The sequence below is a fragment of the Agrilactobacillus composti DSM 18527 = JCM 14202 genome, assembly GCF_001436375.1.
Taxonomy (GTDB): domain Bacteria; phylum Bacillota; class Bacilli; order Lactobacillales; family Lactobacillaceae; genus Agrilactobacillus; species Agrilactobacillus composti.
Genome location: NZ_AZGA01000002.1, coordinates 57,672 through 173,014, shown reverse-complemented (window position 1 = coordinate 173,014; position 115,343 = coordinate 57,672). Strand labels below are relative to the sequence as shown.

Annotated in this window: 102 protein-coding genes, 1 pseudogene and 2 riboswitches (2 of these 105 cut by a window edge); of the genes and pseudogenes, 89 read left to right on the top strand and 14 right to left on the bottom strand. The window is 42.3% G+C overall.

The annotated features are described in order from the left end of the window. On the top strand, positions 1-1,337 hold the 3' portion of the coding sequence (locus FC83_RS01115; RefSeq protein ID WP_035451592.1) for a glutamate synthase subunit beta. Its footprint begins 103 nt before the window's first position; the window shows 1,337 of its 1,440 coding nt (coding positions 104-1,440); its start codon lies off the left edge, out of view; the stop codon is at positions 1,335-1,337. Here FC83_RS01115 and FC83_RS01110 read toward each other — a convergent pair. From FC83_RS01110 to FC83_RS01100, 3 genes are all read right to left on the bottom strand, one after another. Continuing rightward, on the bottom strand, positions 1,334-2,278 hold the full coding sequence (locus FC83_RS01110) for a diacylglycerol/lipid kinase family protein (protein WP_035451594.1): 945 nt from the start codon (positions 2,276-2,278) through the stop codon (positions 1,334-1,336). The genes FC83_RS01115 and FC83_RS01110 overlap by 4 nt on opposite strands. A 103-nt stretch (positions 2,279-2,381) precedes the next feature. Next, positions 2,382-4,067 carry a ribonuclease J1 gene (rnjA, locus tag FC83_RS01105; protein WP_035451597.1) on the bottom strand — a complete coding sequence of 562 codons (1,686 nt, stop codon included), beginning with the start codon at positions 4,065-4,067 and terminating at the stop codon, positions 2,382-2,384. Beyond that, entirely contained in the window at positions 4,064-4,285 is a 222-nt protein-coding gene (locus tag FC83_RS01100; protein WP_035451598.1) for a DNA-directed RNA polymerase subunit epsilon, read from the bottom strand. Before FC83_RS01100 ends, rnjA begins: the two co-directional genes overlap by 4 nt. Before the next feature lie 283 nt (positions 4,286-4,568). On the opposite strand from FC83_RS01100, the gene FC83_RS01095 reads away from it, so the two are divergent. From FC83_RS01095 to FC83_RS01085, 3 genes are read left to right on the top strand one after another with little or no spacing between them, the layout of a single operon-like run. After that, on the top strand, positions 4,569-5,096 hold the full coding sequence (locus tag FC83_RS01095; protein ID WP_057002277.1) for a hypothetical protein: 528 nt from the start codon (positions 4,569-4,571) through the stop codon (positions 5,094-5,096). A 26-nt stretch (positions 5,097-5,122) separates the two neighbouring features. Further along, positions 5,123-6,847, top strand: coding sequence for an ABC transporter ATP-binding protein (locus FC83_RS01090; RefSeq protein ID WP_035451599.1), 1,725 nt, complete (start codon positions 5,123-5,125; stop codon positions 6,845-6,847). Next, the gene (locus tag FC83_RS01085) at positions 6,844-8,613 is read left to right on the top strand and encodes an ABC transporter ATP-binding protein (protein WP_057002276.1); all 1,770 of its coding nucleotides are present in this window, start codon (positions 6,844-6,846) and stop codon (positions 8,611-8,613) included. The genes FC83_RS01090 and FC83_RS01085 overlap by 4 nt, the downstream gene beginning before the upstream one ends. 69 nt (positions 8,614-8,682) lie before the next feature. On the opposite strand, the gene def is transcribed toward FC83_RS01085, so the two are convergent. Next, the gene (def, locus tag FC83_RS01080; RefSeq protein ID WP_057002275.1) at positions 8,683-9,246 is read right to left on the bottom strand and encodes a peptide deformylase; all 564 of its coding nucleotides are present in this window, start codon (positions 9,244-9,246) and stop codon (positions 8,683-8,685) included. Positions 9,247-9,429: 183 nt separating this feature from the next. Next, positions 9,430-9,592, top strand: a riboswitch (M-box (ykoK) riboswitch). A 232-nt stretch (positions 9,593-9,824) separates the two neighbouring features. Between def and FC83_RS01075 the strand changes: the two genes are divergently transcribed. The 19 genes from FC83_RS01075 (at position 9,825) to holA (ending at position 31,850) form a co-directional block, all read left to right on the top strand. Next, entirely contained in the window at positions 9,825-10,727 is a 903-nt protein-coding gene (locus FC83_RS01075; protein WP_035451600.1) for a cation-transporting P-type ATPase, read from the top strand. A gap of 309 nt (positions 10,728-11,036) precedes the next feature. Further along, positions 11,037-12,152: a pyruvate dehydrogenase (acetyl-transferring) E1 component subunit alpha gene (gene pdhA / locus FC83_RS01070; protein WP_035451601.1), complete on the top strand. Its 1,116-nt coding sequence runs from the start codon at positions 11,037-11,039 to the stop codon at positions 12,150-12,152. Position 12,153: 1 nt separating this feature from the next. Then, a complete protein-coding gene (locus FC83_RS01065; RefSeq protein WP_035451602.1) occupies positions 12,154-13,131 on the top strand; it encodes an alpha-ketoacid dehydrogenase subunit beta in 978 nt (325 codons plus the stop codon). Between the two features lie 27 nt (positions 13,132-13,158). Continuing rightward, positions 13,159-14,832 (top strand): dihydrolipoyllysine-residue acetyltransferase, encoded by a 1,674-nt coding sequence (locus FC83_RS01060; protein WP_035451604.1) that lies wholly within the window; start codon positions 13,159-13,161, stop codon positions 14,830-14,832. Between the two features lie 7 nt (positions 14,833-14,839). After that, entirely contained in the window at positions 14,840-16,246 is a 1,407-nt protein-coding gene (gene lpdA, locus FC83_RS01055; RefSeq protein ID WP_057002274.1) for a dihydrolipoyl dehydrogenase, read from the top strand. A 138-nt stretch (positions 16,247-16,384) separates the two neighbouring features. Continuing rightward, positions 16,385-16,666 (top strand): UPF0223 family protein, encoded by a 282-nt coding sequence (locus FC83_RS01050; RefSeq protein ID WP_035451607.1) that lies wholly within the window; start codon positions 16,385-16,387, stop codon positions 16,664-16,666. Then, positions 16,666-17,451 (top strand): inositol monophosphatase family protein, encoded by a 786-nt coding sequence (locus tag FC83_RS01045; RefSeq protein WP_035451609.1) that lies wholly within the window; start codon positions 16,666-16,668, stop codon positions 17,449-17,451. Before FC83_RS01050 ends, FC83_RS01045 begins: the two co-directional genes overlap by 1 nt. Positions 17,452-17,647: 196 nt before the next feature. Beyond that, positions 17,648-19,492 carry a translational GTPase TypA gene (gene typA, locus FC83_RS01040; protein WP_035451611.1) on the top strand — a complete coding sequence of 615 codons (1,845 nt, stop codon included), beginning with the start codon at positions 17,648-17,650 and terminating at the stop codon, positions 19,490-19,492. Positions 19,493-19,759: 267 nt separating this feature from the next. Then, positions 19,760-20,056, top strand: a complete 297-nt coding sequence (locus FC83_RS01035; RefSeq protein ID WP_035451613.1) for a DUF1507 family protein — start codon at positions 19,760-19,762, stop codon at positions 20,054-20,056. Positions 20,057-20,063: 7 nt separating this feature from the next. Then, positions 20,064-21,251, top strand: coding sequence for an FtsW/RodA/SpoVE family cell cycle protein (locus FC83_RS01030; protein WP_235184225.1), 1,188 nt, complete (start codon positions 20,064-20,066; stop codon positions 21,249-21,251). 118 nt (positions 21,252-21,369) lie between these two features. Next, the gene (locus FC83_RS01025) at positions 21,370-24,813 is read left to right on the top strand and encodes a pyruvate carboxylase (protein ID WP_057002273.1); all 3,444 of its coding nucleotides are present in this window, start codon (positions 21,370-21,372) and stop codon (positions 24,811-24,813) included. Between the two features lie 36 nt (positions 24,814-24,849). Further along, a complete protein-coding gene (locus tag FC83_RS01020) occupies positions 24,850-25,272 on the top strand; it encodes a YlbF/YmcA family competence regulator (protein ID WP_035451615.1) in 423 nt (140 codons plus the stop codon). A gap of 4 nt (positions 25,273-25,276) precedes the next feature. Beyond that, positions 25,277-25,624 (top strand): YlbG family protein, encoded by a 348-nt coding sequence (locus FC83_RS01015; RefSeq protein ID WP_035451618.1) that lies wholly within the window; start codon positions 25,277-25,279, stop codon positions 25,622-25,624. Next, complete coding sequence (rsmD, locus tag FC83_RS01010; RefSeq protein WP_035451620.1) at positions 25,605-26,156, top strand: 16S rRNA (guanine(966)-N(2))-methyltransferase RsmD; 552 nt, start codon at positions 25,605-25,607, stop codon at positions 26,154-26,156. The genes FC83_RS01015 and rsmD overlap by 20 nt, the downstream gene beginning before the upstream one ends. A 17-nt stretch (positions 26,157-26,173) precedes the next feature. After that, entirely contained in the window at positions 26,174-26,668 is a 495-nt protein-coding gene (gene coaD, locus FC83_RS01005) for a pantetheine-phosphate adenylyltransferase (RefSeq protein ID WP_035451621.1), read from the top strand. A gap of 5 nt (positions 26,669-26,673) precedes the next feature. Further along, positions 26,674-27,738, top strand: coding sequence for a SepM family pheromone-processing serine protease (locus FC83_RS01000; RefSeq protein ID WP_035451623.1), 1,065 nt, complete (start codon positions 26,674-26,676; stop codon positions 27,736-27,738). Positions 27,739-27,795: 57 nt separating this feature from the next. Then, positions 27,796-28,476, top strand: a complete 681-nt coding sequence (locus FC83_RS00995; protein ID WP_052004515.1) for a ComEA family DNA-binding protein — start codon at positions 27,796-27,798, stop codon at positions 28,474-28,476. Further along, positions 28,477-30,750 carry a DNA internalization-related competence protein ComEC/Rec2 gene (locus FC83_RS00990; RefSeq protein WP_057002272.1) on the top strand — a complete coding sequence of 758 codons (2,274 nt, stop codon included), beginning with the start codon at positions 28,477-28,479 and terminating at the stop codon, positions 30,748-30,750. It begins immediately after the preceding gene. Positions 30,751-30,800: 50 nt separating this feature from the next. After that, entirely contained in the window at positions 30,801-31,850 is a 1,050-nt protein-coding gene (gene holA, locus FC83_RS00985; protein WP_236700798.1) for a DNA polymerase III subunit delta, read from the top strand. A gap of 112 nt (positions 31,851-31,962) precedes the next feature. On the opposite strand, the gene rpsT is transcribed toward holA, so the two are convergent. Then, complete coding sequence (gene rpsT, locus FC83_RS00980; RefSeq protein WP_035451631.1) at positions 31,963-32,214, bottom strand: 30S ribosomal protein S20; 252 nt, start codon at positions 32,212-32,214, stop codon at positions 31,963-31,965. A 259-nt stretch (positions 32,215-32,473) separates the two neighbouring features. Between rpsT and rpsO the strand changes: the two genes are divergently transcribed. The 10 genes and pseudogenes from rpsO (at position 32,474) to yihA (ending at position 43,176) form a co-directional block, all read left to right on the top strand. After that, positions 32,474-32,743, top strand: a complete 270-nt coding sequence (rpsO, locus tag FC83_RS00975) for a 30S ribosomal protein S15 (protein ID WP_035451633.1) — start codon at positions 32,474-32,476, stop codon at positions 32,741-32,743. Positions 32,744-32,800: 57 nt separating this feature from the next. Further along, positions 32,801-34,129: an exosome complex component gene (locus FC83_RS00970; protein WP_081763012.1), complete on the top strand. Its 1,329-nt coding sequence runs from the start codon at positions 32,801-32,803 to the stop codon at positions 34,127-34,129. A 176-nt stretch (positions 34,130-34,305) separates the two neighbouring features. Further along, positions 34,306-34,440, top strand: a pseudogene (locus FC83_RS16820) (aspartate-semialdehyde dehydrogenase); the annotation flags it as partial. 150 nt (positions 34,441-34,590) lie between these two features. Further along, entirely contained in the window at positions 34,591-35,469 is an 879-nt protein-coding gene (dapA, locus tag FC83_RS00965) for a 4-hydroxy-tetrahydrodipicolinate synthase (protein WP_235184226.1), read from the top strand. Between the two features lie 15 nt (positions 35,470-35,484). Next, positions 35,485-37,200, top strand: coding sequence for a ribonuclease J (locus tag FC83_RS00960; RefSeq protein WP_035451640.1), 1,716 nt, complete (start codon positions 35,485-35,487; stop codon positions 37,198-37,200). A gap of 50 nt (positions 37,201-37,250) precedes the next feature. Beyond that, positions 37,251-38,183, top strand: a complete 933-nt coding sequence (locus FC83_RS00955) for a hypothetical protein (protein WP_057002271.1) — start codon at positions 37,251-37,253, stop codon at positions 38,181-38,183. Between the two features lie 183 nt (positions 38,184-38,366). After that, a complete protein-coding gene (gene tuf / locus FC83_RS00950; RefSeq protein WP_057002270.1) occupies positions 38,367-39,557 on the top strand; it encodes an elongation factor Tu in 1,191 nt (396 codons plus the stop codon). Positions 39,558-39,761: 204 nt separating this feature from the next. Further along, positions 39,762-41,045 carry a trigger factor gene (tig, locus tag FC83_RS00945; RefSeq protein ID WP_035451644.1) on the top strand — a complete coding sequence of 428 codons (1,284 nt, stop codon included), beginning with the start codon at positions 39,762-39,764 and terminating at the stop codon, positions 41,043-41,045. Between the two features lie 162 nt (positions 41,046-41,207). Further along, entirely contained in the window at positions 41,208-42,458 is a 1,251-nt protein-coding gene (clpX, locus tag FC83_RS00940) for an ATP-dependent Clp protease ATP-binding subunit ClpX (protein WP_035451646.1), read from the top strand. A gap of 106 nt (positions 42,459-42,564) precedes the next feature. Beyond that, positions 42,565-43,176: a ribosome biogenesis GTP-binding protein YihA/YsxC gene (gene yihA, locus FC83_RS00935; RefSeq protein WP_057002269.1), complete on the top strand. Its 612-nt coding sequence runs from the start codon at positions 42,565-42,567 to the stop codon at positions 43,174-43,176. 59 nt (positions 43,177-43,235) lie between these two features. Here yihA and FC83_RS17290 read toward each other — a convergent pair whose 3' ends face one another. Further along, positions 43,236-43,379 carry a hypothetical protein gene (locus FC83_RS17290; protein WP_169790834.1) on the bottom strand — a complete coding sequence of 48 codons (144 nt, stop codon included), beginning with the start codon at positions 43,377-43,379 and terminating at the stop codon, positions 43,236-43,238. Positions 43,380-43,548: 169 nt separating this feature from the next. On the opposite strand from FC83_RS17290, the gene FC83_RS00930 reads away from it, so the two are divergent. From FC83_RS00930 to FC83_RS00915, 4 genes are all read left to right on the top strand, one after another. Then, positions 43,549-45,018: an ABC transporter substrate-binding protein/permease gene (locus FC83_RS00930; protein ID WP_035451648.1), complete on the top strand. Its 1,470-nt coding sequence runs from the start codon at positions 43,549-43,551 to the stop codon at positions 45,016-45,018. Then, on the top strand, positions 45,011-45,751 hold the full coding sequence (locus FC83_RS00925) for an amino acid ABC transporter ATP-binding protein (protein WP_035451650.1): 741 nt from the start codon (positions 45,011-45,013) through the stop codon (positions 45,749-45,751). The genes FC83_RS00930 and FC83_RS00925 overlap by 8 nt, the downstream gene beginning before the upstream one ends. Before the next feature lie 118 nt (positions 45,752-45,869). Beyond that, positions 45,870-47,684: an excinuclease ABC subunit UvrC gene (gene uvrC, locus FC83_RS00920; RefSeq protein WP_035451651.1), complete on the top strand. Its 1,815-nt coding sequence runs from the start codon at positions 45,870-45,872 to the stop codon at positions 47,682-47,684. Positions 47,685-47,892: 208 nt separating this feature from the next. Then, positions 47,893-48,630, top strand: a complete 738-nt coding sequence (locus FC83_RS00915) for a gamma-glutamyl-gamma-aminobutyrate hydrolase family protein (RefSeq protein ID WP_035451652.1) — start codon at positions 47,893-47,895, stop codon at positions 48,628-48,630. A 55-nt stretch (positions 48,631-48,685) separates the two neighbouring features. On the opposite strand, the gene FC83_RS00910 is transcribed toward FC83_RS00915, so the two are convergent. Genes FC83_RS00910 through FC83_RS00900 form a run of 3 tightly spaced genes read right to left on the bottom strand, consistent with a single transcriptional unit; the run spans position 48,686 to position 52,349 of the window. After that, entirely contained in the window at positions 48,686-50,665 is a 1,980-nt protein-coding gene (locus FC83_RS00910; protein WP_057002268.1) for a PTS fructose transporter subunit IIABC, read from the bottom strand. Positions 50,666-50,682: 17 nt separating this feature from the next. Continuing rightward, positions 50,683-51,597, bottom strand: a complete 915-nt coding sequence (pfkB, locus tag FC83_RS00905) for a 1-phosphofructokinase (protein ID WP_035451653.1) — start codon at positions 51,595-51,597, stop codon at positions 50,683-50,685. After that, positions 51,594-52,349 (bottom strand): DeoR/GlpR family DNA-binding transcription regulator, encoded by a 756-nt coding sequence (locus FC83_RS00900; protein WP_035451656.1) that lies wholly within the window; start codon positions 52,347-52,349, stop codon positions 51,594-51,596. The genes pfkB and FC83_RS00900 overlap by 4 nt, the downstream gene beginning before the upstream one ends. Before the next feature lie 192 nt (positions 52,350-52,541). Between FC83_RS00900 and obgE the strand changes: the two genes are divergently transcribed. From obgE to FC83_RS00860, 8 genes are all read left to right on the top strand, one after another. Next, positions 52,542-53,831: a GTPase ObgE gene (gene obgE / locus FC83_RS00895; RefSeq protein ID WP_035451657.1), complete on the top strand. Its 1,290-nt coding sequence runs from the start codon at positions 52,542-52,544 to the stop codon at positions 53,829-53,831. Positions 53,832-53,875: 44 nt separating this feature from the next. Beyond that, positions 53,876-55,852, top strand: a complete 1,977-nt coding sequence (locus FC83_RS00890; RefSeq protein ID WP_035451659.1) for an acyltransferase family protein — start codon at positions 53,876-53,878, stop codon at positions 55,850-55,852. Between the two features lie 108 nt (positions 55,853-55,960). Then, entirely contained in the window at positions 55,961-56,926 is a 966-nt protein-coding gene (rnz, locus tag FC83_RS00885) for a ribonuclease Z (RefSeq protein ID WP_035451663.1), read from the top strand. Further along, positions 56,895-57,701 carry an SDR family NAD(P)-dependent oxidoreductase gene (locus FC83_RS00880; RefSeq protein ID WP_052004517.1) on the top strand — a complete coding sequence of 269 codons (807 nt, stop codon included), beginning with the start codon at positions 56,895-56,897 and terminating at the stop codon, positions 57,699-57,701. Before rnz ends, FC83_RS00880 begins: the two co-directional genes overlap by 32 nt. 64 nt (positions 57,702-57,765) lie before the next feature. Then, positions 57,766-58,176: a LapA family protein gene (locus FC83_RS00875; protein ID WP_081763014.1), complete on the top strand. Its 411-nt coding sequence runs from the start codon at positions 57,766-57,768 to the stop codon at positions 58,174-58,176. Positions 58,177-58,268: 92 nt separating this feature from the next. Beyond that, a complete protein-coding gene (gene clpB, locus FC83_RS00870) occupies positions 58,269-60,881 on the top strand; it encodes an ATP-dependent chaperone ClpB (protein ID WP_035451666.1) in 2,613 nt (870 codons plus the stop codon). 134 nt (positions 60,882-61,015) lie between these two features. Continuing rightward, complete coding sequence (rpmF, locus tag FC83_RS00865) at positions 61,016-61,201, top strand: 50S ribosomal protein L32 (RefSeq protein WP_035451667.1); 186 nt, start codon at positions 61,016-61,018, stop codon at positions 61,199-61,201. A gap of 84 nt (positions 61,202-61,285) precedes the next feature. Next, the gene (locus FC83_RS00860; RefSeq protein ID WP_057002267.1) at positions 61,286-62,008 is read left to right on the top strand and encodes a hypothetical protein; all 723 of its coding nucleotides are present in this window, start codon (positions 61,286-61,288) and stop codon (positions 62,006-62,008) included. A 12-nt stretch (positions 62,009-62,020) separates the two neighbouring features. Here FC83_RS00860 and FC83_RS00855 read toward each other — a convergent pair whose 3' ends face one another. Next, positions 62,021-63,019, bottom strand: a complete 999-nt coding sequence (locus FC83_RS00855; RefSeq protein ID WP_057002266.1) for a GntR family transcriptional regulator — start codon at positions 63,017-63,019, stop codon at positions 62,021-62,023. 112 nt (positions 63,020-63,131) lie between these two features. Further along, positions 63,132-63,317 carry a DUF2929 family protein gene (locus FC83_RS00850; RefSeq protein WP_035451675.1) on the bottom strand — a complete coding sequence of 62 codons (186 nt, stop codon included), beginning with the start codon at positions 63,315-63,317 and terminating at the stop codon, positions 63,132-63,134. 119 nt (positions 63,318-63,436) lie between these two features. On the opposite strand from FC83_RS00850, the gene dnaE reads away from it, so the two are divergent. The 12 genes from dnaE to FC83_RS00790 all read left to right on the top strand — a co-directional run bounded on the left by dnaE (position 63,437) and on the right by FC83_RS00790 (position 76,192). Next, positions 63,437-66,769, top strand: a complete 3,333-nt coding sequence (dnaE, locus tag FC83_RS00845) for a DNA polymerase III subunit alpha (protein WP_035451676.1) — start codon at positions 63,437-63,439, stop codon at positions 66,767-66,769. Positions 66,770-66,908: 139 nt separating this feature from the next. Then, entirely contained in the window at positions 66,909-67,868 is a 960-nt protein-coding gene (gene pfkA / locus FC83_RS00840) for a 6-phosphofructokinase (protein ID WP_035451677.1), read from the top strand. 75 nt (positions 67,869-67,943) lie between these two features. Then, positions 67,944-69,713 carry a pyruvate kinase gene (gene pyk, locus FC83_RS00835; protein WP_035451679.1) on the top strand — a complete coding sequence of 590 codons (1,770 nt, stop codon included), beginning with the start codon at positions 67,944-67,946 and terminating at the stop codon, positions 69,711-69,713. A 182-nt stretch (positions 69,714-69,895) separates the two neighbouring features. After that, on the top strand, positions 69,896-70,357 hold the full coding sequence (locus tag FC83_RS00830) for a DUF441 domain-containing protein (RefSeq protein ID WP_035451754.1): 462 nt from the start codon (positions 69,896-69,898) through the stop codon (positions 70,355-70,357). Between the two features lie 41 nt (positions 70,358-70,398). After that, positions 70,399-71,265: a CvfB family protein gene (locus tag FC83_RS00825; RefSeq protein ID WP_035451681.1), complete on the top strand. Its 867-nt coding sequence runs from the start codon at positions 70,399-70,401 to the stop codon at positions 71,263-71,265. Between the two features lie 79 nt (positions 71,266-71,344). Beyond that, on the top strand, positions 71,345-71,809 hold the full coding sequence (locus FC83_RS00820; RefSeq protein WP_035451682.1) for a Fur family transcriptional regulator: 465 nt from the start codon (positions 71,345-71,347) through the stop codon (positions 71,807-71,809). 17 nt (positions 71,810-71,826) lie between these two features. Next, the gene (xerD, locus tag FC83_RS00815) at positions 71,827-72,717 is read left to right on the top strand and encodes a site-specific tyrosine recombinase XerD (protein ID WP_035451684.1); all 891 of its coding nucleotides are present in this window, start codon (positions 71,827-71,829) and stop codon (positions 72,715-72,717) included. 63 nt (positions 72,718-72,780) lie between these two features. Continuing rightward, on the top strand, positions 72,781-73,152 hold the full coding sequence (locus FC83_RS00810; RefSeq protein WP_035451685.1) for a RibT protein: 372 nt from the start codon (positions 72,781-72,783) through the stop codon (positions 73,150-73,152). A 3-nt stretch (positions 73,153-73,155) separates the two neighbouring features. After that, positions 73,156-73,902 (top strand): segregation and condensation protein A, encoded by a 747-nt coding sequence (locus FC83_RS00805; protein WP_057002265.1) that lies wholly within the window; start codon positions 73,156-73,158, stop codon positions 73,900-73,902. 2 nt (positions 73,903-73,904) lie between these two features. Further along, entirely contained in the window at positions 73,905-74,528 is a 624-nt protein-coding gene (scpB, locus tag FC83_RS00800) for an SMC-Scp complex subunit ScpB (RefSeq protein WP_035451687.1), read from the top strand. Further along, entirely contained in the window at positions 74,525-75,271 is a 747-nt protein-coding gene (locus FC83_RS00795) for a pseudouridine synthase (protein WP_035451688.1), read from the top strand. Before scpB ends, FC83_RS00795 begins: the two co-directional genes overlap by 4 nt. 103 nt (positions 75,272-75,374) lie before the next feature. Further along, positions 75,375-75,495, top strand: a riboswitch (FMN riboswitch). 121 nt (positions 75,496-75,616) lie between these two features. Then, positions 75,617-76,192: an ECF transporter S component gene (locus tag FC83_RS00790; RefSeq protein WP_057002264.1), complete on the top strand. Its 576-nt coding sequence runs from the start codon at positions 75,617-75,619 to the stop codon at positions 76,190-76,192. Positions 76,193-76,276: 84 nt separating this feature from the next. On the opposite strand, the gene FC83_RS00785 is transcribed toward FC83_RS00790, so the two are convergent. Further along, positions 76,277-76,495, bottom strand: a complete 219-nt coding sequence (locus FC83_RS00785; RefSeq protein ID WP_035451690.1) for a ferredoxin — start codon at positions 76,493-76,495, stop codon at positions 76,277-76,279. Between the two features lie 39 nt (positions 76,496-76,534). Here FC83_RS00785 and FC83_RS00780 point away from each other — a divergent pair, with 39 nt between their 5' ends. The 14 genes from FC83_RS00780 to FC83_RS00715 all read left to right on the top strand — a co-directional run bounded on the left by FC83_RS00780 (position 76,535) and on the right by FC83_RS00715 (position 91,322). After that, a complete protein-coding gene (locus FC83_RS00780; RefSeq protein ID WP_057002263.1) occupies positions 76,535-77,518 on the top strand; it encodes a helix-turn-helix domain-containing protein in 984 nt (327 codons plus the stop codon). Beyond that, a complete protein-coding gene (locus tag FC83_RS00775; RefSeq protein ID WP_057002262.1) occupies positions 77,502-78,962 on the top strand; it encodes a RecQ family ATP-dependent DNA helicase in 1,461 nt (486 codons plus the stop codon). The genes FC83_RS00780 and FC83_RS00775 overlap by 17 nt, the downstream gene beginning before the upstream one ends. A 65-nt stretch (positions 78,963-79,027) precedes the next feature. After that, positions 79,028-79,903, top strand: a complete 876-nt coding sequence (locus tag FC83_RS00770; RefSeq protein WP_035451693.1) for a LysM peptidoglycan-binding domain-containing protein — start codon at positions 79,028-79,030, stop codon at positions 79,901-79,903. A 44-nt stretch (positions 79,904-79,947) separates the two neighbouring features. Continuing rightward, positions 79,948-80,613, top strand: coding sequence for a (d)CMP kinase (gene cmk, locus FC83_RS00765; RefSeq protein ID WP_035451694.1), 666 nt, complete (start codon positions 79,948-79,950; stop codon positions 80,611-80,613). Between the two features lie 86 nt (positions 80,614-80,699). Further along, positions 80,700-81,956, top strand: coding sequence for a 30S ribosomal protein S1 (gene rpsA, locus FC83_RS00760; RefSeq protein WP_035451695.1), 1,257 nt, complete (start codon positions 80,700-80,702; stop codon positions 81,954-81,956). Positions 81,957-82,088: 132 nt separating this feature from the next. Next, on the top strand, positions 82,089-83,399 hold the full coding sequence (gene der / locus FC83_RS00755; RefSeq protein ID WP_035451697.1) for a ribosome biogenesis GTPase Der: 1,311 nt from the start codon (positions 82,089-82,091) through the stop codon (positions 83,397-83,399). Between the two features lie 219 nt (positions 83,400-83,618). Beyond that, positions 83,619-83,894 (top strand): HU family DNA-binding protein, encoded by a 276-nt coding sequence (locus FC83_RS00750; protein WP_035451699.1) that lies wholly within the window; start codon positions 83,619-83,621, stop codon positions 83,892-83,894. A gap of 101 nt (positions 83,895-83,995) precedes the next feature. Next, positions 83,996-85,264, top strand: a complete 1,269-nt coding sequence (locus FC83_RS00745; protein WP_035451700.1) for a tetratricopeptide repeat protein — start codon at positions 83,996-83,998, stop codon at positions 85,262-85,264. A 21-nt stretch (positions 85,265-85,285) separates the two neighbouring features. Beyond that, positions 85,286-86,089 carry a 4-hydroxy-tetrahydrodipicolinate reductase gene (gene dapB / locus FC83_RS00740; protein ID WP_035451702.1) on the top strand — a complete coding sequence of 268 codons (804 nt, stop codon included), beginning with the start codon at positions 85,286-85,288 and terminating at the stop codon, positions 86,087-86,089. Next, positions 86,086-87,288, top strand: coding sequence for a CCA tRNA nucleotidyltransferase (locus FC83_RS00735; protein ID WP_057002261.1), 1,203 nt, complete (start codon positions 86,086-86,088; stop codon positions 87,286-87,288). The genes dapB and FC83_RS00735 overlap by 4 nt, the downstream gene beginning before the upstream one ends. Positions 87,289-87,357: 69 nt before the next feature. Then, positions 87,358-87,816 carry a hypothetical protein gene (locus FC83_RS00730; RefSeq protein ID WP_035451704.1) on the top strand — a complete coding sequence of 153 codons (459 nt, stop codon included), beginning with the start codon at positions 87,358-87,360 and terminating at the stop codon, positions 87,814-87,816. Positions 87,817-87,961: 145 nt separating this feature from the next. Then, positions 87,962-89,857: an ABC-F family ATP-binding cassette domain-containing protein gene (locus FC83_RS00725; RefSeq protein WP_035451706.1), complete on the top strand. Its 1,896-nt coding sequence runs from the start codon at positions 87,962-87,964 to the stop codon at positions 89,855-89,857. 15 nt (positions 89,858-89,872) lie between these two features. After that, entirely contained in the window at positions 89,873-90,823 is a 951-nt protein-coding gene (locus tag FC83_RS00720; RefSeq protein WP_035451707.1) for a thymidylate synthase, read from the top strand. Between the two features lie 10 nt (positions 90,824-90,833). Continuing rightward, positions 90,834-91,322 carry a dihydrofolate reductase gene (locus FC83_RS00715; RefSeq protein WP_035451709.1) on the top strand — a complete coding sequence of 163 codons (489 nt, stop codon included), beginning with the start codon at positions 90,834-90,836 and terminating at the stop codon, positions 91,320-91,322. 57 nt (positions 91,323-91,379) lie between these two features. On the opposite strand, the gene trhA is transcribed toward FC83_RS00715, so the two are convergent. Continuing rightward, a complete protein-coding gene (gene trhA, locus FC83_RS00710; RefSeq protein ID WP_057002260.1) occupies positions 91,380-92,042 on the bottom strand; it encodes a PAQR family membrane homeostasis protein TrhA in 663 nt (220 codons plus the stop codon). 169 nt (positions 92,043-92,211) lie between these two features. On the opposite strand from trhA, the gene FC83_RS00705 reads away from it, so the two are divergent. The 14 genes from FC83_RS00705 (at position 92,212) to FC83_RS00640 (ending at position 106,436) form a co-directional block, all read left to right on the top strand. Beyond that, entirely contained in the window at positions 92,212-93,054 is an 843-nt protein-coding gene (locus tag FC83_RS00705; protein WP_035451711.1) for a DegV family protein, read from the top strand. Between the two features lie 22 nt (positions 93,055-93,076). Beyond that, positions 93,077-93,988: a GDSL-type esterase/lipase family protein gene (locus tag FC83_RS00700; RefSeq protein WP_081763016.1), complete on the top strand. Its 912-nt coding sequence runs from the start codon at positions 93,077-93,079 to the stop codon at positions 93,986-93,988. Positions 93,989-94,001: 13 nt separating this feature from the next. Next, positions 94,002-94,613, top strand: coding sequence for a YpmS family protein (locus FC83_RS00695; protein WP_052004523.1), 612 nt, complete (start codon positions 94,002-94,004; stop codon positions 94,611-94,613). Between the two features lie 12 nt (positions 94,614-94,625). Then, on the top strand, positions 94,626-94,850 hold the full coding sequence (locus tag FC83_RS00690; protein ID WP_035451713.1) for a YozE family protein: 225 nt from the start codon (positions 94,626-94,628) through the stop codon (positions 94,848-94,850). Positions 94,851-94,871: 21 nt separating this feature from the next. After that, complete coding sequence (locus FC83_RS00685) at positions 94,872-96,341, top strand: S41 family peptidase (protein ID WP_057002259.1); 1,470 nt, start codon at positions 94,872-94,874, stop codon at positions 96,339-96,341. A 9-nt stretch (positions 96,342-96,350) separates the two neighbouring features. After that, entirely contained in the window at positions 96,351-97,205 is an 855-nt protein-coding gene (ylqF, locus tag FC83_RS00680; protein ID WP_057002258.1) for a ribosome biogenesis GTPase YlqF, read from the top strand. Between the two features lie 4 nt (positions 97,206-97,209). Beyond that, entirely contained in the window at positions 97,210-97,965 is a 756-nt protein-coding gene (locus tag FC83_RS00675) for a ribonuclease HII (RefSeq protein WP_035451762.1), read from the top strand. Positions 97,966-98,036: 71 nt separating this feature from the next. Beyond that, the gene (gene dprA, locus FC83_RS00670; protein WP_035451715.1) at positions 98,037-98,897 is read left to right on the top strand and encodes a DNA-processing protein DprA; all 861 of its coding nucleotides are present in this window, start codon (positions 98,037-98,039) and stop codon (positions 98,895-98,897) included. A gap of 109 nt (positions 98,898-99,006) precedes the next feature. Continuing rightward, positions 99,007-101,085 (top strand): type I DNA topoisomerase, encoded by a 2,079-nt coding sequence (gene topA, locus FC83_RS00665; RefSeq protein WP_057002257.1) that lies wholly within the window; start codon positions 99,007-99,009, stop codon positions 101,083-101,085. A gap of 142 nt (positions 101,086-101,227) precedes the next feature. Next, positions 101,228-102,559 carry an FADH(2)-oxidizing methylenetetrahydrofolate--tRNA-(uracil(54)-C(5))-methyltransferase TrmFO gene (trmFO, locus tag FC83_RS00660; RefSeq protein WP_035451717.1) on the top strand — a complete coding sequence of 444 codons (1,332 nt, stop codon included), beginning with the start codon at positions 101,228-101,230 and terminating at the stop codon, positions 102,557-102,559. Positions 102,560-102,631: 72 nt separating this feature from the next. Next, positions 102,632-103,531 (top strand): tyrosine recombinase XerC, encoded by a 900-nt coding sequence (xerC, locus tag FC83_RS00655; protein ID WP_201782532.1) that lies wholly within the window; start codon positions 102,632-102,634, stop codon positions 103,529-103,531. A gap of 53 nt (positions 103,532-103,584) precedes the next feature. Continuing rightward, positions 103,585-104,118, top strand: coding sequence for an ATP-dependent protease subunit HslV (hslV, locus tag FC83_RS00650; RefSeq protein ID WP_035451719.1), 534 nt, complete (start codon positions 103,585-103,587; stop codon positions 104,116-104,118). A gap of 14 nt (positions 104,119-104,132) precedes the next feature. Continuing rightward, a complete protein-coding gene (gene hslU, locus FC83_RS00645) occupies positions 104,133-105,530 on the top strand; it encodes an ATP-dependent protease ATPase subunit HslU (RefSeq protein ID WP_152537700.1) in 1,398 nt (465 codons plus the stop codon). Between the two features lie 21 nt (positions 105,531-105,551). Further along, the gene (locus tag FC83_RS00640) at positions 105,552-106,436 is read left to right on the top strand and encodes an aldose 1-epimerase family protein (RefSeq protein WP_035451722.1); all 885 of its coding nucleotides are present in this window, start codon (positions 105,552-105,554) and stop codon (positions 106,434-106,436) included. Between the two features lie 117 nt (positions 106,437-106,553). Here the strand turns inward: FC83_RS00640 and plsY are convergent, their stop codons facing one another. After that, positions 106,554-107,165: a glycerol-3-phosphate 1-O-acyltransferase PlsY gene (gene plsY / locus FC83_RS00635; protein ID WP_057002255.1), complete on the bottom strand. Its 612-nt coding sequence runs from the start codon at positions 107,163-107,165 to the stop codon at positions 106,554-106,556. 142 nt (positions 107,166-107,307) lie between these two features. Between plsY and parE the strand changes: the two genes are divergently transcribed. The 4 genes from parE to pflA all read left to right on the top strand — a co-directional run. Beyond that, positions 107,308-109,323: a DNA topoisomerase IV subunit B gene (gene parE, locus FC83_RS00630; RefSeq protein WP_057002254.1), complete on the top strand. Its 2,016-nt coding sequence runs from the start codon at positions 107,308-107,310 to the stop codon at positions 109,321-109,323. A 9-nt stretch (positions 109,324-109,332) separates the two neighbouring features. Further along, positions 109,333-111,840, top strand: a complete 2,508-nt coding sequence (parC, locus tag FC83_RS00625) for a DNA topoisomerase IV subunit A (RefSeq protein ID WP_081763018.1) — start codon at positions 109,333-109,335, stop codon at positions 111,838-111,840. A gap of 358 nt (positions 111,841-112,198) precedes the next feature. Continuing rightward, on the top strand, positions 112,199-114,457 hold the full coding sequence (gene pflB, locus FC83_RS00620; protein WP_035451724.1) for a formate C-acetyltransferase: 2,259 nt from the start codon (positions 112,199-112,201) through the stop codon (positions 114,455-114,457). Positions 114,458-114,568: 111 nt separating this feature from the next. Beyond that, on the top strand, positions 114,569-115,343 hold the 5' portion of the coding sequence (gene pflA, locus FC83_RS00615; RefSeq protein WP_035451726.1) for a pyruvate formate-lyase-activating protein. 14 nt of this gene lie beyond the right edge of the window; the window shows 775 of its 789 coding nt (coding positions 1-775); it begins with the start codon at positions 114,569-114,571; the stop codon falls past the right edge of the window.

Here is a 115,343-nt window from a genome sequence, read left to right as displayed (position 1 = left end):
GTGAAGCTGAGCGGCGTAAGCAAGCAGCGCGCTGTATGAATTGTGGCGTACCCCATTGCCACCATGGCATTTTCTACGGTGGTGGCCGTGCGGTAGGGGGCTGTCCCAATGATAATTTGATTCCGGAATGGCAGGATTTGGTTTATCGCAACGAAGACAAAATGGCTTTTGATCGCCTAACCTTAACCAACCCCCTACCAGATTTCACCGGTTTAGTATGCCCAGCGCCTTGTGAATTGAGCTGTAATGAAGCGTTGCATGGTCAAGGTATCACAATTCGCAATAATGAGCATTTCATTATTGAACAAGGTTTTAAGTTTAATTGGGTCAAGACCCAAGGCACACCATTTGCCCGTAATCAGTATAAAGTAGCCGTTGTGGGCAGTGGCCCGGCCGGTTTGGCGGCGGCTTGGCGCTTGAATCAGTTAGGTTATCAAGTTACGGTCTTTGAAAAAGCCGATCGACCTGGGGGTTTGTGTATGTATGGCATCCCCAACATGAAACTGCCAAAGGAAATTGTGGCCCGCCGTGTGGCCGTCATGCAAGCCGTTGGCATTGATTTCAAAGTGAATACTGAAGTTGGGGTAGACATTAGCCAGGATGTCTTAAAACGCCAATTTGACCGGATCGTTGTTTGTATCGGTGCGGGTACCCCCCGGGATCTTGTGGCTGAAGGCCGGGAGACTGAAGGTGTCACTTTTGCGGTGGACTTTTTGACGCAGACGACCAAGCGGGTCTTAAAACAAGGCCCTAAAGCCAACGACGTGTTAGCTGGTAAAAGTGTCTTGGTATTAGGCGGTGGCGACACCGGCAATGACTGTGTAGCGTCGGCTATTCGCCAAGGGGCTACTAAAATCAAGCAACTGGAAATCACACCAGAACCCCCGACAAAGCGTCCTGATGGCAATCCTTGGCCAGAGTATCCAGCCACCAAGCGGGTGGGTTATGGCCAAGAAGAAGCAGCTGAACTCTTTAGTGAACCTTTAACCGACTACGAAAAAACCGTTACTGCTGTCCACGGCCAAAATGGCCAGCTTAAGTCAGTAACGATTCAAAAGGTGAAGAATTTTAAACCCATTGCTGGGACTGAAGAGAACTTAGATGTAGATTTGGTACTGTTAGCCATGGGCTTCACCGGACCTCAAAAGGCCATTTTTGAAGCGCTGGGTATTGAAAAAGTCTATGATGATTATCGGACTAATGATGAACAGATCTATGTGGCCGGTGATGCAAGAAGAGGCCCTTCTTTAGTGATCTGGGCTATTCGCGAAGGCCGCTTAGCAGCCCAACGAGTTGCCCAATCATTAGAAAAAATTGAAAAACGTCAAACCGTTTAAAACCAGAAAGGATATTGGGTTAAGCTGATTTTATAATCAAACTGTTGAAACCCTAATTCTTCACCATCGATTTGACCATATTCTTGACGATCCGTCTTTAAATGAAAGGATGCACTTTGAAAATAGTGCACCCTTTCATTTTTTAGATGGGAGCCATCAGTTAGCATCTTATAAAATAAGGGGACTAGCTTTGCAAAGGACATTTTTTCAACTAAAATCAAATCTATTAAATGATTGGTGACATTGGCATTGGGTAAAATGGGGACGCCACCACCAAAATAAGGTTCATTACCAAAGGTCACCAAAAAGATATTGTCAAAGGCATAGGTCTTATTATTTTGACGAAAGGTAATGTTAAAAGTCTTTTGTTGGCGATAGGCTTTTAAGAGGTTGGCTAAATAAGACATGGAGCCCATTTTAAGGTGGCTCAAGAAGGCCTTGGCCTTAGAACGATTCGTCAAAAAAACTGTCCGAGCGTCAATGCCAATGCCTAAATTATTAATGAAAATACTGGTTTTAGCCTGGGGGTCAGTCATGACCCCCACGTCTAATTCCCGAGCTTGACGGGTGTTTTCAATAAGCTTCATATTTTCAATGGGATCTTTGACTAAATTGACCCCGCGGCTAAAGTCATTGCCGGTCCCACTGGGGATATAGCCAATAGGAATCGGGCTAGGTGTATATTTATTTTCTAACAGACCCTTAATGACTTGATGCAGGGTGCCATCACCACCAATGACTAAAACAATGTGCTGATAGGCATCTTTTAGAGGTTTGATTTTTTGTGCTAGCAAAGTGGCATGTTTTGGATATTGGGTTTTTTCCAAGTGAAAGGCACTGCCCTTGGCGGTTAAATAGGCAATAATGCGTTGGGTGGTTTTTTTACCTTGAAAGGACCCAGCCGTCTCATTTGCAATGACGTGAAAGTAGTATGGCACCATAATATCTCCTCGATTATCCCAATTTTACGGAAAACTAAGGAGGCTGGACAAAATTTGTCGTCAGCCTCCTTTAGTGTTCCAAGCGTATAAAGTAAATAGCTATTTAGTTTGCAGAAATCAACATCGGTAAAATCATCGGATGCCGTTCAGTTTGGTCGAACAGGTAATCCTGCAAGCCATCCACAATGGCATCTCGAACTTTAGCTTCATTGACATGATCAGTTTGTTTGAAGGTATTCCGAATGACTCTAAAGATACGGCGCTGGGATTCTTTAATTAAGGGACCGGATTCACGCATGTAAACAAAACCACGGGAAAGCAAGTCCGGCCCAGCTAAGATTTCACCAGTCTTATAATTAATGGTTGCCACTACGACAACTAGACCTTCTTCAGATAAAATTTTACGGTCATTTAAAACAACACTGCCAATATCCCCGACCCCACTACCGTCGACATAAACATCACCAGCAGGGAAGTGGCCAGCCCGGCGCGCACTGTCATTGGTGAGGGCTAAAACGTCACCGTTTTCCATAATGAAGATATTATCTTTGGGCACGCCACAAGCTTCAGCTAATTCAGAGTGGATCCGTTGCATCCGGTATTCACCATGGACGGGCATAAAGAACTTAGGTTTCATTAAGCGCAGCATTAATTTCTGCTCTTCTTGACCACCGTGTCCGGAAGTATGGATGTTGTTAACTTTACCATGAATGACTTCCGCACCAGCTTCAGACAACAAGTTGATGGTGTGGTTGACAGAAGTTGTATTGCCAGGAATTGGGTTACTGGAGAAAATAACAGTATCCCCGGGTTGAATCGTGATTTGGCGATGGGTCCCAGCGGCAATCCGGCTTAGGGCAGCCATAGGTTCACCTTGAGAACCAGTACATAAAATCATGACTTTATCAGCGGGTGTACTATTTAACGTATTAGCATCAATTAACGCATCGTCTGGAATATTTAAATAGCCCAGTTCACGCCCATTTACAATGGCTGTTTCCATACTCCGACCAAAGACCGCAATTTTACGACCGTGCGCCATAGCTGCATCGGCAGCCTGAGCAATCCGAGAAATATTTGAGGCGAAAGTTGCGAAGATAATGCGACCCTCGATGCCTTCAAAGATATGGCGGATAGAACGACCCACAAAGCGTTCAGATTTGGTGAAATTGGGAATTTCGGCATTGGTACTATCAGACATCAATAGCAAAACACCTTTTTGACCTAAAGCAGCCATACGTTGCAAATTGGGGGCAGGTTGATCACCCACTGGCGTTAAGTCAAACTTAAAATCCCCGGTTTCCACGATAACGCCTTGCGGTGTCTCAACCGCTACACCTAACGTATCAGGAATGGAGTGGGTTGTGCGAAAGAAACTAACTTTGGTTTTTCTAAACTTGAGTACAGTATCCTCGTTGATCTCATGAAGTTCCGTGGTCTTTAAAAGGCCGTGTTCCTCCAACTTACCCTTGATCAAAGCCAAGGCTAAAGGACCGGCATAAACGGGGATATTAGGAACTTGTTTTAGCAGATATGGAATACCACCAATGTGGTCTTCGTGGCCGTGGGTAATGACCAAAGCCTTAATTTTTTGGGCATTTTGTGCCAGATAAGAATAATCAGAGATGACGTAATCAATGCCTAGAAGTTCATCTTCTGGGAATTTGATACCGGCATCAATGACGATGATCTCATCTTGAAATTGGACGGCATACATATTTTTACCAATTTCACCAAGTCCACCCACAGCAAATACAGCTGTTTCATTATTTTTAACTTTTAACTTCATTTATTAGTGAACTCCGTGAGTTTATAATCGGGTTCATTTTGTTCATATTCTAAGAATTTGCCGGATAATTCTTGAATGAATTCGATGTTATAATCCGTATTTTTTTCAACTAAAGCCCGGGCATCCACGATGTTATCTGCTTCAATATAAATGGATTGTGTCGTTTCCCGTCTTGGTGCTAAATGTTTGTCTGCTTGATATAAAACTTTAAAAATCATGTATCAATACTCCTTTTGTAATGTGACAATAAATTATGTCAGAAAAATTAGTTTTTAATTTGAGAATACCCATTAAAACGCTAGGTGAGTTAAGGCTAACGCTACGCCTAGGCATGCGATTAACAGCTATTCCTGCCGATCCCGCTGTTGAATAAACAACAATTATGCTTAATATATCATATTTATAAATTAAAGTACATTTTTAATGTATGCAAGACAGTGGTTATTCTGCTATCATGTGTGATGGAATGTTTTTTTAGATATCCATTAAGGAGTGCGTCAAATGACTACATTTCTAATTGCATTATTGAGCGTTGTGCTCATTGTGTTTATATATTACATTGTGAAACGAGTGCGTCGCAACTCAGCACTGAAGATTCTCTTAAGACATAGTCAAAAAATAACTGACAAAATGTTTGTCGCTACCTTAGAAGCCCAGGCGACTACGTATCAACAAATTTTCAATTTTAAAGCTGACCTGACCTCTGATCCAGTTCAAAAAATCTGGGGTCGTGGCATCATGGTCTTTGAATATAAAATGCAAATTAAAGATCCGGCCGAACATGATGTGGCTTTTTTTAATGCAGCTTTTTTTCAAAAGTTTGAAGCAGAACTCAATGAACAAGCAGCTGACAATGGCATTATTTCGGCAATGCCTAAGTATACACCCTTTATTATTAGCGATTATTGGGTACTAGACGGTTTTTTTCATGTGGACGTGGCCTTTATGACTAACAAACCAACGATTGAATATGTGAAAGATATGCGCAAAGCAGATTTGGAAAAACTGCAGACGCATGGGACGGATTAATGAATATGATAGATGGAGTGGATTGAATGCAGTTAATGCTAAAATATGCGTTAAAGTACAAGGGTTTAATTTTATTGAATTTTATCTGCGTATTGGGTTTTGCACTAATTGAATTGGGCCTACCAACAATTTTGGGATTAATGATTGATAAGGGAATCAACAAAAATAGCTTTAATGCTGTTTACCATTTTGGTGGGTTAATGTTTTTGATCATCCTAATTGGGATGGTGGGGTTAATCGGCTTGGCCTTCACTGGCGCACGGCTGACGAACTTCATTGTACGGGATATTCGCAATGACCTATTTAACGCAGCTTTGAAGTTCTCCCAAAAAGAGTATAAACAAATTGGGGGTGCGTCATTAATTACGCGGACCACCAATGATGCTTTTCAAGTGATGACTTTTTTACAGATGGTTTTCAGAACAGGTTTTATGACACCGATCATGTTTGTGATCTCAGCGATTATGATTGTCCGCACCAACGCGTTTTTGTCTATTTTTGTATTTATGGCCATTCCGATTTTGTTCTTAGGTATCATGGTGATTGCCCATTACTCCGAACCAATGTCAGAAAAACAACAGGCTAATCTGGACAAAATCAATCAAAATATGCGGGAGAATTTGTCTGGTATTCGGGTGATTCGAGCTTTTGTTCGGGAAAAGTTTCAACAAGCCCGTTTTTCAAAGGTCAATCAGGCTTATATGAAGAGTTCTACCAATTTATATACTTTAATGGCCGTGGCCCAACCGGCATTTTCTTTTATCTTCAATATTGTATTTGCGCTTATTTTGTGGCAAGGGGCCGTCGCTATTAATGGCGGTAGTTTGGCTATTGGTAGTTTAATTGCTTTTGTGGAATATATTTTTCACGTGCTTTTTTCTTTCATGATGTTTTCCAGCGTCTTCATGCTCTATCCTAGAGCCGCAGTTTCGGCACGACGGATTCAAGAAGTGTTAGATACTAAAAGTGAAATCGAACTTGCTGCTAAACCTGTGGTACAAAAGGTCAGTGGTAAAGTAGTTTTTGACCAGGTGACATTTTCTTATGGGGATGCAGAAGAACCAGTTATTCGGGATATTAATCTGACCATTGCCCCAGGTAAAACCAACGCCTTTATCGGCAGTACCGGCAGTGGCAAGTCGACTTTGATTCAATTGATCCCTAGATTTTATGATGCTACCAGTGGCCAGGTGTGGATCGACGACGTGCCCATTCAGCAATTTGATTTGGCTGATTTACGGACGCAGATTGGCTTCATTTCTCAAAAAGCCATGCTTTTCAATGGGACGATTCGGGAGAATTTACAGTACGGTGCGCCAGATGCTAGTGATGCCCAATTATGGGACGCCTTAGATATTGCTCAGGCCAAGCAGTTTGTGGCAGAGATGCCGCAACAACTAGACACGCTTTTAACAGAAGGGGGCAATAATTTATCAGGGGGACAAAAGCAGCGGCTTTCCATCGCCCGAGCCATCGTTCGTCGACCGGCCATCTACATTTTTGATGATAGTTTTTCAGCGCTAGATTATAAAACTGACTTGGCTCTGCGAACTAAGATATCTGAACGTTTACAAGGCAGCACGATTATTATTGTGGCCCAGCGAATTGGGACCATTAAAGGGGCCGATTCAATTGTGGTTTTAGATCAAGGTACTGTTGTGGGCCAAGGCACCCACGAAACCTTGTTGGCGCAAAATAAGGTCTATCAAGATATTGCCTATTCACAATTGTCAAAGGAGGAATTAGCATGAACGAAATGTTACGTTCCTTAAGACAACTACACCCATTTTTAAAACCCAATCGCCGTAATTTATTTTTATCCCTATTGAGTACGGTACTTTCGGTTATTTTTAATGCTTTGTGGCCAGTGACCATGGGTTTGATTGTCACCGAAATTACCCGGGCGTTGACCCAGCATCGGGCCGTGAACTTTAACTACGTTTTACAAGTGATTGGTGTTATTTTAATTTTTGCCTTAGGTTACCAAGTGTCGTTGTTTTTCTCGCAATACCTCATGACCCTGACTGTTCAGCGCTCCATGGCGGGTATGCGGCATGCCTTGGATAAAAAAATAAATATGCTGCCAGTAAATTATTTTGATAAACATCAACTGGGAAATTTATTATCCCGATTCACAAATGATGTGGATGCCATTACGAATGCCTTACAACAAGGACTGATTCAAGCTGTCAATTCAGTTTCTGGGATTACTGTGGCGGTGATCATGATGTTTACCATTAATTGGCTGATGGCCTTGATTGCCCTTTGGATGATTCCGGCCACCTTATTGGTGTCTAAAGTGATCCTCAAAAAATCCCAACCATATTTTGATGGGCAACAAAATACATTAGGACAATTAAACGCCACAGTTCAAGAAAATTTTACTGGGTTTACTGAAGTGCAAGCCTATGGCCATGAGCAAAAAACCATGGCAGCCTTTCATGAGGTCAATCAAAACTTGACGCAGTATGGGTTTAAAGCAGCCTTTATTTCTGGTATTTTGATGCCATTGGTTTCGGCAATTGCCTATATAACCTATGCCGTCATGGCGACGATCGGGGGCATTTTCGTATTACGTGGCGTCATTCCAATTGGGAACCTCCAAGCCTTTATTCAGTATATCTGGCAGGTCAACCAGCCATTAGCTTCCTTAACCCAGATTTCAAGTATCTTACAAGCAGGTCAAGCGGCCACCAAGCGGGTCATGGAAGTTTTAAATGAACCTAATGAAACTCAAACTGGTATTCAACAGCATTTGCCAAAACCAGTCCGAGGTAAAATTGAATTTAAAAACGTTTCTTTTAGCTATCAAGCTGACAAACCTTTGATCAAAAATTTAACCTTTACGGCTACGCCCGGCAGTACTGTAGCCATCGTAGGGCCCACCGGGGCTGGTAAGACTACTTTGATAAATTTATTGTTGCGTTTTTATGAGATCAATGCCGGCGAAATTTTACTAGATGGTGTTGACACCAAACAAGTTGCCCGGCAAGAATTGCGTTCAGAATTTGGGATGGTCTTACAAGATACCTGGTTGTATAAGGACACAATTGCCAATAATATTCGTTTTGGAAAATTAAAAGCCAGTGATTATGAGGTCGTCGATGCGGCTAAAACAGCTAATATTGACTATTACGTGCACACCTTGCCTAAGGGGTATCAGACCATGATTTCTTCAGAAGCTGATAATGTTTCCCAAGGGCAAAAGCAGCTTATGACCATTGCCCGAGCAATTATTGCTGATCCAGCCATCATGATTTTAGATGAAGCTACTAGTTCTGTTGATACACGGCTGGAACAAATGTTACAACAGGCTATGGATAAAATCATGGCTGGTCGTACCAGTTTTGTGATTGCCCATCGACTGTCAACAATTCGCAATGCTGATTTGATTTTGGTCATGCAACACGGCGAAATTATTGAGCAGGGCAATCACGTTCAGCTGATGGCAAAAAATGGTTTTTACGCCCAACTTTACAATAGTCAATTTGAAGATGCCGACGCTATAGAAAGTTAGGATTAAAAAAGGCCCTTAGCGCTGTAATATCACGCTAAGGGCCTTTTTTGTCAGGTCATTTCTAAAAAACTATTCGATTACAACGGTATTGTCTTTGAGTTTAAATGGATTTTCCTTGTTAATGTGGTCATAAAATAAAATACCATTGAGATGATCAATTTCGTGTTGGCAAACAATTGCGGGATAGTCTTTAAGCTTTAAGCGGATGGTATTGCCAGCCATATCTTGACAACGAATCGTGATGCGGTCATGTCTGGGCACGTAACCGCGGATATCCTTGTCTACAGATAGACAGCCTTCGCCTTCGGCTAGCGCGGCATCTTTGACAGATTGGACAATGATTAAAGGATTAATTAAAACCGTCTTTAAAACTGGTTTGGGATCATCTGGATTATCCGTCGGTACCAATACGGCAGCCATTTGTTTGGAAACACCGACCTGAGGGGCCGCTAAACCAACACCGGCACGTAGCTGATGTTTTTCGGCGATTTTGGGGTCTTGACTGTTGACTAGGTAAGCCATCATATCAGCAGCTAATTGACGATCTTCAGCGCTTAGTGGAAATTCAACTTTTTTGGCAACTTGGCGCAATACTGGATCGCCATCTCGTACAATATCCTTCATTAATATCAAAATAGTTCCCTCCGTTATTTCAATTCGAATAAAATGTTACCACAACAAATGCTTCATTAAAAGCATCATCGCCATTAGGTATGAAAAAATCTGGCAGATGGTTGACAAACACTAGAAGAACACGTATATTTGTTTACATATGCTGCTCAGGCGCGTATACTTGATTATGAACTAAAAAAGATAAATATGTCCCGTTAGGTGAGGCTCCTATATGAAAATACGCTGTTGCTCAGAAACATCGAGAGATGCCAACGAGTCAACTGGAATTGCCCATGAAGGCTCTTTCTAATACAGCTGATATCATTCTACGTCATATAGTGCTAAAACTAAACGATTGGGATTTCTCGTGGACACCCCAATTGTTTGTGGTGTCTTTTTCTTTTTTAAAAGTTATTAAATTTAAACAACAAAGAGAGGTGAGTGTAAAATGCAAAACGATTCTAAACCTGGAGCGACGGATATAGGTGATCAGCAGAAGAAGTCTGGCGTTTTACCCACCTCTTTGCAAATGTAAATATTAATGTAAATATGTGGTTGAACAAAAACTTCTTCTGTATCAAACAGAGGAGGGTAGTACAATGTTCAAAAGCTTATTTGTGATGACAAATTACAATTTTTCCACAGCTAAAGCTTTACGTGTGCAAATGACACAGGCAAGTGGCTTATCCGTTAGTGAAGTTAGACAACGTGCTGAGAAATTTGGCCGCAATGAATTTACATCGCTGCAACCACAAGCTATTTTGCAACAAGTCTTAGCTGATTTAAAGACTGCCACTGCCTTAGGTTTATTGGCATTAAGCAGTTTATTATGGGCAGACCACGTGATTTTGCCCGCCATGACCGTACTGAGCGTATTAGTGAGCCTATTAAGTTTTCAAGTCGTTCACATGATGCGTTTTAATCGAATTGTTAAAAAGATTCAAACCATTACGCAAACTGAATTTTTGGTTATTCGCAGTGGGTTAAGCCGCCGAATTACCGGGGCACAATTAGTACCTGGAGATATTATCTTGTTAGCAACTGGTGATTATCTGCCAGCAAATGTGAGCTTTTTTGAGGATAGTGATATCCAATTGAATGCCACTACGGCAACTATTGGGACGCAAGTGATTTCAGGTGAAGGTTTTGCAGTGGTTATGGCCACTGGCAAGGACTTAATTGCAACACCAAGTTTTGCTGTGCTAAAGGTACAAAAGATGCAAGCTATTTTAAATCTGGCAGCAAGTGCTTTGGTAAAGGTCCAACAATTCTTCAAGGGCTTTAAACAAACTAAATCCACACAGACAACTACAGCAACAACAACAGTTAGTCCAGAAATTATGATTCAAAACTTAACAGCTGGTTCAGCCAATCAATATGGCGATCAAGTTGACAGCTCTGATTTTCGACAGCAGACGTCAATCGTTTTAACTTACGAATCGTCCCTCGATGGCCCGGCGTTAACCTCAACCGATCAGCCCGCGCTGCTTGCAGCAGCCTAATAGTAAATTTAATGTTCAAGAATACCATGTTACAGAGAGAATCTGTTGGTGGTATTCTTTTTTTGCGTTAAAATAGATATGCAGATAGATACAGTTTAAGATAAAATTTATTGACTCGCTATAACAGCTAGCATCCGGTTAGCAACTAGTTATATAATTCACGAATACCAAGACAAAAAATAATTCAAAAATAGATTAAATCGCTTGCAAAAGCGCTTGCATAATGATAATTTTAACTTGTAGGGATAAATAGTAATACAGTTTTCTCGACGGTATTGCTACAGATAAAAAGAAGGGAACTGAATATCTATGGCAAATAAAAAAAACTCGAAGTTGCTGGATTTTGAAGCGCTCATCAAAGATGAAGACAAAGACTTCAAAATGGTGCAAATCCTCAACGAAAAAGGTGAGATTGTTGACCCAGATCACCTACCAGATCTTTCTGATGATCAATTAGTTGAATTGATGTCTAAAATGGTCTGGGCTAGAGTCTTAGATCAACGTTCTACGGCTTTGAATCGGCAAGGAAGATTGGGCTTTTATGCGCCGACGGCCGGACACGAAGCTAGCCAAATGGCTAGTGTTTACGCAATGGATAAAGGGGATTTTATTTTACCTCGTTATCGGGATGTACCTGAATTAATTCAACACGGATTACCAATATATAAAGCCTTTTTATGGTCACGGGGCCATGTTGAAGGCAATCACTACCCAGATGATCTCCGAGCTTTACCACCACAAATTATCATCGGCGCGCAATATGTTCAAGCTGCGGGCGTTGCTTTAGGTTTAAAGATCAAAGGTAACAAGAATGTGGCGTTTGCTTATACGGGCGATGGTGGGACGTCACAGGGGGACTTTTACGAAGGCATGAATTTTGCCGGTCATTTTGATGCCCCTGCAATTTTCATTGTTGAAAATAACGAATTTGCAATTTCTGTGCCAAGATCACAACAAACAGTGGCTAAAACATTGGCTCAAAAAGCAGTTGCTGTGGGTATTCCTGGGGTTCAAGTCGATGGGATGGATCCATTAGCAGTTTATGAAGTCTGCAAAGAAGCTAGAGATTGGGCTTTAGCTGGCAATGGACCCGTGTTAATTGAAACAATGACTTATCGTTATGGCCCGCATACATTATCAGGGGACGATCCAAAACGGTATCGTTCGGCAGAGCTAGACGAATTATGGCATCAAAGAGATCCTATTAATCGCTTCAGGACTTACCTACAAGGCAAGGGTTTGTGGAGCGATGAACAAGAAGAAAAACTAACAGAAAAATACAAGGCTGAAATCAAGGATGCAGTTGATCAGGCAGATAAAGCTGAAAAGCAAACTGTCAGTGAATTCTTGACCAACACTTATGAAGTACAACCCCAAAATATCAAGGAACAATTAAATATTTACCGTCAAAAGGAGTCGAACTAATATGGCAAAAAAAACGATGATTCAGGCAATTACTGCTGCGTTGGGCCAAGCCATTGAACAAGACGACAAAGTACTTGTCTTTGGTGAAGATGTGGGTAAAAATGGTGGTGTTTTCCGGGCCACTGAAGGTCTTCAAGAAAAGTACGGCGAAGACAAAGTATTTGATACACCTTTAGCAGAATCAGGTATTGGCGGTTTGGCTATTGGCCTGGCTTTAGAAGGGTTGCGGCCCGTTCCTGAAATTCAATTCTTTGGCTTTATTTTTGAAACCATGGACTCAATTGGCGGCCAAATGTCACGCATGCGTTATCGGATGGACAATACCCGTTCTATGCCGATTACGATTCGTTCACCTTTTGGTGGCGGGGTTCACACGCCAGAAATGCACTCAGATAACTTTGAAGGCTTAATTGCGCAATTTCCAGGTATTCGCGTGGTCATTCCTAGCAATCCTTATGACGCTAAGGGCTTGTTATTGTCTTCCATCAAGAGCAACGATCCGGTATTGTTCTTGGAACATATGAAACTGTATCGTTCCTTTAGAGAAGAAGTGCCAGATGAAGCCTATGAAGTGCCTCTAGATCAATGCGGCATCAGTCGGGTTGGTAAAGACGTGACGATTGTCACCTATGGGGCCATGGTTCGTGAGAGCTTAAAGGCCGCTGACAATTTGGCAAAAGAAAATATTGATGCTGAAGTCATTGATTTACGAACGATTTCTCCAATTGATTACGAAACAATTTTAGCTTCAGTGAAGAAAACAAGTCGGGTTGTGGTTGTTCAAGAAGCACAACGACAAGCTGGCGTGGGCAATAATGTTGTTTCTGAAATTTCGCAAAGAGCGATTTTATCTCTGGAAGCCCCAATTGGTTTTGTGGCTGCCCCAGATACACCATTCCCATTTGGCCAAGCCGAAAATGATTGGTTACCAAATGCCAGTGATATTGAAGCTAAAGTAAAAGAAGCTATGAGCTACTAATTTTTGGATATAGAAAGGAAGAAAACTATGGCCTATCAATTCAAACTACCCGAACTAGGTGAAGGTATCGTTGAAGGTGAAATCGTCAAGTGGCATGTTAAAGTTGGTGATACCATCAATGAAGACGATACTTTACTGGAGGTGCAAAACGACAAATCAGTTGAGGAAATTCCCTCACCAGTTACTGGGAAGGTACTCAATATCATGGCTAATGAAGGCGACACTGTGGAAGTCGGTCAGCCTTTGATCGAAATTGATGCACCAGGCGCTGCTGGTAATGATACCCCAGCGGCAACACCGGCGGCTGCAGCACCGACAGCGGCGCCCGCTGCTACCCCAGCACCCACTGCTTCAAGTTCCGCCGACAAAGTTTATCAGTTTAAACTGCCAGAACTTGGTGAAGGTATTGTGGAAGGTGAAATCGTCAAGTGGCACGTTAAAGTTGGCGACACCATCAATGAAGATGACACTTTGTTAGAAGTTCAAAATGATAAGTCCGTTGAAGAAATTCCTTCACCAGTGACTGGTAAAGTTACTAACATTGTAGCCAATGAAGGGGATACGGTGGAAGTTGGCCAAGTTTTAGTTGAAATTGATGCCCCTGGCCATAATGATGCCACACCCGTGGGTGCCGGTAGCAGTGCACCCGCTGCCACCCCAGCCAATGCACCTGAACCACAAGTTCAAAATGCGGCCAGCGGTCCTGCTGCAGTAACGCCAAATAATGTGGTTGCCATCAGTGATCCTAACCGGGAAGTTTTAGCCATGCCATCTGTGCGGCAATATGCCAGAGAACATGACGTGGATATTTCACAAGTCCCAGCTACTGGGAATCATAATCGGATCACCAAACAAGATGTGGATAACTTTATTGCCGGTGGCACCAGTGCGCCTGCTGTTGCGCCAGCTAGTACAGCTGCACCGGCCAGTGCACCTACAGCTACTGCAGCCCCAGCTGCGGCCGAGACACCTAAAGCTTACACATCCACCGAACCTGATCGTGAAGTTCGTGAAAAGATGTCACCAACACGGCGGGCTATTGCTAAGGCAATGACCACCAGTAAGCATACGGCACCACATGTGACAATCTTTGATGACGTCGAAGTTTCTAAGTTGATGGCCCATCGTAAGAAATACAAGACGGTTGCTGCTGATCGGGGCATTCATTTGACCTTCTTAGCTTATGTCGTCAAGGCTTTAGTTGTTACAGTCAAGGATTATCCTGATTTGAATGCGTCAATTGATGACGTCGCCCAAGAAATCGTGCATAAGAATTACTTCAATATCGGGATTGCTACCAATACACCACACGGCCTATATGTGCCAAATATCAAAGATGCGGATAAGAAGAGTATTTTTGAAATTGCCAAGGAAATTTCTGAAAATGCTGAATTAGCTAAAGACAATAAACTCAAACCACAATCCATGCGCTCTGGCACGATTACTATCAGTAACATTGGTTCTATTGGCGGTGGTTGGTTCACCCCAGTTATCAATTACCCTGAAGTTGCGATCCTTGGCTTTGGCCGTATCGCCAAAGAACCCTATGTGACAACTGATGGCCAAATTGCTGTGGGTGCTATGATGAAATTGTCATTATCTTTTGATCATCGTTTGATTGACGGCGCTTATGCCCAAGAAGCAATGAATGAATTAAAGAAATTATTAGCGGATCCTGAATTATTGTTGATGGAAGGATGAGGATTAAATGGTAGTTGGAGATTTCGCAATTGACTTAGATACAGTTGTCATCGGTTCTGGACCTGGGGGTTACGTTGCTGCAATTCATGCCGCTGAGTTAGGTCAAAAAGTAACAGTCATTGAAAGAGAATTTGTTGGCGGGGTTTGTTTAAACGTGGGTTGTATTCCTTCAAAGGCCTTGATTAATGCCGGCCACCGTTTACAATATGCCAGTGATGCCTCAACTTTTGGCATTACGACTCAAAAACCATCAATTGACTGGGCTAAAACCCAAGACTGGAAAGAAAATAAAGTGGTACACCGCTTAACTTCAGGTGTAGCGATGCTCTTTAAAAAGCATAAAATTGACCTGATTATGGGGGATGCTTTTTTAAAGGATAGTCATAGTTTCCGAGTTATTCAAAAAGACAGTGCGCAAACTTATACATTTAAGAACTTAATTATTGCTACCGGCAGTCGCCCCATTGAGATTCCTGGTTTTAAATTTGAAGGCCGGGTAGTAGATTCCACGGGTGGTTTAAATTTACCAGAAATTCCTAAAGAATTGGTGGTTATTGGTGGTGGCTACATTGGTTCTGAATTAGCTGGTGCGTATACTAATTTAGGGGCACATGTGACTATCTTAGAAGGGACACCGTCAATTTTGCCAAACTTTGATAAGGACATGGTTGCCTTGGTCTTGAACAACTTCAAACAAAAGGGGACCGATGTGATCACCAATGCCATGGCTAAAGAAGCGGTTCAAACTGATAAAGATGTCACGGTTAAATATGAAGTCGATGGCAAGTCCCAAAGCATTAAAGCGGATTATGTCATGGTCACTGTGGGACGGCGCCCTAACACCAATGACATGGGCTTAGAACAAGCGGGTATTAAAACCAGTGAACGGGGCTTGATCGAAGTCGATAACCAAGGCCGGACTAACGTTTCAAACATTTATGCTATTGGCGATATTGTAGCTGGTGCGGCTTTAGCCCACAAAGCTTCTTATGAAGGCAAGATTGCCGCTGAGGCAATTTCTGGTAAGAAGTCGGCCGTGGATTACAAAGCAATGCCAGGTGTATGTTATTGTGACCCAGAGTTAGCTTCCACCGGGTTAACTTTAACCGAAGCTAAGGACAAGGGATATGATGCGAAAGCTTCTAAATTCCCATTTGCTGCCAATGGACGGGCCATTTCTTTGGATGAGACGGAAGGTTTTGTGAAACTGATCTCTGATAAAAAAGATGGTACTTTACTTGGTGGGCAAGTAGCTGGCCCTGGTGCCAGTGATTTGATTTCAGAATTAACGGTTGCTGTTGAAGCCGGGATGAATATTGAAGATTTAGCATTAACTATTCACCCACATCCAACTTTAGGTGAAGCAATTATGGATGCAGCTGACGTTGCTGAAGGCTTCCCAACCAATATTTAAGCAGTATTTTCAGAGCAGTCACTTCCTGGGAATGAAAATTTCAGAAAGTGGGTGCTCTATTTTTGTGGGATGTTGTATAATAAACACTAACTGATTTTTTCGGCAGTCAGGTTTTACGAATTGGAGCGTGTTTTTTTAATGGAGAACTATACGTACCCGTTGGATACAGACTGGTCCACCGCTGAAATTGTGCAGGTGGTTGATTTCTATAATGCCGTCGAGCAAGCTTTTGAAAAAGGTATCAATAAAGCGGCTTTGCTAGATAAATATCAGGTCTTTAAGAAAATTGTACCCAGCAAGATGCAAGAAAAACAACTAGATAAACAATTTAACACGGTATCTGGTTATTCGATTTATCAAGCTATACAGGCGGCCCGGGCGACAACTGGAACCCAGGTCCATATTAAGGAGGGGCAATAGTGTCTGAATCTATCAATATTTGGCAGTTAGCCAGTGAAATCAAATTTTGGATTGCGGCTGCGGCTGAAAATGTGAAAGCACATCTGCATGACGATTTGCAAGTTGAAACCAAATCTAATCGTAATGATTTAGTAACGAATGTGGATAAACTCACTGAAAAACATCTCGTCGGTGAGATTCGCCGGGCCTATCCCAAAGCAAGAATTGTGGGAGAAGAAGGTTTTGGTGATCAAGTCGATGACTTAGCTGGCTTGGTATTTTTTGTGGATCCCATTGATGGAACGATGAATTTCGTCAAGGAAAAAGAAAACTTTGCCATTATGATTGGGGCTTACTTAGATGGCATTGGTCTCGTAGGTGTGATTATGGACGTTGTGGCGGGCAACATTTTTTGGGGCGGGCCAGAACTTGGGGTTTATAAAAATGAATTGGCTTTACCAAAACCTCAAAATCTCAATCTGGCAGATGGCCTATTGGGTGTCTCAGGGCCACTGTTACGCAAAGATGTACGCCATATGGCCACAGCTGTCGGCCAAAGCTCAGGGGCACGGATCATCGGCAGTGCCGGCATTGAATTTACAAAAGTGTTGCAAGGTATTGAAAATGGCTACGTTTCTCATCTAATGCCCTGGGATTTTGCTGCGGGTAAAGTTATGGCGGAAACACTGGGCCTATTGGTGACAGATATTGACGGCAACCCCCTAAGTATGTTATCATCTAAAATTGTGCTAATTGGAACGGAACGGACGCATGCACAAATTGTTGCTTTGCAACAACAGGATTAAAACGAATGTGCTTTCATTACTGTAAGCGTGGTATTTACGCTTTTTTTGAATGTAAAGCAATTGATCATACGTGAAGATTCGCAAATCGCTAATTATTGAGTTTGATAATATATTAAATTATCAAGCGACTGTTTAGCCCGTTTCGTTAGGGATCAGTCTAATATTCTGGCTAAACATGAAAGGAAGTTACGCAATTTTGAAAACAAGAGACGATATTCGTAATATTGCTATTATTGCCCACGTCGACCACGGTAAAACTACCCTTGTCAATGAATTATTGAAACAATCAGATACTTTGGATGAACATATCCAACTACAAGATCGAGCTATGGACTCTAATGCCATTGAAAAAGAGCGTGGTATTACGATTTTGTCTAAGAATACGGCCGTTGATTATAACAATACTAAAATCAATATCTTGGATACCCCAGGACATGCGGATTTTGGTGGCGAAGTAGAACGTATCATGAAAATGGTTGATGGGGTCTTATTAGTCGTCGACGCTTATGAAGGGACAATGCCGCAAACACGGTTTGTATTGAAAAAGGCCTTGGAACAACATTTAACACCAATCGTCGTTATCAATAAAATCGACCGTGAAGGTGCCCGTCCAGCTGAAGTCGTTGATGAAGTCTTGGAATTATTCATTGAATTAGGGGCTGATGATGAACAATTGGAATTCCCAGTTGTTTATGCCAGTGCTATGAATGGGACATCTAGTATGGATGATGATCCAGCTACCCAAAAACATACCATGAAACCAATTTTTGACACGATTTTAAATACAATTCCTGCGCCAATTGACAACAGTGATGAACCTTTACAATTTCAAGTTGCCATGTTGGATTATAACGACTATGTTGGTCGTATTGGGATTGGCCGTATTTTCCGGGGCAAGATCAAACTTGGGGATAACGTCTCTGTTTTGAAATTAGATGGCTCCAGCAAGAATTTCCGTGTCACTAAGATCTTTGGTTTCTTTGGTTTGAAAAAAATTGAAGTCGAGGAAGCTAAGGCTGGGGATTTGATCGCTGTTTCTGGTATGGAAGATATCTTCGTTGGGGAAACGGTCACACCAGTTGACCATCCTGATGCTTTACCTATTTTGCGGATCGATGAACCGACATTACAAATGACCTTTTTAGCAAATGATTCACCTTTTGCTGGTAAGGAAGGTAAATTTGTCACAGCACGTAAATTGGAAGATCGTTTGAAGAGTCAATTGCAAACCGATGTTTCTTTGCGGGTAGAAGATACAGACAAACCAAGTGCATGGGTTGTTTCTGGTCGTGGTGAATTACATTTATCTATCTTAGTCGAAGAAATGCGGCGTGAAGGTTTCGAATTACAACTTTCCCGGCCAGAGGTTATTTATCGCGAAAAAGATGGCGTGTTAAGCGAACCTTTTGAAGCGGTTCAAATCGATACACCTGATGAATATGTTGGTTCCGTGATTGATGCCATGTCCCAACGCAAAGGCGAAATGCAAAATATGGAAAGCACTGGTAATGGTCAAACACGGTTGAACTTCTTAGCACCATCAAGAGGCTTGATTGGCTATTCTAATGAATTCTTATCCCAAACTGGTGGCTATGGTATCATGAACCATACCTTTGAAAAATATGCACCAGTCATTAAAAATTGGACACCTGGTCGCCATACTGGTGCCTTGGTTTCCATTAATGCTGGCAATGCCACAACTTATAGCTTGCAATCTGTCGAAGATCGTGGTGTCTTATTTATTGGGGCGCAAACTGAAGTCTATGAGGGCATGATCGTGGGTCAAAGTAGTCGGGAACAAGATATTGCTGTCAACGTCACAAAGGGTAAAAACTTAACTAATACGCGGGCATCTGGTAAAGACCACGCTGCTGCGATTAGAACACCAAAGCATTTGTCACTTGAAGAATCTATTGAATTCTTGAATGACGATGAGCTTTGTGAAGTAACCCCTGAAAGTGTTCGTTTACGTAAGAAAATCTTAAATACTGGTGAACGGACAAAAGCAGCTAAGAAGCGTAAAATTGCTGCCAAAAAATAATTTAGTTTTATAACGAATTTGCACGCATCACAGCTTGTTATTTGGTTTATAATCAAATAACAAGCTTTTTTTTTGCGAAACGGTCGCAAATCAAGACCGCACCTAACTTGGATAGACCTGGCTTATAGCAACGGATTTGACAGATGACATGTGAATCTGTATGCTAAGTGGTAACTTTTTACGATTTATTGGTAAATATTGCCTAATTTTTTGTGAAAATGATATAATAACGTATATTGAAGAAGTTTATAATTTGGAGGATATCCAATGGAAAATCTAAAAGCACAAACTGGTCTGGCCATTCTTAAAGCTGACGGTGATAAGATTCGCCAAGATCTTTTAGGACAATTCGATGATCTTTGTTTAATGCAATGTCCAATCATCGAAGAAATTATTGATACACAGATGCTCGTTTATTCCAATAAAGTTGATTTTGCGAAACGTTGCGGCTTGATTTCTAATCAAGTTGCCCAAGAATTGGTAAACGATCTTGGCTTAGAGATTGAAGCGCTGTATCAGGCAATTACCAAAAAACAAGCCGCTCATTCTAAGCAAAGGGACTGAAACTGTTGTGCAGATCTTTCGAAATATTCGACGTAAGCTGCCTTATTTAGACTATTACATCATTATTCCCACGTTATTGCTGATTGCAATTGGGATTGTAATGGTTTATTCGGCGAGTTCCGATATTTTAGCTGTTAATCATCTGGATCCTACCACCTATTTGCGTCGACAAATATTTTGGGCAATTGGTGGTTTGTTCATTATGCTCATTTGTACCTTTGGAAATATGGGTTTTTTGCGCAATGCCAAAGTTATGCTCTGGATTATTGGCATCACTTTAGTATTGCTATTTTATCTCATTATTTTACAAAAGGTACATCCTGCTGCCGCTGTCAATGGGGCAGTGGCTTGGATCAATTTAGGGCCGATCAATATTCAGCCTACAGAAATTGCCAAAGTGACCATTATTTTATATTTGGCATTTATCTTTGATAAACGTGGGCCAAACTTGGTGAAGGGTCAAATTATTCATAATTTGGTAGGCCCAGTGGCTTTAGTTGGCTTCATCACGTTACTGGTACTATTACAGCCCGATACTGGTGGCGCGTCAATCTTGGCTTTAATTGTCAGCATTATGATTTTTTCAGCGGGCATTCCCATTGGTTGGGGTCTATCTTTTATAGTGGGTATTGGCAGCTTGATTCCGTTAGCCATTAATTTTTTGAAGAAGTTTCCTATTAATTTTTTAGAACATAGTTACCAGTATCAGCGTATTTTATCCTTCTTGTATCCTTTCCAACGGGAACGGACTGGTGGCAGTCAATTGGTGAACTCTTATATCGCCATTAATAACGGCGGTTGGCTGGGGCGGGGCATTGGCAATAGTATCCAAAAAAAGGGTTATTTGCCAGTGCCTTACACAGATTTTATTTTAGCGGTTTTGTCTGAGGAATTGGGCGTGATTGGTGTTGTATGTGTATTGGGATTACTTTTCTTCCTAATTTGTCGTATTATTTTTGTGGGCATTCATGCCCACACCACTTATCGGTCACTGATTTGTTATGGCACTGCAGCCATGATGTTAGTGCAAGCCTCCTTTAACATTGCCGGTGTGATTGGCTTTTTACCCATCACTGGGGTGACGTTACCATTTATTAGTTATGGTGGTTCTAGTATTATCACATTGTCTATTGCCATTGGGTTAGTGCTTAGCATCAGTCTTAAAGAAAAGCGTGAAGCCAAACTAAGATCATAATTAGCGCTTTATTGATGGCTTGGCCTATCAATTTAGTGCCACGACATGAGATCAAACTAAGGATGTTGTGGCAAATATAGCACCACTAAAAATTCAGTCATGAAGGAGTGCGCATTATATGCAAAAAGTATTAGTTGCAAATCGCGGGGAAATTGCAACTCGAATTTTTCGAGCCTGCGAAGAGTTAGGCTTACAAACTGTAGGTATTTATGCCAAAGAAGATGAACTATCAATCCATCGCTTTAAAGCGCAAGAAGCTTATTTAATCGGTGCTGGTGAAAAACCCACCGATGCTTATTTGGATATCGAAAGTATCATTGCTGCTGCTAAAAAAAGTGGCGCAGATGCCATTCATCCCGGCTACGGTTTTTTGTCTGAAAATGAGCACTTTGCAAAACGCGTTCGTGAAGAAGGGCTAACTTTTGTAGGTCCTAAGACAGAGTTATTACATACGTTTGGTGATAAGGTCACAGCTAAAGAAGCTGCTTTAGCTGCCGGGATTGAGACGATTCCTGGTACCGATCACCCCGTGGCTTCTTTAGCAGAAGTACAGCAGTTTGCGACTGATCATGGTTTTCCAATTATGATCAAAGCAGCCCTTGGTGGCGGCGGTCGTGGGATGCGGGTTGTTGAAACGGCTGCAGAGTTACCAGAAGCCTATGATCGGGCTAAAAGTGAAGCGAAGCAGGCATTTGGCAGTGATGAATTATATGTGGAACGTTTTATTGCTCATGGCAAGCATGTGGAAGTTCAAATCTTAGCTGATCAACATGGTCATGTGATGCATTTATTTGAACGGGATTGTTCTGTGCAAAGACGAAATCAAAAAGTTGTTGAAGTCGCACCATGTATTATCTTGACGCCGGAACAACGTGAACGCGTTTGTAATGCCGCCGTTAAGTTAATGCAACACGTCGGTTATAGTAATGCGGGCACAGTGGAATTTTTGATGGAGGATGATCATTTTTACTTCATTGAAGTTAATCCACGGGTTCAAGTAGAGCATACTATCACAGAATTAATTACTGGCGTAGATATTGTGCAGTCACAATTGCGCATTGCCGCTGGCGCTGACTTACACAAAGACTTGCATTTGCCAGCACAAGCCGATCTTCACTTTGAAGGTGCCGCTATTCAATGTCGGGTCACAACGGAAGATCCAACTAACAATTTCTTCCCAGACACAGGCACTTTAGACACTTATCGTTCTCCTGGTGGTAATGGGGTTCGGTTAGATGTGGGGAATGCTTACACTGGGGCTGTGGTCACACCTTACTTTGATTCATTGTTGGTCAAAGCCAGTGTGCACGCTTTAAGTTTTGAAGCTGCCTGTCAAAAAATGGACCGGGTCTTGCATGAATTTGATATTCAAGGGGTTAAAACAAATATTCCATTTATGGAAAATGTCATTAAAAACCCGGTCTTTATCGCTGGGCATGCGTTGACGACGTTTATTGAAGACCATCCAGAATTATTAGATATTGAAGTCCATCCTGATCCATCAGTGGCTTTGTTGAAATATGTCGGGGATGTGACGATTAATGGGTATGCTGATCTGCCACGCAAAGAGCATAAAGATGCGACGTTGGTTAGTTTATCAGCATTACCACCATTGCCGGCACATCGCCGGGTCTCGGCTAAACAAATTTTAGATCAAAAAGGACCTGATGCTGTCGCTCAGTGGTTAAGTGATCAACAAAAAGTATTATTGACCGATACGACTTTACGGGATGCGCATCAGAGTTTATTTGCAACGCGCATGCGGACCCATGATATGGTTCGGATCGCTGGCCAGATGAGTGTGGCCATGCCGGATTTGTTCTCCTATGAAATGTGGGGCGGGGCAACGTTTGATGTGGCTTATCGTTTCCTAAAGGAAAGTCCTTGGGAAAGATTACAACGGTTACGTAAACTATTCCCTAATACCTTATTGCAAATGTTATTTAGAGGTAGTAACGCGGTGGGGTATAAGAATTACCCAGACAATGTTATTCGTAATTTTATTGACTTAGCAGCCAAAAATGGGATGGATGTCTTCCGTATTTTCGATAGTCAAAACTGGTTACCTCAAATGGAACCAAGTATTGAAGCGGTTCGGGCTAACCATAAGATTGCTGAAGTTGCGATGTGTTACTCTGGTGATGTGGCCAATCATAAGTTACACAAGTATGATTTGAATTATTACAAACAACTGGCCAAAGATATTGAAAGTGCTGGCGCTCACATTTTAGCCATTAAAGATATGGCTGGGCTGTTGAAGCCAGAAGCTGCTTATGAATTGATTTCAACGTTAAAAGATGCTGTATCGATTCCGATTCATTTGCATACCCATGACACAGCGGGTAACGGTATTTTCACTTATGCCCGGGCCGTTGAAGCCGGGGTCGACGTGGTGGACGTGGCGCAAAGTGCCATGTCTGGGGCTACCTCACAACCAAGTATGGGGAGTCTTTATTACGCGCTAGAAAACGATCGTCGGCGCCCAGAGTTGAATATGGCTGCCGTAGAACATGTTAATGAGTATTTCCAAAATCTGCGCCAAGCTTACGCTGGTTTTTCAACCAGTGTCACGACACCACAGACCGATGTTTATCAAACTGAAATGCCTGGGGGCCAATATACTAACTTGTATCAACAGGCTAAAGGTGTGGGTCTAGGCAAACGGTTTGATGATGTGAAGCTTATGTATACCAAAGTTAATGCCCTCTTCGGGAATATTATTAAAGTCACGCCGTCTTCCAAAGTTGTGGGGGACATGGCTTTATTCATGGTACAAAATAAATTGACACCTGATGATGTGATCAATAAAGGCCAAGATATTGATTTTCCTGAATCAGTTATTAATTTTTTCCAAGGAAATTTAGGCCAACCTGTCGGCGGGTTCCCCAAGGCTGTTCAAGCTGCTATTTTAAAGGATAAGCCAGCTATTACAGTTCGACCTGGCAGTTTGGTGGATCCAGTGGACTTTGACGCCACAGCTAAAGAGGTTGCAAAGTTATTACATCACCAACCAACCCCAGAAGAAGTTGTAAGTTACATCTTATATCCGAAGGTCTTTTCAGATTATTTGGCTACCCATGATATTTATGGGGATGTAACCCATCTAGATACGGCAACCTTCTTTGAAGGGATGCGTTTAGGTGAGACGATCCATATTACCTTTGGGCCAGGGAAAGAGTCCATTGTCACCCTAGATGAAATTGGGGAGCCTGATGTTGAAGGTATGCGTACCGTGTACTTTGAATTAAACGGGCAACGGATTCAAATAGCGATTCAGGATAAGGCCATCAATCATGGGATTGTGGGCAACCAAAAAGTTGAGCCTACCAATCCAGATCAAATTGGGGCCGTCATGACGGGCAATATTGCCAAAGTTCTGGTGAAGACTGGGCAAGTTGTGACCAAGGGTGAAGCATTGGTTGTCACGGAAGCCATGAAAATGGAAACTTCTATTCCCGCGCCTTATGATGGCGTCATCAAGCATATCTATGTCAAAGCTGGGCAACGGGTCGATGCGGATGACTTGCTAATTGAAATGGCACCTCAAGAAGTTAAAAAATAATTGATAGTTTAGGTTTTAGGCAAGCAGGTGAATGATTTGATTTATGATGACCAAATGATTGAAATTGAAGACGCATTGGATCAGCTTATTCAAAGCATTCAAAATTCACAGAAATTCATTGATTATCAAAAAGCCCAGCGAGTTTTAGACCAAGATGTTAAAGCCCAAAAGCTGATTGCAACTTTTCATGGGCTACAAAGTCGCTTACAAGCAATCGAGCCTTATGGCGATTATGTGCCCGGGGCGGTAACGTTAAAGAAGCAAACTTTAAAGGCAAAACGTTCGATGGATTTTTACCCCCCGATTGCTGGCTATAAAGCCGCTCAAATGGCTTTTGAAACAATGATCGATACCTTGAGTGTCGCACTTGCCAACAGTATTTCCGACCAAATTAAAGTTGCCACGGGCAATCCGTTTTTTGAAACTAAGCGAAAACCGCATCATAAACTAAAAGGATGATTAAATGTCTGAATTAAAACCACGCGTTGGCATTGTTGTTTGGGTCTATAATTTACACCAAGTTCGACAATTACGACGCTTTGGATTAATCTATTATACTTCTCGAAAAATGAAGTATGTCTATTTATATGTGGACCAAGAAGCCGCGGCTGCGACTCAAAAAGCCATTGCTAAATTACGTTTTGTCCGCAAGGTCGAGTTATCCCACCGACCTGAATTAGCAACTGAGTTCGGTGAAAAACTGGCTGAAAAAGCGAAGGACGAAGAACAAGAACCTTTCTTTCATCCTGAAGTTGACTCAGACCAGGAATTGGAAAAGGAGCACAAGTTAGATGCGCATCATAGCCGGTGAGTTTAGTGGACGCCACTTAAAACCAGTCCCTGGTCGAAAAACACGGCCAACAACAGATAAAGTTAAAGAAGCGCTATTTAATATTATTGGGCCTTATTTTGATGGGGGACGTGCTTTGGATTTATATGCAGGGACGGGGGGCCTCGGCATCGAAGCCGTTTCTCGGGGCATGTCTGCTGCGTATTTGGTGGATCGCCAGTATGCGGCCATTAAAGTTATCGAAGAAAATGTCGCTGTCACCAAAGCTGAGGCTGCATTTCATATTATGAAAATGTCCGCTGCGCGGGCTTTGGTAGAATTGAAGGCTAAAGAGATTTTATTTGACTTAGTGTTGCTGGATCCACCCTATCAAGAACAGCAGATTGTGAAGCTGCTCAACAAGCTTCGGGATATGGCCTTATTACAGCCAGAAGCCTTAGTTGTGGCAGAAACTGATGTGACCGTTTTGTATCCAGAAATCACGGGCTTTACACTATTGGGACAGCATCAATATGGTATCACTGAGGTCAGTGTTTTTAAATATATCAAGTAAGTTGAGGTTTTGTTAAGATGACGCTTAATATCGGGCTATTCCCAGGTAGTTTTGACCCTTTTACCAATGGCCATTTGGCAACAGTGAAAAAGGCCTTGAAAATTTTTGACAAGCTTTATATTGCCGTTTCAACGAATACGGGTAAAACAGCTCTATTTACCACCCCAGAGAAAGTGGCGCTGATAAAGGGTGCTACTGAGGGCCTAGACCGGGTTGAAGTTATTGCTGCACCTAGAAAATTAACGGTTGATTTGGCCGTTGAATTAAAAGCGCAGGCATTGATTCGAGGGTTGCGCAATACGGCTGATTTTGAATATGAAGCTGGGGTCGCGCAAATGAATAAGGCTCAAAATGCGGATATTGAGACCGTATTTTTCATGGCTGATCAAAAGTACACGTTTATTTCTTCTAGTATGATCAAAGAAGTAGCGGCTTTTGGTGGAGATGTTAGTGCACTGGTGCCGGCTTGTGTGGAAGCGGCTTTAAAAACTAAATATTCAGAAAAACGGTAACGCGAATGAAATCAAAACAGCAGCCTTTTTACAAAAAAAATTGGTTTAAAAGCAGTGCGTTGGTCGTGGGTATTTTATTTGTGCTGGCATTTTGCTTTTTACCCATCAACTATTTTCTAGAATCGCCGGGGACGGCTGAACAAGTGGCGCAATTTGTGAAAGTCGATCAAAAAAAAGATCAGACTAAAGGCAAGTATCTTTTAACCACTGTTCGCTTACAACAAGCTACACCTTTACAATTAATTGTTGGCCATTTTCAGCCGTATACGGATATCATGTCAAAGTCTGAGGTGATGGGGAATGCCAGCAGTGCCGCTTATGATACCTTACAGAATTACTACATTGAAAATTCTGAAAATACCGCCATTGCCCAAGCCTTTAAAAAGGCGGGCAAACCTTATACGTTGAAATTTATTGGGGTATATGTTTTAGACATCATCGAACAGTCTAATTTCAAAAATACGTTGAAGTTAGGCGATACGGTGTCAGCTGTCAACCAGCAGCATTTTAAAAGTGCAACTGATTTTCAAAAATACGTTCGTAAACAAAAAGTGGGCCAAAAAGTCACGGTTTCATATTTGCGCCAAGGAAAGACCAAAACAACAACTGGTAAGTTAATTCAACTACCTAATAGCCAGCAAGCCGGGTTAGGCATTACGTTGACGGATCACACCAAGGTAAGTACCAAGGAACCTGTGAAGATTGATGCCGGGGCTATTGGTGGCCCCTCGGCTGGTTTAATGTTTACTTTACAAGTTTATGACCAAATCAGTGGCCATCATCTTCGTAAGGGCCGCATTGTTGCAGGTACTGGGACAATTGCCAGTGATGGGACAGTGGGGCCGATTGGTGGGATTGATAAAAAAGTAGTCGCTGCTGCTAAAGCCGGTGCCACTATCTTTTTTGCGCCGAATGACCAGCTGACAAAAGCGGAACGGCAAAAAACACCAAATTATCAAAATAATTACCAAATTGCCAAAAGTGCTGCTAAAAGGCTTGGCACAAAGATGAAAATTGTCCCAGTACAAACACTGGATGATGCGATTCAGTATTTACAAACAACGCCATAAAAATTTGCCTCCTTTAATTGCGTAATATGAATTATGCCAATTAAAGGAGGTATTTTTATGGCGGTTATAGAAATGGTCAAGCGCTACTACTGGATTGGATTAGTGTTGGTATTACTGATAGGTGGTTTTATTTGGCAACGAAGTCGTCAAACTGCTGTTGCAGTCAATAATGAGCCAATTCCAATCAATCATCAAAGCACGTCCACTGACTCGGTGGCGCGTTCACCCACTGTACAAGCTAACTCTGCACCAAAAACCAGTGCCCAGACAACGGCACCAGCTGGGCAACAGCAAATCATGGTGGATGTGAAAGGGGCCGTGAAACAACCGGGTGTCTATACACTTAAAGCTGAGGACCGGGTGTTAGATGTTTTAAAAAGGGCTGGGGGTTTTACACCAGAAGCGGACCAGCGTCAGGTCAATTTAGCGCAAAAGGTTCAAGATCAAGCCATGCTTTATATCCCCACGAAAGGTGAAGCCCAACCCACTGCAAGTATGGGCCTGCAAGCTAGCAGTGGGACCAGTGCAGTACCAGGTGATCCCCAAGAAAAAATCAATTTGAATACAGCAACGGCTGAGCAACTTCAAGAAATTGACGGTGTAGGTGAAAAGAAGGCCCAAAAAATTATTGATTTTCGAACCAATCAAGGGCCCTTTAAGGCCGTTGCTGATCTGGGTGAGATCGATGGTTTCGGTGACAAAACCGTTGCCAATTTAGAAGATAAAGTTACGATTTAAATGGTAACCCGTGTTTGGCGCGACTTACAGGGTAATTGGATCTTTTTAGCCATCAGTTTATCACTAACGGCCTGGTTATGTTTGGGCACACACCGACTACTGGCTGGCTGTGTTTTATTATTAGCCATTGGGCGCTTGATTTGGACGCGCTGCTGGGTTTTGATTGGCCTTTGTGGCAGCCTTTGTCTTGTTTTGACGTTAGTCTGTCAAGGCCAGCAGTATCCAAAGCAAACTTCATTACCAGCAGCGCCCACATCAATTGAAATTTTAGCAGATAGTCTTAAAGTTAACGGTGATTTTTTAACCTTTACGGCCCGGGGGCAAGTAAATGGTCGACAGGTGCATCTGGCCGGGAGCTATACTTTAAAAAGCCAGGCAGAACAACAGTTTTTTCAAGATAATACCCAAAATCTAACGGCGACGATTGTGGGGACTTTAACGTATCCTAAAGCCAGTACCAATATGGGCGAATTTGATACCCAGCAATATTACTGGCAGCAACAGCGTATTAGCTATCAATTGAATGTGACACGCCTGTTGAAATTAAAGGCACTTAACAAGCCTAGTTTGTTTGACCGTATCCATGAATTACGACGGGTGGTTGAACAGCGCTTAGACGCTTTACCGACGCCTTTGGATGTGTATGCCAAAGGCTTGGTCATTGGCAAATTTACCGGCAGTACTGGCTTTAATGAGGATTTAAGTACCTTGGGGATTATTCATTTGTTTAGTTTGTCAGGGTTACATGTTTATGTCTTGCTGGGCGCCATATTTTATGTTGGTGCCAAATTGTTTATTCCTAAGACCTATTTGGAATGGTTCTTGTTAGCGGTGTTACCATTTTATGCCTTGTTAGCGGGCTCAGGGACCGGGATCAAACGGGCAGTGGGTGTCGCCATATTGGCCATTGTGATCGCTAAAAGTGGGTTAACTTTGTCGCGGCTTGATAAATTAAGCCTTATTTTTATCATTCAGTTATGGGGCAATCCTTATTTAATGTTTAGCCTAGGTGGCATTTTATGTTATTTATTGGCTTTTGCGTTAATTTTCAATCGTCAAGTAACGGTCGTGAGACAGCAAGTGATGTTAACATTGGCCAGTTTGCCCTGTGTGTTATATTTTCAATTTGAATGGCATCTTTTAAGTTTAATCTTGAATCTGATTATGATCCCATTTTTTGAAGTCATTATTATGCCCTTGGTGTTCTTCAACGTCTTATTGGGGTTTTTAGTACCGCCAGTCGTTGACTTGAGCAATCAATTATTGCTGTTAGTGGACCAAGGGCTACATGGGGTGGCTAGTATTTCAGTATTTAACGTTACCTTTGGCAAACCACCGTTAATAGTCGTTGTGATTTTGTCGGTTTTAAGTTTAGCGTTGATGAATCAGCTGCAAAAAAGATGTCGTCAAAAAATATTAGGGGTATATTTAGGGCTATTAGGACTCACTTTTTTGAGCATTCACATCCCCTTAACAGGACAAGTTACGTTAATAGATGTGGGTCAAGGTGATAGTATTTTGATCACCACGCCATTTTTACGCCGAGTTTATCTCATTGATACTGGCGGGCGTATTACGATTCCCAAACAGCCCTGGCAACAAGGTACAACACGCACCACCGTGGCCAAAGTAACGCTGCCCTTTTTAAAACAACAGGGTATTGCCCATATCGACGGTGTGTTTATCAGTCATCAAGATGCCGATCATCTAGGAGACTTAGCCGTGCTGTTAAAAGGGATCCCAGTGAAACGGATTTTTTATGGGGCAGGATTACGACAGAATCCACAATTTGCTAAGAAGGTGCAACCGTTTAGAAAACAACTTCAATTACAACCAGTGCTGGCTGGACAGACAATTGTGAGCCCGGATTTGCGGTTTAAAGTAGTTCATCCCTTTAAAGCGGGCATGGGCAGTAATGAGGATTCAATGGCCCTACATGGCAAGATTGGGGGACATAATTGGCTATTTACGGGCGATTTAGGTAAGGCGGAGGAATTGAAAATCAGCCGCCGGTTTCAGCTGCAGGCTGACTTTGTCAAACTGGGTCATCATGGTTCAAAGACGTCATCAGACCCCACATTTTTAAAAAGACTGCAACCTAAACTGGCGTTGATTTCGTCAGGGCGCAATAATCGCTATGGCCATCCCAGCCCGGAAACGCTACAGACGCTGCAAGCTTTAAAACTACCTTACTTGAATACCCAAACCAGTGGCATGATAACGTGGACGTATGGTTTATTCGGCTATAGTCGTTGGCGGGTATTTGGCCTATAATAAATGAGACACTGAAATTAGTTTTTAAAGAAAGAGGTGCCTGATTTGGTTTGAAATCGACAACGATTAAAACCGGTCGTGAAATTATGAAAATTAACGAATTAAAAAAACAACTTGGGCAACAGAAAATAGCGCCCATTTATTTAGTGTTGGGTGAAGAAGATTATTTGATTCAACAGGCTCAGGCTTTATTCTTAACTTTACTGGCACCCGAAGAGCGGGACATGAATTTTGCCAGCTATGATTTGAGTTCAGATTCTTTAGGCGCGGCGATGGACGATGCCACGTCAGTGCCCTTTTTTGGGGAACGGCGGCTAGTTTGGCTCAAGGACCCAGTGTTTTTAACGGCCCAAGAAGCTAAGGGCAGCCCCAATCAAGATGTGGCAAGCTTGACGGCTTATTTAAACCATCCCTTGGATTCTACGGTGCTGGTTATTTTTGCCAAGGTTCCTAAGTTAGACGGGCGTAAGAAAATCAGTAAACTTGTCCAAAAGCAGGCCACAGTAGTAGACGTACAAAAACTACCACCGGCAGCGATAGAATCAGCTTTAACGCAGTTGCTGCAGACCAAAGACTATCAACTGGCACCGGACTCAAAAGAACTGTTGATTCAACGCTCAGATGCTGACTTTTCGGCTATTGTGGCCAACTTGGAAAAGTTATTCATCGCAGCCGACGATAAAGTTATCACCCGGCAAATGGTGGCCGAATTGGTGTCGCCAACGTTAGAAGACAATGTTTTTGATTTGGTGGATCGGGTCTTACATCGAGATGTAAAAAGTGCGCTGGCACTGTATCAAGATCTACTATTGAATAAAGAAGAGCCAATTCGTATCAATAGTATTCTCATATCGCAGTTTCGCTTGTTGCTTCAAGTTAAAATCTTGGCTAAAAAGGGGATGACGCAAGGTAATCTAACGCAAATTCTAAAGGTTCATCCCTACCGGATCAAACTAGCTTTGAAGACTGTCAAACAATTTAGCCAGGTTGATTTAAGACAAGCCTATCTTGGCTTGCAGGATAACGACTATCAAATGAAGTCTGGACAGCAAGATAAGATGTTGTTGTTTGAGTTATTCATGTTAAAATTCGCCAGTTAAGATATAAAAAAAAGCCACGTCAAACACCGATTTGACGTGGCTTTTCATATAGACAAAAAAAGAGACCTCAGACACAAAGTCCCAGTCTCAAAAAATATCTGTCTAGATTAAATTATTTGTTTAATTTAGTCAGTCTTGATTTTGCATTCGCAGCTTTGTTAGCTTTGATCAAGCCTTTTGATTTTGCACGGTCAACAGCACTGATTGCTTGTGTATATAATGCAGTACGATCATCACTGTTTGCGGCAACAGCTGTTTCAAATTTCTTGACAGCAGTACGCATAGCGCTCATTTGAGAAACGTTGCGTAAGTTAGCCTTACGGTTTGTTTCCACACGTTTGATAGCTGATTTGATTTGTGGCAAAGAGAACACCTCCAACGGATATATTTACTAACCATCTTAATTAGTATACAACGAAGTTATTATACAGAATTGTCCTTGTTATTGCAATAAAAACTTGTAAAGGAATTTTACTTGATACGAGTAACTGTAAAAAAAACTTGAAATTGCTTCAAATTTTTATTATAGTATGGATTGTGTTCTTTGCTACGGTATCTTAGTTTGGCGCGCACCCAACGTTTTACCAAGATAGCCGCGAATAACGTTTGAAAGGGTGATTAAATTGGCAATTACACAAGAAGAAAAAAATGATATTATCAAAAAATATGCACGTCACGAAGGAGATACTGGTTCTGCCGAAGTCCAAATTGCAGTTTTAACAGCTGAAATCAATGCTTTGACACAACATATGCGTCTTCATAAAAAAGACCACCATTCATATGTTGGTTTGACTAAGAAAATTGGTCATCGTCGTAACTTACAAGCATATTTGCGTAATAAAGATATCGTTCGCTACCGTGAACTTATCAAGAACTTAGGCTTACGTCGTTAAGCAAAACTACGAGATCATTTTTTGATCTCGTTTTTTTGTCGATTTTTGGAGAAATTTATGATGGGACAAGGACAACAGACATTTAAGACCCTATTTGGCAGTCAACTCATGACGATTGAGACAAATAAATTGGCTTTGAATGCCGATACAAGTGTCTTGATACGTTATGGTGCCACCACATTACTGAGTACCTTTGTCAAAAAAAAGCAGCAAGCTCAGACACCACTTTTTGCCATTCAACTACAAGCCAGTACGACTGCATTCGACTGGGCTTTAGAAAACGCTAAATTACAGCAATTACCTTGGACACACCAATTAAATCAAGTTGCTGGGCAAGCAATGGCAATAAATAATTTGGTTTTAACAACTGCACAACCGACAGCTGCTGGCTTAGCTGCTGTTTTTGGCAGCTCGTTAGCAGCTTATCTGGCGGATGCTTTAGATACACCCCTAGTTGCCGTTCATGTGGCGCGAGTCGGCGATAAATTCATCTTGAATCCAACCTCTGCGCAAACCCAACAGGCCACCTTAGAATTGACTTTAGTGGGGCAGCAAACTGGCTTACTGTTACTCAATGGTTGGGCTGATAATTTAACGACAGCAACAATTTTAGCTGCCGTGGCATTTGGGCAACAGGCCATTGCCCGGTTTTGTGGGGACCAAATAACCATTAAATCGGCACTTAAGGGACAAGGTGTCAAAACTAACAGAGCGAATATGCCAACCATCGTTCCACAAGCGCTGCAACAGCCTTTGTCCATGACAACGGAATTTGGCCCAGGTTTTGCTGGGACTGGGTTATTGCAACAAGGCCGAGATCAAGTTTTAAGTCGTATCCGACCGGAGAAATCTACAAAAACAGCTCAGCTGCAAATGACTTATCGTTTGCCGGATTTTGCTTTTGATAAGCGGACGCTAAGGACGCCAAGGGCCGTTCAAGCACAATTAGATCAGCATTTTTTAACCCAGATATTACAATCGGTATTGCCAAAGGCGAGTGTTGAAACGTTGCAATTAGATACCCAAGTACTAACGGCTAGCGGTGGCCACTTGGCTGCTGCAGTGACGGCCAATACCTTGGCTTTATTGGCGGCTGCTGTGCCGCTCAAACGATCGGTTGTTGCTGTCGCTTTAAATATCTTTCAACAGCAATCAACTTTGAAACTGGGAGTGCTCCCCCAAAATGCTAAGAGTTTGGGACAATTGACGGTCGCTGGCACGTACCGAGGGGTTACCGCTATCACTGGGGCAAGTCCTGCCGGTTTGTTTTCCCAAGAACTGCTGCAGAACGCTTTAGCTGAGGCTCAATCAGCACGACAACAACTATTAGCGACGTTGGCCCAAACCCTAGGGCAAGTTTTACCCATTGAAGACGATTCCAGATAACCGCAACGGCAAGCTTTTAGCTTAAATGAAAATTTGATTAGTAGCTTTAATGGTCGATCTAAATGATGTTTTTTAATCGCGGCTAGTATTCAGCGGTGGTATATTTTTATTGGAATTAGTGGTAGACTAAAAAACATTAAAAGTATCTAATTTTATTTTTTAAGTGAGGTTATTATATGTCTGGTTACAAAATAGCAGTCGTAGGCACTACCAGTATAGTTGGAACTCGTTTTATTGAACTTTTGGAAAAAGAATTTGTTTTGCCAATAAATTCCGTTAAACTTCTTGCTTCTAAACGTTCTGCAGGTAAATAATTTTAATTCAATGACCAGATGCACCTTGCTGCACATAACGCCAGCTTTGACAGGGGTTTTTTGCATGCTTAAATAAGGGTGCAATGTATCGATGACTCAAGGATCGCCTGTTGGATGTGACAGGCATAAAGTATGGAGGAATTACATTTGCTTTTAGATGATGTGTCAATTATTACCGCGATGGTGACACCCTTTAATGATGACAATACACAAGTTGATCATGAACGTTTAGCCTTATTGATTGAACACTTGTTGGCAACCGGTACAGAAGCGTTACTGGTAGGGGCAACGACTGGGGAAGGTCCCACGTTATCCAAGTCTGAAAAACTGGACTTATTCAAAACTACCGTCGCTATTACGCATCAAAGAGTGCCGATTATCGCCAATGTTGGTAGTAATAATACCCAAGAAACAATTGATTTTATGAATGAAGTTGCCGAAATTTCCGGTATTGATGCGGCACTGGTAGTGGTCCCTTATTACAATAAACCGAATCAAGCCGGCTTATATGCCCATTTCAGTACAATTGCCAAGTTAGGAAAATTGCCTTTTTTGATGTACAATATTCCTAGTAGAACTGGTGTCACGATGGATGTGGCCACGACTTTGCGGTTAGCTTTGTTGCCAAACGTAATTGGCATTAAAGACTGTACTGGCGTAACGAATCTTTTAGCGTTAGTCCATGGGACGGAAGGCGAAGACTTTGCCGTTTATTCTGGCGAGGATAACTATGCCTTTGCGGCTAAGGCAGTCGGCGGTAACGGGGTCGTTTCGGTGGCAAGTCATATTTATGGTCAAGAAATTGCTCAAATGTATCATTTGATCGAATTGGGTAAGGTGAAAGATGCGGCTCAAATTCAGATGGTTTTAGACCCTAAGATCGGGGCATTATTTGCGACACCTTCACCGAGTGCCACGAAGGCCGTCTTGGCAGACAAAGGGATGCCTGTTGGCGGTGTGCGCCTACCCCTGGTGATGCCTAGCGCACTTGAGTTCGAAACAATTAAAAACACGATAGATAATTAATAAAGAGGTGAAGAAATGAGTCAAAATATAAAAGTTATCCCTTTAGGTGGCTTGCGTGAGAATGGTAAGAATATGTATGCCGTTGAAGTGGATGATGAGATTTTTATTTTGGACTGTGGTTTAAAGTATCCAGAAAATGAACTGTTAGGCATTGATGTTGTGATCCCTGACTTTTCATATTTAGAAGAGAATATCGATAAAATCGTGGGGGTTTTCCTGACCCACGGACATGCAGATGCCATTGGGGCACTGCCTTATTTCTTAAAGAGTCGCGATATTCCAGTGTTTGGTTCTAAGCTCACAATTGAGTTGGCCAAAATTAATACAGAACGAGATCCTTTATCTAAGAAGTTCAACGATTTTCACGTGGTTGATGAAAAAACGGCCATTGATTTTGAAAATGCGACAGTCTCTTTCTTTAAAACAACTCATTCTATTCCGGGTTCCTTTGGGATCAGCATTAAAACGGAATTAGGCAATATTGTTTATACGGGTGACTTCAAGTTTGATCAGTCGGCAACGCCGATGTACCAGACCGATTTTGCCCGGTTAACACAAATTGGTGCCCAAGGGGTTATTTTATTGCTCAGTGATTCAGCTAATGCTGAATCGGCACGGCCTAGTGTGAATGAATTAGAAATCGGCCGTTATGTCGAGGAAACTTTTAAATATCATAATGGGCGGATCATTGTCGCTTCAGTGGCTTCAAATATTGCCCGGATTCAACAAGTTTTTGATGCGGCTTACCGGACTGGGCGCAAAGTAGTTTTGACTGGTCGAGATTTGGAACGAATTATTCGCACCGCCATGCGCTTGGATTATTTGAAAATCGAAAGCGATGACATTTTAGTGCCCATCAAAGATATGGCCAAGTATGATGATGATCAGTTGGTCATCTTAGAAACTGGTCGCATGGGTGAGCCTTTAAAGGCGTTGCAAAAAATGGCCCAAAAGCGCAACCGCAGCATTCATATTCATGAAAACGACTTAGTATTTATCACAACAACACCGTCTTATGCCATGGAAACGAATGTGGCCCGGACCAAGGACATGATTTACCGGGCGGGTGGCGAAGTGAAGTCAATTTCTGATGATCTTCATGCTTCAGGACATGCTAATAAAAATGAATTGCAATTGATGATCAATTTGTTGAATCCTAAGTACTTGATGCCCATTCAAGGTGAATATCGCCTGATGGATGCCCATGCCGAAATTGCCCATGAAACCGGGTTACCTTTTAAGAACATCTTTTTAGCCCAAAACGGGGATGTATTATCCGTGGAAGCTGAAGGCGTTCATTTAGGCACGGCTGTGGATTCCGGCAATGTCATGATTGACGGTAGTGGTGTTGGGGATATTGGGAACATTGTCTTGCGAGATCGCAAGGTTTTATCTGAAGACGGTATTTTTGTGGCAGTGGTAACCATTGATCGCAAGAATAAGAAAATCGTCGCCAAGCCTAAAGTCATTACAAGAGGCTTTGTTTATATCAAGGCTAATCGTGATTTGATGGCTGAAAGTATTGATATTGTGGCAAATACGATTCAAAATAATTTGGATCATAAAGAATTTGATTGGAGTACCTTAAAGCAAGATCTGCGTGAGGACTTAGGCCATTTTCTTTATGAGCAGACCCATCGTCATCCCGTTATTTTACCCGTTATCATGGAGATCAACCAAAACAAACTGCGGTCTCAAAGTCGTAAACACCCAACCAATACGTCTAATTAGGCTTGAATCGGCCGGATGTGGCAATAATCAATGACAGAGAGGGTGATTTATTGGCCCAAGCAGATATTATAAATTTTCCCAAAAACTATCGTACATTGATTGCCAAGGGAAATGACTACTTTGACGCCAAAGCATGGACAAATGCCTTGGATTGTTACCAACAAGCTTACGACTTGAAGGTGACTTTGAGTCTGAATATTTTAATGGTGACGACACTCAAACGACTGGCTAAGTACTCCGAGGCCGTTGCGTTGGCAGAAGAATATCTCGATCAATATTTAAACGAAGGGCATTTAAGAACGTATTTTTACTTAGTGCTGCTCGTTGATAACCATGAATTTATTCAGGCTCAGCGTTTTGTCAGTTATTTGGTTGAAACAAAGCATCAGGAAGATATTTCAAAGTTGATCCAATTACGCAGCCGGCGGTATACGCAACACAAGCACGAATTTATTCAAGCTCAAATCAAGCAAAGCTTTGCCCTGGTCAATGACACCGCAGCCCAGGCGATGGCCCAAATCCAAACCTTGAAGCAATTACCGTTGGCAGCTTATTTAAAAGCCCTGGCGATCATTTTGGACAATGAATTCATACATCCGTTATATAAGACGGAATTATTGAGCTTCATTGCACCACTGAAAATTGACCAGGTCCTGACCATGACTTGGTTTGGTTCAAAGCGGCAAGTGGCCTTAAGCACACTGCCTGAAACTTATCAGACTGCCACGTTTTTACAGGCACAGACTGCATTAGCAACGGCATTCGATCAAGATCCAGTCATTGGCGAAAAAGCCATAGAAGAATTAAATTTACAATTCCTATTGCTTTATCCCTTCGCAGATGATATTGTGTCTAAGTCTACTAATTGGGCTCAAGTTTTGCATGAAAGTGTGTTAGGATTGCCAATGACGGATAGCCAGCAAAAAGATATTTGGGATTGGCAAAACCGATTGCGTAAATTGATGGATATGCTAATTAATTGAAGTTTTTTTCGTTTTCATTGTTTACAAATCTTTTAGAACCACGTATAATGCAAAGAGGATATTTTTAAGAGGGAAATCTTTAGTTTCCGTCCTAAAAGTAGTACAATTAAAAATAGAGAATTCTCAGCATAAGCTTATGCTTTGCTGTTATTTTCTTGTCAAAAATACAGGAGGTTTCTTTTAATGGCTGAAAAAGAACATTATGAAAGAACAAAACCCCATGTTAACATTGGTACTATTGGCCACGTTGACCATGGGAAAACTACATTAACTGCTGCAATCACTAAGGTATTGGCTTCTAAGGGCTTAGCTAAAGCTGAAGACTATGCTGATATCGATGCAGCACCAGAAGAAAAAGAACGTGGTATCACAATCAACACTGCCCACGTTGAATATGAAACTGAAAAACGTCACTATGCGCATATCGATGCTCCAGGACATGCGGATTACGTTAAGAACATGATCACTGGTGCAGCCCAAATGGACGGTGCAATCTTAGTTGTTGCCGCTACTGATGGTCCTATGCCACAAACACGTGAACATATCCTCTTGGCTCGCCAGGTGGGTGTTGATTACATCGTTGTCTTCTTAAACAAGACAGACTTAGTTGATGATGAAGAATTGATCGACTTGGTTGAAATGGAAGTCCGTGAATTACTTTCTGAATACGATTATCCTGGTGATGATATTCCAGTTATTCGTGGTTCTGCCTTGAAAGCTCTTGAAGGCGATCCTGAACAAGAAAAAGTTATCTTACACTTAATGGATGTTATCGATGAATATATCCCAACACCAGAACGTGATAACGACAAACCATTCTTGATGCCTATTGAAGATGTCTTCACTATCACTGGTCGTGGGACAGTTGCTTCTGGTCGTATCGATCGTGGTGAAGTTAAAATTGGTGATGAAGTTGAAATCGTTGGCTTGAAGCCAGAAGTTTTGAAATCAACTGTTACTGGTTTGGAAATGTTCCGTAAGACCCTTGACTTTGGTGAAGCCGGCGATAACGTTGGTGTCTTGCTTCGTGGTGTGAACCGTGATCAAGTTGAACGTGGTCAAGTGTTAGCTAAACCAGGTTCTATTCAAACTCATAACAAGTTCAAAGGTGAAGTTTACATCTTAACTAAAGAAGAAGGTGGCCGTCATACACCATTCTTCTCTAACTATCGCCCACAATTCTATTTCCATACAACCGACGTTACTGGTGTTATCGAATTACCAGAAGGCGTTGAAATGGTAATGCCTGGCGATAACGTTACTTTTGAAGTAGACTTAATCGCACCAGTTGCTATTGAAAAGGGTACTAAGTTTACTGTCCGTGAAGGTGGCCGTACTGTCGGTGCCGGCATGGTTAACGAAATCTTAGACTAATTTAAATAGCTATGATTTTAAAATTTAATGGTGTTTTTGATGCCATTGAGTTTTAATAAAAAATCCGGAATGTGTATTCATTCTGGATTTTTTTGTGTCAAAATACATTTACTTTTGACCCTAGATACGTTAATATGGTTGAGTATGCTAAAACGTAATACTAGGAATACTATGAATTTAGATTTGAAATCCGGAGGGAATTATATGTCTGCAAAATGGGAAAAAAAGGGCACCAATGATGGTGAATTAACCTTTGAAATCGATGTTAATAAAATCAATGAAGGTTTAGATAAAGCATTTCAACGGGTACGTAAAACGTTAAATGTCCCTGGATTCCGTAAAGGTAAGGTGCCTCGTACTGTTTTCAATCGGATGTACGGTGAAGCTGCCTTATATGAAGATGCATTAAACATTGTCTTACCAGAAGCTTATGAAGCTGCGGTAGATGAAGCTAAGTTAGAACCCGTTGATCAACCTGAAATCAGTGTTGAAAAAATGGAACCAAAAGAAAACTGGGTTATCAAAGCTAAAGTTACAGTTAAACCTGAAGTAGAACTTGGTGAATATAAAGGCTTGACCGTACCTAAGCAAGATCGGGAAGTCAGCGATGCTGATGTTGACGCTGAATTAGAAAAGAAGCGTGAAGATCAAGCAGAACTAGTTTTAAAAGAAGACGGTAAAGCTGAAAAGGGCGACACAGTCGTTATTGATTACAAGGGTACTGTAGACGGAACACCATTTGAAGGCGGTTCTGCTGACAACTATTCCTTAGAATTAGGTTCTAACTCCTTCATCCCTGGTTTTGAAGATCAATTAATTGGTCATGCTGCCGGTGATGATGTCGAAGTTAAGGTAACTTTCCCCGAAGATTACCAAGCTAAAGATTTAGCTGGCAAAGAAGCTATCTTTGTCACTAAGATCCATGAAATCAAAACAAAAGAATTACCTGAATTAGATGACGACTTTGCCAAAGATGTAGATGAAGAAGTCGATTCATTAGACGAATTAAAGAAAAAAATCAAAGCTGATTTAGTTCAAAAGAAAAATGACGCGGCTGATCAAGCCATTCAAGATGCGGCTATTTCTGAAGCAACTAAAAATGCCACGATCAAAGATTTGCCAGCTGCCATGATTGATGCTGATGTGCATACACAAATGGATCAATATCTTGGCAACATGCAACGTCAAGGTATTAATCCGCAAATGTATTATCAATTAACTGGTACTAGCGAAGCGGATTTGCATAAGCAATTCGAAAAAGATGCTGATGATCGTGTGCGGACAAACTTAGTCTTAGAAGCCATCGTGCAAGCTGAAGACATCAAACCAACGCAAGAAGAGATTGATGAAGAAATCAAGAGCTTAGCTGCCGACTATAATATGGATGAAAAGACAGTACGTCAAACTTTAACTGATGACATGTTAGCACATGATATTTCAATTAAAAAAGCAATCGAACTTGTCACTGATTCTTCTAAAGAAGCCTAATTCGTTTGTAGTTTAAGGGGATAAACGGTAAATTTATTTTACCGTTGCCTCTTTTTTTAATCCAGTTACTTTACGCACTTGCTTTTCTATGCTATCGTTTCAGTAGCATGAGATATATTATTTGGTGCTTAAGTACTGGATAATGGAAGGGTTGATAAATATATGTTTGATAATATGGAAACGTCTGGACCTGTCAAGTGTTCCTTTTGTGGGAAGACTCAAGATCAGGTTAAGAAGATTGTTGCCGGACCCGGTGTTTATATTTGTAATGAATGTATTGACTTATGTAAGGAAATTATTGACGAAGAATTCAAGGAAGAAGCTTTCAGTGATTTAGTTGATGTGCCAAAACCACAACAGATTTTGGATGTTTTAAATCAATATGTAATCGGTCAAGATGACGCCAAGAAGGCCTTGTCAGTAGCCGTTTATAATCACTATAAGCGAGTCAATCAGATGCAAGTTGCCAAAGACGATGAGACGGAGTTACAAAAGAGTAATATCGCGTTGATCGGACCAACTGGTTCTGGGAAGACATTCTTAGCGCAAACCTTAGCTCGGATTTTAAATGTACCATTTGCCATTGCAGATGCGACCACTTTGACCGAAGCTGGTTACGTAGGTGAAGATGTCGAGAATATCCTTTTGAAATTATTGCAAAATGCCGATTACGATGTAGATCGTGCCCAACGGGGTATTATCTATATTGATGAAATTGATAAAATCGCCAAGAAGAGTGAAAATGTCTCTATTACCCGGGATGTATCCGGTGAAGGGGTCCAACAAGCACTCTTGAAGATTTTGGAAGGTACCATTGCTAATGTGCCACCTCAGGGCGGGCGTAAGCATCCCCAACAAGAATTTATTCAGATCGATACGACGAATATTTTGTTCATCGTGGGCGGCGCCTTTGATGGCATCGAACAAATCGTGAAGAACCGGATGGGTGAAAAGACGATTGGCTTTGGCACCAGCTCCACGAAGAAGTTGGATGAAAGTGTCAGTGTCATGCAACAAATCATTCCTGAAGATTTGATGAAATTTGGGATCATTCCTGAATTTATTGGGCGTATTCCAATTATTGCTGCACTTGAGAAATTAACTGAAAATGATTTGGTTCGAATTTTAACAGAACCTAAGAATGCTTTGGTTAAACAATATAAGAAACTATTGTCCTTAGATGATGTGCAGTTGGAATTCACCAGTGGGGCGTTACATGCCATTGCCCATGAAGCCATTGAACGGGATACGGGTGCCCGGGGATTGCGGTCAATCATTGAAGAAGTAATGATGGATACCATGTTTGACTTACCAAGTCGAGATGACGTCGAAAGAGCCATCGTGAACAAGGCTGCAGTCGTTGGCAATGCCAAACCTGAATTAGTCCTCGTGGATGGTAAAAAAGCGTCTTAACCTAATTTTTAATGGTTTAACGCAACAACAATATAAAGAGGTCGTGACAAGTGATTGCCAGACCTCTTTTTTTACATAGGTGAAAAGAAAAGATGAGGCAGAGATTATGCAATTTAGTGACATTAAACTGGTTATCAGTGCTGTAGACCCAAAACAATACCCAACCGATGGCTTGCCGGAAATTGCCCTTTCTGGCCGGTCTAATGTGGGTAAATCTTCTTTGATCAATACCCTTTTAAGCCGTAAGGGCTTGGCCCGGACGTCTAGTACCCCGGGTAAAACGCAAACGTTAAATTTTTATAATATCGCCAATCGCCTTTATTTTGTGGACGTACCCGGTTATGGTTATGCTAAGGTTTCCAAGAAACAGCGGGAACAATTTGGCCATATTATTGAAACCTATCTACAAACCAGAAAACAAATGAAGGGTGTGGTGTTACTAGTTGATGCCCGTCATGCGCCTACCAGCGATGATGTGAGTATGTATAATTATTTGAAGTACTACGAAGTGCCAACACTAGTTGTCGCCACCAAGGTGGATAAAATCAAGCGGGGCCAACGGGTGAAACAAACGAAGTTGATCATCAGTGCTTTGGATATGGATCCAAATGATGAGCTGATTTTCTTTAGTTCCGAAACTAAAGAAGGGCACGATGCGGTTTGGCGTTGGATCGAGCAGCGCAGCCAACTGACGATTCTTGATGAGACCAAATCTTAAAATGACAATAAAAAAATGCAGTTTTAAATTCAAATCACGAATTTAGAACTGCATTTCCTTTATTTATCGTCTTTTTTTTCAGCGGTAGTTTCAGTGTTCTTTTTATCTTTATCGTCTTTTTTTTCTTTTTTTGGATCGGGAATCGTGGCGAATTTATCAAATAAGCCGTTCACGTCAACTTCACGTTTTACAAATAAGCCCATAGTATCATTCCTTTCTATATCCCCTATCATAACAAAAATTTGATAAAACTCAACTTTTTTGAATATTTGGGATATATGCATAAATATTGGGCGTTTCGGCTGATTATTGCATAAAAATTAAAACAGTCGTATAATGTAACCTATTAAATTAGAATGGGAGTTTTTAAGGTTGAAGTTAAAGAAGATCAGTTTATGGCTGACCGCCTTGGTGTGCTTATTGGGTATATTTGCTGTGTTAGCACCCAGTGGGCAGGTTCAAGCTGCGGATAATTCATTACAGCGGGTTAAGGATAAGGGGACGTTGGTCATGGGGACCAGTCCTGATTATCCACCTTATGAATTTATCACCAAAGTAAATGGCAAGAATCAAGTGGTGGGGATGGATGTGGATGTTGCCCACAAAATTGCCAAAGATTTAGGGGTCAAGTTGGTGATCAAGCAAATGGATTTTGACAGTTTGCTAGTGGCCTTAGAGACCCATAAAGTGGATATGGTCCTGTCGGCCATGACACCAACCGAAGAGCGGAAACAAAGTGTTGACTTCTCGCAGGTTTATTATGATGCGGGGCAAGCCATTATTGTGCGTAAGCAAGATTTACATTTGTATAAAGATAAAAACTCTTTTGCTGGCAAACAAGTTGGGGTTCAAACTGGGAGTTTGCAGCAAGATTTAGCGAAGAAACAAATGAAACAATCTCATTTAAAGGCCTTGACCAAGGTCACCGACTTAATTTTGTCGCTTGAGACCAATAAAATCGATGGTATCGTTGCTGAAGATGCTGTGGCCCAGGCATACGTGGCCAACGACTCGCGGCTGGCTAAGATCGACGCTAAATTTGATTTGGGTGGCGATGAAAATGGGACTGCCATTGCCTTTGCCAAAAATTCCGGTACTTTAGTGACTGCCGTGAATCATTCAATTGATCAAATCAAGCAACAAAAATTGACCAAGCAATATATTAACGATGCTGGTAAGTATATGGCTACCAATACGGAAAATAAGTCGATGTTTAATTATTGGTCTTATTTTGCCAAAGGGGTAGGGTACACTTTATTGATCACGGCAATTTCTGTGGTGATCGGGATCATTTTAGGAACGGTGTTTGCGCTGGGTCGCTTGAGTCGCAAAGCGATTCTTCATTATCCGGCAGTTTGGTACATCGAGTTTGTTCGGGGAACGCCATTGATGATTCAGGTCATGTTTGTCTACTTTGGGGTAGGTTTATTATGGAATAATATCCCAGCCTTCTTTGCCGGCGTAGTCGCTGTGGCGTTGAATAGTGCGGCCTACGTTGCTGAGTATATCCGTGGCGGGATTGATTCCGTACCGGTGGGGCAAGTCGAAGCTGCCCGGTCCTTGGGGATGTCTCAGCGTGATACCATGCAAACTATTGTATTACCGCAGGCAATTAAGATCATTTGGCCATCCTTGGGGAACGAATTTATTTCTTTGATCAAGGAAAGCTCAATTGTATCCATTATTGGGGTAACCGACTTGATTTATCAATTACGGGCAGTTCAGGCCGCAACTTATCGTGGAGTAGCGCCAATTGCCGTGGCGATGGTCTTGTACTTTATCATGACCTTCACCTTATCTAGAATTTTGAATCACGCTGAAAGGAAGATGCAACATGGCTGAGATGTTAAAAGTTGAGAATTTAAAAAAGGCCTTTGGTAAAAATGAGGTCCTAACTGGGATAGATGGTGTGGTTAATAGTGGCCAAGTTATTGTTGTTATTGGTCCTTCTGGTGGCGGTAAAAGTACCTTTTTACGGTGCTTAAACTTACTTGAAAACCCTACATCTGGCAAAATTGCCTTTGAAGGCCAGGATCTAACCCAATTACCAGAGAAGAAATTAGATGACATTCGGGAAAAAATGGGGATGGTTTTTCAAAGCTTTAACTTATTCTCAAATATGAATGTGATGGATAATCTAACCTTAGCGCCCAAACGGGTGAAGGGCGAAGATGAAGCTCAGGCTCAAAAGAAAGCTTTAGAGTTACTAGAGCGGGTGGGCTTAGCTGAGAAAAAGGACGCCTTTCCAGAAAGCTTGTCCGGTGGCCAACAACAACGGGTAGCCATTGCCAGAGCCTTGGCCATGGATCCAGATGTCATGTTGTTTGATGAACCAACTAGTGCCTTGGATCCGGAAATGGTTGGCGAAGTTCTCAAAGTTATGCAAGACTTAGCCCACAGTGGCATGACCATGGTTGTCGTGACCCATGAAATGGGTTTTGCCCGGCAGGTAGCTGACGAAGTTTGGTTCATGGATGGTGGCGATATCGCTGAAAAGGGGACACCAGAGCAAATCTTTGAACATCCCCAAAATGAACGGACTAAGGATTTCTTATCCCGTATTTTAGCCCAATAGTTTTTTAAATAGCGTGGTTGGCATATTTATTGCCAATCACGTTATTTCTTTGTACAATAAAAGTTATTGGAGTTTTCAACTGAATGATGACGCAGCCCTATATTAGGAAGTGGAATTCGTGGCTACAGAACATATTGAACATAAATTAGCACTATTACCCGGGCTACCTGGGTGTTATTTGATGAAGAATGAAAACGGTAAAATTATTTATGTAGGAAAAGCTAAGAATTTAAAAAATCGGGTTCGATCTTATTTCAAGAGCAGTCACACGGGCAAGACCGCCCGGCTGGTTTCGGAAATTCGTGATTTTGAAACGATTATCACCAATACTAATAAGGAAGCTTTCTTATTAGAAATTACCTTGATTCAAAAATACCAACCTTATTTTAATATCCGGTTAAAACAAGGCACAGGTTACCCTTACATTAAAATTACCAACGAGCGCGATCCGATGATGAAAATTACCGGTCAAATCGTTAAAGATGGCGCCTATTATTTTGGGCCTTATCCCAATGTCTATGCTGCTGAAGAAACCATGCGCTTTATTCAAAAAGTATACCCCCTACGCCGCTGTCAGGGCCATTTAGGCCGGCCTTGTTTGTATTATCATATGGGGCAGTGTTTGGGGGCGTGCTTTAAAGAAGTGCCAGTCGCAGCTTATACAGCGCAAATTGAGAAGATTAAACGTTTCTTAAATGGGCAAGTAGGTCCAATTAAACAAGAATTAACCGATAAAATGCAAGTTGCAGCTGCCAAAATGGAATTTGAACGGGCTGCTGAATTGCGTGACCAAATTCGTTATATCGAACAAACCGTAGAACGGCAAAAAATCATTTCTAATGATCATACGCCTAGAGATATCTTTAACTATTATTATGATCGCGGCTATGTTTCTATCCAAGTCTTCTTTATTCGGCAAGCGCGGTTAATGAAGCGGGAGAAACATGTCTTACCAATCATTAATGAACCTGAAGAAGCGTTGAATACGTTTATCTCTCAATTTTATCGCCGTAAAAATAATTTGCCGCCAAAGGAAATTTTAGTCCCTAAGAGCCTAGATGCGACTAGCTTGGAAGAAGTCCTGGACATCCCCGTTAGAACGCCACAACGGGGCGAAAAACGGCAATTACTGGCATTGGCCAAGAAGAATGCCAAACTGGTGCTGGAAGAAAAATTCAGACTGATGGAATTAGATGAAAGTAAGACTTTAGGCGCCCAAGATGAAATTTTCGACGCCCTAGGTCTGCCTCGGGGGCATAAGATCGAAGCTTTTGATCACTCCCATATTATGGGCCAGGATCCAGTGTCAGCCATGGTCGTATTTGAAGATGGTCGACCGGCCAAGAAATTATATCGGAAATACAAGTTAAAAGGCGAAGTGGAACATCAAAATGGTGCCGATGAAGCTGCCAATACCCGAGAAGTGATCCGGCGCCGATATTCGCGGCTATTAAAAGAGCATAGTGATCTACCCGACCTGATCTTGATGGACGGCGGTGAGATTGAATTGTCAGCCGCTCGAGATGTCTTAGAAAATGAATTAGGCTTGGATCAATTGCCCATTGCGGGGATGGTTAAAAACGACAAGCATCGCACTACTGCGCTATTGTTTGGTCCAGATGACAATATTCAACCGGTGGCCTTAGACCATAAGAGCCAGGGCTTTTATCTATTGCAACGAATTCAAGATGAAGTCCATCGCTTTGTCATCACTTTTCATCGTAAGACTCATACTAAAAATAGCTTGAGCTCGCAACTGGAAGCCATTAAAGGGGTTGGCCCTAAAACCCGGACGAAATTATTGCGGCAGTTTGGCTCTTTGAGTAAGATTCGTGAAGCCTCTTTAGCTGATATTCAGGCTTTAGGGATTGATAAAACCACAGCCCAGATGATCAAGCTATCATTAACGCCAACAACCTTAAGCAATAAGTAAGCGGGCTTTTATAGTAATTACTGAGGTATTTCTCATATTTTTCTTTGTTTTATAAGCAAAAATGACGTTATCTCTCATTTTTCGTGGTAATATATGTTATGTCAATTAATTAAAGTTGGTGAATTTGCCCGTCTAAGGACAGCTTTTAAGATGATTAGTTCAAATACTTGTTATCTAATTGAATATAAAAATACAGGGAGTTACGTCTATGAAACCAAAAATTGCCATTGTGGCCAACCAATATGAATTTGCCGAAAATGTCTTCCATAACCATCCCGCTTCTTATGTGCCGCAGTTTTTTCTGGATGCCATTGCCAAAGTTGGCGGCTTACCATTTATTCTGCCATTAACCAACCCTGAGGAAACTGCTGATTATGTGGCCCAATTTGATGGCTTTTTATTAACTGGCGGCCAAGGAGTATCCCCGTTTTTATATGGGGAAGAGCCTTTGCCAAAAATGGGCCAGACAAGTTTGAAACGCGATCGGTTTGAAATTAATTTGGTGAAGTCCGTGGCTAAAACGGACAAACCCTTGTTAGGGGTCTGTCGGGGGATGCAAGTGTTAAACGTGGCTTTAAATGGTAAATTATATCAAAACCTAATTTATCGGGATCGGCCCCAAATCAAACATATGCAGATCCCCACGGATGATTCTCAGCCCAGTCACTATGTATATACCCAACCTGATAATTTCCTGCGGGATATCTTTGGGGAAAAAGTCTTAGTCAACTCACTGCATCAACAAGCTGTTAAGACTACGGGGGATGATCTAACTGTTATTGCCCGCAGCAGTGATGATGTGGTGGAAGGCGTTTGGAGCCAAGACAAAGATCACCGTTTCTTTGGGGTTCAATGGCATCCTGAAATGCTGGTGGACTACGATGCTCGTAACTTACAAATATTTGAACGCTTGGTGAAGTTAGCCAAAGCTAAAACAAGTGTCTAGCAAAAAAGGATTGACCCATGACAGGTCAATCCTTTTTAAATGCTTATTTTAGTGATTAGGCTGCATCTGAAGCGGTTTGTGTCTCAACATCTGCATCCTTGCGAACTGGCCGCCACAGGCCTAAGATGACCCCGGCAATAATCGCGCCAATGGCGAATGACAGTAGGTAGAATAGTGGATGATTAGCCAAGAATACGACGAAAATACCACCATGGGGTGCCGGGACGTTCACGTGCCACAACTGGGTCAAGCCTCCGGCAATGGCGGAACCAATGACACTGGAGACAATAACGTGTAACGGATCCCCCGCGGCAAATGGAATGGCCCCTTCGGTAATGAAAGAAGCACCTAAGACGTAGTTACTGATACCAGCCCGGCGTTCGTCGGGGGTAAATTTGTTTTTCCAGAAAGTCGTGGCGATGGCCGTTGCCAAAGGTGGGACCATCCCACCGGCCATAACCGCAGCCATTAAGGTACCATCACCAGTAGCTGTATAGGCACCAATAGCAAAGGTATAAGCGGCCTTGTTGAAGGGGCCACCCATATCGATGGACATCATCCCGCCTAGTACAACACCTAAGATCACGGCATTACCGGTGCCCATCCCCTTTAAGAAACTGGTGATACCGGCATTGATAACGGCGAAAACCGGATCAACGGCAAAGTACATGATGGCACCCACCACTAACAGACCCAGTACTGGGAAAATTAAGATAGGTTTTAGGCCATCCAAGGAATGAGGCAGATGTTTGAATAATTTCTTTAACCCTAAAACGGCATAACCAGCGATGAAACCAGCGGCTAAGCCCCCTAGGAAACCGGCTGGGCTTTTAGAAGGGAAGAAGCTGGCAGCCGGTGTCGCGGCCATAAACCCACCGACGAACCCAGGCATTAAGGCTGGCCGATCACCGATAGATTCAGCGATATAAGCGGCTAAGATAGGAATCAAGAAGTTAAAAGCATAAGTCCCAATTTGGTTAGGGAAGATAAACCAAGTGGAATTACCGCCAGTGAAACGCTCGATCAAGAAGGAGATGGCCATTAAAATACCACCACCAACGACAAATGGTAACATATTAGAAATCCCATTCATCAAGTTGGCATAAATTTGGCTACCCACAGAGCGTTGTTCCGCTTTGCCTTCATCACCGTCAGCACTCGCGCCACCTTCAGCGTGGTAAATTGGGGCACTTTGTTTCAAAGCAGTGTCGATCAATTCTTCAGGTTTGTTGATACCATCGGTGACGGGGCGATTTAATAAATGTTTGCCATCAAAGCGGGCCATTTTAACTTTTTTATCGGCGGCAATGATAACCCCTTGGGCCCGGTCGATATCACTGGCGCTCAGCAAGTGTTTGACACCTTCAGAACCGTTGGTTTCAACTTTGATATCTACGCCCATCTCAGCGGCTTGCTTTTTCAAGGCAGCTTCAGCCATGTAGGTATGGGCAATACCGGTAGGGCAGGCTGTCACGGCCACCACAAAAGGTTTTTGCGATTCATCTGGCGTGCTTTCTTGGGCAGCCTTAGCTTCTTTTTCTTTTTCAGCGGCTTCGTCAGCAGCATCTTCAGCTTCTTTTTTAGCCTGGGCATCAGCAAATAGGGTTTGAACTTCATCAGGCGTCGTGGCCTTTTTCAAGGCAGCCACTAAGTTTGGATCAATCAATAAGGAGGACAGGGCAGCTAAGGCCTGTAAATGCGCATTGTTGGCGCCTTCTGGGGCGGCAATCATGAAGAATAAATAAACCGGCTGACCATCTAAGGCGTCATAATCCACGCCTTTTTGGCTTTTGGCAAATAAAACGGTGGCCCGCTTAACGGCTTTATTCTTAGCATGGGGCATGGCAATGCCATCCCCAATACCCGTGGTAGATTGCGCTTCACGTTTTAAGATATCTTGTTTATATAAGTCTTCATCATCAATAATGCCCTTGTCGTAATATTGATGGACCATTTCGTCAATGGCTTCACGTTTGGTTGTTGCTTTAAGATCCATAATCATGACATCTTTTAGCAGTAAGTCTCTAATGTCCATAAATTGGCATCCTCCATTTATTGAAATGCTTCTATTTTAATTTGTGTGCTTAAGGCTTCGATTTGTGAACGGTCAGCTAAGTCTTTGGTAAAAGCAGTGGCGCTGCCACAACTCAAACCCATTTTAAAGCTGGCCACAGGGTCATTATTTTGCGCAAAGATACCAGTAAAGCCGGCGATCATGGAGTCCCCAGCACCGACTGAGTTGACAACGGTCCCTTTAGGCGCTTTAGAATAGTAGGTTTTGGTTGGGGTGATCAAGAAAGCACCATCACCAGCCATGGAAATTAAAACGTTTTTAGCGCCTAAGTCTAAGAGTTGACGGCCATATTTGGCGATATCGGCTAGACTTGTTAATTGAACATGAAATAGTTCAGCTAATTCGTGGTGGTTTGGTTTGACCACTAAAGGATGGTAGCTTAAGGTATCCAGCAGCGCTTGGCCCGTGGTATCGATCACAAAATCAGCACCTTGTTCTCGAATCAATGGGATAAGATCTTTATAAAAAGTATCTGGTAAACTTGGTGGCAAACTGCCAGACATAACTACCACATCACCTGGTTTTAATTGACCCAAAGTATCTTCAAATTTTGAGATCTCTTTAGGTGTCACTTTAGGGCCTTGACCATTGATCTCAGTTTCTTGATCAGCTTTAATTTTCACGTTGATTCGAGTTGTATCTGAAATTTCGGTGAAATTAGTGGTTAAGTCTTCTGCGGCCAAGGTACTTTTGACAAAGGCACCGGTATAACCACCGATGAAACCTAAAGCTGTTGTTTCAATAGTTAGTTGTTTTAAAATACGCGAGACGTTAATGCCTTTACCACCTGGTAAAGAAACACTAGAGTTCAAACGATTGACTGTGCCCAATTGAATCGTGTCAGCGGTGACCACGTAGTCAATGGCAGGATTTGCTGTTACTGTATAAATCACTTGGGTGAAACCTCCTCAGTTTTGGTTTGTTGCATGATGTTGCGATAATCCGCTGGTACATGGGATGTGATCACTTGGACTTCATCTAATTTAGCAAAGCGATCAAAAGAAATTCGACCAAATTTGCTAGCATCAGCTAAGATATAATTTTCAGCCGATCTGGAAATGATTGCCCGTTTCAAGGCACCTTCTTCTGGATCAGGGGTGGAAAAACCAAAGTCGGCATGAATCCCATTGGTACCTAAAAAAGCAATATCAAATTGGTAATCATGGATTTGCTCAATGGCTTTTGAACCAATCACGGCTTTAGTTAGATTTTTGATTTGACCGCCAATCAACAGGATTTTTAAATTGGTTTCTGACAGCATGGAAGCTGTATCGATCCCATTGGTGACAATGGTCAAATGTAATTCTGACTTTAAATAGGGAATCATGGCTTGAATCGTTGTCCCGGCATCCAGAAAAACAATGGCATTTGGTTTGAGTTTGTCTGCGGCGTATTGCGCGATTCGACGTTTTTCTTGTAAATTCGTATTGGCTTTGGCCGTTTGACTGGGTTCTTCCAACAGACTGGTGAGCCGCTTGGCGCCACCGTGAATGCGGGTCAATAAACCACTATCTTCTAGTTCTTGTAAATCCCGGCGGACAGTTGATTCAGAGGCGTGGGTATGGGCGACCAAATCGTGTAGTTTAATGATTGGTTGCGTTTGTAAGCATTGTAAAATATGATTTTGACGCTCTTCTGTTAACATTTGCAATCAACTCCAATACGTATTGTAACCGCTTGACATGTAAAAAGCAACAAAAAACGATTAAAAACATTCAAAAACGGTCATAGTCCTTGCAAAAGTTTTGAAATACCCAGAAATAAAGACTAGGTTATATTTACATTTACTGTTAGAATAAGTAAGATAATATAGGTGCGAATTGAAAAGGAGAAACAAATGTTTGTCGACCAAGTAAAAATAGAAGTAAAAGCTGGCAAAGGCGGCGATGGTTCTGTTGCCTTTCGTCACGAAAAGTATGTCCCTAACGGTGGCCCAGCCGGCGGTGACGGCGGTAAGGGCGGTAGTATCGTTTTAAAAGTGGATCCAGGGCTGAGAACCTTAATGGATTTCCGATATAGAAGAAAATTTAAAGCTGCCAGTGGTGAAAATGGGATGATCAAAGGTATGTATGGCCGTGGCGCCGAAGATACCTTTATTAAGGTTCCCGAAGGCACCATGGTTAAAAATGTCGCAACTGGTGAAGTAATCGGTGATTTGACGGAAATTGGCCAAGAATTAGTCGTGGCCAAAGGCGGTCGCGGTGGTCGTGGCAATATCCATTTTGCCAATGCGAAAAATCGGGCGCCTGAAATCGCCGAAAATGGCGAACCCGGCCAAGAGTTAGAAATTCAATTAGAACTACGGGTCATTGCTGACGTTGGGTTAGTCGGTTACCCTTCTGTAGGGAAGTCTACGTTACTATCCGTGGCTACCAGTGCTAAACCTAAGATTGCGGCGTATCATTTCACAACACTGGTACCCAACTTAGGGATGGTGCAATTACAAGACGGTCAAGATTTTGTAATGGCTGATTTACCAGGATTAATTGAAGGTGCCTCTAACGGGGTCGGTTTAGGATTCCAGTTCTTACGGCATGTGGAACGGACGCGGGTGATTTTGCATCTAGTGGATATGGATCCAGATAATGGCCGGGAACCAATCGATGACTTCAAACAAATCAATCATGAATTAGTGACCTATGATGCTAAAATATTAGAGCGGCCTCAAATTGTGGTGGCGACTAAAATGGATCTGCCCGGGTCAAAAGAACGGTTTGAAACATTCAAAACACAGCTTAAAGCTGTTGATTCACCCAAGAATTTAAAGGTTTTCGCAATTTCTAGTGTATCCCATCAAGGGGTGGCTCAATTGTTACAAGTTACTGCTGATGTGTTAAGTTCTGTGCCTAAAACAGTACCAAGTGAATCAGCAACGAAGACTTACACCTATGAAGCACCGACGGCTAACGATTTTGAAGTCCACAAAGATGAAGATGATGTTTACGTTATCACTGGGGAACGCATTGAAAAGCTGTTTAAGATGACCAATTTGGATCACCACGATAGTGTTTTACGTTTTGCAAAACAGTTGAAGTCATTAGGCGTGGAAGAGGCATTACGCCAGGCTGGGGCAACCAATGGCGACTTAGTAGCAATTGATGACTTTACCTTTGAATTTGTAGATTAATTATAAAGTCAGGCTTAAATTATTTTATTGAGGGTTAGGCGAAGATGGACAAAAATCAACCAACACAACAGCGCAGATATATTACAGGATTTGATGGTCTGCGCGCACTTGGCGTATTAGGTGTCATTTTATATCATATGAATCCTAATGTTTTTAAGGGCGGGTACTTGGGTGTCCCAATCTTTTTCATTATTTCTGGTTATTTGATTACGGATCAGTTGGTTCGTCAGTATCAAACCAAGGGTTCATTTAATTTTAAAGTCTTTTTTACAAAGCGGTTAAAGCGGATCTATCCAGCTTTATGTGCGGTGCTATTTGCTACCAGCGCTTACATCGTGCTGTTTCAAAGAAGTCTTTTAGAGAATCTGCATAAGATAGTACTGACAAATTTATTAAATGTGTATAACTGGTGGCAGATTGTAAACGGTCAGTCTTATTTTGAACGTTTTGCCAACAGTGAGTCACCTTTCACCCATTTATGGACGTTATCCATTGAAGGTCAGTTTTATATTGTTTGGCCAGTTTTAATGGTTATCATGCTGAAATTATTAAAAAAACGATCGCACATCTTCAATATTACAATGATTTTAGCAATTGCGTCAGCAGTGTTAATGGCGGTGCTTTACCAACCCCACGTTGATCCAAGTCGGATCTATTATGGGACGGATACACGGATGTTTAGTATTTTATTTGGCTGTGCCTTAGCGATTCTTTGGCCCAGCAGTCGTTTGAAAAAGGGGATTGAGACCAGGGATCGGGTATTACTGGATGCGATTGGCATTGTCTGCTTTGTAGGAATGGCTTTCTTATTCTTAAATTTAACCGACCAAGGCGCAGCACTTTATCGCGGCGGTATGTTCGTCTTCTCTTTATTAGCTACCATCTTGATTGCCGTGATTGCCCATCCTGGGGCGGATTGGAATCAAGTATTGACCAATAAGTTATTCACTTGGATTGGCGCTAGAAGTTATGGTATTTATTTGTATCAATTCCCAGTCATGCTTTTTTTTGAAGCACGAATGACTAATATTGCCGATCATCAAGTGACTTATCACATCATTGAAGCAATCTTGATTTTGGTGATCAGCGAATTATCTTTCCGTTATATTGAGCAGCCAATTGCGCATTTTGACTTTAAACAAACTGGCCAGTTCTTAAAGCAACTGGTGACTTTTAATAACTCGCAAAAGCGGGCGACCAAAGTTGTGTCATTTTTAGCTGTCCTGATTTTTGCCATTGGCATGACCGGCGTGGTGCAAGCGACAACGGTTAAACCAGGCAAGGCTAATGATTCGGCTCTAGCTCAAAAAATCAAAAAGAATAAAGCGACCAATGCTAAACGTAATGCGGCTTTGATCAGTGAGGCTAAAAAAGCCAATGCTGAAAAGAAAAAAGCTGCTAAAGATGCTTCTTATAGTAAGTCTGTCAGCGTGGCATCTGAGCAGTCTTTGGAAAAACAAGCTAAGAAACACCCTGTTAATCAGGACTTAGAGAAATATGGCTTAACGCAAGTGCAATTACAGCGCGCTCAAACGCTGCAAGTTACGGCTTTTGGCGATTCAGTGATGTTAGATGGTCAAAACATGCTACAACAAATTTTCCCTAAGATGGTTATGGAAGCTGATGTGGGTAAGCAATTAGTTGCAGTTCCTGCAGAAGCTAAAGCGCTAGCTGATAAGGGCGCTTTAGCCGATAATATTTTGGTGGGCTTAGGGACCAATGGACCCTTTACCTTAGATCAAATGGATGCCTTAATGAGTGTCTTTGGACCACAACGAACCGTTTATTGGATCAACGTGCGCGTCCCAACGCGGGAATGGCAAAATGATGTCAATGCCACGTTGCAACAAGCTAAAAAGCGCTATAAGAATCTAGTGGTGATTGATTGGTTCGGCTATGCCAATAGCCACGATGACTGGTTTTATGATGATCGGGTTCACCCTAATACTACCGGGGGCCCATATTATGCGGCGTTTATAGCTAAACACTTATTAGAAGATACACCTCAAAATACAAAATAAATTTTGAGAGGCTTAAAGCAATATCAGAAGTCGCCGGTAAAACGCTTGTTTATACCGGTTACTTTTGTTTTTTAAATCACTTGGATACAATAGAATAGGAAGTCATTCATGGAGTTAGAATTTTTAGGTACAGGTGCTGGTACCCCGGCTAAACAGCGAAATGTCACAAGCATTGCATTGAAACTATTGGCTGAACGTAATGAAGTTTGGCTGTTTGATTGTGGTGAGGCGACGCAACATCAGATTTTAAGTACAGCGATTCGACCACGTAAAATCACTAAAATATTCATTACCCACTTGCATGGGGATCATTTATTTGGATTGCCGGGCTTATTATCCAGTCGGTCTTTTCAAGGTGGTCAGACACCTTTGACCATTTACGGCCCCGAGGGGGTTCAAAATTTTGTGCGAACAGCACTCCAAGTTTCAGAGACCCACTTAAGTTATCCTTTGAGTTTTGTAACGGTTCATAAGGGCTTAATGTTTGAAGATTCAACTTTCAAAGTTTATGCAGACGAATTAGATCATCGGATAAAAAGTTATGGCTATCGTGTTGAAGAAGCAGCACACCCTGGCGTATTGTTGGTAGACAAACTGCAAGCTGATCAAATTGCCGCTGGTCCAGTTTATGCCCAACTTAAAGCCGGCAAAGTGGTGCAATTACCCGATGGTCGTGTGGTTGATGGTCATGATTATATTACAGCAGCTCAACCCGGCCGTATTGTCACCATTTTAGGTGATACGCGGCAAACGCCAGCAGCAACCAGCTTAGCCCAAGATGCCAATGTCTTGGTCCATGAGAGTACTTTTGGCAGGGGTGAAGCCAAACTAGCTCGGCAGTATTATCATTCAACAAATATCCAAGCCGCTAAGGTTGCTAAAAATGCTGGGGTACATCAGCTATTGCTGACGCATATATCGGCGCGTTATGTGGGCAAAAAAGTATCCGAACTAGCCCGAGATGCGCAAGCTGTTTTTCCCAACAGTCGAGTTGTTGCCGATTTTGATGTGATCGATATTCCATTTAAAAAGAGGGAGACCAATGAAAAAATTAGCAGCCTTAAGAAATCTTAATGGTAAAATTGTCGTCATTACCGGTGCCTCTTCGGGGATTGGGCAGGCTTGTGCCATCCAAGCCGCCCAGCGTGGGGCCATTGTGGTCTTGGCAGCTCGGCGCATGACGCGACTTGAAAAACTTCGCAACCAATGCCAAGAATTATCCAAGCATAGTGCTTTTGCCTACTACGTGGATATGGCTGACCCGGATAGTATTGAACAATTCTGTCAGGCCTTAGTAGCACAAGTTGGCCGTCCGGAGGTGCTGATCAATGCCGCCGGATTTGGTAATTTTGAAAATGCCGTGGATACAGATCCCAAGCTCATTGCGCGCTTGATTCAGGTCAATGTATTAGGAACGATTTATATCACCCGATTAGTTGCTCAGGAGATGATGGGCCATGCTGGTCATATCATCATGCTGGGATCAATGGCCGGTAAAATTGCGACGGCTAAAAGTGCCATTTATTCTGCCAGCAAATTTGCAGTGGTGGGGTATGCCAATGGCTTGCGGTTAGAGTTAAAGCCTTTTGATATCCAAGTAACCAGTATCAATCCAGGACCAGTGGCGACAGAATTTTTTGATATCGCTGATAAAACTGGCGCTTATTTAAAGAGTGTTGACTTTATTACACTAAATGCCGATGCCTTGGCGCAAAGAATTGTCAGTGCCATTGGTTTTCCTGTTCGTGAGATCAATACCCCTTGGATCATGGCCCTGGCGGCGCACTTATACAGTGCTTTTCCAAGGCTTGGGGATGCTTTGGTCTTAACGATGTTTAACAAAAAATAATTAAGGCGTGCTACAATAGAGTTATAGCCCATGTAGGCGCAAATAGGATTAGTTGGGGGAATGGATGATGAAGAAACAGCGTAATTTCGTGATTGGTTTGATTATTGCTATTTTATTAGTGATTTTTGCATTGATCAATCAGACACCAGTGATGATTCAATTTGGGTTTACCAAAGTGAAATTACCGCTGATCTTAATCTTGTTTATTAGTATCTTATTGGGGGCCTTAGTCACATATCTATTTGCTACCACCGGTAATTACAATCTCAAAAAAGAGATGAAAGACTTACGGGGGCAGGTTACCCAGTTAGAAACAGAACAGCAAAAAGCCATTGATACGGCCGTGGATGCTGCAACAGCCAAACAAGCAGCCGATTTTAAAGCACAGCTAGCTGAAAAAGAGGCTACCATTGAACAACTAAAAGCTGCTGCTGACGCTACGGATACTGCCACAACACCCAAAAATGAGGCTTAAGCAGGATGTCAGAGTTACGATAAGTGTGTAAACTAAAAAAGAGTCGATGGACTCTTTTTATTTACAGTTTTTTGATAAGGAGTTGCGAAACAATGAATCCAGATAATTTCACACAAGCTGTCCAAGAGGCTTTGGCACAAGCCCAACAAATTGCCGTCACACGGCATCATGCCGATATTCACCTTGCGCATTTATTCAAGGCATTGATTCAACCTGGAGAATTGTTACCGAATTTGCTGAAACAAAGTGGCGTTGAAACTGCTGGTTTTGAAGCGGCAATCGATAAGCAATTAGATCAAATCCCAACGGTCGAGGGCCAAACGGCCTATGGCCAAAATATGACCCCTAAATTATATCAACTCTTACAAGATGCGGATACAATTCGGCAGCAGTTTCATGATGATTATATTGCTGTTGATGTATTACCTTTAGCGTTATTAAAACAACCGGATTTACCAATCACCAAATATTTATTAGACCAAGGGTTAACTGCTAAAAAGTTAACTGAAGTCATTCAATCTGTTCGGGGAAACGAGCGGGTCACTTCTAAAACCCAAGAAGCCAATTATCAAGCTCTGGCCAAGTATGGGACGGATCTGGTTAAGGCAGTCCGGGCCGGTGATCAAGATCCTATTATTGGCCGGGATGAAGAAATTCGCAATGTCATTCGAATTTTATCTCGGAAAACTAAAAATAATCCCGTCTTAATCGGGGAACCCGGTGTGGGTAAAACGGCTATTGTGGAAGGTTTGGCCCAACGGATCGTTCATGGGGATGTCCCAGATAATTTGAAGCATAAGACGATTATTTCATTAGATATGGGTTCGTTAATTGCTGGGGCTAAGTACCGGGGCGAATTTGAAGAGCGCTTGAAATCAGTTTTAAAAGAAGTTAAAAAAAGTGAAGGTCAAGTAATTCTCTTTATTGATGAGATTCATACTATTGTTGGGGCTGGTAAAGCTGAAGGGGCAATGGATGCTGGTAATCTTTTGAAACCAATGTTAGCCCGCGGTGAGTTGCATTTGATTGGGGCAACAACGCTAGATGAGTATCGTGAAAATATTGAAAAAGATAAGGCTTTAGAAAGACGTTTTCAGCGGGTATTGGTCCAAGAACCAACTGTTGAAGAAACAATCATGATTTTACGGGGTTTAAAAGAACGCTTTGAAATTTTCCACGGCGTGCGCATTCATGATAATGCGCTGGTGGCGGCTGCAACGTTGTCTAATCGCTATATTACGGACCGCTTTTTACCAGACAAAGCCATTGACTTAGTGGATGAAGCTAGTGCCAATATTAACGTGGAAATGAATTCTATGCCCACCGAATTGGACCAGCAAATGCGCAAAATGATGGAACTTCAAATTGAAGAGGCGGCATTAAATAAAGAAGCTGATCCTGCTTCTAAAGCGCGGCTACAAGATGTCAAAGCCCAAAAAGCCACGTTGCAGGAGACCATTTCGCAATTAAAAGCTAAGTGGGATGCTGAAAAAGCTGAAATCAACGCCTTAAATGACAAAAAGTCCCAAATCGATAAAGCTAAGCATGAGCTTGAAGACGCTGAAGCTAAGTATGATCTAGAAGCTGCTGCCCGCCTGCAGCATGGCACGATCCCCAAGTTGCAAGCAGAATTAAAACAACTTGAAGCTAGTGATAACCAAGCTAAAAATTTAGTCCAGGAATCCGTTACAGCAGATGAGATTGCCGAAGTGGTCAGTCGGCAAACCGGCATTCCAGTGGCTAAATTAGTAGCCAGTGATCGGGAAAAGTTGTTGCATTTGGCTGATGAGTTGCACCAGCGCGTAGTTGGTCAAGATGAGGCCGTTCAATCAGTGGCGGATGCCGTTTTAAGAAGCCGTGCTGGCCTACAAGACCCAAATCGACCACTGGGGTCCTTCTTATTCCTAGGGCCAACAGGTGTAGGGAAAACGGAATTAGCGAAGGCTTTGGCTAGTAATTTATTTGATTCGGAAAAGCACATGGTCCGCATTGATATGAGTGAGTATATGGAGAAATATGCCGTCTCACGCTTAGTTGGTGCAGCACCAGGTTATGTGGGGTATGAAGAAGGCGGCCAATTGACCGAAGCGGTACGGCGCAATCCTTATACGATTGTATTACTGGATGAAATTGAAAAAGCCCATCCGGATGTTTTTAATATTTTACTGCAGGTCTTAGATGATGGTCGCTTGACAGATGGGCAAGGCCGCACGGTTGACTTTAAAAATACTATTATTATCATGACCTCTAACCTAGGTTCAGATATCTTGTTAGATGCGCAACAATCCGCAACTGGTATCACGGCTGACACCCGGCAACAAGTTCAAAACGTTCTACAACAGCATTTTAAGCCGGAATTTTTGAATCGGATCGATGATATCATTTTATTCCATCCGTTGGATATGAATGCCGTGAAGCAAATCGTTGTGAAATTAGTGGCAGAACTTTCCAAACGCCTGAGGGACAAAGATATTCAGTTGCAGGTTTCTGAAAAAGCCCAGGCTTGGATTGCTGACAAGGGGTACGATCCCGCCTTTGGGGCCAGACCACTCCAACGTTTTATTACCAATCAAGTCGAGACACCGTTAGCGAAGCAGTTAATTGGCGGTCAAATTTTACCCCATTCTAAGGTGACAATTGATTTAGAAGATGACAAGTTGATCTTTAACAGTGAAAAAATGTCCGAACATCAGGTAATTGTTTAATTTAACCTTGCTTCAAAGCCCAAGTCATAGTATTATATTGTTTGTGGGCTTTTAGAGTCTAATTGGATATGATCTCACGTCATCCAAATTAAGTACAGTTCGAAGAATTTGATTATAAAGGAGTTTGAATAGACATGGCAGTTCCAGCAAGAAAAACATCGAAAACCAAGAAACGCATGCGTCGTGGCCATATCAAATTGAATGTGCCTAACATCCATTTTGACGCTACTAGCGGCGAATATCGTTTAAGCCACCACGTTTCACCAAAAGGCTTTTACAAGGGCCAACAAGTGGTTAACATCGATAAAACTCAGAACTAATAAAGTTATTTAAGACCGGGATGAACTAATGGCTCCGGTCTTTTATTTATGATTAAACTATTCAAAGTGAAAAGAGTCGATAAAATGCGGGGAAAACGTTTTTTTCTGGGGCTATGTTTTCTAATAGGCCTAGTGGTATTGACGGCTTGTCAAAATCAAAAAATCAGTAATTTACAAAATCAATATCATGCTGATGGGATGGCTACGGTTGTAAAGGGCAGTACCAAGGCAAAGTCGGTCCAATACCGCATTGATCAACAGGCCTGGCAAAGTGCTAAGGTCAATGGCGGAACTTTTGTCGTGACAGTGCCAATTAGCAATCAGAGTCAAAAGCTAACCTTTAAAACCGATACTGATCGTCAGCAAGCAACCATTTCTAAATCGACACCGGTGATGGCATTTGCCAAATTTGGGATGATTTATGCGGCAGCTACCCAACAGAATCCAAATGCCATCAAAATTCAACCAGAGTTATTACGTCGGGCAAATTATAATGGGGTTATTGGCCAAAATAACGGGACTCAGATTCGCGCAGTGGTAGCGGACCAACAATTGATGGGCTTAACCGTTATTGCTCAGACAGCAACCTTGAAAAAGGCGCAAAATTTAAATCAATTTGGATCAACATTAGGAACTTTAGCCGGCGTTAGTGGGGCAGATGCCAAAACAGTTCTCACAAAGTTTGAAGCGGCGGTAAAGTCAGCTAAAAAAGGGAAGACAACGATCAATACCATTAAGTCTAAGGACATTAATTTTGACGTGGCCTTCTCAAATGACGAATTATTTATTTATATGACCCACCAATAGTTTTTCGGTGGTTTAGGACAAAGACTGGGCGTTAACGATTAAATTTTGATTAATCGTGGCGTCTTTTTGTATGGCCGAAAGCAGCTTAGTACAATTTATCAAAACTTCGGATAGGGGACAGGCATAGCAGTGAATATGCTGTGTTTGAACAAATTGAACTTGCTCTGGTGTGAGGCTAGGGGCGATGAAGTAAAGGTCATCAAGATCAAGCGGTGAAGTGAGCAGCTGCAATAATAGATTGAAATCAGAGACAATGAATTTAGTGGCTGCCGGGGGATTCTTAGAATCAAATTGGGTAGCCGAAGTAAGTTGTAATTTGAATTTCGCAATTGCCTGATGTTGTTTGACTGCCTTGAGCAAATTTATTTTTAAAGTGGCATCTGCGTAAGGTGAAAGCGGTGGAGCGGCTTGGATATAAATTAATTGTTGCACTGATTCATCAAACTCATTTAGCATATTTTGCAGGGCGAGTTCAGCAGTTAACGTGATTTGCGGATAATCGAGCGCATTAGGGCTAGTGCCAATCTTAAAATAAGATATATCCATTTCATAAAGTTGGTATATTAAATCGTCCTTGAAGGTGTCCCCTAATAAAATAAGATAGGTTTGTGGCGTTAGTCGGGGTAGCAAGGTCGCCAGGGTTTCTGGTAAGATGATGTTAGCAGACAGTTTTGCGGCGGCGAAGGCTAAAAGCAATTGGGTGACCAACGTGTTGTTTAAAGTATTGTCACCGTCAGGCAGGACACAGTAAACCAAGGGACCAGCTGGTGCTGTTGTGCTGCTGGCAGCCTTTGTTTTTTGATCAGCTACAAAGCTGCCCGATCCTTGTTTACGATAAATTAAGCCTGCTTGTTCTAAATCATTTAAGGCCCGTTTAGAAGTGATGCGGCTGACTTGGTATTGTTGGGCTAATTCTTGTTCCGTGGGGACCTTAGCGTTGACGGGAAGCTGGCCACTGGCAATGGCTTGGCTTAAATCATCGATAATTATTTGGTATAGACTTTTTTTCATGAGATTCACCTCAGTGTAAAATGATATAGTCAGTATACCATAATTTTTACCTTGGCAAAAAGGACAAAAAAATAGTCTAAGCATAAACTGCTTAGACTGGGTCATACAGGCTTTATTTAGAGCTAATTTTTTGAGACCATTTCAGTAATGCTGGCATGAAGCCTAAAAGAATTGCAAATACTGCGGCCATACCCATGGCTTGGGCAGGTACGAAAGTTGTTTGCGTCAAGGCTGAGCCAATAAAACCAATAATAAACCCAAAGATAATGCCCCAAAAGACCATCATAATGTAACGCATCGACATAGGACCTTCTTTCATCACGATGATTGCTTTATAGTATAGCATAATTTCAATTTCAACGGGAACCTGTTATCTTTAACTTATCTATATTTTCTATATTTTTTAAGAGGTGCACTATGGTATTTGCACAATTACAAGTGAAAACGACTTACAGTTTGTTACAAAGCCCCACGACGATCAAAGATTTGGTGGACACGGCCAAGGCTTTGGGCTATACGACTTTAGCCATTACAGATCACAATGTGGTCTACGGATTGGTGGATTTTTATAAATATTGTCACACCGTAGGGATCAAACCCATTTTGGGGATCAGCGCCACTTTCAAGAGCTTGCTGGATCCTGAAAGTGAGGCGACCTATCCTTATTTACTGTATGCCAAGAATAATCAGGGCTATGCGCATTTATTGGAAATTTCAACGGCCATCATGTTACATCCAGAACAGCCCATAGCTTTAGAGACGGTGGCAGATAGCCTAAAAGATCTAATTATGGTCTTGCCACCGCGCGGGGAGTTGGAGTATCTGGCAGGCACCCAGGATACGGCCGCACAAGTGACCTATATTCATCGCTTATTGAGCTGGCTGGACCCACAAAACTTAGCCATTGGGCTCACAGTTCAGGGCAATTACAGCCATCAACTCAGTAAACTTCAAGCTGTGGCCGATCAAACCCAGATCGCCTTGTGTGCGCTGGGCAAAGTGGACTATGTTAGGCCAGAACAAGCTTTTGATGCAACGGTGTTACAACATATCGCTGCGGGCACCAAGCTAACGCCAACTGCCACCACTGATTCACAAACTGGGCCTTTCTTTTTACCAGCGCCAGACATAGCGGCGGCAGCTTTTGAAAACGCAGGCCTTTCGCAAGCCTTAGTCATGACAGATTGGATCGCTGAAAATTGTAATGTGACCCTAAACTTGCACCATCGGACCCAGTTGCCGCAGTATCAGGTGCCGGCTGGCTTAGATGCAGACACTTACTTGCAGCAATTGGTGACGGCCGGTTTAAAAAAACGCTTGGGTAAAACGATTCCGACGGCTTACCAACAAAGGGCAGACTATGAATTACAAGTGATCCAAAAGATGGGTTTTTCAGATTATTTTTTGATCGTTTGGGATGTGATCAATTATGCCCATCAGGTTCATATCATGACCGGTGCTGGTCGAGGATCAGCAGCGGGGTCGTTGGTCGCCTATGCGTTGGCCATTACTGAAGTTGATCCACTGGCTTACAATTTACTTTTTGAAAGATTTTTAAATCCTAATCGGGCCAACATGCCTGACATTGACTTGGATATTCCGGATAATCGCCGTGATGAATTACTGGCTTATGTTTATCAGCACTATGGCGCCAATCACGTGGCACAAATTATTACCTTTGGTACCTTAGCCGCTAAAATGGCGCTACGAGACGTTGGCCGGGTTTTTGGCATCAGTATGCCGGAAGCCAACGCCTGGTCCAAAGCGGTCCCTAACGTCTTAAAAATCACATTACAGCAAGCTTTGGCACAATCACCTGCCCTGCAAAAAATTGTCCATGAAAACAAGACCAATGAATTGATCTTTCGAACCGCCGCCCAATTAGAGGGTCTGCCCCGGCATTATTCCACCCATGCTGCCGGCGTAGTCTTAAGCGATGAGCCTTTGACCAAGCGGGTCGCCTTACAAATGGGTGGCGATGAGATCCCCTTGACCCAGTATCCGATGGGCAATGTGGAAGAGGTTGGCTTGTTGAAGATGGACTTCTTGGGGTTAAAGAATTTAAATATTCTAGCTCAGACAGTCGCTGACGTGCAACGGGAATATCAGGCTGATTTTGATCAAAAACAGATTCCTTTAGATGATCCTAAAACCCTGGCGCTTTTTCAACAAGGGGATACCAATGGGGTGTTTCAGTTTGAATCAGAAGGTATCAAACGGGTCTTGCGGCGCTTGCATCCGGATTCATTTGAAGATATTGTGGCGACAAATGCCTTATATCGCCCCGGTCCTATGGAAAATATAGATACATTTATTGCCCGCAAGAATGGTTTGGAGCCCGTGATTTACCCAGATGTCGCCTTAGAGCCGATCTTAAAACCCACTTATGGCATCTTAGTCTATCAGGAGCAGGTCATGCAGGCGGCTAGTGTTATGGGGGGATTTACGTTAGGAGAAGCTGATTTATTGCGCCGGGCCATGAGTAAAAAGAAAAAGGCTGTCATTGATGAAAACAAGCAGCGGTTTATTGAAGGTGCAGTTGAAAAGGGGATTGCCATTGATTCAGCCCGTTTGGTGTACGAATATATTGAAAGCTTTGCCAATTATGGGTTTAATCGTTCCCATGCAGTAGCTTACAGTAAATTAGCCTTTTGGCTGGCCTATTTAAAATGTCATTTTCCAGCTAGTTTTTTTGTCGCCTTATTAAATTCGACCATTGGCAACAATATCAAAACGAAAACCTATCTCCAAGAGGCTAAAAAGCGCCACATCGCGATTTTAGGACCAGATATTAACCACAGCGTCCAGGAATATACGCTGCAGGCCAATCAGATTAGATTTGGTTTTATTTCCATTAAGGGGATGCGTCGAGATTTTATCGAAGCGATTTTAACTGCTCGTCAAGTTGGCGAATTTAAAGATTTTAATGATTTTTTGCGCCGTTTACCCAAGAAATTTGTAAAGCCAGATTATCTGACCCCTTTGATCAAAGTTGGCGTTTTCGACAGTTTGATCCCAAATCGGCATCAGCTGCTGGTGAATTTGGATAAGTTGATCAATACCGTGACTTTGGCAGGGGATTCCATGTCTTTGTTTGAAATTCTGACGCCAGAGATGGTTTATGTGGATGACTATTCCAAATCACAGAAGATTGAATTAGAAGCTGAGCTTTTAGGGATTTATATTTCGGGGCATCCCTTGGAACGCTTTGAGAAGATCCCCCATGTGACTATTTTAGAGTTACAACCAGACAAATCTGGCGCGGTGCTGTATTATGTACGTAAAGTTAAGGTAATTCGCACCAAAAAGGGGGATCAAATGGCTTTTTTGAATGGGGAAGACTTATCTCAAAGTTTTGGGGTCACGATTTTTCCCAATGTCTTTAAGCGGGTGGCTGATTGGTTAGATCGGGAACAAAATTTGGTGATCAAAGGTAAGTTTGAATGGGATAAGGCGCATGCGCCCCAATTGATTGCCCAAAGTATCGCTCAAGCAGCCCCAATTTTACAGCAACAAGCACAATTAAAACGGTTATTCTTACAATTTCCACCAGAACTGGACACCGCAAGTTTTCGAGAACGAGTTTATCAATTGTTGATGGCGCACCGGGGCCATACCCCGGTGGTGATTTTCTTAAAGCGTGAGGACAAAAAGATATTGCTCAAAGATGATCATTGGGTCACTTGGTCGCCAGAATTGGCCCAAGATTTACAGCAAATTTTAGGGCCAGAAAATATCGTTTTCAGATAACGAAACAAAATATATTTCAGCTGTAACCACTTACATTGCAAAATGTTACAGACTTTTTTCAAAAATGGTGGTATATTATCAGTGTCTTTGAAAATGTGTTGTGCATACATTTTCATGAATATTTGATTGAGGTGACGACATGAAGCGCATTGGTATTTTAACCAGTGGTGGGGACGCCCCTGGCATGAACGCAGCTATTCGCGCAGTCGCTAGAAAAGCGATGTACGAAGGGCTTGAAGTTTATGGTATTAATTATGGATTTGCAGGTTTAGTTGCAGGTGACATTTTCCGCATGGATGAAGCAACTGTTGCTGATAAAATCCAACGGGGCGGTACTTTCTTGTACTCTGCCCGTTATCCTGAATTTGCTAAAGAAGAAGGGCAATTGAAGGGTATTGAACAATTAAACAAGTTTGGTATCGAAGCATTAGTTGTCATTGGCGGGGATGGTTCTTATCATGGTGCCTTGAGACTGACTGAACATGGCTATAATGCCATCGGGTTACCTGGGACGATTGATAATGATGTGCCTTATACGGACTTTACCATCGGCTTTGATACGGCAGTTAATACTGTCTTAGAAGCTGTTGATAGAATTCGGGATACTGCAACCAGTCATGAAAGAACATTTATTATCGAAGTAATGGGCCGAGGCGCCGGTGACATTGCTTTGTGGTCTGGGGTCGCTGGTGGTGCTGAAGAAATCATCATCCCAGAACATGACTTTGATATTAAACAAGTTGCAGAACAGATCCAATCCGGCCGTGATCGCGGTAAGAAACACACGTTGATTGTTCTGGCTGAAGGCGTGATGCATGCCCAAGACTTTGAAAAAGAATTGGATAAGTATGGTGACTTCCATGCCCGTAGTACCGTGTTAGGCCACGTGCAACGTGGTGGTGCACCAACAGCTCGGGATCGGGTCATGGCCAGTCAAATGGGTGCATTTGCCGTTGAGTTATTGTTAGAAGGCAAGGGCGGCCTAGCAGTTGGGATCGAAAACAATCGTTTGACTTACCACAACATGACTGACTTGTTTGATAGCAAGCATCATGCTGAGTTGTCTTTATTCAACTTAAATCACGATTTATCAAATTAGTATTTCCAAAAAGATGATTTTTTGTTATCTTTTATATCAGCATTAAATTATATATCTAAGGAGAGATTTCAATCTATGAAAAAGACCAAAATTGTCAGCACATTAGGCCCCGCAAGTAATGATGTTGAAACCATTACAAAATTAATCGAAGCAGGTGCTAACGTTTTCCGTTTTAACTTTTCACATGGTGATCATGAAGAACATCTAGCACGGATGAACATGGTTCACGAAGCAGAAAAGAAAACCGGTAAAATTGTTGGTATCGTATTAGATACCAAGGGTGCCGAAATTCGGACAACTGTTCAAAAGAACAAGGGCTTTGATGCACATACAGGGGATACAATTCGTATCTCAATGGATGACACCTTAGAAGGCACACCTGAAAAGATTGCCGTTACATACCCTGGCTTGTATGATGATACACACGTCGGTGGTCATGTATTGATTGATGATGGCTTAGTTGATTTAAAGATCACTGAAAAAGACGATGCCAACAAAGAACTTGTAACTGAAGTTCAAAATGACGGCTATATCGGTTCTCGTAAAGGTGTTAATGCACCTGGTGTTGAAATCCGCTTACCAGGGATCACTGAAAAAGATAGTGACGATATTCGTTTTGGCTTGGATCACGACATTAACTTTATTTCCGCAAGTTTCGTTCGTAAAGCCCAAGATGTTTTAGATATTCGTGAACTTTTAGAAGAAAAACATAAAGAAAACGTTCAAATCTTCCCTAAAATCGAATCCCAAGAAGGTATCGATAATATTGATGATATCTTAAAAGTTTCTGATGGCTTAATGGTTGCCCGTGGCGATATGGGTGTTGAAATTCCTTATGAAAACGTCCCATTTGTTCAAAAACGTTTGATCAAGAAATGTAACGCTTTAGGCAAACCAGTTATCACTGCCACCCAAATGTTAGACTCCATGCAAGAAAATCCACGGCCAACTCGTGCCGAAGTAACCGACGTTGCCAACTCTGTCTTAGATGGTACTGATGCAACTATGCTTTCTGGCGAAAGTGCTAACGGGGATTATCCTGTTGAAGCTGTTGCTGCTATGAGCAAAATCGACCAATATACCGAAGAAGAAGTTAGCAACTCTGGTGTATTAGCCTCTGAACGTTTCAATGCTTTTGCAACAACCAATGCCACTGAATCTTTAGGCCAATCTGTTGTGCGTATTGCTGAAGATTTGAACATTAAAACAATCGTTGCAGCGACCGCTTCTGGTTATACTGCTCGGATGATCTCTAAGTATCGGCCTAATGCTGATATTTTAGCTTTAACTTTTGATGAAGATACCCAACGGGGCTTGACAGTTAACTGGGGTGTTGACCCTATCTTGACGGACAAACCTGCTACAACTGATGATATGTTCACCGCTGCTACCCAATTATCCCAAGACCTTGGTTTTGCCAAGGAAGGCGATTTGATCTTGATCGTTGCCGGTGTGCCTGTTGGTGAAAGTGGCACAACTAATTTGGTGAAAGTTCAATTAATTGGTTCTAAATTAACTCGGGGCCAAGGTGTCGGCGATGAAACTGTCGTAGGTAAAGCTGTTGTCGCTAATTCCGCTAAGGAAGCCGTCGATAATGCCGTTGATGGTGGCATCTTAGTTACAAAAACAACTGATAAAGACTACTTGCCAGCTATTGAAAAGTCTTCTGCCTTAGTTGTTGAAACTGGTGGTTTGACTTCTCACGCGGCTGTTGTCGGGATCGCCATGGGCATTCCAGTCGTTGTCGGTGCTGAAAATGCCACTTCATTGATTAAAGATGGTGAAGTTATCACTGTTGATTCCCGTCGTGGGGTCATTTACCGTGGGGCTTCTAACTCACTTTAATTTGAATCTCTTTTCTAGAATAGTTTTATAATTTCAAAAATATAATGTATTAAATTATTGAAGAAAGCTAAGACGACTTGATCACTCATCTTAGCTTTCTTTTCTTTTTTATGGTCTGGCACTTTTTTTTAGGGTGTATTTTTGTTAAGCTAAGTAAGATATTGATGAAAGTGGTGTTGTATGTGGAGAGCTGGCTATTTCTAGGAATTATTTTATTAGTCGCCGTGTTGGGAAAGAATCAATCGCTGATTATTGCCGCGGCTGTTGTCTTAATTTTGAAGCTTTTTCCTTTTTCAAATAAATTATTTCCCATTATTAATGCCAAGGGTATCAACTGGGGGGTCACGATCATCTCCATTGCGATTTTGATCCCCATTGCCACCGGCCGGATTGGGTTTAAAGACTTGTTCAACGCGTTTAAGAGCCCCGTCGGCTTTATTGCCGTGGCCTGTGGCATTTTAGTGGCGGTGTGGTCTTCAAAGGGCGTGGGCCTGTTAGCTCAAAGCCCAGAAATTACAGTGGCCTTAGTTTTCGGAACAATTATGGGCGTGGTCTTCTTAAAGGGGATCGCTGCCGGCCCAGTGATTGCCTCAGGTATCACTTACACCATTTTAACGGTTTTCAATTTGTTACCCGGTAAATAAACGGGGCAATTGAGATGAATGATCTCACAAGGAGTGCACAAATGACAGAACTATTAGACAAAATTGGCACGATTCAAGCAGCCAATGTGACCGAAGTTAATGACAAAGCAGTTTTTTCACAGATTTCTGGGCAGACATTAGCTACCAACAGAAGTGAGTTTGAAACAGTCCCTAGCGTGGGGACGAGTATCACGGGCTTTATTTATGAAGATAAAAAACATCAACTGCGCTTAACGACTATTTTACCGAAGGCGCGCTTAGACCACTACGCTTATGGCACGGTGACTGAAGTTCGCCGGGACTTAGGGGTATTTGTGGATGTGGGTTTGCCAGATAAAGATCTGGTCGTTTCCATTGACGATTTACCTGAAAATAAGCAAATTTGGCCAGCTGTGGGGGATCGCCTAATGATTACCCTATCCGTGGATAAAAAGGGCCGGATGTGGGGCAAATTGGCTGATGAAACCATCTTTGAAGCTATCTCTAATCGGGCTTCGCAAGCCGACCGCAATAAAGATGTCTCTGGGACAACTTATCGGCTGCGGGCAGTGGGAAGTTTATTATTGACAGATGACTATTATTTAGGGTTTATTCATAATACTGAACGGGATGTTGAACCACGCTTAGGAGAACATGTTTCTGGCCGGGTGATTGGCCTAACTGCCGACGGTATGTTGAATATTTCCCTGCGGCCGCGAGCTTATGAGGAGATTGGCGATGATGCGGGGATGATTTTAGCCGTGTTAAAACGTAACCCTAATCATGCGATTGATTTTAATGATAAAAGCGATCCCGCTGCAATCAAAGAATTTTTTGGTATTTCTAAGGGTGCCTTTAAGCGTGCCTTAGGGCACTTATTAAAAGCTGGCTTGATCGAAGAAACTGACAATCAAACCAAGTTGAAATAAATCGCACTTTATGAAAAAATGTTTTTAGGCTTTTATTTTATGGCATTTCGTTATTAGACAACCAATTTTGAGGCTAATTATGAAAAAAGAACAGCAATTAAAAACAACCATTCAAAAACAATTGAAAAAATCAGGGTTTAAAATGACCCCACAAAGAGCAGCATTAGTGGATGTTTTAGTCCGTCATCAAGATCAACATTTAACTGCTGAGAAGATTTTTATGCTAACCAAAGAGGTTTCCAGAGATATTGGACTGGCAACGGTTTACCGTACTTTAGAAATTTTGATGAATATCCAAGTATTGAAGAAAAATGCCATTAACACAGATGGCATCGTACGCTATGAATTGATTCATAGCCGCGGGATTCAGTTGATTTGTAAAAATTGTGGACGGGTCATCGATGTGGATCAAAACTTCATGCAGCGCTTGACTAGTATGATTGCTGCCGAGTATCATTTTCAATCCAACCATGATTTTAACGCCACAAACATTGAGGGCTTGTGTTCTGAATGCGCTGAAAAGATGCAGGATGTGGCCAAATAAGGTGGGGGTAACTTTTTTTGGAAGAGTTGATCAAGGACTATATTCACTACTTAGAGATTGAAAGAGGGCTATCACCGCAAACTCAGGCTAGCTATTACGAGGATTTGAAACAATTCAGGGCTTTTTTACAGGCGCGGCAAATCGCGAGCTTTCCTGAAGACAGCGCGGTGATCGCGGAATTTTTAAAACAGCAAGCTAAATTAGGCAAAGCTACCCGGTCTTTGGCACGGATGGTATCGGCTTTACGCAAATTTTATCAATACCTGTTAAATGAACACCAGCTTAAGAGCGACCCTATGACCCAAATCAATTTACCCAAGCCACAGCAAAAATTACCCGTGGTTTTATCGATTGCCGAAGTGGGTCAGCTATTGGCGGCTCCAGACACGCAAAAGCCGTTAGGGGTACGTGACCGGGCTATTTTGGAGGTTTTATATGCCACTGGGCTGCGGGTCAGTGAATTGACCCATTTACAATTAGGCCAGCTGCATTTAGCCATTGGGCTGATTCAAACCATTGGGAAAGGGAATAAAGAACGTATGCTGCCTATTGGGGATGTGGCTAGTGATTGGTTAAGCCAGTACCTCACAGGGATCCGCCCGAGTTTTGCGGCTAAACATAGCCCCCAAAGCGGCGTCGTATTTTTGAATTTTAGAGGCCAGCCCTTGACTAGACAGGCGATTTGGAAAATCATTAAGAAGTATATCTTACAGTGCGGGATCACCAAAGATGTCACGCCCCATACCCTGCGTCATTCTTTTGCTACCCATCTCTTAGAAAATGGGGCCGATCTAAGGGTAGTCCAGACTTTATTGGGGCATACAGACATTGCGACCACGCAAATTTATACCCACTTATCGACAAAAAAAATTCGCCAAGTTTATAATAAGACCCATCCCCGGGCTTAGTTGAGCCCAATAGGTTTATGTGCTAAAGTATTAGGGTATGTAAGGCGGTGAATGGAGGTCATCATGTTAGTCAAATACAAGAGTAGTTATGAAAAGATAGCCATGGGCTTGCTGTCTTTTATACCTGATCTAAAGGATTTAAACACGCTGACGAATGAAATTGCGCTATATCAAGATGACAATAACCATGAGTTATATTTGTGGAAGAACAATTCAGATGATTTTTCTGGTGTCGTTGGGATTGAAGTGGCGGATAAATATATTGTCGTGCGTTGGATTTCGTTAATGCCATCAGATCGTGGTGAGGGTAATTCGTTTTTAATTTTAGATCAACTGCGTAAACTTTACCCACAACAGAAAATGATGGGGTCCCTTGATACGACGAAGCTGGTCGCCAAATGGATCGAACATAACCGTCATCAAACAGGAGTATGACCCGTGGCAGGATTAAAATTAGTATTACCAGAATTTGAAGGGCCCTTGGACTTATTACTTTATTTAATTAAGGCTTCGAAAATTGATATTTATGATATTCCAATTGCCGAAATCACCAATCAATATCTAGCTTATTTGCACAAAATCGACGTGCGGCAACTAGATACGGTTGGTGACTATTTGGTTATGGCCACAAATCTGATGGAAATCAAGAGTAAACTCCTGCTGCCCCAGCCTGAATTGTCACCAGATGAACCCGACATGGCGCTTGATCCCCGGGATGAGTTAGTCAGTCAATTGTTGAGCTATCAGGCCTATAAAACAGCCGCAGCAGCGTTAAAACAAAAAGCAGCTGTCCGGGCTAAGTATTATGTTAAAGCGCCCACAACGGCAGCTAGTGACTTACAGATCCCTTTACAACCCGGAGTGATTGATTTGAACCAACTGAATCAAACGATGAATCTGGTATTACAGCGGCGCTTGGCCAAGTTACCAGTGCAAAAAGAAGTTCGCGGTGAGCATGTGTCCGTCCGCGCTCAAATCAAAAAAGTTCTGGCATACTTAGCCCAGTGTTCTGGGACAGTGCCCTTTTCAAATCTATTGATCGCTCATCCTAAGGACCGCTATCAAGCTTTAGACGATACGGTCACGACCTTTTTGGCAGTGTTGGAATTGGCTAAAAATGGGCGGATAGACTGTCAGCAAAATGACTACCAAGATGATTTACTGGTACGTAGATTGGAGGCTTGAGATTGAATTATACGGCAGCAATCGAAGCACTGCTATATGCAGCCGGCGATGACGGGACCAGCATTGGTGTTTTAGCCCAGGCTTTAGAATTAGATGTGGCGCCAGTACGGCAGTCCCTTAGCAAACTACAAGCCCAACTAGCGGCTGATCCGGATAGTGGATTGACGATCATTGAATATGGTCAAACCATTAAATTGGCGACTAAACCCCAGTATATCAAAGCGATTCAAACTTTTTTGGCGGGTAATGTGGGGCAGCACTTAAGCCAGGCCGCGTTGGAAGTATTGGCGATCGTGGCCTATCAGCAACCCATCACAAGAATTGAAATCGATACCCTGCGGGGTGTCAATAGTTCTGGGGCGCTACAGACGTTAATGGCCCGACAATTATTAAAAGAAGCTGGTCGTAAAGAAGTTGCCGGTCGGCCGATTTTATATGCCACCAGTGCTTATTTTTTAGACTATTTTGGTTTGACGGATTTAACCCAGTTACCAGAACTGGCAACCAGCGACCAGACTTCAGAACAAAAAGAGCAAGTTGATTTATTTTATACTCAGTTTCAAGCAGCGTTAAATACCCAGACCACAGATACAGACAGTCCCCAAGAAAGTCAGGTAAATAAATGAGTGAAGAACGACTACAAAAAGTCATTGCCAATGCTGGCGTGACTTCAAGACGTAAGGCTGAGGCATTGATCCAAAGCGGCCGCGTCAAAGTCAATGATAAAGTGATTAAAGAATTAGGTGTGAAGGTGGGCCCTGGCGATGAAGTTAGCGTGGATGGTCTGCCAATTGAACGGGAAAAACGGGTCTATTTTTTGCTTTATAAACCTCGAGGCGTCATTAGTGCTGTCACTGATGATAAGGGGCGTAAAACCGTGAGTGATTTCTTTGTCGATATTCCGCAACGTGTCTATCCGGTGGGACGCTTAGATTACGATACATCGGGTTTATTGATCATGACCAATGATGGGCAGTTAGCTAATTTGCTGATGCATCCGCGCTATGAAGTGGACAAGACCTATATTGCGAAGGTGGGTAAAATCCCAGATACGCAAGCCCAAATTCAATTGCGTAAGGGTGTCTATATTGATAAGCGCAAAACAGCCCACGCTAAGGTCAGCATACTTTCCAGTGATCGACAAAAGGATACGGCCATTGTCAAGATCACGATCCACGAAGGGATGAACCATCAGGTCAAAAAAATGTTTGAAGCCGTTGGCAGCAAGGTGATCAAATTAGCTCGGGAATCTTTTGGCTTTTTGGACTTGACCGGTCTATCGGCTGGTCAGCACCGACCTTTGAGTCACCAAGAAGTTGAAATGTTGCGCACGCAGGCTCAAGGTAATGATCCTAAAAAGATCCGTTAAGCTCGGCTGAAGCTAGTCACGTAGAAATCGCTTACATTTTTTTAGGCAAAAGCCTTGCTTTTTATATTTTTTTTTGGTACATTAAAGTTGTAATTGAATAACAGTTCGTCTTCAGGGCAGGGTGTGATTCCCGACCGGCGGTGATAGTCCGCGACCCGCATTGTGCGGCTGACTTGGTGCAAATCCAAGACCGATAGTTAAAGTCTAGATGGAAGAAGATAGAGCGTATTTTTGATGTCTAAATCAAACGTAGCTCATACCCTGAATTTATCGGTGTATGGGCTTTTTTAGACTGAAGACGACCGTTCATTCCTTACAAAAAATTTGGACGGGGGTCTTGGAACTATGCAAAATACCAAAGTTAAAAAGTTAGTCAGTATCGCGATGATGTCAGCTATTGCTTATATCGTGATGTTTTTCGCCTTTCCCATCATGCCGGCATTTGGCTTTTTAAAAGCCGACCTCAGTGATTTAGTGGTATTGATCGGGACCTTTATTTATGGGCCGACGGGGGGGATCGCCATTGCCTTTGTGCGCTCGCTGTTGCATTTTCTCACCAGCGGGGGGAACCTACCCAGTTTAATTGGCGATACGGCTAGTTTTATCGCGTCAACTGTATTTTTGCTACCCATGTATTATGTTCTGCGTAAACACAGTAACGCCGGCCGTCAAGCCCTCGCATCTATTCTGGCAACCATTGTATTGGCGTTGGTCATGGGCTTTTTAAACCTTGTGATTATCACACCACTTTACATGCAATTATTGGGTATGAGCGTGGGGATGCCATTGATCAAATATGTGTTGATCGCCGTTGTACCTTTTAATTTAATTAAAGGTGCCTTAATTAGTGCCGTATTCAGTGTTGTCTATGTTAGAATGATGCCATGGGTTAAAGCACAGGCGGCATCTTTTAAACACTAATCTATCAAGATGAAGTGTGGCTTAAGAATGGCCATAAAGGGATGTGCAGATAATTGCACATCCTTATTTTTATGCCAGATTGTCTTAAAAGGGCTTGGTGCGTCGTTTAATGGCGCCGGTGGGGCATTGCTGGTAAGCTAGTTTAAACTGGGGGAGTAATTGATTTGGCAGTGCTTGTTGACCTTGATTATTATCCAACTTACAAAATGCGATCCCATCTGGTTGGTAGTCAAAAATCTGTGGGGCTTTTAATTGACAAATACCACAGGCAATACAATCGATTTGTTCAACTTTTGTATACATTTTTCTTGCTCCTTATTCTGTCGAAAGTGCGGTTTATTTATGGAAGCTATTGATTTAATCCGATTTTTTTCAGATCAGCCGCAACGCTATAAAGCTATCTATTATGGTCTGGTAGGTAAAAAGACCATTTCGAATCTGTTGGCGGCTAAAAAAAATAATTACTTAGTTTATTTTCATTCCTGGCCCAGGTTAAGTTTGACCACGTTTCAGAAGTGTTTACAAGGCCTGTTAAGGGCTGATTTTGTAGCTGCTGGGGAAGTGGCTGATAGTTTTTATCTGACGGCTGCTGGTCAGCACTATCGCCAAGCCCAGCAGCCAGCTATTTTTATACCCAGCTATTACCAAGGTCTATGCATCCCCCAAGGGCAGCAGGGTATAGAATTGTTATATTTGGCCATCCAAGTGATCTCGGAATATCACCACGGCCAAAAGCACTATATTCCTGGGACAACGAATTATCTATTGCAACAGCGTGTCCGTCAGTGGTTTCAACAAGTCAAACACTACCCACAATTATCCCAACAATTGGTCCAGGAGTTAACCCGGTGGCTGACAGCCCTGCCGGCAGACCAAGCAGATTTTGTGGCGCAAAATTTTCAGGGCTATCAATTTGGATTTCAGCAAAGTGAATTAGCCGACAAAACGCCCCTGAGCGGTTATTCTCAACAACTGGTACAATTAGATGCTTTGGCCTTGTTACTGCAGTATTTGGCCCAACAGCCGCAAGCGTTTCCCTTGTTAGGACAGCTCTTGATACCAGACCAGTGGGTCCAGCCAATTTTGAGCTACAGTGCGAACTTGACTTACCAAGCTTTTATGGCAGGACAGTCGTTAAAACAAATCGGCTACAAGCGGCGATTAAAAGACAGTACTATTCGAGAGCATATTTTAGAAGTGGCCTTATTGATGCCAGGGTTTGATTTCGAACAGTTAAAACAACAAGACGACTTACCGCCCACGGATTATTTTAACATCCGCGTCGCTGAAATTCAGGAGATGAGTGGCCATGAACGCCCAAATTGAAACAGTATTAAAAAGCAAGTTTGGCTATGATCATTTTCGGCCAGGACAAGCCCAGATCATCCAAGGCGTGTTAGACCAGCAAAATGTGCTGGGAATTTTGCCCACAGGTAGTGGTAAATCACTCTGTTATCAATTACCCACTTATATTCAAGGGGGATTAACAGTGGTGGTATCGCCGTTGATTTCGTTGATGCAAGATCAGGTGATCCAGCTTAATTTACAAGGTGAAAAACGGGTCATCAGCCTGAATTCCACTTTGAATATGGTAGAACAACAGGCTATTTTAAGCAACTTAAGTCATTATTTATTTTTGTTGATTGCCCCAGAGACTTTAGGTCGGCGGGATGTTTTGACTCGACTGCAACAAATTGGGGTGCAGTTACTGGTTATTGACGAGGCGCATTGTATTTCCCAATGGGGGGTAGATTTTCGCCCCAGCTATTTGCAATTGGGCACTATTCGAGCTAAATTGCGACCTAAAAGTACGTTGATGCTCACGGCGACCGCTACACAACGGGTGCAACAAGATATTTTAGAAAAACTAGGTGTCAGTGCAACGACTCAAAAAGTGACCTTCAGTGTGGATCGGCCGAATATTTTCTTAGATGTGCTGCAATGTCCAGATGATCAGGCAAAGGTCGCCCAGTTAAAAGAATTACTGCCGCACTTAGCATTACCCGGCATTATTTATTTTGGCAGCCGCAAAAAAGCCCAAGCCATGGCCCAAATTATCCAACAGGATTTAGGTATTTCTGCGGCTTATTACCACGGGGCTTTAGCAACCAAAGACCGCTATTTGATCCAGCAACGGTTCATGGCGCACCAATTACAAGTGATCTGCGCGACGAATGCTTTTGGAATGGGCATCAATAAAAAAGATATTCGCTTTGTGATACACTATCATTTGCCCACTAATTTTGAAAGTTATCTCCAAGAAATTGGCCGAGCAGGCCGCGATGGGCAACAAAGTATTGCAATTGGGTTCAACAGCCCAGATGACTATCAACGCCAACTGGCTTTGTTGCACATGGGGCTGCCCGATGACACTATGATTAAATTATTTTATCAACAGCCTAAAAAATTCGCCAATACAGGCGATACAGCCTTTGACTTACTGTGGGCTTATCAACAAAATGGCTTTGATCAACAGCAAGTTCAAAAACTGCTACAGCATAAACTTATTGAAAAACAACAGGAATTGACAGCTTTTAACCAATTCATTCAAAGTCAAGGCTGCCGGCGACAACTATTATTGGCCCATTTTGGGAATGAACTGACCCATCCCCATGATGAACAGTGTTGCTACCGGGGTTTTGATCCAAAACCCCTAGTACGATTAAAGCAAATTGGCCTTTATGTCAACCAGCAGCCAATCGCTGACCAGCAGGTTTTAGCGACGCAACCCCGAAAATGGCAGCAAATCTTAAGGCATATTTTGGAATAATTTTAGAATTACTTAAAAATTGATATGATACAATTAAATTGAGAAGAATTAGAGGAGGGCCATCCATGAGTGAAGATAACAAGCATCAAAATGATGAGGATTTAACACAATCAAAGGCCGCTGCTGAAAAAAACACGGCTGATCAAAATAATTCACAAGAAAAAGCGCCTGATACGACTGATCCCCAGGCGACTGATGCCCCAAAAACAACGCCAGATCAACCAGCAAATACAACAGCCGATCAAACAGATGAGGGGCCTTGGAATAAGCAATTTAGTGAAGAAGACGGTCTGTCGCGGGTAGAACATAAGAAGAAGGAAAAGAACAACACTTTCTTTATTGTGGGTCTGACGATCCTGTTATTGGTAGTCATGGCGATTCCGGTTTGCTATGCCATCGTTAATTCCAATAAATCCGTGCAATCGTCCAATAGTGATAATAAGATCGTTGTGAGCTCTTCAAAAAAATCCCAAGCTGCTTCAAAGTCTAAATCAAAGGCTGCCGCCAAAAGCCAAAGTATCGCTGCGGCTAAAAGTGCCAGTGCGAAGCAGGCTAGCGCAGACAAGAAGACGGCTTTAGCAAAATCTCAAGCGGCTGCTGAAAAGCAACAGGCTGCAAATGCCAATCAGGCCGCAACTACGGCGGCTGCTAACGAACAGACGACCAATCAAACCACAACGCCAACCCAAGGTACGGATCAAACTACGACTGCTGCCCAGTCTTCGACAAACACCACTGAGCAACAAACAACAGCAACACAATCCCAAGGGCAAAGCCAAAGTACCACGCAAAGCACTAGTGGCTATGTAACCGTTAGAGCTGGCCAAAATCCTTATCGGATCGCGGTGAACAATGGCATCACCTTAGCGCAACTCTATAGTTTGAATGGGTTAAGCCAAGGGGCGACCATTGTCCCAGGCCAGCAATTACGGGTACGCTAAAGGCGACCGTATTATATTTTACTTAAGAATAGGAAGATTAAATTTTGAAAATTGCCATTGACGGACCGGCATCGGCAGGAAAAAGTACGATTTCCAAAAAAGTTGCGCAAGCGCTACATTATACTTATCTAGATACTGGTGCCATGTACCGTGCTGCGACTTATTTAGCCCTTAAGCTGGGTTTGGATTTAAATGATGCCTCAAAAATTTCAGAACATTTAGCGCAGGCTAAAATTGATTTTCAGCCCGGGCCAGACAACACACAACAGGTCTTGCTAAATGGGGTTGACATTACGGCGACCATTCGGTCTGAACAAATCACCGGGGCAGTTTCCCAGGTTGCAGCTTTACCAGAAGTTCGGCAAACGTTAGTTGCGCAACAGCGCAAAATTGCTGCCGCCAAAGATATTGTCATGGACGGCCGCGACATTGGCACCACCGTCTTGCCAGATGCTGACGTTAAGATCTTTATGACGGCTAGTGTGGCCCAACGTGCCCAACGGCGTTATTTAGAGAATACACAAAAGGGTATGACTAGCAGTTTGGCAGAAATAAAAAAAGATATTGAATTACGGGATTATAAGGATAGTCACCGACAGGTTTCCCCACTCAAACAGGCTTCTGACGCGGTTCTCGTCGATACTTCTAACTTGGATATTGAACAAGTTACCCAGAAAATTCTAGCAATCATTCGGCAAAAAATGAAATGATTCTTACTTTTTAATCTTTTTTCTGGTAAAATACACAGTTTTCAAGTAAAATAGTAACGTAGTGAGTCGCAAGGAGGATTTTAGTTATGAGTAAAGATGCAAACACGAACGATAATAAGGAATTGATGGAGGATGCCTTAAACAGTGTCCATGAAGTCAAGGTTGGCGATGTTGTCGTCGGCGAAGTACTAGCCATTGATGATAACCAATTGATTGTAGGTATTGAAGGTACAGGTGTTGAAGGTGTCGTGCCATTAAAGGAATTGACAGCTGATACCAGTGCCAACATTCAGGACCAAGCTAAAGTTGGCGATAAATTAGACTTAGTTGTTATTTCTTCTATCGGTAAAGATAAAGAAAATGGCAGTTATCTATTGTCTAAACGCCGCTTAGAAGCACGTAAAGTTTGGGCTGACATTGAACAAGAATATAAAGACGGGAAAACGATTACAGCCACAGTTACAAATGTTGTTAAGGGTGGCTTAGTAGTTGATGCCGGTGTTCGTGGTTTTATCCCAGCATCAATGGTCGAAGACCATTACGTTGAAGATTTAAACGAATATAAGGGCAAATCCCTTGAATTAAAAATTATGGAAATTGAACCTAGTGAAAATCGTTTAATTTTATCCCACAGAGCGCTTGTTCAAAAAGAAAAAGAAGCGCATCGTGAAGAAATTATGGCTAAATTAACACCAGGCGACGAAGTTGAAGGTAAAGTTGCTCGTTTAACGAACTTTGGTGCCTTTGTGGACTTAGGTGGCGTTGACGGTTTAGTTCACGTTTCTGAAATTTCTTATGAACACGTGGATCAACCTTCTGATGTATTAAAGGTTGGCCAAGAAGTCAAAGTGAAAGTCTTAAACGTTGATCCTGAAAGAGATCGGATTTCACTTTCGATCAAAGCAACATTACCAGAACCATGGACAAACATCGAAGAAAAAGCACCGGTTGGCGCTATTTTGGATGGGACTGTCCGTCGCTTGACCACTTTTGGGGCTTTCGTCGAAGTATTCCCTGGGGTTGAAGGCTTGGTTCATATTTCCCAAATTTCTCATAAACACATTGCAACACCGAATGATGTTTTGAAACAAGGCCAAGACGTGAAGGTCAAGGTGTTAAGCGTAGATGCTGCCCAACATCGTTTGGCATTATCTATTAAAGCCTTAGAAGAACCAGAACCTGAAGACGTTCAAAAGGCTGCACCAAAACGGGCTGCTAAACCAGCACCTAAAAAGAACGTAAATATCAGCCAAAATGATGACGAAGATACTGGGTTCAGTATTGGCGACATGGTCGGTGATGCTTTGCGGAAGAGCGCTGGCAACACAGACGACAAAGATTAATCATTAGCTGATAAAACTGAATATGATTAATTTGAGAGGGTGGGTCAAAACAGTCGTTTTGAATCGCCCTCTTAGTTTTTGCTTTGCATACCATTGAAAAATGTAGTTAAATAAGTGAAGAGAGGTGATACGATGGCTTTACCAACTGTTGCAATTGTTGGCCGTCCTAATGTAGGTAAATCTACAATTTTTAATCGAATCGCTGGAGATCGTATTTCCATCGTTGAAGATATTCCTGGGGTGACTCGGGATCGTATTTATGCACGGGGACAGTGGCTAGCCCATGAATTTGCACTGATTGATACGGGGGGGATCGATATTGGCGATGCACCCTTTGTCAAACAAATTCAAGAACAAGCTGAGATCGCGATTGACGAGGCAGATGTGATCATCTTTTTGGTAAGTGTCCAAGAAGGGTTGACGAATGCTGATGAAAAAGTCGCGCAGATTTTATACCGCTCAGATAAACCGGTTATTTTAGCGGTGAATAAGGCTGATAATCCAGAACAACGTCAAGATATTTATGATTTCTATGCATTAGGTTTTGGCGAACCCATGCCTATTTCTGGTTCTCAAGGCACTGGTCTTGGGGATTTATTAGATGTGGTTATTTCTAAATTTCCTGAGAAGCGTGCTGATGAAGCCGATGATGCCATTCGTTTTAGTCTAATTGGCCGCCCTAATGTGGGGAAGTCGTCTTTAGTGAATGCCATTTTAGGGGATAATCGAGTTATTGTATCAAGCATTGAAGGCACAACTAGAGATGCTATTGATACCAAATTTACTGCCCCTGATGGTCAAGAATATGCCATGATCGATACGGCCGGGATTCGTAAGCGGGGCAAAGTATATGAAAATACAGAGCGCTATGCTGTGATGCGGGCCATGCGAGCGATCGATCGTTCAGACGTGGTCTTGGTCGTTTTGAATGCTGAAGAAGGTATTCGGGAGCAGGATAAAAAAATCGCCGGTTATGCCCATGAGGCTGGCCGGGGGATTGTGATCGTGGTGAATAAGTGGGATACCTTAGACAAGGATAACCACACCATGCAGGATTTTGAAAACCAAATTCGCACTGAATTTCAATATTTGGATTATGCGCCGATTGTTTTCGTCTCCGCAATCACGAAACAACGGCTGATGAACTTACCAGAACTAGTCAAAACGGTTCATGAAAACCAAATTCGCCGAATTCAATCGGCAACCTTAAATGACGTATTGCTAGATGCCATGGCTCTGACACCAACTCCGAATGTTCGGGGGCATCGCCTGCGGGTTTATTACATGACCCAGGTGGCCATTAAACCACCAACTTTTGTAGTGTTCGTCAATGATCCTGAACTATTGCATTTTTCTTACCAACGCTTCTTGATTAATCAGTTACGATCAACCTTTGATTTTACGGGAACACCTATTAAAATTATCCCTAGAAAGCGTAAATAGTCGCGTTTTTGCGGCCTTTGTTACCTAATCTTTGGAAAAATTTAAAAGAAAGCATAAAAAAACGGTCATTTACGAGAAAAACCTTGCTATGACGGCATTCGTATGATAAGTTTAGATGTGAAATGGTGATCGTCATCGCCATTGTTCATCATTTTTGGACCACTCAGAAATGATACTTTGGATGACTTGTGCATCTTATTCCAGGAGGTGAATCCGAACATGGCAAATAAGGCTGAATTAATCGACAGCGTTGCTGCTGAAACTGGTTTAACTAAGAAAGACGCAACTGCTGCTGTTGATGCTGTATTTAGTTCAATTCAAGAATCTTTATCCAAAGGTGATAAGGTTCAATTGATCGGTTTTGGGAACTTCGAAGTTCGTCAACGTGCTGCCCGTAAAGGTCGTAACCCACAAACTGGCGAAGAAATCCAAATTCCAGCAAGCAAAGTACCTGCATTTAAACCAGGTAAAGCATTAAAGGATTCCGTTAAATAATGGAATGATAAAGGGGAGCTGAGGCATATTGTCTTAGCTTCTTTTCTTTATTTGCCAGCATAAATGTTCGGTAATCCCAGATGAAAATGGAGGTTTGGGCCATGAGTTATAGTGAACAAATGTTACAGGCATTGAATGACAGTGATTTGTCTAGTGCCAATGAGTTATTTACCCAGGCTTTACGCCACGATGATGAGGATACGTTATATAGTTTAGGCGAAGAATTATATGCCTTGGGTTTTTTAGAGCAGGCCCAGCAAATTTACTTGAAATTATTAAAGGCCTATCCCAACGAGGATGAGTTAAAGACTGTCTTAGCTGATATCGCGGTGAGCAATGATCAAGCCGATAAAGCCCTAAATTATTTGCAAAGCATCAAACCTACTTCAGAGGCTTATGTTGAAAGTCTGTTGACCCAAGCAGATGTTTACCAAACCCTAGGGATGCCAGAAGTCAGTGAAGCTAAATTAAACCAAGCCCAACAACTTGCCCCAGATGAGCCGGCGATTTGGTTTGGCTTGGGAGAATTATATTTGAGTTTAGGCCGCTACGCTGAAGCAGTACCTCAATATCAAAAGCTATTAGCCCAAGGTGAGGATCAATTTGCCGGGGTTTTAATCCAACAACGGCTAGGGGCTAGTTTAGCAGGTATGGGGGCTTATGAAGAGGCAGTGACGGCTTATCAGCAATTGCCAGCCGAGGCTTTAGATAAAGACACTAATTTTCAAATAGGCTTTTTATACTTGCAACTCAAAGACTATCAAAAAGCGATTGATAGCTTACAACAATTAGCCCAAGCTGATCCGGACTATACGTCCTTATACCCATATCTAGCTACTGCCCAGGAAAAAATGGGTGACTTACAAGGTGCTTTGTTAACGGTACAAACCGGGATCGCCCATGATGAATATAATGAGGTCCTTTACCAGCGGGGCTTTGATTTAGCTACTAAGCTGGATCAGGAAGAAATTGCCCAAAAGTATTTACAAAAGTTATTGGCGATCAATCCAGACAACCAGACTGCCGTTTTAGCTTTAAGTAATCTTTATCTCAAGCAACATCGCTATCAAGCTGTCAGAGACTTACTAAGCGCCCATATGCCTGATCAACAAGATCCGCAAATGTTGTGGAACTTAGCCCAGGCCCAAGCAGCACTGGAGGATTATGATGGGGCTAAAGAAAATTATTTATTGGCTTATAATAGCTTGAAGACCGATCCAGAATTCTTGAAGGATTTAATCGCTTTTTTCCAAGAAATGGGTCTGGTTCAAGAAGCAATTTTAGCTTTGAAAAATTATGTTAAACTAGTACCTGACGACTTTGAACGTCAGGAATTATTGAACGAATTAGAAGACGAGCAACAACTATAAACTATTTTTGGAGGGTTTTATATGGCAAAAATTCGGGTAATCGTCGCAGGTTTTAAGGGTCGCATGGGTTCAACTACGTGTAAGATGGTGTTGGCGCATCCAGATGAATTTGAACTTGTGGGTGGTTTTGATCCCAGTGGTGCGGCTGATCAAAGTTTAGGACAACAGCTACAACTACAGGCGGCTGAAGCTATCCCCGCATTTACTGATCGCCAAGCCACACTACAAGCCAAAGCAGATGTGTGGGTGGACTTTACCACGCCTGATGCGGTATTTGATAATGTGAAATTTTGCTTGACCCAGCATATCTATCCTGTTGTTGGCACCACCGGGTTATCAGATGATGCCACCAAAACCTTAGTCACGCTGGCCCAACAAGAAAAAATGGGGGGCTTGATCGTCCCTAATTTTGCTTTAAGTGCGGTATTAATGATGAAGTTTGCCCAAGAAGCAGTTAAATACTTCCCCGATGTGGAAATTATTGAGTTACACCATGATGACAAACAAGATGCCCCTAGTGGGACCGCTTTGCGGACGGCTGAGATGATGGCTGAAGTTCGTCATCCTAAACAACAAGGTCCAGCTGATCCAAAAGAATATTTAGCGGGTGTCCGGGGCGGTGATTATCAGGGGATGCGTATTCATTCTGTACGCTTGCCTGGGCTTATTGCCCATCAGCAAGTCCAATTTGGCGGTGTTGGTGAAGGTTTGACCATTCGCCAAGATTCCTATGATCGGGCTTCATTTATGACCGGGGTGGCTGTGGCCATTCGTAAAGTCAAAGCTCAAACACAATTATTGATTGGGCTGGAAAACGTGTTATGAGATTGGTTGAACTGGCACCGGATTTTGTGGCGGGTAAGCCGTTACTACAAACCATTGAAGCAGCCGGCTTTGAGGCTTATTTTGTGGGGGGTGCTGTTCGCGATGCCTTATTAAAACGCCCCATTCATGATGTGGACATCGCCACTAGCGCTTTTCCGGCGGAAGTGAAAGCTTTATTTAAAAGAACAGTGGATACCGGTATTAAGCATGGCACGGTGACAGTACTGGATCATGGGGCCGGTTATGAAGTGACGACCTTTCGAACTGAGTCAACTTATCAAGATTTTCGCCGGCCAGATTCAGTGACTTTTGTCCGCTCCTTAAAAGAAGATCTCAAACGCCGGGACTTTACCGTAAACGCCCTGGCCATGACCGCTGATGGTCAGATCATTGATTTATTTGATGGTTTGGCAGACTTAAAGGCCAAGCGTCTCAAGGCGGTTGGGATTGCTTATGAACGTTTTCATGAAGATGCCCTGCGGATGATGCGGGCAGTGCGCTTTGAAGCTCAGTTGGATTTTAAGTTGGCACCTAAAACCAGTGCGGCAATTCGTGAAAATCATATGTTACTAACGAAAATTGCCATGGAGCGAATTCACAGCGAATTTGTCAAAATGATGTTGAGTCCACATTGGGCAGCTGGGTTAGCCGATTTTGTGGAAACGCAATTGTATTTAGCAACCCCAGGTTTAGCGCAGCAGCAAGCGGCACTAACGGCTACGCTCAGGGCGGTTGGTGTCTGTCAAAATGAAGTGCAGGTTTGGCTTTTATTGGCTTGGCAAATGCAATGGTCGCCAGACCAGTTACAGCAGGTGTTAAAAGCTTGGAAGTCAGCCAATGATGTTATTGCTGCCAGCACGATGGCGCTGACTTTGTGCCAACAGTTGGTGCATTTGTCCGGTCAGTCATTAAAGTGGGCCTTATATCAAGCCGGGAAACCGGCTTTGACGGATGCGTTACAAGTTTTGCGGATGGTTGGCCAGCTTCAACCGGCTCAAATTCAGACTTTTAAGCAGCAATATGCTGAGTTGCCCATAAAAAGTGCTCGGGATTTAGCTGTTAATGGCCGGGACTTAATTGCAGCGGGTTTTAAACCCGGGCCAGCTTTGGGGCAACAATTACAGTTATTACAAAAACAAGTCCTTGCCGGTACAATTGCCAATAAACCGAGTGCTTTATTGGCAGTCCTTGGGAAATGAGTTGTTAGTTATCTCAGTAGAAAATGTGTTAAAATAGCAATGTAAGCATATTCAGAAAGGATGACTGTTATGGATCAAGATCATGTCTTTAAAGAGTTGAAGTTTTATTTCCGAAATGGGGACCAGTGGGTCATCAACCATGATGAATTTACTGATCTGTGGATTTCCCGGGTCACCACCAGCTACGGCCGGATCAAAGGTGGCCGGATGCAAGAAATTCATCCCTGTAAGAGTTTCAAAGCTGATATTAACCCGGAGGCAGATCACGCCAGCACCGATGACATCAACACGGGTTCTCTAGAAATGGGGATGTTTGGTCGAGCTACAAAATATCAAGACATTGAGCGCTGTGCATTGATTTTTGAAGACGACCAAGAAGATGCCGAAATTTATTTCCCATTCAAAAATAAAGATATCTCCGGTTTAGATAATATTTATCAAACCAGTTATATTTCTAAGAAGAATGGTCATTTATACATCGTCATTGATCAAGACAAGACGGTTTTTGATCAATATCCAGACGCATAATCTGATACCTAGTAAGCCGTGGTACTCATTTAGAGGGCCACGGTTTTTTTGTGTGGCGCTGGTTTGGCCTTGCACTGGGGGAGCGAATTCTATAAGATAGAGACAGCATTCATTATTCGAGTTTATTAGAAAAAGAGGTATACTTTTGCAGACATTGACTGCCACGGATCTGAGCCGTTCTTACGGTGAAAAGGTCCTTTTTAACCAAATAAATTTCTTGATCCATGATTCTGATAAAATTGGTTTGATCGGTTTAAACGGTACCGGCAAAACCACCCTATTAAATACGATCGCTGGTTTGGAAAAGCCCGATAGTGGGGTCATTGAAACGCCTAATCAATATAAGGTATCTTATTTGCGTCAGGATAATCAGTTGCCTAACGTGACGGTCTTAGAAGCTGCCTTAAGGGGCGAAGGGCCAGAATTTGAAGCCATTCGGACTTATGAACGTATTTTAAAAGCTTATAGTTTGGCCCCTAACGATCAAAAAATACAAGACCAGTTCTTTCAGGCTGAAAATGACATGAATCGTTTAGATGCTTGGCAGATCGATACGGAATTAAAAACAATTTTAACAGGATTGCATATTACGGATTTTAATCAACGCACTAGCCAATTATCTGGGGGTCAGGTCAAACGGGTAGCTTTGGCCCAAGCCTTATTAGATAAAGGGGATCTATTGATTCTAGACGAACCGACCAACCATTTAGACTTTGATAGTATTGCTTGGCTGGAGAAATATTTACAAAGTTATCGGGGCGCTTTATTGGTAGTGACCCATGATCGTTACTTTTTAGATGCAGTTACCAATCAAATCTTTGAATTAGATCAGGGGCGCTTGTCGATTTTCCCAGGGAATTATGAAGCCTATGTGACTCAAAAAGCCCATCAAGATGAAGTAGACGCCGCCCAGGCCCATAAGCAAAAACAACTTTATAAACAAGAGCTAGCTTGGATGCACGCCGGGGCCAAAGCCCGCACCACCAAACAACAAGCACGAATTGAACGTTTTAAGGATTTAAAGGCCAATTTACCCACGGGCGGCGGTAATGAGGATGTGAGTATTAATATTGGTGAACAACGCTTAGGCAAAAAAGTGATCGAACTCAAGGACGCTAATTTAAACTTTGATGATAAAGTGATTTTAAAAGATTTCAATTTATTAGTGCAAGCAGGCGATCGCATCGGGATCACCGGCGTCAATGGGGCGGGCAAGAGTAGTTTATTAAACGTTATTGCTGGCAAAATCCCTTTAGACACAGGGATCTTGACTATCGGTGAGACGGTTAAAATGGCTTATTACACCCAAATTACCGAACCCATTGATCCTAATAAACGGGTCATTAAGTACTTGGAAGATGTGGGGGAAAGTGTGACCAGTAAAAGCGGGACGCAGATCAGTGTGACCCAATTGTTAGAGGAATTTTTATTTCCGCGCTTCATGCATGGCACTTTAATTGCCCGCTTGTCTGGGGGGGAATTACGCCGACTTTATTTATTAAAATTATTGATGTCGGAACCAAATGTTTTATTGTTAGACGAACCTACCAATGACTTTGATGTCCAGACTTTAACCGTTTTGGAGAATTATTTAGCCGACTTTAATGGCACAGTGATCACGGTGAGTCATGATCGGTATTTCTTAGATCAAGTCACCGATCAATTGCTGATTTTTAATGGGTCCGGTTCTATTACCCGCTATCAAGGTCAGTTGAGTGACTATTTAAAAGCCCAAGCAGCCAGCCAAGGGGCTGAAAAAACCAAGCAAAAGACGCAGGCGTCGGCTAATGATTTACCGACGGAAACTAAAAAAACTGCAAAAAAGCATAAATTAACGTATAATGAGCAAAAAGAATATGCTGGCATTGAAGGACAGTTAGACCAATTGGATCAACAAATTCAACAACTCAAGGCCCAAATGACAACTGTGCCGGGGACAGATTATCAAAAGCTAGCCGATTTGCAGCAACAAATTGACCACCTGAATCAAGAAGTGGATCAAAAAATGGATCGCTGGGCCTATCTCAGTGAATTTGCATAAGTGAGGAGCAGGTTGATGTTAGAGGATGCATATTTAGAGTTAGAGCGGAAAATTTTAAATCAAGGCCACTATAAAGATGATCGGACCAATACGGGGACTTATAGCATTTTTGGCTATCAGATGCGTTTTGATTTACAAGCCGGATTTCCTTTATTGACCACCAAAAAAGTGCCTTTTGGTTTGATCAAAAGTGAATTGCTGTGGTTTTTAAAGGGCGATACCAATATTCGTTTTTTACTGCAACATAAGAATCATATTTGGGATGAATGGGCTTTCAAAAATTATGTGACCAGTGCGGCTTATCAAGGACCTGATATGACTGACTTTGGCCATCGGGCCACCACTGACCCAGCATTCAAAAAGATTTATGATGCGCAAATGCAGGCTTTTGATGCCCGAATTTTAGCTGACCCACTTTTTGCTGAAAAATTTGGAAATTTAGGCAATGTTTATGGTAGTCAGTGGCGGCATTGGCGGACTAGCAATGGGCAAACCATTGATCAAATTAAAAATGTTATCGATATGATCAAACGAACACCGGATTCCAGACGCCTAATTGTCTCGGCGTGGAATCCAGAGGATATTCCGAACATGGCCTTGCCACCGTGTCACACAATGTTTCAATTTTATGTCGTTGATGGGCGGCTTTCCTGCCAGCTGTATCAACGCAGTGGGGACGTTTTCTTAGGGGTTCCCTTTAATATTGCCAGTTATGCGTTGTTGACCCATTTAATTGCCCAAGCAACAGGCTTAGCTGTGGGTGAATTTGTGCATACTTTAGGGGATGCCCATATTTATAAAAATCATTTACACCAGGTGCAAGAACAATTGACTAGAACACCTAGAAATGCCCCAAAACTCATTTTAAATCCGGATAAACAGGATATCTTTGATTTTGAGATGGGCGACATTCATTTGGAAAACTATGACCCTTATCCGGCGATTAAAGCACCGGTAGCAGTTTAGGAGGTTATTTATGCTGGCATTTATTTGGGCGGAGTCAAAAAATCATGTGATTGGTGCCAATGGCAAAATGCCTTGGCATATTTCAGATGATTTGAAGTACTTTAAAAAAACCACACTCAATCACTGTATCGTCATGGGCCGCAAAACCTTTGCCAGTTTTGGTGGGCGGCCTTTACCCCAACGGCAAAATATCGTGTTAAGTCGGCAAAATGAGCTAGACTTACCAGCGGGGGTCATGCAATGTCACGATCAAGCCGCCGTCTTAGCTTATGCAACTGAGCATCCCCAAACCCAAGTCTTCATTATTGGGGGCGCCCAGGTCTTCACATTATTTATGGATGTGGTCCAGCGGCTTTATGTGACCCGTATTCAAAAAGAGATTACCGGCGATACTTATATGCCACCAATACCTTGGACGGCATTTAAACGCGTTTCACAAGTACCCGGTGCCGAGAATATAGAATTTCCCCATCAATTTGAAATTTATGACCGTATTTAAAAAAGTATGATCCGGATGACATTTTCGGATCATACTTTTTTATAATGGGTGTGCAGATTAAATGTAAAATAAAATGGAAAAATACATCAACGCAGACCCCAGAATAACAAACAGATGCCAAATCACGTGGATAAACGGAATGGCCCGCATGCTGTAAATCACAGCGCCTAGGGTAAAGGCAACGCCACCTAAAATCAGCAGCCATAAACCCTGCCAACCTAAAGTTAAATATAACGGATGCATGGCAATCAATACGCCCCAACCCATGAGCACATAAAGGCAGGTCTCTAAGCCCCGGTGGGCCCCCACATTAAATATTTTGTAAAGGATACCGCTAATGGCTAGCAGCCAAATGACCCCACACAACACCCAGCCAAAAGTCCCCTGGATGGCTAGCAGACAATAGGGTGTATAGGTACCGGCGATTAATAAAAAAATACTGCTGTGATCAAATATTTGAAAGACATGTTTGGCTCGAGTGAAAATCAAGCTATGGAAAAGTGTGGAACTCAGATATAAAATAATCATAGAGGCCCCGTAAATGGCATAGGAAACGATGGCTAAAGTACTATGTTCTCTAAGGCCCTTTAAGAGTAAAATGACTAAGCCGGTGATGGCTAAGAAAACAGCCAAACCATGGGTAACAGCATTTAACACTTCATTAGTGATTTCATATTTTTTACTGAGGTGGGGTCGTTCGTTAAAAATTGATTGACGCATATGTCGTTTCCTCCTATGTAAAACAGTGTGCGGGACCTGTAAATCTTTGTTATACTAATTAATCAGTGAACCATATTTTTATAGTAACACCAAAGCTGCCTTTTGACGATGTATTATATCAGGGCATAAATTAGTGGCCAAGCTGATTGGCCGAAAGTGAGTGTAATTCATGGCAAAAGTAAAAATTGTAACGGACTCTTCAGTGCAGTTGACCCCTGAAGAAATTGATAAGTATGCTGTCAATGTTATTCCTTTAACAATTGAAATTGATCAAAAATCTTATGTGGACGATGTGGATATTACCCGCAAAGACTTTATGACGATGATGGCCCAAGCAGCTAGTCTGCCCAAAACCAGTCAACCTTCAGTGGGGAAATTTTTAGATTTATTTGATAAATTGGCGGTAGATGGTAGCCAAATATTAGCGATTCATATGACCGAGGCCATTAGTGGGACAGTCAATGCGGCCCGCCAAGCTGGCGAAATCTCGCGGGCGAACGTCACGGTGGTGGATAGTCAATTTACCGACCGGGCCATGGCCTTTCAAGTGATCGAAGCTGCTAAACTGGCTCAACAAGGGGCAGACATGGCCACTATTTTGGCCAAAGTCAAAGAGGTCCGAGAACATACCCGCTTAGTGATGGGCGTTGTGGATTTAACAAACCTGGTCAAAGGCGGCCGCTTAAGCCGGGTTTCCGGGATGATCAGCGGTTTGTTGAACATTAAAATTGTCTTGGAACTACAAGACGGTAAACTCCATGCCGTGGCTAAAGGTCGTGGTGAAAAGGCGATCATGCGTTACGTGGACAAGGTGATCACTGAGATGAAGACCCTGCCGCCGATTGAAGCCATCGGTATTTCCCATGCGGCTGGGTTAGCCATTAGTCAACGGGTTGCTGATAAGGTTCGGCAAGTGATTGCCAATGTACCGATCTTGATTCGCGAAACGGACCCAATCATTGCCACGCATGCTGGCCCAGGTGCGTTTGCATTGATGTTTTATACGAAGTAATTCATAAAGTAGGTGTTATTTTTTGAAGAAATATTGGCTATTAGGGATGCTGCTTAGCCTTTTTTGCATAGGTGGTCTTTTTGTAGCTGTTACTGAGGTACAGCCTAATGTGGCCTTAGCTGCTAAGAAGACGACTAAATCAGTGCGGCCAGTTGCCAAAAAACAACTGCAAATCACCGCCATTGGGGATTCGTTGACCCAAGGCGTTGGGGATTCGGCCAAGGATCAAGGCTATGTGGGCTTGTTAAAAAAAACCATTACGAAGAAATACCCTAAAACAAAAGTGACCACCGCCAATTTTGGCGTGGGGGGTAATACCAGTGCGCAAATTTTGGACCGGGTTTTAAATGATCCCAAAATTACGGCCAGTGTCCAAAAAGCAGATGCTGTCGTTATGACCATGGGGGGCAATGACATTATGCAAGTCATCTCAAAAGACCCCTTACACGTGACGACACAGGCGGTAGACACCAAAGCCCAGGCAGCATGTAAAAATTTAACGCAGATCATTCAAAAGATTCGAACCGTCAATTCCCAAGTGCCGATTTTTGTGATCGGACTTTACAATCCTTTTTATGTCTTAATGCCCACGGTGACCACGATGCAAGCTGCAGTTCACAGCTGGAATGCGGGGACCCAGGCAGCCTTGAAGCTACAAAATCGCAGTTATTTTGTGCCCGTTGATGCTATTTTGACCAAGGGGGACGCCAAAACGAAAAAGGCCGTGGCTAAACGCTTGAAATCAGTGGCCACTACTAAGCAGGCTCAGGCAGCCAGCAACAGTAGTTCTAAAAAGGAACCTGAGTTGACTAACCCATATCTTTATAAAAAAGATCATTTTCATCCCAATCATGTGGGTTATGAAAAAATGACCACTGAACTTTACCAGGTCATGGCAGATCATAAAAAACTGTGGCTATATCAAAAGAAGTAGGAGTTTTAAGACTTTGACACCAAAACCAAAAAACACGCAAATCACTAAGCGGCATAATCCTTGGAAAATTGCCTTTGTAACGTTAATTTTAGTGCTTATTTTTGCAGTTTCGTTTGTGAGTATTCGGGCTTTTAGTCCAATGCCGGCGCAAGATAATCAAACAAAACTGACAGCTAAAAACGAGTCCTTCAGTGTGACGTTTAATAAAAAGCAAATTAATGGGTTTATCCATTATTATTTAGCTAATCAATTGAAAAATGAAACAGTGAAGTATAATTTTACGCTGGAAAAGCATGCCGTACTAACAGGGAAACTGTATTTCTTAAATCAGCCGGTGGAGTTCTCTTTGGCCTGTGATCCTTATGTTTTGGAAAATGGTAATGTGCAATTAAAGGCCAGATCTATTGCTGTAGGTCGGCTAAACTTACCTTTAACCTTTGTGATGGGCTATATCAGTCATAATTTCAAATTACCAAAATGGGTTGAAGTAGATGCTAATAAACAATTGATCAATTTAAAATTGAATCAATTTAAATTAGCTAACGGGATGCAATTCACTGCCAAAAGAATTGATTTGAAACAAGATAAAATTGAATTTAATGTCTTTTTACCACCGGTCAAGTAAAGAAGGTAACCTATGAAACGTAGCTTTTATCAATGGTTGATGACCCAGCGTAATCCTAATGGTCATGACGAACTGGCCAATTTTGCCAATAATGCTTTTTTTGATCAGGCTTTTCCTAAACAATCAGAAGACTATCATGAAATTGCCCAGTATTTGGAACTCAATGGTACTTACTTACCAAATATGGATGTGTTCGATGGGGCGTTTCGGGAATATCAGGAATTGAATCAACTTTAATTAAAAATCGAGGTAGAACTAGTGGCAAAACAACAGCAGCAAAAACTTGGACAACCTAAAAAAAGACAGCTTTTTGTGCCTATTTTTGTGGGGATCGTGGCCTTTATCGCCGGTATTGGCTTAACATTGGTCGCCGGCTTAGCCATGATTGGCCATGTGGGCTTTTCCCAAAATCAAAGTCGTGGTAGTTTGTCAAAAATTACCAGCGTTTATCAAACTATTAAGGCGAACTACTATCAACCCGTGTCTTCAGACAAACTGATCAATGGGGCCATTAATGGCATGGTGTCTAGTTTGAATGATCCTTTCTCAGAGTATTTAGCTAATCAAGATGCCACGGATTTAAATAATACGATTTCCGGTAGCTTCGGCGGCATTGGGACTTCTGTCAAACAAGCGGGTAATTATGTAGCCGTGGATGCGCCCGTTAAAAACACTCCGGCTACCAAAGCTGGTTTAAAAACCGATGACCTCATTGTCAGTATTGATGGCAAGTCGGCTAAGGGGTTGACCGTGGCTAAAGTTGTCGCTAAAATTCGCGGCAAAATCGGTACTAAAGTCACCCTAGGCCTGCGTCGGGGGAGTACTGCATTCACTTTGACCTTAACGCGGGCTAAAATCCCTGTTAAAACGGTGACGGGTGCCATTGATCCAACGAATCCCACGGTGGGCAATATTCAGATCACAACTTTTTCTGAACCGACTGGCAAGGAATTGAAACAGACCATTAAATCCCTGCGTCAAAAGGGAGCTAAATGCTTCGTCATTGATTTAAGAGGGAACCCTGGGGGTACTTTACCGACGGCCCTTGAAACGGCTAGTATGTTCTTAAAAAATGGCCAGACTATCATGCAGACCCAAGAAAAAGCTGCTCAACCTGTTAAATATGTGGCCAGCAAAGACTATGATCAAGGTTTTAAAGTGAAGGAAAAGACCGTTGTGTTAGTCGATGGTGATTCAGCTAGTGCTGCTGAAATTTTTGCCAGTGCTTTACAGCAATCGGCCCACGATCAGGTCATTGGGACACAATCCTATGGGAAAGGGACAGTTCAGACTGTTTCTGACCTTGGGGGCAATAGTGAAATGAAGATCACCACCGCTAAATGGCTGCAGCCAGACGGCACTTGGATCAACCATAAAGGGGTTACACCTGATCAAAAGGTGAAGTATCCAGATTATGCTTATTTGAGTACCTTTGACACTGGGAAGACCTATCAATTAAATCAAAGTTCTCGAGCCATTGTGGCGATTCAAAAGATCTTAAATGCGTTGGGTTATACTGTGGATCAAGAAAACGGGGTTTATGATCAAAGTATGCAGACTGCGGTCACCAATTTCCAAAATGATCAACTCAAAAACGGCGTGACCGGTTTGCAAGCTAACGGAATTGTTGATCCAGCGACGGGGGATGCCTTAGTCAATGCATTAACCCAGAAGATTTCCCAAAATGATCCCATGTACGCAAAGGCAGTGGCTGTTTTAACACAGTAGGAGGTAAATATGGCAATTCAATGGTTTCCCGGGCATATGGCGAAAGCTCGGAATCAGGTTCAAGAAAAATTAAAGTTAGTGGATATTGTTTTAGAAATCGTCGATGCCCGCTTACCGGCAAGTTCTCAAAACCCCATGTTGGCTGAAATTATTGAACAAAAGCCAAAAGTTGTTATTTTAAACAAAGCAGATTTAGCCGATCCCAAGGCAACAGCTGCTTGGCAAGCATACTTTCAACAACAAGGGGCAGCTAGTCTGGCCCTAGATGCGCAACACAAATCCCGGTTGCCACAAATTGATAAAATTGTGCGGCAAGTTTTAAAGGACAAAATTGCCCGCCAATATGCCAAAGGCTTACAGCAGGCTAAGGTCCGAGCAATTTGTATTGGCATTCCCAATGTGGGCAAGTCGACGATTTTAAATCGATTAGTTCAAAAAAATATTGCTAAAACTGGCGATCGCCCCGGTGTCACTAAAAATCAACAGTGGTTAAAGGTCAATGCTGAATTTGAAGTGTTGGACACGCCGGGTATTTTGTGGCCAAAATTTGAAGATCAGACCGTGGGGACAAAGCTAGCCCTTTTAGGGTCGATCAAAGACAGTCTATATGCGCAAGATGATGTGGCGTTATTTGGCTTAAATTATCTGAGACAATATTATGACCAACGTTTGCTGGATGCCTATCACCTCACCTCAAAAGACCTGACGTTAAGTGATCCGGATTTGATGATGTACTTGACGAAAAAAACGGGGTTAAAAGAAGATTATGATCAATTTTCGACCCGGTTTATTCTAGATGTCCGGAAGGGGCGTTTTGGCCGGTTGACCTTTGATCAAATTCCAGAGGGGGCACCACATGCCTAAGGGATTGACCATTGCGGCTGTCCGGGTGTTACTTGCCTCAGGGGAGCTTTCTGACGCTAAACTAACGGTGCTACAAGCAGATAAGCGCAAGGGTGTGCAACAATTACTGGCACACTATCACCGCCAACAATTTAAATTGGCCCAGGCCCAAGCGGCTTTTAAACAGCGTTGTCAATTAGAACAACGCTATTGGGCCAAAAACCAACTGGTTGCCGGCATTGATGAAGTGGGTCGAGGGCCCTTGGCGGGGCCTGTGGTCACCTGTGCCATTGTGTTAGCCCCTGATTTCAACTTAGTGGCGGTCAATGACTCTAAACAATTGGCCGATCATCAACGGCGGGAATTGTTTACTAAAATATTGAGTGAGTGCTACAGTTGTGCTATTGGCTATGCGGATAATCAAGCCATCGATCGGTTCAATATTTATGAAGCTACCCGCCAAGCCATGGGCAAAGCGGTGGCGGGCTTGACCCTGGTACCATCAGGTTTGTTGGTGGATGCCATGACCGTGCCAACGGCTATTCCCCAAGAAAAATTGATCCATGGGGATGCTCGGAGTGTCAGTATCGCAGCCGCGAGTATTGTGGCTAAAGTGCTTCGGGATGACCTTATGAAAATGTATGATTCGGTCTATCCGGGCTATGGGTTTAGTAAAAATATGGGTTACGGTACGGCTGCGCATTTGCAAGGGTTGCAACAATTGGGACCTACACCGATTCACCGCCATAGTTTTGCACCGGTGCGCCAATATGAAAAGTAATTAATTTAAAATAAATCTAACGTTTTCTGCGTAATTTAAACAAAGACCAATTACGCAGGAGGCGTTTTTTTATGTTAGCGTGTTATTTATACAAGTTAAAACTCAGTGGGGCTTTCAATAATCGACAATTGTTATTGGTGGCCCAATACTTAGAACAAAAGCAACAGTTACCCAACCAGCTGGCGGATTTATTGGCCATTGCCGAAATTGCCCCGCAAAAACGGGCACAAGTACAGCGCCAATTAAAAGATCCACTGCTTTCTCAAAAAGTAGCGTTCAATAATGACGTCGGCCACTTTTTAACCATTTTAGATGACGCTTATCCCAACCGACTGCGAGAAATTTATGATCCGCCGGCGGTTTTGTTTTATCAAGGGGATTTAACTTTATTGCAACGCAGTTGTCTGGGGGTGGTGGGGGCGCGTTTTGCCACGACTTATGGGACTGCTGCCTTAAAACACGTTCTAAAAGAACTGGACACCGTGACCATTATCAGTGGTTTAGCGCAAGGGATTGATCGAACTGCCCATCAAATTGCCTTAGCCACTAAGCTAGCAACGGTGGCGGTGATTGCAACAGGATTGGACAGTTGTTATCCATCTCAAAATAACGCATTGCAAAATACAATTCAACAAAAAGGCTTACTCCTAAGCGAATATCCCGCGGGAACTTTACCCCGGCGTTTTCATTTTCCTATTCGTAATCGAATTATCGCTGGACTTAGTCATGCACTTTTAGTGGTGGAGGCCAAACAAAAAAGTGGCAGTCTGATCACCGCCAATCTAGCCTTAGAATATAATCGCAATGTTTTAGCGATCCCCGGCAGTTTATTTGCCCCCACATCTCAAGGCACCAATGCCTTGATTAAAGCCGGCGCAGCTGTGGTGACCAGTCCAGATGATCTGCGGCCTAATTTGACCTATTATCCATAAAGGTGTACTGTTTTGGTTTTGTAAGCATCCGATAAATTTGACAAAGGCGAATTTAATAGCATATGATGTTTTACGATTTCATTTATTCAGTATAGAGAGGAGTTTATCTATGGCTAAGGGAAAGAATTTGGTCATTGTGGAATCGCCCTCCAAAGCTAAAACAATTGAGAAATACTTGGGCCGCAACTATAAAGTTGTTGCCAGTTTGGGGCATATCCGCGATTTGCCTAAGAGTCAAATGGGCGTGGATATCGAAAATAACTACCAACCAAAATATATTTCTATCCGGGGTAAAGGCGATGTTATCAAGGGTCTGAAAAAAGAAGCTAAAAAGGCGGATCATGTCTATCTAGCAGCCGATCCGGATCGTGAAGGCGAAGCCATTGCATGGCACTTGTCCCACATTTTAGATTTAAACCCTGAAGATCACAATCGCGTGGTCTTCAATGAAATTACCAAAGACACTGTCAAAAATGCTTTCAAAGAACCGCGCAGCATCGATATGAATCTCGTAGATGCCCAACAAGCTCGACGTATTTTAGATCGATTAGTGGGTTATTCAATCAGTCCCATTCTTTGGAAAAAAGTTAAAAAAGGGCTTAGTGCCGGCCGAGTCCAATCGATTGCTTTAAAGTTGATCTTGGATCGAGAACGCGCCATCAAGGCCTTTGTTCCACAGGAATATTGGACGATCGAAACGGAATTTAAGAAAAGTACTAAGAAGTTTAAGGCCAACTTTTACGGTGTAAACAATAAAAAGCAGGCTTTACCAGATAATGAAGCTGTCCAGGGTATTTTAAAACAGATCGATCGTCAAGCTGACTTTGATATTACCAAAGTGACTCGGCGAGAACGTAAACGTTTCCCTGCGGCACCGTTTACTACCAGTTCCTTACAACAAGAAGCCAATCGGCGCTTAAACTTTCGGACCCGTAAAACTATGATGATTGCCCAACAATTATATGAAGGAATTAACTTGGGGGGTAAAGAAGGTACCGTGGGGTTGATCACCTATATGCGGACCGATTCTACGCGGATTTCATCTGGCGCTAAACACGAAGCCTCCCAATTTATCCATGATCAATATGGCGAAGCTTATGCGGCAGTTAAAATCCGGAAAACCAAGAATCCAGAAGGGGCACAAGATGCCCATGAGGCTATTCGCCCAAGTTCTGTTTTACGGACACCAGACAGTTTAAAAGAGATTTTAACCAAGGATCAATTGAAACTATACAGCTTGATTTGGTCTCGCTTTGTGGCTAGTGAAATGACGCCGGCAGTGATGGATACCATGTCAGTGACCGTGATGCAAAATAAGCTGACCTTCAGAGCAACAGGGTCGAAGACAAAATTTGCAGGTTTTACCAAAATTTATGTCCAAAGTGGTGATGAATCTAAAGATTCAGAACTACCGGACTTAAATGAAGGGGATACGGTCAAACTTAGTAAAACTGATCCGGCCCAACACTTCACCCAACCGCCAGCACGCTATACTGAAGCTAGTCTCGTCAAAGCTTTAGAAGAAAATGGCGTGGGTCGGCCGTCAACTTATGCGCCCACTATTGATACCATTCAACGACGCTATTATGTGCGGTTAAATGGGAAGAGCTTTGAGCCCACGGAATTAGGGGAAATTGTCGATGAATTGATCGAGGATTTCTTCCCGGATATCGTTAACGTGGATTTCACGGCGAAACTAGAAGACGAATTAGATGAAATTGAAGAAGGCGACCAAAAATGGGTCCAAGTGGTGGATCAATATTATCAACCTTTTTCAAAGGAAGTCGCCCAAGCCGAAGATAAGATCGAAAAGATTCAAATCAAAGATGAACCCGCCGGCTTTGATTGCGATATTTGTGGTGCCCCAATGGTTATCAAGATGGGCCGTTATGGGAAATTTTATGCCTGCAGTCGCTTCCCAGATTGCCGCAATACCAAAGCCATTACCAAAGAAATTGGGGTTGTCTGTCCTAAATGTCATGAAGGACAAGTCCTAGAGCGTAAATCCAAAAAGAATCGCATTTTTTATGGCTGTTCCCGTTATCCAGATTGTGATTTTGTCTCTTGGGACAAACCAGTAGGTCGAGATTGTCCGAAATGCGGCCATTTCTTAGTGGACAAGAAGGTTAAAGGTGGGCATCAAGTCCTTTGCCCGAATGGGGACTATGAAGAACAATTGCAAAAATAAAGGTCAAAAAAATACAGTTCAGCTTTGAATTGTATTTTTTTAGTTAAATTTTTCAAAATAACGCATTCGAAATATTAAACTAAAGAACAAAACCATGATATAATAACAAAATATTGAAAATAATAAAGAATGAGGTATTCGTATGACAGCAAAACCTTTTGTAAACGTCATTGGTGCTGGCTTAGCAGGTAGTGAAGCTGCTTGGCAAATTGCGAGCCATGGCGTAGATGTTAGACTTTATGAGATGCGACCTAATACCATGACACCCGCCCACCATACAGCACAATTCGCTGAGTTGGTTTGTACCAATTCTTTGCGGGCCAATCAAATCACGAATGGTGCCGGTCTCTTAAAAGAAGAAATGCGCCATTTGAATTCTGTGGTCATGGCTGCTGCTGATCACAATGCAGTACCGGCCGGTGGGGCATTGGCCGTTGATCGAGAACCATTTTCAGCTGAAATAACGGCTAAAATCAAAGCCTTGCCGAATGTGACAGTTATTAATGAAGAATTAACTGATTTTCCAGAGGGTATCACAGTTGTGGCCACTGGACCTTTAACAGGTAGTGGGTTGGCAGAACGGATCAAAACCTTAAATGGTTCTGATGGTCTGTACTTCTATGATGCGGCTGCACCAATTTTGGATGGCAGTACCATTGATCGAAACAAGGTATATTTAAAATCTCGTTATGATAAAGGCGAAGCTGCTTACTTGAACTGCCCCATGGATAAGGCCGAATTCGAAGCATTTTATGATGCCTTGATCCATGCTGAAGTTGCGCCGGGACATGAATTTGAAAAAGAGAAGTTCTTTGAAGGTTGCATGCCTATTGAAGTGATGGCCAAACGGGGTATTAAAACAATGTTATTTGGACCTTTGAAACCCGTGGGCTTAGAAGATCCTAAAACTGGGAAACGGCCTTATGCAGTCATTCAATTACGCCAAGATAATGCGGCTGCTAGTCTTTATAATATCGTTGGTTTCCAGACGCATTTAAAATGGGGCGAACAAAAACGGGTATTCCAAATGATCCCCGGTCTAGAACATGTGCAAATTGTCCGCTATGGGGTTATGCACCGCAATACCTTTATGAAATCCCCTGAAGTTTTAGAGCAAACTTATCGTTCCAAGAAAAATCAACAACTATTTTTTGCCGGTCAAATGACTGGGGTCGAAGGCTACGTTGAATCAACAGCCAGTGGCTTAATCGCTGGTCTTAATGCTGCTAGACTTGCGTCAGAACAAGCGCTGCTGACAGTTCCTGAGACCACGATGATGGGTGCAATGGCCTACTATATTACTCATACCAGCGGCAAACACTTTCAACCAATCAATGCAAATTTTGGTATTCTGCAAGCTTTACCACAAAAGATTCGTGACAAAAAAGAACGCAATCAGGCTTTAGCTGAGCGCGCCTTAAGCGATATGGACCAATTTATTCAAGACCAGTTGAATCAATCAATATCAGTCTGAAGTCCTTTTCAACCTCTCGTTGCTTGTGTTAAGCTTATTAAAGCAAGTACGGGAGGCTTTTTTATGTTTGAAATAAAATGGGTCAAACAGTTTCTTGATTATCTCCGCTATGAGCGACAGTATTCAGCAAATACAGTGCTGGCTTATCAACGGGATATTCAAAACTTTGAAAAAATCGTCACGGCTAATGATCAAGCTAAATCTTTTGCTAAAATTGACGGCTTAGATGTTTCGAGTTTTTTAAACACCTTGGATCAAGCTGACTTGGCCGCCAGTACGGTGGCCCGAAAAGTCTCTAGTTTACGTACTTTCTATAATTTTTTAAATCAGCAACAACTTTCCAATAACACGCCATTTATAGGTGTTGCTACGAAGAAACAAGCGAAACGCTTACCGCAATTTTTTTACGGTAAGGAAATGCTGGCTTTACTTAAAGCTTGTGATGGGGAAACATTTGCCGATCGGCGGGATAAGGCAATCATTGAATTGCTTTATGCCACGGGTATGCGGGCTTTTGAACTGGTGAATTTAACCTTGCCACAACTTGATTGGGATAAGCAGATCGTATTGGTTCATGGCAAAGGGAATAAAGATCGTTATGTGCCCTTTGGTCGCTACGCGAAGGCTGCCCTTGAGGTTTATTTACAACAAAGCCGGCAACCACTGTTGACAAAGTTGCATTTAGCGCATAATGTCATTTTTGTGAATCAGCGGGGCCAGGGCCTGACGACTAGGGGATTGGCTTATATTTTATCCCAGCGGATCAAAAAAACTGCGTTAACAGGTGATATTCATCCCCACATGATCCGCCATACCTTTGCGACCCAGATGTTAGAAAATGGGGCAGATTTACGGACTGTCCAAGAATTATTGGGACATGCCAGTTTGTCGTCAACGCAAATTTATACCCATGTCACGATGACCCATTTGCAAAAGGATTATCGTAAATATTTTCCCAGAGCCAGTGATTAATAAAATTCAAATAATAATGACTAAGTAAATTGCTTAGATTTGGAGGCTTTCTAATGACAACAATTGTTGCAGTTAAGCATAATAATGAAACAGCCATTGCCGGTGACGGCCAAGTTACCATGGCTGAAAAATATATCATGAAGGGTACCGCGCAAAAAGTAAGACGGATCTACAATGGCAATGTCATCATCGGTTTTGCCGGTGGTGTCGCAGATGCCTTTACACTATCTGATTGGCTTGAAAAAAAATTAGAATCTTATTCCGGCAATTTGAAACGAGCTGCCGTTGAATTAGCCCAAGACTGGCGCAAGGATCCCACTTTACAAAAATTAGAAGCGCTCTTGATTGCTATGGACAAGGATAACTTGTTAGTGATTTCTGGTAACGGTGAAGTCATTGATCCTGATGACAACGTGGTGGCGATTGGTTCCGGGGGCAACTTTGCGCAAGCTGCCGCCATTGCCATGACCCATCACGCCAAAGATATGGCTGCTAAAGAAATTGCCATTGATGCAATCAATATTGCAGCCGACATTGACATTTTTACCAACCACAACGTGATTGCCGATGATTTTAAGGAGAAGTGAGAGACTTGGAACAAATGAATAGAACACCAAAAGAAATCGTAAAAGAATTAGATCATTATATTGTCGGCCAACAAGAAGCTAAAAAGGCTGTGGCCATTGCTTTGTATAACCGTTATCGGCGCACACAATTATCTCCACAAATGCAACAAGACATCACGCCTAAGAATCTGTTAATGATTGGCCCAACTGGGGTTGGTAAAACAGAAATTGCCAGACGGCTGGCTAATATTGTGTCAGCACCTTTCATTAAAGTAGAAGCTACCAAATTTACTGAGGTTGGTTATGTGGGCCGTGATGTGGAATCCATGGTCCGGGACTTAGCAGACATTTCGGTACGGATGGAAGAAAAAGAACAATTTAAACATGTGCGAGCCACAGCCGCCGCAGCCGCCGACAAGCGCTTAGTTAAACTATTAGTGCCTGGGATTAAAAAGGAACAGCGGCAAAACGGTCTGCAAGAAATGATGAACATGTTTAGTAACCTACAAAATGGGGATACGCCGCAGAATCAAGAACCCGAAGAAGAAGTCAACGACACAATCCGTGATCAACGCTTAAGCGTCAAAGAACAGTTGGATAAAGGTCTGTTAGAAGACAAGGAAGTTACGATCACCATGGATGAGCCCAAAAAAGTTGGTCCAATGAATGACATGATGGGCCAAATGGGGATTGACATGAGTGATATGCTTGGTTCAATGATGCCTAAGAAGCAAATTCAACGGACACTACCTGTTAAAGAAGCCCGGGAAGTCTTAATTCAACAAGAATCCGATAAATTGGTTAATCATGATGACATTTATCAAGATGCTATCGTTCGCGCTGAAACTTCTGGAATTATCTTTATTGACGAATTTGATAAGATTACCGCTGGTCAGAAGCAAAACTCAGGTGAAGTTTCCCGCGAAGGGGTTCAAAGAGATATTTTACCAATTGTTGAAGGTTCACAGATCAATACCAAATATGGCATGATCAATACGGACCATATATTATTTATTGCTTCTGGCGCCTTTGCAGCATCCAAACCCAGTGATTTGATTGCTGAATTGCAAGGCCGCTTCCCAATTCGCGTTGAATTAAATGATTTAACTGAAGAAGACTTTGTTCGTATTTTAACTGAACCAGACAATGCTTTATTGAAGCAATACATGGCTTTAATTGGTGTGGATGGGATTAAGCTGACCTTTACCAAAGAAGCAATTCAAGTCATTGCTAAAACAGCCTATGACGTGAACCACGGGACTGAAAACATTGGTGCTAGACGGTTAGCAACAATTCTTGAAAAACTGCTAGAAGAAGTATTATATGAAGGCCCTGACATGCAAATGGGTGATATTACAATTACCGAGAAATATGTCAATGATCGCATTGGTAATATTGTGAAGGACAAAGATATGACCCGCTACATTTTATAAGATATTGGGAGTGATTTAATAATGGTCACAATTGAAAATGACTTTATTAAGGCAACAATTGCTGAACACGGTGCTGAATTACAAAGTCTTTTTGACAAGAATGCACAGATTGAACATCTTTGGGACGGAGATCCTAAGATCTGGGGGCGGCATGCGCCAGTATTGTTTCCGATAGTTGGTAAACTAAAAGACGATACATACACTTACCAGGGGAAGACCTACCATATGACTCAACATGGTTTTGCCCGGGACCGGGATTTTCAAGTTATCTCGAAAAGTGAGACTGAAGTTATTTTTCAGTTAGTCGACGATACAAAATCTCGGGCTGTTTACCCCTTTGCTTTCAATTTAAAGATTCGTTATAGCTTGGTTAATAATCTGATCAAAGTCCGCTATACGGTGACTAATCCTAGTGATGATCAGCCTTTGTATTATGCCATCGGGGGTCATCCTGGCTTTAAGGTGCCTTTTGTACCAGATACGAAATTTGAGGATTATTACTTGAACTTCTCCCCAAGAAAATCACGAATTCGCGTTCCAATCAACGCTGAAAGTAAACTGATTGATTTTGATCACCGCACTTTAACCGCGACTGATGCGGATATCATGTTGTCCCATGATCTTTTTGAAAATGATGCTTGGATTTTGGAATTATTGGGTCAAGGTGATACTTTCCGTATCAAGACCGATAAATCAACCCACTATATTGAAGTCATGGTCAATGATGGCCCTTATATGGGGATTTGGTCCAGTTATCCTAAAACTGGTGATTTTATTTGTCTAGAACCGTGGTGGGGCATTGCGGATGGTGAAAATTCTAATGGAGATTTCACTAAAAAACATGCGATTCGAAAATTAGCACCACAAGATCACTACACATCCCGTTATCGTATCGCCATTTTTTAATATGAATTGATTGTTTGAACAAGTGAACAGGCACAAAAAAGACCGGCGGCAGATTTAACATTGTCCCGGTCTTTGCTTGTGATTAGCTTTTAAAGCTTAATGTGATGAATTATTTACTCAGTTTTTTTTTAGATGATAAACGAGGCCAAAAGGTACTAGACTTTCGTTACCATTTTTAATACGGCTAATATTGCTGCGATGCCGGTAAATTAAAAGACAAGCAATTATTGCCAAAAAAGCAGTAAAAATTGGGTCTTTTAAGAATAGCGACAACAGTACAATTAAAATAGAACCAAGAATACTAGCTAGGGACACCATACTACTTAGCAAAACTAGCACCAAAAAAATCAGGACGGCAACAATAAAAAATCTGGGCTCATAAGCCAGCAATATTCCCGCACTGGCAGCGACGGCTTTGCCACCGGTGAACTTTAAAAAAATAGAGTAACAATGGCCAATCACCGCAGCGGCACCTGCGACTAACATCAAGTAGGTATGGCCATAACCTAGCCAAAGGGGTAGACTGGTCCCAATAACGCCCTTTGAGATGTCCATGATCAATACAATAATACCAGCTGGTTTTCCCAATACTCTAAAGGTATTGGTGGTACCGATGTTGCCACTGCCGTAATTTCGAATGTCCTTATGAAAAAAGAGACGACCAATAATAACCCCAGAAGGGAAAGAACCGATTAAATATGATAGAATGACTAACAGTGCAATTTCCATTTTAACCTCCTATATGTATTTATATATTTTAGCATTACTTTTCTGAAAATACATTTTTTACTTGAAATTTAGGAAATTCTTGCGTAAGCTTAGTTCTGCTGTGGGAATATTAGTTCCCATTTAAATTAAGGAGTTTAATTGAATGAAACAAACTAATGACTATAATGATACCTCTATTCAGGTCCTTGAGGGTTTAGAAGCTGTCAGAAAGCGACCTGGCATGTATATTGGCTCCACGGATTATCGTGGCCTGCACCATTTGGTTTATGAAATCGTTGATAATGCCGTGGATGAAGCATTAGCCGGATTTGGCAAAGAGATCAATGTGACCATCCATGCTGACAATAGCTTGACTGTTCAAGATTTTGGTCGGGGCATGCCCACGGGCATGCACAAGTCAGGTGTCCCGACTATCGAAGTTATTTTAACGGTTCTTCATGCTGGCGGTAAATTCACGCAAAATACCTATAAAACTTCTGGTGGCCTGCATGGGGTCGGAGCTTCGGTTGTCAATGCGTTATCCGCATGGCTTAAAGTCCGCGTTGTTCGAGATAAAGAAGCCTTTGAGGAAACCTTTGAAAATGGGGGACATCCCAAGGGAACTTTAAAAAAGCTTGGTAAAGTCAATGAACCAAACGGCACGACGATTACCTTTAAACCAGATCCCACGATTTTTACAACCATTAAATTTAGTTTTGATACCTTGGCAGAGCGATTGCGGGAGTCAGCTTTCTTATTAAAGGGCGTTAAAATCACGCTGACAGATGAACGTAGCGGCAAAGCTGAAGTTTATCATTACGAAGATGGCATCAAGGCCTTTGTAGGTTATCTTAATGAAGATAAAGATACCCTAGGTAATGTCTTTTATTTTGAAGGCCAAAAAGATGGTATGGAAATTGAATTTGCAGGTCAATACAATGATGGCTATTCGGAAAATATTATTTCCTTTGTGAATAATGTTCGGACAGGTGATGGGGGTACCCATGAAGCCGGCATGAAATCTGGTTTGACCAAAGCCTTTAATGACTATGCGCGCAAGGTGAATCTTTTAAAAGATCGGGATAAAAATCTCGAAGGTTCCGATGTCCGAGAAGGATTATCTGCCGTATTATCGGTGCGTATCCCTGAAGAAATTCTGCAATTTGAAGGCCAGACCAAAGGTAAACTGGGAACGCCCCAGGCACGGACGGCCACTGATGCGGTGGTTGCTGAGCAAATGGGCTTTTTCTTAATGGAAAATGGCGATTTGGGCCAGCTGTTGGTCAAAAAGGCGATCAAAGCCCGTGAAGCTCGAGAAGCTGCTCGAAAAGCCCGTGAAGAAAGCCGTTCCGGCAAGCGTCGTAAGAAGACCGACACCTTATTATCTGGTAAGTTAACACCGGCGCAATCGAAAGATGCTAGTAAAAATGAACTTTACTTGGTGGAAGGGGATTCCGCCGGCGGTTCTGCTAAATCAGGCCGTGATCGGAAATTCCAAGCGATTTTACCACTTCGGGGTAAAGTATTAAATACCCAAAAAGCTAAGTTAGCCGATATTTTGCATAATGAAGAAATCAATACCATGATCCATACCATTGGTGCCGGTGTTGGTGCTGAATTTTCACTTGAAGATGCCAATTACGATAAGATCATCATTATGACCGATGCGGATACCGATGGGGCCCATATTCAGATCCTATTATTAACCTTCTTTTATCGTTACATGCGACCATTGATCGAAGATGGTCGGATTTATATTGCGCTACCACCTCTTTATAAACTTCAAAAGGGTAGTGGTGCTAAAACTAAAATTGCGTATGCCTGGACGGATGAAGAATTAGATCATGAGATCAAGCAAATGGGGCGCGGTTACAGTTTACAACGTTTCAAAGGGCTAGGGGAAATGAATGCTGACCAATTATGGGATACCACCATGAATCCTGAGACCCGGACGTTAATTCGGGTCAAGATTGATGATGCCCAACTAGCTGAGCGTCGGGTCACCACCTTAATGGGTGATAAAGTTGCGCCTAGACGGCGTTGGATCGAAGACAATGTGGTCTTCAGTTTAGAAGAAGATGGCAGTATTTTGGATCATAATGTGGCTTCTGATACTGAATCTGACCGGCATCAAGATAATGAACATTTATTAGAACAACTCGATAAAACTAAGAAGTGAGTGAATTAATTGGCTAAAGCTGCACAGAACATTCAAGAATTATCCTTAGAGGATGTCATGGGTGACCGTTTTGGCAGATATTCAAAGTATATTATTCAAGAACGGGCCTTACCTGATATTCGCGATGGTTTAAAACCAGTTCAACGGCGTATTTTATATGCCATGTATTTAGATGGGAATACCTATGACAAAGCTTTTCGTAAATCAGCTAAATCTGTGGGTAATATTATGGGTAACTTTCATCCCCATGGCGATAGCTCTATTTATGAAGCTATGGTTCGCCTCAGCCAGAATTGGAAATTACGAGAACCTTTAATTGAAATGCATGGTAATAATGGTTCCATGGACGGGGATCCCCCGGCTGCCATGCGGTATACCGAAGCCCGGCTGAGTAAGATATCAGCGGAATTATTGCGAGATATCGATAAAGATACCGTTGATATGGTTTTAAACTTTGATGACACCGAAAAAGAACCTACGGTTTTACCGGCTCGCTTCCCTAATTTGTTGGTAAATGGGGCAACCGGAATCTCAGCGGGTTATGCGACGGAAATACCCCCCCATAACTTAGGAGAAGTCATTGATGCCTTTGTTTACCTAGTAGACCACCCCCAAGCTGATTTGGCTGACTTAATGCAGTTTGTTAAGGGACCAGATTTTCCCACAGGGGGGATCTTACAAGGCTTAGCCGGGATCAAAGAAGCCTATACTACCGGTCGCGGTAAAGCTGTTTTGCGCTCTAAGACAGCAATTGTGCCGATTCGAGGTCACCGTGAACAAATCGTGATTACTGAAATTCCATATGATGTGAATAAAGCTCAGTTAGTTAAGAAAATCGATGAAGTTCGGGTGTTGAAAAAAGTAGATGGCATTTCCGAAGTTCGTGATGAGAGTGATCGCTTAGGGCTTTCAATTGTGATTGAATTAAAAAAGCAAGCAGATGCCCAGGGTATTTTAAACTACCTATTTAAAAATACCGATCTTCAGATCACTTATAACTTTAATATTGTGGCCATTTCAGATATGCGACCCAAGCAAGTTGGTTTGGTTGAGATCCTGCAAAGCTATTTGCAACATCAACAAGATGTCTTGACCCGGCGGACACAATACAATCTTAAAAAAGCGCAAGACCGGCAACATATCGTTGAAGGCTTGATCAAGGCCTTATCTATTTTGGATAAGGTTATTAAGACGATTCGTGCCAGTAAAGATAAGAAATCAGCTAAAGTAAAGCTGCAAGCTGATTATGGTTTTTCAGAATTGCAAGCCGAAGCCATCGTTGTCTTACAGCTGTATCGTTTGACCAATACCGATGTGACCGAGCTACAAAAAGAACATGATCAATTATCCAAAGACATCACGCGCTACACAGATATCTTGGAACATCCTGCAAGTTTGGCCAAGCTGATCAAAAAAGAAGCACTTGGGGTCAAAAAGCAATATGTTAGTCCTAGAAAAACCCAAATTGAAAAAGAAATTGAAGCCATTACCATTAATACCAGTGTGCTGGTCAGCGATGAAGAGGTCCGAGTAGCGGTTACCCGCGATGGTTACTTCAAACGCAGCAGCTTGCGGTCTTATCAAGCTTCCGTGTCTAAGGATCCAAAAGATAATGGTATTCGAGAAAACGATCAATTTGTTTTAAATACCGTTGCAGGAACATTGCAGCATTTGTTTATCTTCACCAGCAAGGGCAATATGATTTATCGGCCCATTCATGAAATTGACGATGTCCGTTGGAAAGAAGTTGGGGAGCATATTTCCCAAAGCGTCGGTTTAGATGGTAGTGAAAGCATTGTTGCCGCTTATGTGGTACCTAAGCTAGACATGGCCTTAAACTTTGTTTTAGCTACCAAATATGGGCAAATTAAGCAAGTTGAGTTGGCTAATTTACAGCCAAATCGGACGTATAAGTCCAAACCACAGCTAGCCATTAAATTGAAACAGGCTGAAGATGAAGTCCTGCAAGTCTATCAAATCCAAACTGCAGCGGTATCACAATTTGAAGTTGTTTCTGCGACGCATCTGGGCTATGGGGTTCGTTATCCTTTGGCAGAAGTGCCGGCTGTTGGCGCTAAAGCAGCTGGGGTCAAGGCGATGGATCTAAAGCCAGATGATTATATTGTTAGTTTTATCTTGACTGATTCAGCCAAGGACAGCTTAGGATTGTTGACCCAAAGAGGTGCTTTTAAACAGATGCACCTCAGTGAGTTACCAATTTCTAGCCGAGCCCGGCGTGGGGTCTTGTTGTTGCGTGAGTTAAAACGCAATCCTCACCGAATCTTTGCACTGATCAAAGAACCAGCGGATTTAAGTCAAGTCAAGGCAGTTGATATCTTAACAACAACTGGCGTACGGATTCAAATAGATCCTAAAACCCATAATTTTGGCGATCGTTATTCCAATGGTTCCTTTGTAATGGATGTGGAGACACAAGGTGATCCTAAGGAAATTAAACTGATCAATTATCCCCAAGATGTTGGTGATAACGGGTCAGATACTAAAAAGTCCGATTAATCTTAAAAGAGACCATTAAATCATTCGGTTTAATTGGTCTCTTTTTTTGGGCTTTTCTTGTGAATTAGGCAACAGTGTGGGTAAATCGCAGCCAACTGTTATACAACTATTCGCACTTTTGGCTGCTGTACCAGTGCAGTTTTGTGTTAAATAATACAATCTTGAAAGCGCACTCTTGTTTTAAAAATTTGATTTAATGCGCCAAAGCTTGGTATGATAAGGATGTGTGATGAGGGCTATCATAAAAATAAAGAAAGGGCTTGCAATCTCATTGCGACGTGTTATACTTTAAACATCAAAGCTGTTCCTTGTGAATTTGTTAATGTTTTGAGTTCATTAATATGGAGGGTATCATAATATGAAACAATTAGAGAAAAAAGATATTAAAACTTATTGGGCAGGTTTTAATAGCGGCGCTTGGCAAGAAGAAATCAACGTTCGCGATTTCATTCAACAAAACTTACACCAATATGATGGTGACGAAAGTTTCCTTGCTGGTCCTACCGACGCCACAACTCAATTAAACAATCAATTATTAGACTTAAAGAAAAAAGAACGTGAAGCTGGCGGCGTTTTAGATGCTGACAACAATGTTGTTAGTTCAATTACTTCCCACGGCCCTGGCTATTTAAACAAAGACTTAGAAACAATCGTGGGTATGCAAACTGATGCACCTTTGAAACGGGCATTCATGCCTTATGGTGGGATTCGGATGGCCGAAGAAGCTTTAACTTCTTATGGCTTTAAGACTGATCCTGAAATGCATAAGATTTTTACAGAAGATCGTAAGACCCATAACCAAGGGGTATTTGATGCTTATACACCAGCTATGCGTAAAGCACGGCACTACAAGATTTTAACTGGTTTACCTGATGCCTATGCCCGTGGCCGGATCATTGCTGACTTCCCACGGATCGCAATTTATGGGATCGATCGTTTGATGAAAGCTAAAGCAGCTGATTTTGACTTGATTGGTGACGGCGAAATGACTGACGATGTGATTCGCTTGAGAGAACAAGTCAACGATCAATATCGGGCTTTAAATGACATGAAGAAAATGGCGCAAGCTTATGGCTTTGACATTTCTCGGCCTGCTGCTAATGCTCAAGAAGCTATTCAATGGATCTATTTTGGCTATTTAGCTGCAGTTAAAACACAAAACGGTGCTGCGATGTCCGTTGGTCGGATCGATACTGTTATTGATGCTTATATCCAAAGAGATATGGCCCAAGGCAAGTTAACTGAAGCGCAAGCTCAAGAATTAGTTGATCATTTTGTCATGAAGTTACGGATGGTTCGTTTCATCAGAACACCAGAATACAATTCCTTATTCTCAGGTGATCCAATTTGGGCTACTTTATCTATGACTGGTATTGGCATGGATGGCCGGCATCATGTGACTAGAACTGCTTTTCGTTTCTTGAAGACTTTAGACAACATGGGTGCTGCACCAGAACCAAACATCACCTTATTATGGTCTGATCGTTTACCTGAAGGCTTCAAACGTTATGCTACTGAAGTTTCTATCAAGAGTTCTACGATTCAATATGAAAACGATGAATTAATGCGGAACCAATGGGGTTCTGATTACTATGGCATTGCTTGCTGTGTCTCTGCACAACCAATTGCTGATGGTGTTCAATTCTTCGGTGCCCGGGCTAACTTAGCCAAAGCTTTACTTTACGCCATCAATGGTGGTAAAGATGAAATCAAAGAAGAACAAGTCGGCCCAGCTTATGCACCAATTACCAGTGAATACATCGACTATGATGAATTCATGGACAAATTTGGCAAACAAATGGACTGGTTGGCAGACGTTTACGTTAACGCTTTGAACACCATTCATTATATGCATGATAAATATTACTATGAGGCTGCTCAATTTGCTTTGAAAGATACGCGTTTAGACTATACCTTTGCAACTGGCATTTCCGGTTTCTCTCATGCCGTTGATTCTATTTCAGCCATCAAATATGGCCATGTTAAGGTTATCAGAGATGAAAAGGGTATTGCTGTCGACTTCAAGGCTGACAATGACTATCCTCGTTATGGGAATAATGATGACCGTGCTGATGATATCGCGAAATGGTTGATCAAGACTTTCTACAACAAGATGAATACACACCACTTATATCACGGTGCTAAATTATCTACTTCTGTTTTGACAATCACTTCAAACGTTGTTTATGGTAAGAACACTGGGACCACACCAAATGGCCGTCAAGCTGGCGAACCATTCTCACCTGGTGCGAACCCTGCCTATGGTGCCGAAAAGAATGGGGCTTTAGCTTCCTTGTTATCTACTGCTAAAATCCCTTACAAGTACGCGACTGATGGTATTTCCAACACATTCGGTGTTACGCCAAATACTTTAGGCCATGACGATGAAGATCGTAAAGATGCTTTAGTAAACATGGTTGACGGTTACATGGAAAACAATGGTATGCATTTAAATATCAACGTCTTTAACAAAGCAACCTTGATTGATGCTCAAAAACATCCTGAAGAATATCCTACACTTACAGTTCGTGTCTCTGGTTATTGCGTATACTTCGCTGATTTAACCAAGGAACAACAAGACGACGTTATTTCTCGGACCTTCTTCGAACAAATGTAATTTCTAACAAACACTTAGGGAGCGGATGGTGATAGCCATCCGCTTTCTACTAGAGAAGATGAATTTCATCTTCTTTAGTAGAAAGAATCTCTCCTTAAAGGAGGAAGAAATATGCTTGAAATGCAAGAAAAAAATACAACTGAACAAAAACCGGTCATCGGCTATGTTCATTCTATAGAAACTTTTGGTTCCGTTGACGGCCCCGGTGTCCGCTTTGTGGCCTTTTTGCAGGGGTGTCGGATGCGCTGTGAATTTTGTCATAATCCTGACACTTGGAATATTGGCGTTGGCACTGAAATGACTGCTGATGCGTTATTAGAACAAGCAGTTAAATATAAAGCTTTTTGGGGTAAAAAAGGGGGGATCACCGTTTCTGGCGGTGAATCTTTGTTACAGATCGATTTTATTATTGATCTCTTCAAAAAAGCGAAGGCATTAGGTATCAACACTTGTTTAGATACCTGTGGGCAACCTTTCACCTATAAGGAACCGTTTTTCAGCCGTTTCAAAGAATTAATGGCTTATACAGACGTTTCCTTAGTAGATATTAAGCATATTAATCCTTATGAACATAAAAAGTTAACCGGTTGGACCAACGAAAATATTCTAGCGATGATTCAATATATGTCTGACAATGGTCACCATATGTGGATCAGACACGTTTTAGTCCCTGAACGCACTGATTACGATGACTATTTGGCCCAACTAGGGGCTTATATCAAGACGATTAAGACCGTCGATAAAGTTGAAGTTTTACCCTATCACACCATGGGGGTCTCTAAGTACGAAAATTTAGGGATCAATTATCCGCTAAAGGGAATTGAACCACCTACTCAAGAACGGGTGCAAAACGCTGAAAAGTTGTTGGATACTAAGGCTTATACTG

Coding starts and splice junctions, on each gene's coding strand:
- FC83_RS01110 (WP_035451594.1), bottom strand. CDS start 2,278: ATGGTGCCATACTACTTTCACGTCATTGCAAATGAGACGGCTGGGTCC.
- rnjA (WP_035451597.1), bottom strand. CDS start 4,067: ATGAAGTTAAAAGTTAAAAATAATGAAACAGCTGTATTTGCTGTGGGT.
- FC83_RS01100 (WP_035451598.1), bottom strand. CDS start 4,285: ATGATTTTTAAAGTTTTATATCAAGCAGACAAACATTTAGCACCAAGA.
- FC83_RS01095 (WP_057002277.1), top strand. CDS start 4,569: ATGACTACATTTCTAATTGCATTATTGAGCGTTGTGCTCATTGTGTTT.
- FC83_RS01090 (WP_035451599.1), top strand. CDS start 5,123: ATGCAGTTAATGCTAAAATATGCGTTAAAGTACAAGGGTTTAATTTTA.
- FC83_RS01085 (WP_057002276.1), top strand. CDS start 6,844: ATGAACGAAATGTTACGTTCCTTAAGACAACTACACCCATTTTTAAAA.
- FC83_RS01075 (WP_035451600.1), top strand. CDS start 9,825: ATGTTCAAAAGCTTATTTGTGATGACAAATTACAATTTTTCCACAGCT.
- pdhA (WP_035451601.1), top strand. CDS start 11,037: ATGGCAAATAAAAAAAACTCGAAGTTGCTGGATTTTGAAGCGCTCATC.
- FC83_RS01065 (WP_035451602.1), top strand. CDS start 12,154: ATGGCAAAAAAAACGATGATTCAGGCAATTACTGCTGCGTTGGGCCAA.
- FC83_RS01060 (WP_035451604.1), top strand. CDS start 13,159: ATGGCCTATCAATTCAAACTACCCGAACTAGGTGAAGGTATCGTTGAA.
- lpdA (WP_057002274.1), top strand. CDS start 14,840: ATGGTAGTTGGAGATTTCGCAATTGACTTAGATACAGTTGTCATCGGT.
- FC83_RS01050 (WP_035451607.1), top strand. CDS start 16,385: ATGGAGAACTATACGTACCCGTTGGATACAGACTGGTCCACCGCTGAA.
- FC83_RS01035 (WP_035451613.1), top strand. CDS start 19,760: ATGGAAAATCTAAAAGCACAAACTGGTCTGGCCATTCTTAAAGCTGAC.
- FC83_RS01025 (WP_057002273.1), top strand. CDS start 21,370: ATGCAAAAAGTATTAGTTGCAAATCGCGGGGAAATTGCAACTCGAATT.
- FC83_RS01015 (WP_035451618.1), top strand. CDS start 25,277: ATGTCTGAATTAAAACCACGCGTTGGCATTGTTGTTTGGGTCTATAAT.
- rsmD (WP_035451620.1), top strand. CDS start 25,605: ATGCGCATCATAGCCGGTGAGTTTAGTGGACGCCACTTAAAACCAGTC.
- coaD (WP_035451621.1), top strand. CDS start 26,174: ATGACGCTTAATATCGGGCTATTCCCAGGTAGTTTTGACCCTTTTACC.
- FC83_RS01000 (WP_035451623.1), top strand. CDS start 26,674: ATGAAATCAAAACAGCAGCCTTTTTACAAAAAAAATTGGTTTAAAAGC.
- FC83_RS00995 (WP_052004515.1), top strand. CDS start 27,796: ATGGCGGTTATAGAAATGGTCAAGCGCTACTACTGGATTGGATTAGTG.
- FC83_RS00990 (WP_057002272.1), top strand. CDS start 28,477: ATGGTAACCCGTGTTTGGCGCGACTTACAGGGTAATTGGATCTTTTTA.
- FC83_RS00970 (WP_081763012.1), top strand. CDS start 32,801: ATGATGGGACAAGGACAACAGACATTTAAGACCCTATTTGGCAGTCAA.
- FC83_RS00960 (WP_035451640.1), top strand. CDS start 35,485: ATGAGTCAAAATATAAAAGTTATCCCTTTAGGTGGCTTGCGTGAGAAT.
- tuf (WP_057002270.1), top strand. CDS start 38,367: ATGGCTGAAAAAGAACATTATGAAAGAACAAAACCCCATGTTAACATT.
- tig (WP_035451644.1), top strand. CDS start 39,762: ATGTCTGCAAAATGGGAAAAAAAGGGCACCAATGATGGTGAATTAACC.
- clpX (WP_035451646.1), top strand. CDS start 41,208: ATGTTTGATAATATGGAAACGTCTGGACCTGTCAAGTGTTCCTTTTGT.
- yihA (WP_057002269.1), top strand. CDS start 42,565: ATGCAATTTAGTGACATTAAACTGGTTATCAGTGCTGTAGACCCAAAA.
- FC83_RS17290 (WP_169790834.1), bottom strand. CDS start 43,379: ATGGGCTTATTTGTAAAACGTGAAGTTGACGTGAACGGCTTATTTGAT.
- FC83_RS00925 (WP_035451650.1), top strand. CDS start 45,011: ATGGCTGAGATGTTAAAAGTTGAGAATTTAAAAAAGGCCTTTGGTAAA.
- FC83_RS00915 (WP_035451652.1), top strand. CDS start 47,893: ATGAAACCAAAAATTGCCATTGTGGCCAACCAATATGAATTTGCCGAA.
- FC83_RS00910 (WP_057002268.1), bottom strand. CDS start 50,665: ATGGACATTAGAGACTTACTGCTAAAAGATGTCATGATTATGGATCTT.
- FC83_RS00900 (WP_035451656.1), bottom strand. CDS start 52,349: ATGTTAACAGAAGAGCGTCAAAATCATATTTTACAATGCTTACAAACG.
- obgE (WP_035451657.1), top strand. CDS start 52,542: ATGTTTGTCGACCAAGTAAAAATAGAAGTAAAAGCTGGCAAAGGCGGC.
- FC83_RS00890 (WP_035451659.1), top strand. CDS start 53,876: ATGGACAAAAATCAACCAACACAACAGCGCAGATATATTACAGGATTT.
- rnz (WP_035451663.1), top strand. CDS start 55,961: ATGGAGTTAGAATTTTTAGGTACAGGTGCTGGTACCCCGGCTAAACAG.
- FC83_RS00880 (WP_052004517.1), top strand. CDS start 56,895: ATGAAAAAATTAGCAGCCTTAAGAAATCTTAATGGTAAAATTGTCGTC.
- FC83_RS00875 (WP_081763014.1), top strand. CDS start 57,766: ATGATGAAGAAACAGCGTAATTTCGTGATTGGTTTGATTATTGCTATT.
- clpB (WP_035451666.1), top strand. CDS start 58,269: ATGAATCCAGATAATTTCACACAAGCTGTCCAAGAGGCTTTGGCACAA.
- rpmF (WP_035451667.1), top strand. CDS start 61,016: ATGGCAGTTCCAGCAAGAAAAACATCGAAAACCAAGAAACGCATGCGT.
- FC83_RS00860 (WP_057002267.1), top strand. CDS start 61,286: ATGCGGGGAAAACGTTTTTTTCTGGGGCTATGTTTTCTAATAGGCCTA.
- FC83_RS00855 (WP_057002266.1), bottom strand. CDS start 63,019: ATGAAAAAAAGTCTATACCAAATAATTATCGATGATTTAAGCCAAGCC.
- FC83_RS00850 (WP_035451675.1), bottom strand. CDS start 63,317: ATGCGTTACATTATGATGGTCTTTTGGGGCATTATCTTTGGGTTTATT.
- dnaE (WP_035451676.1), top strand. CDS start 63,437: ATGGTATTTGCACAATTACAAGTGAAAACGACTTACAGTTTGTTACAA.
- pfkA (WP_035451677.1), top strand. CDS start 66,909: ATGAAGCGCATTGGTATTTTAACCAGTGGTGGGGACGCCCCTGGCATG.
- pyk (WP_035451679.1), top strand. CDS start 67,944: ATGAAAAAGACCAAAATTGTCAGCACATTAGGCCCCGCAAGTAATGAT.
- FC83_RS00825 (WP_035451681.1), top strand. CDS start 70,399: ATGACAGAACTATTAGACAAAATTGGCACGATTCAAGCAGCCAATGTG.
- FC83_RS00820 (WP_035451682.1), top strand. CDS start 71,345: ATGAAAAAAGAACAGCAATTAAAAACAACCATTCAAAAACAATTGAAA.
- FC83_RS00810 (WP_035451685.1), top strand. CDS start 72,781: ATGTTAGTCAAATACAAGAGTAGTTATGAAAAGATAGCCATGGGCTTG.
- FC83_RS00795 (WP_035451688.1), top strand. CDS start 74,525: ATGAGTGAAGAACGACTACAAAAAGTCATTGCCAATGCTGGCGTGACT.
- FC83_RS00790 (WP_057002264.1), top strand. CDS start 75,617: ATGCAAAATACCAAAGTTAAAAAGTTAGTCAGTATCGCGATGATGTCA.
- FC83_RS00785 (WP_035451690.1), bottom strand. CDS start 76,495: ATGTATACAAAAGTTGAACAAATCGATTGTATTGCCTGTGGTATTTGT.
- FC83_RS00780 (WP_057002263.1), top strand. CDS start 76,535: ATGGAAGCTATTGATTTAATCCGATTTTTTTCAGATCAGCCGCAACGC.
- FC83_RS00775 (WP_057002262.1), top strand. CDS start 77,502: ATGAACGCCCAAATTGAAACAGTATTAAAAAGCAAGTTTGGCTATGAT.
- FC83_RS00770 (WP_035451693.1), top strand. CDS start 79,028: ATGAGTGAAGATAACAAGCATCAAAATGATGAGGATTTAACACAATCA.
- rpsA (WP_035451695.1), top strand. CDS start 80,700: ATGAGTAAAGATGCAAACACGAACGATAATAAGGAATTGATGGAGGAT.
- der (WP_035451697.1), top strand. CDS start 82,089: ATGGCTTTACCAACTGTTGCAATTGTTGGCCGTCCTAATGTAGGTAAA.
- FC83_RS00750 (WP_035451699.1), top strand. CDS start 83,619: ATGGCAAATAAGGCTGAATTAATCGACAGCGTTGCTGCTGAAACTGGT.
- FC83_RS00745 (WP_035451700.1), top strand. CDS start 83,996: ATGAGTTATAGTGAACAAATGTTACAGGCATTGAATGACAGTGATTTG.
- dapB (WP_035451702.1), top strand. CDS start 85,286: ATGGCAAAAATTCGGGTAATCGTCGCAGGTTTTAAGGGTCGCATGGGT.
- FC83_RS00735 (WP_057002261.1), top strand. CDS start 86,086: ATGAGATTGGTTGAACTGGCACCGGATTTTGTGGCGGGTAAGCCGTTA.
- FC83_RS00730 (WP_035451704.1), top strand. CDS start 87,358: ATGGATCAAGATCATGTCTTTAAAGAGTTGAAGTTTTATTTCCGAAAT.
- FC83_RS00720 (WP_035451707.1), top strand. CDS start 89,873: ATGTTAGAGGATGCATATTTAGAGTTAGAGCGGAAAATTTTAAATCAA.
- FC83_RS00715 (WP_035451709.1), top strand. CDS start 90,834: ATGCTGGCATTTATTTGGGCGGAGTCAAAAAATCATGTGATTGGTGCC.
- trhA (WP_057002260.1), bottom strand. CDS start 92,042: ATGCGTCAATCAATTTTTAACGAACGACCCCACCTCAGTAAAAAATAT.
- FC83_RS00705 (WP_035451711.1), top strand. CDS start 92,212: ATGGCAAAAGTAAAAATTGTAACGGACTCTTCAGTGCAGTTGACCCCT.
- FC83_RS00690 (WP_035451713.1), top strand. CDS start 94,626: ATGAAACGTAGCTTTTATCAATGGTTGATGACCCAGCGTAATCCTAAT.
- ylqF (WP_057002258.1), top strand. CDS start 96,351: ATGGCAATTCAATGGTTTCCCGGGCATATGGCGAAAGCTCGGAATCAG.
- dprA (WP_035451715.1), top strand. CDS start 98,037: ATGTTAGCGTGTTATTTATACAAGTTAAAACTCAGTGGGGCTTTCAAT.
- topA (WP_057002257.1), top strand. CDS start 99,007: ATGGCTAAGGGAAAGAATTTGGTCATTGTGGAATCGCCCTCCAAAGCT.
- trmFO (WP_035451717.1), top strand. CDS start 101,228: ATGACAGCAAAACCTTTTGTAAACGTCATTGGTGCTGGCTTAGCAGGT.
- hslV (WP_035451719.1), top strand. CDS start 103,585: ATGACAACAATTGTTGCAGTTAAGCATAATAATGAAACAGCCATTGCC.
- hslU (WP_152537700.1), top strand. CDS start 104,133: ATGAATAGAACACCAAAAGAAATCGTAAAAGAATTAGATCATTATATT.
- FC83_RS00640 (WP_035451722.1), top strand. CDS start 105,552: ATGGTCACAATTGAAAATGACTTTATTAAGGCAACAATTGCTGAACAC.
- plsY (WP_057002255.1), bottom strand. CDS start 107,165: ATGGAAATTGCACTGTTAGTCATTCTATCATATTTAATCGGTTCTTTC.
- parE (WP_057002254.1), top strand. CDS start 107,308: ATGAAACAAACTAATGACTATAATGATACCTCTATTCAGGTCCTTGAG.
- pflB (WP_035451724.1), top strand. CDS start 112,199: ATGAAACAATTAGAGAAAAAAGATATTAAAACTTATTGGGCAGGTTTT.